This is a genomic window from Segatella sinensis (assembly GCF_040095255.1).
Lineage (GTDB): Bacteria > Bacteroidota > Bacteroidia > Bacteroidales > Bacteroidaceae > Prevotella > Prevotella sinensis.
Genome location: NZ_JBBNGE010000002.1, coordinates 1 through 115343, shown reverse-complemented (window position 1 = coordinate 115343; position 115343 = coordinate 1). Strand labels below are relative to the sequence as shown.

96 protein-coding genes are annotated in these 115343 nt (G+C 46.5%); 38 read left to right on the top strand and 58 right to left on the bottom strand.

Annotation, left to right across the window (positions count from 1 at the left end):
- Positions 1 to 197 precede the first annotated feature (197 nt).
- Positions 198 to 1301, bottom strand: a complete 1104-nt coding sequence (locus tag AAAT87_RS01155; protein ID WP_349225391.1) for a glycosyltransferase family 9 protein — start codon at positions 1299 to 1301, stop codon at positions 198 to 200.
- A 108-nt stretch (positions 1302 to 1409) separates the two neighbouring features.
- Positions 1410 to 2012, bottom strand: a complete 603-nt coding sequence (locus tag AAAT87_RS01150) for a DUF4254 domain-containing protein (protein ID WP_153092051.1) — start codon at positions 2010 to 2012, stop codon at positions 1410 to 1412.
- 225 nt (positions 2013 to 2237) lie between these two features.
- On the opposite strand from AAAT87_RS01150, the gene AAAT87_RS01145 reads away from it, so the two are divergent.
- The 8 genes from AAAT87_RS01145 to AAAT87_RS01110 all read left to right on the top strand — a co-directional run bounded on the left by AAAT87_RS01145 (position 2238) and on the right by AAAT87_RS01110 (position 12122).
- Positions 2238 to 2474 (top strand): acyl carrier protein, encoded by a 237-nt coding sequence (locus tag AAAT87_RS01145; RefSeq protein WP_004342032.1) that lies wholly within the window; start codon positions 2238 to 2240, stop codon positions 2472 to 2474.
- A gap of 22 nt (positions 2475 to 2496) precedes the next feature.
- Complete coding sequence (gene fabF / locus AAAT87_RS01140) at positions 2497 to 3759, top strand: beta-ketoacyl-ACP synthase II (RefSeq protein WP_089543028.1); 1263 nt, start codon at positions 2497 to 2499, stop codon at positions 3757 to 3759.
- The gene (rnc, locus tag AAAT87_RS01135) at positions 3749 to 4837 is read left to right on the top strand and encodes a ribonuclease III (protein WP_296972211.1); all 1089 of its coding nucleotides are present in this window, start codon (positions 3749 to 3751) and stop codon (positions 4835 to 4837) included. Before fabF ends, rnc begins: the two co-directional genes overlap by 11 nt.
- Positions 4838 to 5054: 217 nt before the next feature.
- Positions 5055 to 6563: a GH3 auxin-responsive promoter family protein gene (locus AAAT87_RS01130; protein ID WP_089543030.1), complete on the top strand. Its 1509-nt coding sequence runs from the start codon at positions 5055 to 5057 to the stop codon at positions 6561 to 6563.
- Between the two features lie 82 nt (positions 6564 to 6645).
- A complete protein-coding gene (locus AAAT87_RS01125; RefSeq protein WP_427866004.1) occupies positions 6646 to 8625 on the top strand; it encodes an Ig-like domain-containing domain in 1980 nt (659 codons plus the stop codon).
- A 5-nt stretch (positions 8626 to 8630) separates the two neighbouring features.
- Positions 8631 to 9443 carry a DUF3108 domain-containing protein gene (locus tag AAAT87_RS01120; RefSeq protein WP_349225390.1) on the top strand — a complete coding sequence of 271 codons (813 nt, stop codon included), beginning with the start codon at positions 8631 to 8633 and terminating at the stop codon, positions 9441 to 9443.
- A gap of 36 nt (positions 9444 to 9479) precedes the next feature.
- Positions 9480 to 11324, top strand: coding sequence for a calcineurin-like phosphoesterase C-terminal domain-containing protein (locus AAAT87_RS01115; protein ID WP_349225389.1), 1845 nt, complete (start codon positions 9480 to 9482; stop codon positions 11322 to 11324).
- A 696-nt stretch (positions 11325 to 12020) separates the two neighbouring features.
- Positions 12021 to 12122, top strand: coding sequence for a hypothetical protein (locus AAAT87_RS01110; RefSeq protein WP_428848550.1), 102 nt, complete (start codon positions 12021 to 12023; stop codon positions 12120 to 12122).
- A gap of 37 nt (positions 12123 to 12159) precedes the next feature.
- Here AAAT87_RS01110 and AAAT87_RS01105 read toward each other — a convergent pair whose 3' ends face one another.
- From AAAT87_RS01105 to cysS, 9 genes are all read right to left on the bottom strand, one after another.
- Entirely contained in the window at positions 12160 to 12639 is a 480-nt protein-coding gene (locus AAAT87_RS01105; RefSeq protein ID WP_349225388.1) for a hypothetical protein, read from the bottom strand.
- A gap of 12 nt (positions 12640 to 12651) precedes the next feature.
- Positions 12652 to 14844, bottom strand: coding sequence for a peptidase domain-containing ABC transporter (locus tag AAAT87_RS01100; protein ID WP_349225387.1), 2193 nt, complete (start codon positions 14842 to 14844; stop codon positions 12652 to 12654).
- A 7-nt stretch (positions 14845 to 14851) separates the two neighbouring features.
- Entirely contained in the window at positions 14852 to 17383 is a 2532-nt protein-coding gene (locus AAAT87_RS01095) for a carboxypeptidase-like regulatory domain-containing protein (protein WP_349225386.1), read from the bottom strand.
- A 46-nt stretch (positions 17384 to 17429) separates the two neighbouring features.
- A complete protein-coding gene (locus AAAT87_RS01090; RefSeq protein WP_349225385.1) occupies positions 17430 to 18284 on the bottom strand; it encodes a GLPGLI family protein in 855 nt (284 codons plus the stop codon).
- A 97-nt stretch (positions 18285 to 18381) separates the two neighbouring features.
- Entirely contained in the window at positions 18382 to 18507 is a 126-nt protein-coding gene (locus AAAT87_RS01085) for a hypothetical protein (RefSeq protein WP_349225384.1), read from the bottom strand.
- Positions 18508 to 18573: 66 nt separating this feature from the next.
- Positions 18574 to 20076: a vitamin K epoxide reductase family protein gene (locus AAAT87_RS01080; RefSeq protein ID WP_349225383.1), complete on the bottom strand. Its 1503-nt coding sequence runs from the start codon at positions 20074 to 20076 to the stop codon at positions 18574 to 18576.
- A gap of 19 nt (positions 20077 to 20095) precedes the next feature.
- A complete protein-coding gene (locus AAAT87_RS01075; RefSeq protein WP_349225382.1) occupies positions 20096 to 20446 on the bottom strand; it encodes a hypothetical protein in 351 nt (116 codons plus the stop codon).
- 139 nt (positions 20447 to 20585) lie between these two features.
- On the bottom strand, positions 20586 to 22343 hold the full coding sequence (locus AAAT87_RS01070; protein ID WP_296972230.1) for a hypothetical protein: 1758 nt from the start codon (positions 22341 to 22343) through the stop codon (positions 20586 to 20588).
- 88 nt (positions 22344 to 22431) lie between these two features.
- The gene (gene cysS, locus AAAT87_RS01065; RefSeq protein ID WP_296972232.1) at positions 22432 to 23922 is read right to left on the bottom strand and encodes a cysteine--tRNA ligase; all 1491 of its coding nucleotides are present in this window, start codon (positions 23920 to 23922) and stop codon (positions 22432 to 22434) included.
- A gap of 383 nt (positions 23923 to 24305) precedes the next feature.
- Here cysS and AAAT87_RS01060 point away from each other — a divergent pair, with 383 nt between their 5' ends.
- The gene (locus AAAT87_RS01060; protein ID WP_295023918.1) at positions 24306 to 25811 is read left to right on the top strand and encodes a butyryl-CoA:acetate CoA transferase; all 1506 of its coding nucleotides are present in this window, start codon (positions 24306 to 24308) and stop codon (positions 25809 to 25811) included.
- 64 nt (positions 25812 to 25875) lie between these two features.
- Here the strand turns inward: AAAT87_RS01060 and AAAT87_RS01055 are convergent, their stop codons facing one another.
- The 20 genes from AAAT87_RS01055 to AAAT87_RS00960 form a co-directional block, all read right to left on the bottom strand.
- Positions 25876 to 26478, bottom strand: coding sequence for an RNA methyltransferase (locus tag AAAT87_RS01055; RefSeq protein WP_349225381.1), 603 nt, complete (start codon positions 26476 to 26478; stop codon positions 25876 to 25878).
- A gap of 46 nt (positions 26479 to 26524) precedes the next feature.
- Positions 26525 to 26956: a SufE family protein gene (locus tag AAAT87_RS01050; RefSeq protein WP_153092034.1), complete on the bottom strand. Its 432-nt coding sequence runs from the start codon at positions 26954 to 26956 to the stop codon at positions 26525 to 26527.
- Entirely contained in the window at positions 26956 to 28221 is a 1266-nt protein-coding gene (locus tag AAAT87_RS01045; protein WP_218420866.1) for a peptidase U32 family protein, read from the bottom strand. Before AAAT87_RS01045 ends, AAAT87_RS01050 begins: the two co-directional genes overlap by 1 nt.
- A 146-nt stretch (positions 28222 to 28367) precedes the next feature.
- The gene (locus AAAT87_RS01040) at positions 28368 to 29336 is read right to left on the bottom strand and encodes an aldo/keto reductase (protein ID WP_349225380.1); all 969 of its coding nucleotides are present in this window, start codon (positions 29334 to 29336) and stop codon (positions 28368 to 28370) included.
- A 40-nt stretch (positions 29337 to 29376) separates the two neighbouring features.
- Positions 29377 to 30333, bottom strand: coding sequence for a sensor histidine kinase (locus tag AAAT87_RS01035; RefSeq protein ID WP_349225379.1), 957 nt, complete (start codon positions 30331 to 30333; stop codon positions 29377 to 29379).
- Complete coding sequence (locus AAAT87_RS01030) at positions 30320 to 31114, bottom strand: hypothetical protein (protein WP_349225378.1); 795 nt, start codon at positions 31112 to 31114, stop codon at positions 30320 to 30322. The genes AAAT87_RS01035 and AAAT87_RS01030 overlap by 14 nt, the downstream gene beginning before the upstream one ends.
- A gap of 75 nt (positions 31115 to 31189) precedes the next feature.
- Entirely contained in the window at positions 31190 to 31897 is a 708-nt protein-coding gene (locus AAAT87_RS01025; RefSeq protein ID WP_349225377.1) for a response regulator transcription factor, read from the bottom strand.
- A gap of 635 nt (positions 31898 to 32532) precedes the next feature.
- Positions 32533 to 34401 carry a 4-hydroxy-3-methylbut-2-en-1-yl diphosphate synthase gene (locus AAAT87_RS01020; protein ID WP_349225376.1) on the bottom strand — a complete coding sequence of 623 codons (1869 nt, stop codon included), beginning with the start codon at positions 34399 to 34401 and terminating at the stop codon, positions 32533 to 32535.
- A gap of 53 nt (positions 34402 to 34454) precedes the next feature.
- Complete coding sequence (gene purE / locus AAAT87_RS01015) at positions 34455 to 34961, bottom strand: 5-(carboxyamino)imidazole ribonucleotide mutase (RefSeq protein ID WP_117663600.1); 507 nt, start codon at positions 34959 to 34961, stop codon at positions 34455 to 34457.
- Positions 34962 to 35043: 82 nt separating this feature from the next.
- Positions 35044 to 35652, bottom strand: coding sequence for a phosphatase PAP2 family protein (locus tag AAAT87_RS01010; RefSeq protein ID WP_295024409.1), 609 nt, complete (start codon positions 35650 to 35652; stop codon positions 35044 to 35046).
- Positions 35649 to 37187 carry an RNA polymerase factor sigma-54 gene (gene rpoN, locus AAAT87_RS01005; RefSeq protein ID WP_349225375.1) on the bottom strand — a complete coding sequence of 513 codons (1539 nt, stop codon included), beginning with the start codon at positions 37185 to 37187 and terminating at the stop codon, positions 35649 to 35651. The genes AAAT87_RS01010 and rpoN overlap by 4 nt, the downstream gene beginning before the upstream one ends.
- Positions 37188 to 37281: 94 nt before the next feature.
- Complete coding sequence (locus tag AAAT87_RS01000; protein WP_294857805.1) at positions 37282 to 37926, bottom strand: hypothetical protein; 645 nt, start codon at positions 37924 to 37926, stop codon at positions 37282 to 37284.
- Between the two features lie 738 nt (positions 37927 to 38664).
- Positions 38665 to 39741: a C1 family peptidase gene (locus tag AAAT87_RS00995; protein WP_349225374.1), complete on the bottom strand. Its 1077-nt coding sequence runs from the start codon at positions 39739 to 39741 to the stop codon at positions 38665 to 38667.
- A 137-nt stretch (positions 39742 to 39878) separates the two neighbouring features.
- Positions 39879 to 40739, bottom strand: a complete 861-nt coding sequence (gene lgt / locus AAAT87_RS00990) for a prolipoprotein diacylglyceryl transferase (protein ID WP_427876391.1) — start codon at positions 40737 to 40739, stop codon at positions 39879 to 39881.
- Between the two features lie 5 nt (positions 40740 to 40744).
- Positions 40745 to 41848 carry a redox-regulated ATPase YchF gene (gene ychF / locus AAAT87_RS00985; RefSeq protein ID WP_089543063.1) on the bottom strand — a complete coding sequence of 368 codons (1104 nt, stop codon included), beginning with the start codon at positions 41846 to 41848 and terminating at the stop codon, positions 40745 to 40747.
- Between the two features lie 420 nt (positions 41849 to 42268).
- Positions 42269 to 43105, bottom strand: coding sequence for a DNA damage-inducible protein D (gene dinD / locus AAAT87_RS00980; RefSeq protein WP_349225373.1), 837 nt, complete (start codon positions 43103 to 43105; stop codon positions 42269 to 42271).
- Positions 43106 to 43174: 69 nt separating this feature from the next.
- Positions 43175 to 44038, bottom strand: coding sequence for a hypothetical protein (locus AAAT87_RS00975; protein ID WP_296972616.1), 864 nt, complete (start codon positions 44036 to 44038; stop codon positions 43175 to 43177).
- A gap of 5 nt (positions 44039 to 44043) precedes the next feature.
- Positions 44044 to 44382, bottom strand: a complete 339-nt coding sequence (locus AAAT87_RS00970; RefSeq protein WP_147327900.1) for a hypothetical protein — start codon at positions 44380 to 44382, stop codon at positions 44044 to 44046.
- Between the two features lie 163 nt (positions 44383 to 44545).
- On the bottom strand, positions 44546 to 44740 hold the full coding sequence (locus AAAT87_RS00965) for a hypothetical protein (protein WP_298532572.1): 195 nt from the start codon (positions 44738 to 44740) through the stop codon (positions 44546 to 44548).
- Positions 44734 to 44892, bottom strand: coding sequence for a hypothetical protein (locus tag AAAT87_RS00960; RefSeq protein WP_296972614.1), 159 nt, complete (start codon positions 44890 to 44892; stop codon positions 44734 to 44736). The genes AAAT87_RS00965 and AAAT87_RS00960 overlap by 7 nt, the downstream gene beginning before the upstream one ends.
- A gap of 166 nt (positions 44893 to 45058) precedes the next feature.
- On the opposite strand from AAAT87_RS00960, the gene AAAT87_RS00955 reads away from it, so the two are divergent.
- Both AAAT87_RS00955 and AAAT87_RS00950 read left to right on the top strand, forming a co-directional pair.
- Entirely contained in the window at positions 45059 to 45496 is a 438-nt protein-coding gene (locus tag AAAT87_RS00955; protein ID WP_349225372.1) for a nucleotidyltransferase substrate binding protein, read from the top strand.
- A 67-nt stretch (positions 45497 to 45563) separates the two neighbouring features.
- Entirely contained in the window at positions 45564 to 45884 is a 321-nt protein-coding gene (locus AAAT87_RS00950) for a nucleotidyltransferase domain-containing protein (RefSeq protein ID WP_295023876.1), read from the top strand.
- A gap of 137 nt (positions 45885 to 46021) precedes the next feature.
- On the opposite strand, the gene imm40 is transcribed toward AAAT87_RS00950, so the two are convergent.
- From imm40 to rd, 5 genes are all read right to left on the bottom strand, one after another.
- Positions 46022 to 46372 carry an Imm40 family immunity protein gene (gene imm40, locus AAAT87_RS00945; protein WP_349225371.1) on the bottom strand — a complete coding sequence of 117 codons (351 nt, stop codon included), beginning with the start codon at positions 46370 to 46372 and terminating at the stop codon, positions 46022 to 46024.
- A 123-nt stretch (positions 46373 to 46495) separates the two neighbouring features.
- Positions 46496 to 48706, bottom strand: a complete 2211-nt coding sequence (locus AAAT87_RS00940) for a hypothetical protein (protein WP_349225370.1) — start codon at positions 48704 to 48706, stop codon at positions 46496 to 46498.
- Positions 48663 to 49733 (bottom strand): hypothetical protein, encoded by a 1071-nt coding sequence (locus tag AAAT87_RS00935; RefSeq protein ID WP_349225369.1) that lies wholly within the window; start codon positions 49731 to 49733, stop codon positions 48663 to 48665. Before AAAT87_RS00935 ends, AAAT87_RS00940 begins: the two co-directional genes overlap by 44 nt.
- A 140-nt stretch (positions 49734 to 49873) precedes the next feature.
- Positions 49874 to 50263, bottom strand: coding sequence for a desulfoferrodoxin (locus AAAT87_RS00930; protein WP_117663590.1), 390 nt, complete (start codon positions 50261 to 50263; stop codon positions 49874 to 49876).
- Positions 50264 to 50368: 105 nt separating this feature from the next.
- A complete protein-coding gene (gene rd, locus AAAT87_RS00925) occupies positions 50369 to 50533 on the bottom strand; it encodes a rubredoxin (protein WP_117663589.1) in 165 nt (54 codons plus the stop codon).
- A 513-nt stretch (positions 50534 to 51046) separates the two neighbouring features.
- Here rd and AAAT87_RS00920 point away from each other — a divergent pair.
- Positions 51047 to 52321 carry an alpha-L-fucosidase gene (locus AAAT87_RS00920; RefSeq protein ID WP_349225410.1) on the top strand — a complete coding sequence of 425 codons (1275 nt, stop codon included), beginning with the start codon at positions 51047 to 51049 and terminating at the stop codon, positions 52319 to 52321.
- 151 nt (positions 52322 to 52472) lie between these two features.
- Here the strand turns inward: AAAT87_RS00920 and AAAT87_RS00915 are convergent, their stop codons facing one another.
- Positions 52473 to 53264, bottom strand: coding sequence for a copper homeostasis protein CutC (locus AAAT87_RS00915; RefSeq protein WP_295023884.1), 792 nt, complete (start codon positions 53262 to 53264; stop codon positions 52473 to 52475).
- Positions 53265 to 53465: 201 nt separating this feature from the next.
- Between AAAT87_RS00915 and AAAT87_RS00910 the strand changes: the two genes are divergently transcribed.
- Positions 53466 to 56132, top strand: a complete 2667-nt coding sequence (locus tag AAAT87_RS00910) for a transglutaminase-like domain-containing protein (RefSeq protein WP_349225368.1) — start codon at positions 53466 to 53468, stop codon at positions 56130 to 56132.
- A 117-nt stretch (positions 56133 to 56249) separates the two neighbouring features.
- Here the strand turns inward: AAAT87_RS00910 and AAAT87_RS00905 are convergent, their stop codons facing one another.
- The 4 genes from AAAT87_RS00905 to AAAT87_RS00890 form a co-directional block, all read right to left on the bottom strand.
- Entirely contained in the window at positions 56250 to 57122 is an 873-nt protein-coding gene (locus AAAT87_RS00905) for a DUF4384 domain-containing protein (RefSeq protein ID WP_349225367.1), read from the bottom strand.
- Between the two features lie 23 nt (positions 57123 to 57145).
- Positions 57146 to 57400, bottom strand: a complete 255-nt coding sequence (locus AAAT87_RS00900; protein ID WP_349225366.1) for a hypothetical protein — start codon at positions 57398 to 57400, stop codon at positions 57146 to 57148.
- Positions 57401 to 57422: 22 nt separating this feature from the next.
- The gene (locus tag AAAT87_RS00895) at positions 57423 to 58595 is read right to left on the bottom strand and encodes a caspase family protein (RefSeq protein ID WP_349225365.1); all 1173 of its coding nucleotides are present in this window, start codon (positions 58593 to 58595) and stop codon (positions 57423 to 57425) included.
- A gap of 71 nt (positions 58596 to 58666) precedes the next feature.
- On the bottom strand, positions 58667 to 58840 hold the full coding sequence (locus AAAT87_RS00890; RefSeq protein WP_349225364.1) for a hypothetical protein: 174 nt from the start codon (positions 58838 to 58840) through the stop codon (positions 58667 to 58669).
- A 27-nt stretch (positions 58841 to 58867) separates the two neighbouring features.
- Between AAAT87_RS00890 and AAAT87_RS00885 the strand changes: the two genes are divergently transcribed.
- On the top strand, positions 58868 to 59410 hold the full coding sequence (locus AAAT87_RS00885) for a hypothetical protein (RefSeq protein ID WP_349225363.1): 543 nt from the start codon (positions 58868 to 58870) through the stop codon (positions 59408 to 59410).
- A 196-nt stretch (positions 59411 to 59606) separates the two neighbouring features.
- On the opposite strand, the gene polA is transcribed toward AAAT87_RS00885, so the two are convergent.
- Complete coding sequence (gene polA / locus AAAT87_RS00880) at positions 59607 to 62369, bottom strand: DNA polymerase I (RefSeq protein ID WP_349225362.1); 2763 nt, start codon at positions 62367 to 62369, stop codon at positions 59607 to 59609.
- An 86-nt stretch (positions 62370 to 62455) separates the two neighbouring features.
- Here polA and AAAT87_RS00875 point away from each other — a divergent pair, with 86 nt between their 5' ends.
- The gene (locus tag AAAT87_RS00875; RefSeq protein ID WP_349225361.1) at positions 62456 to 63433 is read left to right on the top strand and encodes a polyprenyl synthetase family protein; all 978 of its coding nucleotides are present in this window, start codon (positions 62456 to 62458) and stop codon (positions 63431 to 63433) included.
- Between the two features lie 173 nt (positions 63434 to 63606).
- Here the strand turns inward: AAAT87_RS00875 and deoC are convergent, their stop codons facing one another.
- From deoC to mnmG, 6 genes are all read right to left on the bottom strand, one after another.
- Entirely contained in the window at positions 63607 to 64545 is a 939-nt protein-coding gene (deoC, locus tag AAAT87_RS00870; protein ID WP_295023896.1) for a deoxyribose-phosphate aldolase, read from the bottom strand.
- 110 nt (positions 64546 to 64655) lie between these two features.
- A complete protein-coding gene (locus AAAT87_RS00865) occupies positions 64656 to 65006 on the bottom strand; it encodes a nucleotide pyrophosphohydrolase (RefSeq protein ID WP_349225360.1) in 351 nt (116 codons plus the stop codon).
- Positions 65007 to 65010: 4 nt separating this feature from the next.
- Entirely contained in the window at positions 65011 to 65463 is a 453-nt protein-coding gene (dtd, locus tag AAAT87_RS00860; protein WP_295023898.1) for a D-aminoacyl-tRNA deacylase, read from the bottom strand.
- Between the two features lie 122 nt (positions 65464 to 65585).
- Positions 65586 to 67433 (bottom strand): excinuclease ABC subunit UvrC, encoded by a 1848-nt coding sequence (gene uvrC / locus AAAT87_RS00855; RefSeq protein ID WP_349225359.1) that lies wholly within the window; start codon positions 67431 to 67433, stop codon positions 65586 to 65588.
- A gap of 114 nt (positions 67434 to 67547) precedes the next feature.
- Positions 67548 to 68078, bottom strand: coding sequence for an adenine phosphoribosyltransferase (locus tag AAAT87_RS00850; protein ID WP_349225358.1), 531 nt, complete (start codon positions 68076 to 68078; stop codon positions 67548 to 67550).
- Positions 68079 to 68351: 273 nt separating this feature from the next.
- Positions 68352 to 70223 (bottom strand): tRNA uridine-5-carboxymethylaminomethyl(34) synthesis enzyme MnmG, encoded by a 1872-nt coding sequence (gene mnmG / locus AAAT87_RS00845; protein WP_349225357.1) that lies wholly within the window; start codon positions 70221 to 70223, stop codon positions 68352 to 68354.
- A gap of 236 nt (positions 70224 to 70459) precedes the next feature.
- Between mnmG and AAAT87_RS00840 the strand changes: the two genes are divergently transcribed.
- From AAAT87_RS00840 to AAAT87_RS00810, 7 genes are all read left to right on the top strand, one after another.
- Positions 70460 to 71143: a succinate dehydrogenase/fumarate reductase cytochrome b subunit gene (locus AAAT87_RS00840; protein WP_117587139.1), complete on the top strand. Its 684-nt coding sequence runs from the start codon at positions 70460 to 70462 to the stop codon at positions 71141 to 71143.
- Positions 71144 to 71175: 32 nt separating this feature from the next.
- Complete coding sequence (locus tag AAAT87_RS00835) at positions 71176 to 73158, top strand: fumarate reductase/succinate dehydrogenase flavoprotein subunit (protein ID WP_089543081.1); 1983 nt, start codon at positions 71176 to 71178, stop codon at positions 73156 to 73158.
- A gap of 15 nt (positions 73159 to 73173) precedes the next feature.
- A complete protein-coding gene (locus tag AAAT87_RS00830; RefSeq protein WP_089543082.1) occupies positions 73174 to 73932 on the top strand; it encodes a succinate dehydrogenase/fumarate reductase iron-sulfur subunit in 759 nt (252 codons plus the stop codon).
- Between the two features lie 534 nt (positions 73933 to 74466).
- Positions 74467 to 75825: a THUMP-like domain-containing protein gene (locus AAAT87_RS00825; protein ID WP_349225356.1), complete on the top strand. Its 1359-nt coding sequence runs from the start codon at positions 74467 to 74469 to the stop codon at positions 75823 to 75825.
- 201 nt (positions 75826 to 76026) lie between these two features.
- Positions 76027 to 77178 (top strand): N-acetyltransferase, encoded by a 1152-nt coding sequence (locus AAAT87_RS00820; protein WP_295025460.1) that lies wholly within the window; start codon positions 76027 to 76029, stop codon positions 77176 to 77178.
- Between the two features lie 100 nt (positions 77179 to 77278).
- The gene (locus AAAT87_RS00815) at positions 77279 to 79255 is read left to right on the top strand and encodes a DNA topoisomerase IV subunit B (protein ID WP_349225355.1); all 1977 of its coding nucleotides are present in this window, start codon (positions 77279 to 77281) and stop codon (positions 79253 to 79255) included.
- 136 nt (positions 79256 to 79391) lie between these two features.
- Complete coding sequence (locus tag AAAT87_RS00810; protein ID WP_349225354.1) at positions 79392 to 80975, top strand: S41 family peptidase; 1584 nt, start codon at positions 79392 to 79394, stop codon at positions 80973 to 80975.
- 357 nt (positions 80976 to 81332) lie between these two features.
- On the opposite strand, the gene AAAT87_RS00805 is transcribed toward AAAT87_RS00810, so the two are convergent.
- Positions 81333 to 82304, bottom strand: coding sequence for a bile acid:sodium symporter family protein (locus AAAT87_RS00805; protein WP_089543087.1), 972 nt, complete (start codon positions 82302 to 82304; stop codon positions 81333 to 81335).
- A gap of 327 nt (positions 82305 to 82631) precedes the next feature.
- Here AAAT87_RS00805 and ruvB point away from each other — a divergent pair, with 327 nt between their 5' ends.
- From ruvB to AAAT87_RS00785, 4 genes are all read left to right on the top strand, one after another.
- The gene (ruvB, locus tag AAAT87_RS00800) at positions 82632 to 83666 is read left to right on the top strand and encodes a Holliday junction branch migration DNA helicase RuvB (RefSeq protein WP_349225353.1); all 1035 of its coding nucleotides are present in this window, start codon (positions 82632 to 82634) and stop codon (positions 83664 to 83666) included.
- Positions 83667 to 83726: 60 nt separating this feature from the next.
- Complete coding sequence (gene coaD, locus AAAT87_RS00795) at positions 83727 to 84212, top strand: pantetheine-phosphate adenylyltransferase (protein ID WP_349225352.1); 486 nt, start codon at positions 83727 to 83729, stop codon at positions 84210 to 84212.
- Positions 84213 to 84231: 19 nt separating this feature from the next.
- Positions 84232 to 84666, top strand: a complete 435-nt coding sequence (gene ybeY / locus AAAT87_RS00790) for an rRNA maturation RNase YbeY (protein ID WP_006848933.1) — start codon at positions 84232 to 84234, stop codon at positions 84664 to 84666.
- Between the two features lie 66 nt (positions 84667 to 84732).
- On the top strand, positions 84733 to 85116 hold the full coding sequence (locus tag AAAT87_RS00785) for a hypothetical protein (protein ID WP_349225351.1): 384 nt from the start codon (positions 84733 to 84735) through the stop codon (positions 85114 to 85116).
- Positions 85117 to 85167: 51 nt separating this feature from the next.
- Here AAAT87_RS00785 and dusB read toward each other — a convergent pair whose 3' ends face one another.
- The 4 genes from dusB to AAAT87_RS00765 all read right to left on the bottom strand — a co-directional run bounded on the left by dusB (position 85168) and on the right by AAAT87_RS00765 (position 89282).
- Positions 85168 to 86154: a tRNA dihydrouridine synthase DusB gene (gene dusB / locus AAAT87_RS00780; RefSeq protein ID WP_349225350.1), complete on the bottom strand. Its 987-nt coding sequence runs from the start codon at positions 86152 to 86154 to the stop codon at positions 85168 to 85170.
- A gap of 87 nt (positions 86155 to 86241) precedes the next feature.
- Complete coding sequence (gene dprA, locus AAAT87_RS00775) at positions 86242 to 87372, bottom strand: DNA-processing protein DprA (RefSeq protein WP_349225349.1); 1131 nt, start codon at positions 87370 to 87372, stop codon at positions 86242 to 86244.
- A gap of 19 nt (positions 87373 to 87391) precedes the next feature.
- Positions 87392 to 88684, bottom strand: a complete 1293-nt coding sequence (locus tag AAAT87_RS00770; protein WP_349225348.1) for a DUF2851 family protein — start codon at positions 88682 to 88684, stop codon at positions 87392 to 87394.
- 187 nt (positions 88685 to 88871) lie between these two features.
- Complete coding sequence (locus AAAT87_RS00765; RefSeq protein ID WP_349225347.1) at positions 88872 to 89282, bottom strand: acyl-CoA thioesterase; 411 nt, start codon at positions 89280 to 89282, stop codon at positions 88872 to 88874.
- Between the two features lie 252 nt (positions 89283 to 89534).
- Here AAAT87_RS00765 and dapB point away from each other — a divergent pair, with 252 nt between their 5' ends.
- The 6 genes from dapB (at position 89535) to AAAT87_RS00735 (ending at position 98741) form a co-directional block, all read left to right on the top strand.
- A complete protein-coding gene (gene dapB, locus AAAT87_RS00760) occupies positions 89535 to 90296 on the top strand; it encodes a 4-hydroxy-tetrahydrodipicolinate reductase (RefSeq protein WP_119248609.1) in 762 nt (253 codons plus the stop codon).
- A gap of 78 nt (positions 90297 to 90374) precedes the next feature.
- On the top strand, positions 90375 to 91823 hold the full coding sequence (lepB, locus tag AAAT87_RS00755; RefSeq protein ID WP_349225346.1) for a signal peptidase I: 1449 nt from the start codon (positions 90375 to 90377) through the stop codon (positions 91821 to 91823).
- Between the two features lie 36 nt (positions 91824 to 91859).
- Positions 91860 to 92300, top strand: coding sequence for a S26 family signal peptidase (locus AAAT87_RS00750; protein WP_296972571.1), 441 nt, complete (start codon positions 91860 to 91862; stop codon positions 92298 to 92300).
- A gap of 196 nt (positions 92301 to 92496) precedes the next feature.
- The gene (locus AAAT87_RS00745) at positions 92497 to 93216 is read left to right on the top strand and encodes a WbqC family protein (protein WP_349225345.1); all 720 of its coding nucleotides are present in this window, start codon (positions 92497 to 92499) and stop codon (positions 93214 to 93216) included.
- Positions 93217 to 93880: 664 nt separating this feature from the next.
- The gene (locus AAAT87_RS00740) at positions 93881 to 95479 is read left to right on the top strand and encodes a hypothetical protein (protein WP_349225344.1); all 1599 of its coding nucleotides are present in this window, start codon (positions 93881 to 93883) and stop codon (positions 95477 to 95479) included.
- 502 nt (positions 95480 to 95981) lie between these two features.
- Positions 95982 to 98741 (top strand): hypothetical protein, encoded by a 2760-nt coding sequence (locus tag AAAT87_RS00735; protein ID WP_349225343.1) that lies wholly within the window; start codon positions 95982 to 95984, stop codon positions 98739 to 98741.
- Between the two features lie 1014 nt (positions 98742 to 99755).
- Here AAAT87_RS00735 and AAAT87_RS00730 read toward each other — a convergent pair.
- Positions 99756 to 100418, bottom strand: coding sequence for a GDSL-type esterase/lipase family protein (locus tag AAAT87_RS00730; protein WP_349225409.1), 663 nt, complete (start codon positions 100416 to 100418; stop codon positions 99756 to 99758).
- A gap of 214 nt (positions 100419 to 100632) precedes the next feature.
- Complete coding sequence (locus tag AAAT87_RS00725; protein ID WP_349225342.1) at positions 100633 to 102009, bottom strand: M16 family metallopeptidase; 1377 nt, start codon at positions 102007 to 102009, stop codon at positions 100633 to 100635.
- 119 nt (positions 102010 to 102128) lie between these two features.
- Between AAAT87_RS00725 and AAAT87_RS00720 the strand changes: the two genes are divergently transcribed.
- The 3 genes from AAAT87_RS00720 to AAAT87_RS00710 all read left to right on the top strand — a co-directional run bounded on the left by AAAT87_RS00720 (position 102129) and on the right by AAAT87_RS00710 (position 106214).
- Positions 102129 to 103064, top strand: a complete 936-nt coding sequence (locus AAAT87_RS00720) for a carbohydrate kinase family protein (RefSeq protein ID WP_153113322.1) — start codon at positions 102129 to 102131, stop codon at positions 103062 to 103064.
- Positions 103065 to 103233: 169 nt separating this feature from the next.
- Entirely contained in the window at positions 103234 to 104421 is a 1188-nt protein-coding gene (locus tag AAAT87_RS00715; RefSeq protein WP_349225341.1) for an FprA family A-type flavoprotein, read from the top strand.
- Between the two features lie 338 nt (positions 104422 to 104759).
- Positions 104760 to 106214: an ATP-binding protein gene (locus AAAT87_RS00710; RefSeq protein WP_298528730.1), complete on the top strand. Its 1455-nt coding sequence runs from the start codon at positions 104760 to 104762 to the stop codon at positions 106212 to 106214.
- A gap of 86 nt (positions 106215 to 106300) precedes the next feature.
- Here the strand turns inward: AAAT87_RS00710 and AAAT87_RS00705 are convergent, their stop codons facing one another.
- Entirely contained in the window at positions 106301 to 106834 is a 534-nt protein-coding gene (locus tag AAAT87_RS00705; protein WP_349225340.1) for an LOG family protein, read from the bottom strand.
- Between the two features lie 243 nt (positions 106835 to 107077).
- On the opposite strand from AAAT87_RS00705, the gene AAAT87_RS00700 reads away from it, so the two are divergent.
- Positions 107078 to 107275 (top strand): hypothetical protein, encoded by a 198-nt coding sequence (locus AAAT87_RS00700; protein ID WP_428848551.1) that lies wholly within the window; start codon positions 107078 to 107080, stop codon positions 107273 to 107275.
- A gap of 212 nt (positions 107276 to 107487) precedes the next feature.
- Here the strand turns inward: AAAT87_RS00700 and AAAT87_RS00695 are convergent, their stop codons facing one another.
- Positions 107488 to 108837, bottom strand: a complete 1350-nt coding sequence (locus tag AAAT87_RS00695; protein ID WP_349225339.1) for a DUF3843 family protein — start codon at positions 108835 to 108837, stop codon at positions 107488 to 107490.
- A gap of 327 nt (positions 108838 to 109164) precedes the next feature.
- On the opposite strand from AAAT87_RS00695, the gene AAAT87_RS00690 reads away from it, so the two are divergent.
- Together AAAT87_RS00690 and AAAT87_RS00685 are read left to right on the top strand one after the other, a co-directional pair.
- Positions 109165 to 111102 carry a DEAD/DEAH box helicase gene (locus tag AAAT87_RS00690; protein WP_349225338.1) on the top strand — a complete coding sequence of 646 codons (1938 nt, stop codon included), beginning with the start codon at positions 109165 to 109167 and terminating at the stop codon, positions 111100 to 111102.
- A 165-nt stretch (positions 111103 to 111267) separates the two neighbouring features.
- Positions 111268 to 112440, top strand: coding sequence for an ATP-binding protein (locus AAAT87_RS00685; RefSeq protein ID WP_349225337.1), 1173 nt, complete (start codon positions 111268 to 111270; stop codon positions 112438 to 112440).
- A 387-nt stretch (positions 112441 to 112827) separates the two neighbouring features.
- Here AAAT87_RS00685 and AAAT87_RS00680 read toward each other — a convergent pair whose 3' ends face one another.
- A complete protein-coding gene (locus AAAT87_RS00680; RefSeq protein ID WP_349225336.1) occupies positions 112828 to 114969 on the bottom strand; it encodes a S46 family peptidase in 2142 nt (713 codons plus the stop codon).
- Positions 114970 to 115343 lie beyond the last annotated feature (374 nt).

Genomic DNA, 115343 nt, shown 5'->3' with positions numbered 1-115343 from the left:
CCTCGGGGTTCGGGATGGGAGCGGTGGATATCCACAAAGTTATTAAATAGTTATTCCTGTGGTTTTCCTTATACTTTTCCACGGGTTTGTGGATAATGAAAAAAGCAGGTTTTCCCCTGACTTTTGCGTCATCGGAAAATCTGCTTCTTCTATCTCTTTATCTATCTCTTCTTCTTTTATGAAGGAAAAGATTCTCTTTATTTTCTGTTCAGAACGTTCTCTACCTTTTCCACAATCAGTTCCGGCGAGATATTCTTCATGCAGGCAAAGTCGCCACGCATGCACGGCTTGTTGCCATAGATGCTGCATGGGCGGCAAGGCATATCGAGCTGTACGGCATTGTCGGGACTCTGATGCCAGCCCATGAAACCGGCGTAAGGATGGGTGGCTCCCCAGATACTTACCACTGGGGTATTGACCAGAGATGCCAGATGCATGTTGCCGCTGTCCATACTGATCATCAGGCGGAGATGACTCATCAGGATGAGTTCATCGGAAATGCCGTGGAGCTTGCCTGAAGCATTCACCACCTGTGGATATTTCTCTTCCCAGGCATCCATCACCGGAGTTTCGGTCTTTCCGCCTCCGAAAAGGAAGATGCGGCAGTGAGGATGATGGTGAATCAGGCGTTCTACTACCTTCTCCATCTGCTGCACCGGATAAATCTTGCCCTCGTGGGCAGCGAATGGAGCCAGACCTATCCAAGGTTCCGCAGGGTTATGAGCATCCTTGTTGATAACTGTGGATTTATCCTTGTTGTTATCAACAGTAACCTGGAAAACTTGTTCAGGGAGCAGGCTCAGGTCTCCTCCTTCTTCCGGGAAGAGAGAAGTGAAATCCATCTGTACAGGATAACCCAACTTGGCAAAGACATCGGCGTAATTCTGGAAGGAAGATGGCTGTTTCTCCATCACCTTGCCGGAGGAAGCCACCAGCTTGCGCTTTCCCTTGCGATGCTTGTCGATATGTGCCACCTTGAAGTTGGAGAGGTTGAAGCGCATGCGCAGATAGCTGGAGCGCAAAACGTTGTGAAGGTCGGCTATCGCGGTAAACTGTTTGGCGATGAGCCGGCGATAGAGTGCATTGAGACCTTTTACACCCTTATATTCCCCCTTGAGGTCAGCCTCCATAAAACCGACATTAGGGGCAAGATTCTCGAAGAACGGGCGAGCAAAGGAACGGCTTAACACGGTGATTCTTACGTGAGGATACTGCTTTGCCAATGAATAAATCACAGGTACAGTCATGGCAACGTCACCCATGGCCGAAAATCTAATAACGAGAATATGCTCTGTCTTCATCTTTTTTTTAGTCTCTTTATATATATGATAAGGTGTAAAGCAGAGCGGGCTTCGCTTTTTATGGTGAAAAACAAAGCCTACTCTGCTTCTATTCTGATTGATGCGGGTTTACTTCTTGTAGAGTACAGGGTTGGTAGAAGGATCGTTGTACATCTTCATCTGTCGATAAACCTTCATGTACTTTCTTCCAGCTTCGATGTCCTCCAGGAGCTGGTCGATGGCAGTAGAAAGATCCACCTGCTGTTCGAGGAGTACGTTGAGCTTAGCCTGGCACTTAGCCTTGTGCTCTTCAGAAGCCTCCGGGCGCTCCACCTGCTCCTTCATGTGATAGATCTTGAGGGCAAGGATGCTGAGACGGTCAACTGCCCATGCAGGACTTTCGGTATTGATGCGTGCATCATCCAGCACCTTTACATCCTTGTAAACCTCGCGGAAGTAAGAATCAATCTGCTCTACGAGATCAGTACGGTCCTGATTGCTCTTATCGATTCTGCGCTTCAAGACGAGCGCCTCTGCAGGGTCGATCTGAGGGTCGCGGATGATATCCTCGAAATGCCATTGAACGGTGTCGATCCAGCACTTGAGGTAGAGACGGTTCTCAATGGTACCTTTCTCGAATGGATTATTGATAGGAGTATCAATGTTGTCTTTGATGTGATAATCGGCTATCGCCTGATTAAAAATCTTGTTAGCGTTTTCTGTAAATGTCATACGGTTTGAACTATTTGATTTAATACCGTACAAAAGTAACAAAATAATCTCAAAGAGCCAACAAAAAAGCGAAAAAAGGCGAAAAAGATGCACAATTAGGGGGTATTTGTGCACCGAAAAGCACTTTTTTTGCTAAAATATTTGTTTATATCAAAAAAAAAGTGTTCCTTTGCACCCAGATTTTTAATTAGAAATTGAATTATAAACATTTTAAAGGTTACAATTATGTCAGAAATTGAAAGCAAAGTAAAGGCAATTATCGTAGATAAGCTCGGTGTTGATGAGGCAGAAGTTAAGCCAGAGGCAAGCTTCACAAATGATCTCGGTGCAGATTCTTTGGATACTGTAGAGTTGATCATGGAGTTCGAGAAGGAGTTCTCTATCTCTATCCCAGACGATAAGGCTGAGAAGATTGCTACTGTAGGTGACGCTATCGCTTACATTGAGGAGAACGCTAAGTAAATTAGCAACTAAAATTTTATAAATGGAATTAAAGAGAGTTGTAGTAACAGGTCTTGGTGCTGTGACTCCAGTTGGTAATTCTCCTGAGGAAACTTGGGAGAACCTCCTTGCTGGAAAGAGCGGTGCTGCCCCTATTACTCATTTCGATACAACTAATTTCAAGACAAAGTTCGCTTGCGAAGTAAAGGACCTGAACATCAATGAATGGATTGACCGTAAGGAGGCTCGCAAGCTCGACCGTTATACCCAGTTGGCTATGATTGCCGCTATGCAGGGTGTAAAGGATGCAAACATTGATCTTGAAACAGAAGATTTGAACAACGTTGGTGTTGTATTCGGTGTAGGTATCGGTGGTATCAAGACTTTCGAGGATGAAGTATCGTATTTCGCTACTCACGAGGAGAACGGTCCTAAGTTCAACCCATTCTTCATCCCTAAGATGATTGCAGATATCGCATCTGGTCAGATTTCAATCCACTTCGGATTCCACGGACCAAACTATACCACAACATCTGCATGTGCTTCTTCAAGCAACGCATTGGCAGATGCCTTCAACCTGATTCGTCTGGGCAAGGCAAACATCATTGTCAGTGGTGGTGCTGAGGCTGCTATCTGCGCTTGTGGCGTAGGTGGTTTCAATGCCATGCACGCGTTGTCAACTCGTAACGATGACCCTGAGCATGCTTCACGTCCATTCAGCGCTAGCCGTGATGGATTTATCATGGGCGAGGGTGCTGGCTGCTTGATTCTCGAGGAGCTTGAGCACGCTAAGGCTCGTGGTGCGAAGATTTATGCTGAGATGGTAGGTGAGGGCGAGAGCGCTGACGCTTATCATATCACAGCTTCTCATCCAGAAGGTCTCGGTGCTAAGCTCGTGATGGAGCGCGCACTTGCTGATGCTAACCTCAAGCCAGAGGATATTGACTACATCAATGTTCACGGAACATCTACCCACGTAGGTGATATCTCTGAGGCTAAGGCTATCAAGGCAGTCTTCGGTGATGCTGCTTACAAGCTCAACATCAGTTCTACTAAGTCTATGACTGGTCACCTCCTCGGTGCTGCTGGTGCAGTAGAGGCTATGGCTTGTGTTCTTAGTGTGAAGAACGATATCGTTCCTCCTACTATCAACCACGAAGAGGGTGACAACGATCCAGAGCTCGATTACAACCTGAACTTCACATTCAACAAAGCTGAGAAGCGTGAGGTTCGTGCTGCATTGAGCAATACCTTCGGATTCGGCGGTCATAACTGCTGTGTAGTATTCAAGAAGTATGCTGAATAATTTTATAGATAGAATAAAGCTCTCTTTCCGCAAGGATAAAGAGCTTTATTTTTCTTTGTACGAAATCCTAGGTTTTTATCCACTCAACATCAGTTATTACAAGATGGCGCTGATGCACAAGAGCATCATGCACCGCAATTCCAAGGGCAAGCCTGTGAACAACGAGCGCCTGGAGTTTCTGGGTGATGCCGTACTGGATGCTGTAGTGGGTGATATCGTGTATCAGCACTTTCCTGGCAAGCGGGAGGGATTCCTCACCAATACCCGAAGCAAGCTGGTGCAGCGTGATACGCTCAACAAGCTCGCCCAGGAGATGGGAATCAATCAACTTGTTTTATCTAATGGACACAGTTCTTCTCATAACAGCTATATGGGAGGAAATGCTTTCGAAGCGTTGGTTGGTGCCATTTATCTGGACCGTGGTTATGATGCCTGCATGAAATTCATGCAGAAGCGCATCCTGGCAAAAATGATAAACATCGATAAGGTGGCTTACAAGGAGGTGAACTTCAAGAGCAAACTCATCGAATGGAGCCAGAAGAACCGCGTGAAGCTGGAGTTCGTGATGCTGGGACAGGAGAAAGATAAGAACGGAAGCCCTGTTTTCACCTATCAGGTTGTGATGGAAGGTGTAAAGGGCGGAGAAGGCAAGGGTTACTCCAAGAAGGAGAGCCAGCAGCTGGCTTCCAAGCTTACCCTGGAACGATTGCGCAAGGAACCGCAGTATATCGATTCTGTATTTACTGCCAAGGCAAACCGTACGAAGATGGAAGAAGAACCTGTGCTGGCTGTGCCTACCACCGAGGTGAAGAATGATTTCATCATCTCGCAAGACACAGAAAAACAGGAGTCTGAAGAAAAACACGTCAATGTTTTCAAGGAAGAAGTCTATACAGAGGATTCTTCGGCTGAAGATGTCGTTGCTTCTACTGTTACTGAAGAAATAACCACTACAGCCACTCAGGAAAGCGATGACGAGTTTGACTTGAGTGATATCTCTGCTGAGCCCAAGGAAATGAGCCGCGAGGACATCATCGCAGCCGCCGAGGCAGCTGCCTTTGCAGAAGATAAGGAATAATCTATGATGATAGAACTGGATTAAGATAAGGGAAAGACTCTCTTGAGACTGACGGATATGATAGTCTCAAGGGAGTTTTTTTGTTTGATATTTTACATTCTTATCCCCTATCTTGCCCGATAGGTTATGTTTTGTATTAAAAAACAGTAAAAACTTTCTCTATATCAAAAGATTGAAGTACTTTTGCAAGTACTTTATAAGGTATATATATCTAGATATGAGTTTAACAACGATAGTAAGTAATGTATTCAAGCCTCGCCAGAAGAGCTTGGAAAAGTATGTACATGATGCAGAGGAATTGCAGCATGAGGTACTGATGCGCCTTTTGGCATCTGGCAAAAACACCGAATATGGTGTGAAACATCTACTCAATACGACAAATAGCTACGAAAAGTTTGCACAGAATGTGCCGGTCAATACCTATGAGGAATTGAAGGGCGACATCGACAGAATGCGTCATGGCGAAAGAGACATCCTCTGGCCAGGACAGGTGAAGTGGTACGCCAAATCTTCGGGTACTACCAACGACAAGAGTAAGTTCATCCCTGTTTCGCAGGATGGTTTGCAGAACATCCACTACAAGGGTGGATTCGATGCTGTGGCTTACTATCTGCGCAACAACCCAAAGAGTAAGATATTCGACGGCAAGAGCCTGATTCTCGGAGGAAGCCATTCGCCTAACTATAATGTGTCGGGCAGTCTGGTGGGCGACCTGAGTGCCATCCTCATCGAGAACATCAATCCGCTTGCCAACATGGTGCGCGTACCTAAGAAGGAAACTGCACTGCTGAGCGACTTTGAGGTGAAGCGCGACCGCATTGCCCATGAAACGCTGAACAAGAACGTAACCAATATCTCGGGTGTGCCTAGCTGGATGCTCAGTGTACTGGTACGCGTGATGGAACTCTCCGGCAAGCAGCATCTGGAGGAGGTATGGCCTAATCTGGAGGTATTCTTCCATGGCGGCATCGCCTTTACTCCTTACCGCAAGCAGTATGAGCAGCTCATCACATCTCCTAACATGCATTATATGGAGACCTATAATGCCAGCGAGGGATTCTTCGGTCTGCAGGATGATCCGTCAGATCCAGCCATGTCGCTGATGGTAGATTACGATGTGTTCTACGAATTCATCCCGATGGATGAGTTTGGAAGCGATCATCCTACCGTGGTGCCTCTCTGGGGCGTGGAAGTAGGCAAGAACTATGCGATGGTGATTACCACCTCCTGCGGTTTGTGGCGCTATATGATTGGCGATACCATACAGTTTACCAGCACCAATCCATACAAGTTTGTCATCACCGGCCGTACCAAGTACTTTATCAATGCCTTTGGTGAGGAGCTGATTATGGACAATGCCGAGAAGGGACTTGCCTATGCCTGCGAGAAGACGGGTGCGCAGATTGCGGAATATACCGCAGCTCCTGTCTATATGGACAGCAATGCCAAGTGCCGCCACCAGTGGCTCATCGAGTTTTCTGAGGAACCAAAGGACCTGAATGAGTTTGCCAGCCTGCTCGATACCAAGTTGCAGGAGATCAACAGCGATTACGAGGCAAAGCGCTTCCACGATGTTACCCTCCAGCACCTGGAGATAGTGAAGGCTAAGCCGGGACTCTTCAATGAATGGCTGAAGAGCAAGGGCAAGTTGGGCGGACAGCATAAGATTCCTCGTCTGAGCAACAGCCGCAAGAACATCGATGAGATGCTCATGATGAACAAATAAGGCTTTTTATATAGTAAGCCTTTATGAATAAGGCTTTTACTGCATAATCTGCAGGAATAGTGGACATGTAAGATAGAAAAGAATGACAAACAAGAACGACATCATACAATTGTTGAAGAATCGGATAAAGGCAAATACCCTGTTTTTGCCTTTCTATCTGCTTGTCTTCCTATTGCTGGTTTCCTGTGCCAAGATGGGACAGCCGGATGGCGGATGGTTTGACGAGACTCCTCCCAAGGTGATAGGAGCTTCGCCAGCCGATGGCGCCGTGAATGTAAACCAGAAGAAAATCAATATCTACTTCGATGAGTTTATCAAGCTCGATAACCCTTCGGAGAAGGTGGTGGTTTCGCCACCACAGCTGGAACAGCCTGAAATCAAGGGTGCCGGCAGGCGAATACAGATATCGCTTGTGGATTCACTCAAGGCGAATACCACCTACACCATCGACTTCTCGGATGCCATCAGCGATAACAACGAGGGCAATCCGATGGGAAACTATACCTACAGTTTCTCTACGGGAGCTGCCATTGATACCATGGAGGTATCGGGGCATGTGCTGGAATCGGAGAATCTGGAACCTGTCAAGGGTATCCTGGTGGGATTGTATGCCGACCATGCCGATTCTGCCTTCCGCACCAAACCGATGTTGCGAGTGAGCCGTACCGACAGTCGCGGCCGCTTTGTCATCAAGGGTGTGGCACCGGGTTCTTACCGCATCTACGCCCTGCAGGATCAGGATGGCGACTATAAGTTCAGTCAGAAGAGCGAAAAGATTGCTTTCTCCCACGACATCATCGTGCCTTCCTGCAAACCGGATGTAAGACAGGATACCACCTGGGTGGATTCCCTGCACATCAAGTCGATAGACCAGGTGGATTACATCCATTTCCTTCCTGATAATATCGTGCTCAGAGCCTTTACGGAGCCTCTGACCGACAGATTCTTCCTGAAGGCAGAGCGCCAGAAGGCAAATAGCTTCACCCTCTTCTTCAGTTATGGAGATTCCATTCTTCCACAGATCAAGGGGCTCAACTTTGATGCCGAGAATGCTTTCCTGGTTGAGGCTTCTGAGAAGAAGGATACCATTACCTACTGGCTGAAGGATACGGCACTGGTGAATCAGGATACGCTGCTGATGGATATCACTTACCGCATGACGGATAGTACCGGAGTACTGGTCAACAAGACCGATTCTGCCCAGGAAATCCTGTCAAAGGAACCATACGCCAAGCGAATGAAGAACATGGAAAAGGAACTGGCTGCCTGGACCAAGAAGCAGGAGAAAAAGAAGAAGAAAGGCGAACCCTACGATTCGGTGATGGAGGTGAAACCGCTCGATGTACAGCTGAGTGTATCATCGCAGTTTGATCCCGACCAGAATGTCATCTTCTCCTTCCCTACTCCATTGGCTAAGGTAGATACTGCCGCCATCCATCTCTATGCCAAGCATGATACGCTCTGGTATCGGGCTCCGATGGAATTCCTGCCGCTGGAGAACCGGAAATATGAACTCCGGGGAGAATGGCGACCGGATATAGAATATAGTTTGGAGGTAGATTCAGCTGCCTTTGAGGATATCTACGGATTGGCTTCCAAACCTATCAAGCAGGGCTTCAAGGTCAACTCACTGGATACCTATGGTACACTGCTTGTGAACATCACCTCGCTCCACGACCTGCCGCTCATCGTGCAACTGCTTGATGCACAGGATAAAATGGTAAAGGAGACCAAGACAGTGAATGGTGTGGCAGAATTCTATTATCTCAAACCACAGAAGTATTATATGCGTCTGATCGTAGATCGCAACAATAACGGCAAGTGGGATACGGGTAATTATGATAGCGACCAGCAGGCTGAGGAAGTATATTACTATCCGGAGGCGATAGAATGTAAGGCGAAATGGGATCTCACAGAAAGCTGGGATCCGCTGGTCCGTGAACTCTCGCTGCAGAAGCCGGGAGCCATCACCAAGCAGAAGCCTGATAAGGAGAAGAAAGTTAAGAATCAGAATGTACAACGTGCCGCTAAGCTCGGCATCCAGTATGTTCCTAAAATGTAAAGGATATGAAGTTACTCAAGTCATTTATAGTAGCCATATTGCTGTTTTTGGTCAATACTTCTGTATCGGCCCAGTGTACTTTCCGTAATACTGCATTCAAGTCGGGTGAATTCCTGACTTACAATCTCTATTACAACTGGAAGTTTGTATGGGTAAAGGCTGGCACTGCCAGCATGTCGGTGGTGCAGACCACCCACAAGGGCAAGCCTGCCTATCGTGGTTCGCTGGTAACCCGCGGTAATAAGAGAGTGGACGATTTCTTCGTTCTCCGCGATACCCTGCTCTGCTATACAGGCACCGATATGGCTCCGATGTATTTCCGCAAGGGAGCCCGCGAAGGCAAGCGATATACAGTGGATGAGGTTTTCTATAACTATGCCGGCGGCAATTGCAATGTAAACCTGCATTATCAGAACAAGCATGGTGAGCACAGATGGAAGAAGCATTCTTATGATGACTGTGTCTTTGACATGATGAACATCTTCCTGCGTGCCCGCAGTTTCGACCCTGCCAACTGGAAGAAAGGTCATAGCGTGAAATTCCCTATCTGTGATGGTGGCGGTCGCACTCCTGCCCAGCTCAAGTATGGCGGCAAGGTGACTGTGAAGGCAGATAACGGCATCAAATACCGCTGTTTGCGTCTGGAATATCAGGAGTATGAGGATGAGAAGTGGAAGAAGATAGTGGATTTCTATATCACGGACGATGAGAACCACATCCCTGTTCGCCTAGATATGTTCCTGAAATTCGGCAGTGCCAAGGCTTTCCTCGTGAATGCCAAGGGTACCCGTAACCCGATAACTTCTATCGTGAAGTAGAAGTACGACAGAAAAAGTGATAATGTAGGAGGAAAAATGAATAAAAAACAGATGAATACAGGCTTGGTCGTCTTCATCTGCTGCGTTCTTGTGGCTATAGGAGTTACCCTGCATCTCCGGAAGCATGATATGCTCCCTATTATCCACAAGGTAGTGGATAACACGACTGCCACGCTGGTGGCGGATACGGTGAAGAAGAAAAAGCCTGTGGTGAAGAGAGATTTCAATATCTCTGGTTCTTTAAAAGATACCGAGGGAAACGGTGTGGCTGGCGTTATCGTGAGCGATGGCTTCAAGTGTGTGAAGACCGATTCCCGAGGAAGATATAAGATGAAGCGAGACAGCTTGGCTCGCTTCATCTATTTTTCCGTGCCTGCCGAGTTCGAGGTTCCTACCCATTCGGCTACCGACCGCACGGCTTGTTTTTACCAGGCTGTTTCCAACAAGAAAAAGATTTATGACTTTACCCTGAGGCGATTGCCTGGCGGTAAGGAGACGAGTTATAAGATGATAGTCATCGGCGACCCGCAGGTTACCAATGCCTACAGCCCCTACTATACTTCTCCGGATGATAATCCCATCAAGAAGAGCGATGTAGAAAGATTCACCACACAGACGATGGCAGATATCAAGCAAACCATCAAGAGTCTTCCTGCCGGTACTCCTGTCTATGGACTCAGCATGGGTGACGACGTACAGTATTACGGCGGCTATAATCCACAGTTAGAGCGACAGATACGCCAGGCATTGGGCTCTTCAGAGATGCGCCTCTTCTCCGTAATCGGCAATCACGACCAGGATGGAAAGGCACTCTACCGCAGGAAGTGGGAGGAGAATTTCGGTCCTACCGATTTTTCCTTCGACCGTGGCGATGTGCATTATGTCTGCATCAACAACTGCTTCTTCCATCGTGGCATGTCTTATTATTCTCCTGGAGAATTGCGTGAGCGCCAGGTGAAATGGCTGAAGCAAAATCTGGCCCTTACGCCTAAGGATAAGAAGGTGGTGCTCTGCTATCACATTCCTTTTACCTTCGGCAATGCGCCGTTCAGCAAGGCGAAGCCGCTGACCAATGCCAATGAGGAGGGGCATTATTCCTCTTCCCGCCTCTCTCTCCTACTCTCTCTGCTGAAGCAGTTTAAGGGAGGCTATGAACTCTTCTGCGGACATACTCATTTTGCCTGCAACCACGAGATCAATTATGAGGGCGAGGATGTGATGGAGCATTGCCATGCTGCCGCCTGTGGCAACATCTGGCAGTCGAATATCAACATCTGCGGTACGCCGAACGGATATTATGTCTATAGTTTTGTGGGTACCAGTATCAGCAACTGCTATTACAAGGGAACTTTCTGGGACAAGAGCAAGCAGATGACCATCTTCCGTGCCCAGACCGATTTCAACGGCGAGAAATATGCCAAAGACTGGCAGTTGGCAAACAATAGGAATATCCTGGTAGCCAATGTCTTCAATGCCACCAGTCACTGGCGTGTGGTAGCCATAGAGGATGGCAAGGAATATCTGATGCGCCGCATCAGCAGCAAGGGTCAGGATGCCTTTGCAGCCGGCTATCATCATAAGTACAGCGAGAGTGTATCCTATCGGTTCGTGAGCAAGGGAAATGGTTATCTCATCATGAACCACCTTTATTATTATGTACCAAAGAACCCAAATGCCAAGATTACCATCAAGGCAAGCGACCCATACGGTCATACATTCACGGCAAGCAGCAGCGATGCCGTAGCCGAGCCTTTCGCCAACTATGCCCACTACTATGAGCGAGAGTACAAGGAATATAAGAAGCAGAAAGACTGCATGCTAAGAGATTCCGCAGTTACCAAGCAGAAGGATACGATTGCTGCTAAATCAGTCAATAACTAGAAAAGAAAAAGGAGATGCTACAAATTTTCAGCATCTCCGAAAATATTTAATGTGAATAATAAATCTCCTTTCACGGAATGTGGATTGTGCTGAAAATAAGAGAGTTAAGTGTGAAAGGAAAATTTGAGATGGTAATTGATGGCTAAGCTTAAATGTGGCGATGAGCCTTGCTTTTAAAGAGTATAGGTGGTCAAGGATCTGGTATAGTCAATAATAGATGTTTTGATAATGAATAATGGGTGTCTTTGTTATGAATGCTGGGATGAAGCATAGTAACCAGAAGGATGAGGAATAGATATTGGCAGGCGAAAAGAGACGATTTATCGACTGGATGACCAAGACCGTCTATATGGATGACTCGGGTCATCTATATGACTCACTCCCGTCATCTATATGGATGACCCGGGTCATCCGATACAAAGAAGCCTTTTCTATTCCTCTTGTGATAGTTGCTTTTTCCCTTAGACTAAGTTGCCTTCTCCTTATATTAATAGTCCTTTCTGCTGATTGTTATTGTTGTTTCAGTGAATTCTCCTTTCACACTTAAGTGCTTAATTATGTGTATATTCTGTTGATTGTGAAAGGAGAATGAAATTTTAATTGCTGTTTTGAAAAGCTATTTTTGAAGGTGACTTTATGTTGAATCGGCTCAAAATACCATTGTATATATGCAAAATCAGCTCAACTTGAACCAATATGAAACGCCTGTTTATGGACACTGATAGTTGGTTGCGACAACGGATATGTATGTGTATATGGAAGGCTTGGAAACTCCCGAAGACGAGAATTGCAAGATGAGCCATTGTGGAGATAGCAGTTGGGTATTCGGACTAACTTATCCGAATACCTGCTGCCATAAAGTCTTGTTGCTAATGATGATTCTTACATCTGCTTTCATATACTTTTGTAATACAGACTTTCTGCTATTCCCTTGTGCATTAATGGTAGCTGTTGCCACAAAGTAGTTGACATCTTCCTTGTGTACAAGCTTTGTGTTATGGCTTGTCACATCAAATTGATAAGAAATATTATCGTAGCCTTCAAAGGAAACATAAGCTGTTCTTGTCTCATTCAAGAGATACAGATACTTGTATGGTACAAACACCTGTACCATTCTATGATTAACAACCTCACCATTAGTCTCTATGGATATAGGATAAGGTATCTTGTAGAATGCGACTGCTAGGGCAAGGACTATGACGGTAATGATTACAGTCCCCAAGCTGACGAGACGAGGAGGAACTTTGCCTATCACATTCCTCACCTTCTCGCTTCTCAACTCTATATTATCTAAATCTTTTTCTTTCTGTTCCATATCAAAAGCATTTTAGTTTCCCAATTCCAACTGATTCTTCACCAAATTATAGTATGTACCTCGCTTGGCTGTCAATGATTCATGATTGCCTACCTCGACCACCTTACCATGATCTATGACTACTATTTGGTCGGCATTTTTCACCGTGCTTAAGCGATGAGCTACTATTACAACCGTCTTGCCCTTATAGAACTTATCCAGATTCTCCACGATGCTTCTCTCGTTGTTGGCATCAAGCGAGTTGGTTGCTTCGTCAAGGAAAATGTAGTCTGGATTCTTATAGACAGCTCTTGCTATAAGAATGCGCTGCTTCTGCCCTTGGCTCAATCCTACGCCATCACGCCCAATTTTGGTATTAAACTTCAGTGGCAAAGCCATCACGTAATCCTTAATGCAAGCTATCTCGGCAGCTTTCAGCAGACGTTCCTTGTCTATGTCGCCATCATCAACAGCAATGTTTCTAGCGATACTTTCCGAGAAGATGATACCATCCTGCATAACAACACCACATTGCCTGCGCCACCACTTCTTGTTGAGAGTATTGATGTCGGTATTTCCGATATAGATTTGTCCCTCCAATACTGGATAATAGCCAAGCATCAAGCGGATGAGGGTGGTCTTTCCACTGCCAGACGCACCAACGATTGCCGTCACCTTGCCTTGAGGTATGTGGATATTTACATCATCTATGGTCTTGTGCAAAGTATGCGGGTCGTACTTGAACATGATGTTCTTGATGTCAATGCCCTCGTCTTTATTCTCTATTGAAGTTTTCAAGCCTTCCTTTCCGTTCTCATCATCCATCTGGTGAATCTCGTTGATACGCTCCAAGCTAATCTTCACATCTTGCAGAGAATAGAAGAAGTTCATCAGTTGCTCCACTGGTGAGTTAAGCTGACCGATGATGTATTGCACGGCGAGCATCATACCGAGTGTCATCTGTCCATGAATCACAGCGGTTGCAGCTACTACCGTGATGATGATATTCTTTACCTCATTGATAAAAATGCTTCCTGCCTCTTGCGTCTGTTGGAGCTTAAGTGATTTCATCTGTACTCCAAACAGGTCAGCTTGAGTATCCTCCCATTCCCATCTTCTGCGCTGTTCACAATCCTGCAACTTGATTTCCTGCATGGAAGTAATAAACTCATAGGTCTTGTTATTGTTGATGGCTTGTTGCTCGAACAATTCATAGTAGAGCACCTTTCTCCGTTTTAAGAACAGGGTCATCCAACCACCATACAGAATGCTTCCAAGCAAGAAGATAGCAAACACCAATTTGTTGTAGAAGAACAGCACCACCGAGAACACTACAAAAGTGAGCATTGCAAAAGTAATGTTGAGCGTTTGCTGTGTGAGGAAATTGTTTACTCGGCTATGGTCGTTTATTCTTTGCATCAAGTCTCCCATGAGTTTCGTGTCAAAGAAAGACATTGGCAACTTCAAGAGTTTGATGAAAAAGTCGCTTACCAAAGAGATATTGATGCGCAGGGAGATATGCAGCAACAGCCATCTGCGGATAAAGTCAATAGCCGTGCGACTGATGGTTAACATCAATTGCCCCAACAAGATAAGCCAGACAAACCCTATGTCTTGGTTCTTGATGCCAATATCGACAATAGACTGGGTAAGGAATGGCAAGACAAGTTGCAAGAGGCTTCCCACAACCAACCCCAAGATGATTTGCCCGAAATACTTGCGGTATTTCTTCACATACCCAAAGAGAAAGCGGAAAGACCTATTTTCTTTGACATTCTCTGTCCCTTCCATTTTATAGGTAAAGAATGCAGGAGTGGTTTCCAAGAACATGGCGATTCCATTGTCTTCATCATTAGATCTTGTACTTATCCAATGCTTTTTGAACTCCTCAAGGCTGTATGTTACCAATCCCTTCCCAGGGTCTGCAATACAGAATTCCTTCCCATTCTTCACCTTGTATAGAACCACAAAGTGATTCTGGTTCCAATGAAGAACACATGGTAGAGGTGCTTTGCTAAAAATAGAAGTTGCAGCTCTTACACATGTAGTATGTAATCCAAGTATATTTGCTGCCTCATTAATGCCTAGCATAGACACACCTTCAGTTGTTGCAAAACAAAGCTTTGACAGGGAATCCATAGAATATTCCCTGCCGAAATATTTGCATACCATCTGTAAGCAAGCAATGCCGCATTGCATGGAATCCTTTTGTAAACATAATGGCATATTCTTCTTATTTAAAACATATTGACAACATGATTTCTCTTCCACGTAGATACCGAACAGACTCTATACGACTGAGGGTGTCGTAAATGGAATAACTATAAGTGCGGGTATTCATGATGTTTGAAGTCAACAGCTGTAAATCTATCTTTTTCCCCAATGCGTATTTTACTTTCGAATCCAACAAGAAGCAATCCTTGTAGGTGTCTTCAGACTGTTGGTTATGAAAATAATCGCCAGCCACCTCAAACATCAGTTTGGAGGTGGCCGAAATATCCATCGTAAATCTGTGCTGCACGTTGTTACGCCTGTTGTCAAGTGAAGTTCCTTTACTAAATGCTGAGCTGCCAAACGCCTTAAAAGCATAGGTCATATACAACCATTTATTCAAGTTGGCATTCACTTGTCCTCCTATAGAATAGTATGTTCTAACAAAATGAACGGGTGTCTCTTCACTCGACACTGCAGAGCTATTTCTTCTAAAAATGCCATTTATAGAAACACCGCCTCGAATGAAGTCAAGCGTCTTGCTTATATTTCCTATCGCTTGGAATGACTGCGAGAAGGAGGCTACGTCCTGATAATAGCTGATGATGTTGTCATCGGAAAATCTTTGGGCAGGCAAGGTTGGTGTGTCTTGCCATGATTTTGACAATATCAAATTGGCAAACAATCCCTCGCTGACATTGCGATAAGAGAAGTTACCCGACAGTCGTTTGTTTTTTGTTGTATAGAGTTTGTTGACTCCAAGAACTATTGTCCTGTAGTCGGCATACAATGGGGCTTCATGGATGTCATGCAAATCTGTTGGAGATTCATTCAGTCTTCCCGTAACTGTCATAGACAAACCTTGAATAGGTCGCCAACGCAACTTCAAGGTTGGTGACACAAATAGTTTTTCGCTATCATCGGCTGCACTTAAATGATAGGAATCATAAGATATAGGACACAACAAATCCACATTGAATCTACTTAATGTGTATTCAACTTGTGGAGTGACAAACAGTTTCAAATAGTTGGTTGTCAAGTCACCATATTGTACAGGTTCTCCTGCTACCGACACGGCAACACCATCCGCTTTTGAATCCAATTTACGAAAATATCCTTCGATACCACCTTCCAAAGAGAGTTGCACCTTTGACAAGTTGAAAGCATATTGCGCCTTTTCGTTGGTGAAGAAAGCATGGTCTTGATTCTTTTGATAAATCTTTCCTTTGGTCTGATTGGTAAAGTTGACATCTAAAGTGGATGTCAGGTTCTCCCACTCATTGTCTGCATAAAATGTAATAAGATGCTTCTCCGCAAAGCGTTTGATAATTTTGGTCTTATTACTGAGGTAAAAGTTGGGGGATTCAACCTTCTGAAAGTTCTCGCTCATGCCTACAGAACTATCATACCATTTCAGCACAGGCTTGAAGGTATTGTTGAAGAAATACGACTTTTTGTTCATTTCCACCACAAAAGAGCCCGTCAGTTGATTTCCTCTTTCCATGCCATTCCTGTCTTCCCTGATAACCTTTGTGGAATTTGGTATGAAATAGGTTATCTCTGAAGCCGCAGACATCTTGTTGCGATAGTTGTAATAATCTATCTGCCCCTTGTATTCTACCGCTTTTTTCTTCCACATGTGAGAGGTTGAAAACATGTGAGAGCGATTGAATAGGGAACGCTTAGGGTCAAGAGAAGAAATTGATGGAAGAGACAGAGACACATAATCGCTCAGTTGGGTGTTTCGCTCATTCTCTAGAAAATCGGTAGTCTGACTCTCCAAATTTTTTCCAGCATTATTACTTTTCAGAGTCGTTATCGTTTGATAGCTTGGCTGGGCTTTCATCAAGAATAAGTCTCCGTCCCATACCATTCCCTTGGGTTGCGTAGATACGCCACCAGCTAACTGACCATTCAGCAACCAGGTGCCTTTTGACTTATTCTTGAGTTTTAGATTGATGGCAGCCTGGTCGCTCAAGCCTATGCCAGAGAGTACCTGCATCGGTTGATGGTTTTCCAGTACTTCCACCATTCCGATGTCATTCGCAGATATACCATTCGTGGCTACCCCATATTTGCCACCCAGCAAATCGTTGCCTTCGATATAAAACTTATTGATGGCTAGACCTTGATATTCAATGCTTCCATTGTCTTTCACGTCAATGCCAGGCATGTGCTTCATCACATCCCCAATTGTACGATCTTGTTTTTGGGTAAAGGTTGCCACGTTATATTTGATGGTATCTCCATTAGCTCGTATTCTGTCTGCCTTCACCACAACCTCTTTGATACTATAATTTCCATCGTCTAGCTTGATAGTTAAAGGGGTATGTATCTCATTAATAGGCATGGAGTATTTCTTAAAACCCAACATGCTCACATTGACGGTAAGTTTTGTGGAGTCAGCAACATCAATGCTAAAGGCTCCTTCAGTATTCGTTGATGCAAAGCCCGCAATTTTTCCATTACCATTTTTTATAATTACATTAGCTCCTACAATAGGAACCTCAGTTGCCTTATTGACGACGTGACCAGATACGCTTGTTTGTGCCATAGAACATTCTATAGCACAAATCAGCATTACTATAAACGATATGAATCTATTCATGAGGATAGTCTGTTTCTTCAAAATCATAATTGGTATGCGCTGGTCTACCGGTGTCTGCCTTTATGTTTTGGGACTTAATACCAAAAGCACCAGATGAAAGAATCGCATTTTTGATACTTTTTCCTAAAGCCTTTCTATTTTGTACCAAAGCTTTAATTCGTTCTGTCTTAAATCTGTCACTATAATTAAAATACTCCACATTTCCCGCATTTTCACTCTGGATTTTCAAGGCAACATACTGATAGTGCATCTTTTCATCATGTGCCTCCAATATCAACCCTGGTAACCCCCAAAGTTTCCAAGGACCATCATGTATGGGGATTTCTGGGGAATACCAAGCTGTCCATTGGCGACCTCTATAATGGCAAACAGCCTTTAGACATTCATACCCACAAATTACCTTGCTGCTGTCAGGCACCAGTTGCCAACTCGGTTTATCTATGGGTTCTTGATAATACCAACTAGACAAGTTAAAGCGAAGGAACACTGTATTTTCTCCTTCGGGGTAGTTTTTGAAGATTACATCATTCTCTAACTCTGCCACACGGTGAAAGGCTTGATAGTCATTCATCATAGCCATCACGTAGTCAAAGTTACGGCTACTTATAGAGTCGTTAGTCTTTTTGGCTGCCGAATAGAATGCACTGTATTTCTTGCCTGCTTTCAATGTCAGCAAGTCTTGCTTGTAGTCATTGGCAGCATTTAGTGTATCCGTTACTTTTGTACGTACGTACACTACACTGATAATGGCAGGCTCCAGAACTTTCTCATCAATTACTACTTTGGCATTGACTGTATGAATGCTTGCAAACAAGATAAGTAAAATATAATATATATTTTTTTTCATTAACGTTTATAGATAATTAAAAGGTTGGAGGGGATCCTTCCTCCAACGATTAAATAATGTTTTAGCAATACTTTTCGAATTGGTCTGCCCATAAATCCTATTCTCCATCAGACCAAGTTGCTCCATTCTTATTGGCATTGGCAACTAAATCATCACAACGGCTATGAGCTTGCACTGAGCCACCCAATAAATTGAGCAACTCCATTTTAGATAACTGTTTCATATTGTTCTTGTTATGAAATTACACATTACTTGCACGCGAATGATTTTGCGTTTATAGGTCTTATGCCTACTTCTTTCTGATTATATGATCAATCATTATGTACTTTATATCTGAACTAGAATAATCCTCTGACAGCAAGATACCGTTTATAGCTATCATAGGATAGCTATGGATATTATTTTTTATAGCAACTTCCTGAAACTTTTGCATAAGTAATCCTGCTTTTTGTAGAATCAAGAAATCAAAAGTTGGAAAATCTGACAATTGTTTGCCTTTTGCCCACATTCGTAGCATTATCTTGAACTCTATTGCTTTTGTCAAATACAAACTTATCCAATTTCTTGCTGTCTCTGCAATTTCTTTGTTCATAGAGGCTATGATAAGCTTGATATTATATGGGCATACAGAATTAGAATTCATATATTCCATTAGCTCAAATAAAGCTTGGCGGCAATGTGGACACTCAGGAGAAAGAAACAAAACTATTTCGTCTGTAGCTTGATTCCCTATAATAGATATAGCATCAGGACATAAGACAAGACGTTTACTTCTCTTTTGTAAAATGTCATGATCTCTTTTAAATTTCAATAATGAGCATTTTGTTTGTTCCTCTCTATTTTTAAGCATCTTATATCTATGGTCTTGCCAAAGTATAGCAAGGAAAAAGAAGAACAATATGCCTTCAGAAACTAGCAGAGATAAATCTATGTTCCCTTTATGAAAGAGAGCAATGGTTGCTTCAATAACAAGGCACATCTGTAACAAAGCACAAAATAGACAAATCCTTTTGATTTTTAACTGTGCAAAAACAGTATAAGCCAATATTGGTAAACAACCAATGACTGATGGCATATAAATAGCATATATGTCTACACTTGACATTGAAACTATGCTAAGCAAAATTACCATCAATTGAGATGCAAAATATGCAATAGATAAATCTACTAATCTTATGGTCCCTATAGTAGCATAATTAGATTTTATAACTTTATCACAATCAACCGTTTTCCCAATATGGCACATACGAGTAACTGAAGTTGGAGCGTTTCTCTCTTCTTTAAGATACAGAAAGAGAGAAAACGCCAATCCTAAGATGCTAACCAAAGATGGCAATGCAATAGGTAGAGCACCTACTGATATCGCAAGAAATATCAGCAAAGACAACATCTTACCATAACTTACTTTCCGTATGGATTCTTGTTTTAATCCTACTGGAAATATTATGATGCCATCCCAAATTTCCCTTAATTTATCAATAGACTTAACTATCCACTTTTGCTCTTTTAGAGAATATAAATATAATTGTTGCGTATTATTTGCGCTTTTTGCTATAGCTAAAACTTGTTCACCATTTATCACTAAATGAACAAGGAAAGGAGATTGAACTTCATCAAAGTTTAATACATCGGTTTTTACAGCTTTTGCTTTAACACCAATAAACAACAACGTATCTATGACAGACGACAAAGAAGGGTAGCAAGGAGAAGATTCCAAAAAGAGTCTTACTTCTTGTACCTTTACAGATGGCTTAAGCATCTTGCAATATTTTACCATTACATCTGTCAACATTAATTCTTGCTTTTATAGTTTATAACTCTATTGTACTATGATACATACTATTCCCATCAGAAATAGAAATTTGATAGTTACCACTCAATTCTTGAGGAAACTCCAAGGTCGTACCTGTTATATAATAGGTATAAACTTCTCCCTCCTCACTTTCCAATATGAGCGTATAACCAACTACTTGAGTTGGAACAGTCAATGTGTGACCTACCAAATCAACGACCAAAGGACGTTTAGGTGCTCTACCTACAGGTTTCCCCATCTGATTAGGATTAACCAAGCCATAGAACAATGTATAAGACTCTGCCCTCGAATAAGTTGGGGACAAGCATATTGCCCCACAAAGAATCAATAATATTTCTATTTTTTTCATATTCGATAGTTTTAAATTCGATTGCAAAAGTATGGATTTTCGCCGAAACTTCCAAACGAAATGCGCTTTAATAATTTAGTGAAAATTTAGTAAAATCCACTATTGTGCTCATTATCAAGCTTTTATACTATTCGTATAACTATTGTATTTTCCTAACATATTCGTCAAATTCCTTTGGAGAACCTACTCGATTGCATAATTTAGCTAACATTGCTTTACGTGAAGCCGAGACACCTGAAGATGTTATGCCAACTAAATTTGCAATAAATGAGGTAGAGAATTCCAACTTCACTAACAAGCAAATATGATATTCTTTCTCGTTCAATCGTTCCTTCAATAATGGGATAAAAGATGGAATCAAATTCTCAACAGTCTTTTCCAACTCTTTCCAATCTTCCAAACCAATTTTCTCTTTCGGATGCATTTCTAAATAGTGAAACTTTTTGTATATGAAAGAATTTTTCAAAAGGACATCTACCTCAGTCAGCTGAGGATTATCAAATTTCTTGCAAATGTCCTTAACATTTTCCTTTAATTTAAAATATGCTTCTTCCTTTTCTTGAATAGCCTTGGCTGAAAGACTGTCTTTCTCTTTTTTCAGTTGGACAAGCTCTTCTTGTATTTTTGTTAATCTCAGCAAACTATCTTCGTATAAAAGTTTGGTAGTTTCTATCCTCTTCTTTTTCAAAAGTATATTTCTCCTATATATATAAGTAAGAATCACAAGGATAACAATACCGCTAATTACCAGAAGATATATAATGTGAGTTCTCTGGCTTGCCTTTTTCTCAGCCATAATAGCCAATTCTTGATGTCTTCCATAATCATACATCGCTTGGATTTGTTGTAACTGGGAGTTTCTGGTATCTATAAAGGCTGAATCTTGATATGTCAAACTCTTCAAAGCAAACTGTATCGCTAGATTAGATCGATTCACTTTAGAGTAGTATTGAGCCAAAGCTTTTGTCGTAGCAGCTTTATTGTTATATGATTTACAAAGACTTAAACTCTGCTTCAGATAATAGAATGCAGAATCTAATTGATTCATATACATATAATAAAGACCCCGTTCATTAAAAACGTAAGCTTTAGAATCATCATATTCTAAATTTCCCTCATAGTTTGTTGAAACATAAGTCTTAAACGCATCTGTCGCACTTTTAGTATCTCCTTGTTGCAAATAAAAACTATAATTGCAGCCAAATGCTAATGCTGACTCATAATTCCTTCCTATATGTCTAAACATTTTAGCTGCAGTCAAGTTAATCATGATTGCAGAATCAATTTTCCCCAATATAGCAAAGGTACCCATTCTGTTTTGATAAAATTTTATCGCATTGAGAGTATCTCCCGCTTGAAGCGCATATTTGCTTCCTTTTTCATATGCTGCCAATTCTTGATAAGGCAAATACTGCTTATCAAACAATGTTGCCATCTGACCATATACCCTAGCCAAAGTTGCATAATCACAATCCTTGGATGTAGTATCAGCTTGCTCTGTAGCCTTATGATAATACTCCAAAGCTGTTGGTGCCTCATGCATATCTCTATACACGCAGCCCAAAACATAATAAGCAAGCATACGATCATTGGCTGAGCCATGATGATCATAATAATCTGCCACTTCTAGCATCACACTATCAGATGTGAATGGAATATATGCCTTATTCATCGCCTTGTGATAAAGCAAATCATAACGCATTCTTTGCCTTTTCGTCAAATCTGGCAGCTGCGGTTTTATGCCATCAAGCATTCGGATGGCGATTTTTGCCGAGTCATCATCTACATCCATGATGCTGTCAGCTCGCTGCATCAAGTTATCATACTTCTTATTGCCTGTACAGGAAACTATGGCAAGAAGAAAAAATACGAAATATATGACCTTGTATCTCATCATTCTTTACGTTTTAGTTATCATACTAAATAAGGTATGTCTCTCAAAACGTTTCTTGAGAGACATACCTTATTATATATTGAGACGATTTTTACTTGTTCAGTTTCCAGGTAACACCATCCTTGGTGTCCTTTACCTCGAATCCGGCTTCAGCCAGGGCATCGCGAATCTGGTCGCTGGTAGCCCAATCCTTATCAGCCTTTGCCTTGGCACGCAGGTCGAGAACCATATCCACTACCTTGCCATAAGCCTCTTCACGAGCATCATTGTTGGCTCCCTTCTCGCTCTTCAAACCGAGCAGGTCGAAGGTGAAGAGATGCATGGTATCTGAAAGTTCCTTCAGGTCTTCGGCAGAGATGTTTGCCTTGTGGTCGAGGGCTGTATTGATTACGTGGCAAGCCTCGAAGAGGTAGCTGATGACAAGCTGAGTCTGGAAGTCATCGTTCATCGCATCGTAGCAGCGCTGGCGCAATTCGCTTACGAACTTCTTCACCTGCTCATCGCTCTGCTTAGCCACAGGCACACGCTCCAAATCGTTCAAACCATTCATCAGGCGCTCCAATCCCTTCTGGCTAGCCTTCAAGGCATCGTTAGAGAAATCTACGGTGCTGCGATAGTGAGCAGAGAGGATGAAGAAACGGATGGTCATTGGCGAATAAGCCTGCTCCAGACTGTCGTGATTGCCAGTGAAGAACTGCTCCAGGGTGATGAAGTTACCAAGACTCTTACCCATCTTCTGACCGTTGATGGTAATCATATTGTTATGCATCCAGTAATGAACCATCTGGTCGCCCTGAGAAGCCACAGCCTGCGCAATCTCGCACTCGTGGTGAGGGAAAATCAAATCCATGCCGCCACCGTGAATATCGAAGTGGCTGCCCAGATACTTTCTGCCCATCGCAGTACACTCGCAGTGCCATCCTGGGAAACCATCGCTCCAAGGACTAGGCCAGCGCATGATGTGCTCAGGTGAAGCCTTCTTCCAGAGGGCAAAGTCAGCCTGGTTCTTCTTCTCGCCGATACCAGCCAGCTCACGGCTCTCGTTGATCACGTTCTCCAGGTTACGTCCCGAGAGGATACCGTACTTATGATCCTTGTTATACTTCTCGATGTCGAAGTAGATAGAGCCGTTACTCTCGTAGGCATAGCCATTGTCCAGGATTTCCTGAACCAGTTTCTCCTGCTCTATGATATGGCCTGTGGCATGAGGTTCAATGCTAGGAGGAAGCACGTTCAGCGCCTCCATGGCATCGTGGTAGCGGTTGGTGTAGTACTGCGCAATCTCCATTGGCTCCAACTGCTCCAGGCGAGCCTTCTTCTCAATCTTGTCGTCGCCCTCATCAGCATCGTGCTCCAGGTGGCCCACGTCGGTAATATTTCTAACGTAGCGAACCTTGTAGCCCAGGTGCTTGAGATAGCGGAAGAGTATATCGAATGTGATGGCAGGGCGCGCATGACCGAGATGCGGATCGCCATACACGGTAGGGCCACAAACATACATGCCCACGTTAGGAGCGTGGAGCGGAGTGAATCTCTCTTTCGTACGAGTGAGAGTGTTGTAAATCAGTAATTTCTGTTCCATCTTGTATGAACCTTTCTTTTATATTATTTATATTTTTCTGCAAAGTTAACTCATTTTTCTGATATATCCGACAAATCATTCGCAAAATGTTATTAAATGCCCCTAAAATACCACTTTTATCTGATGAAAATGCTAACATGAGTAGAGAATAAATCGGGAAAAAACAAAATACAGGATGCAGAAAACAAAATAGTTTTTTGCATAAAGTAATCAGTTTCTGTATATCTATTCACTATTTGTAAGTTTTTTGCCTAATATATGCATAAAATTATCAAATTATTAGCGTATATCGAAAATAATATGTAACTTTGCAGCCGCAAACAGTTATCAATTATCAAGAAGGCGGCTATCAGTTCCGCTAATGAGTATTAAGAAAGAAGAAAATGGCATATACAAGATTGAGTGCTGCCGAAGCAGCAGCGATGATTAACGATCAAGATACAATCGGATTGAGTGGTTTTACACCAAACGGCGTGCCTAAGGCAACCTTCCGCGAACTCTCTAAGCGAGCAGTGGCTGAGCATGAGGCAGGAAGACCTTTCCAGGTGGGCATCTTGACAGGAGCTTCTACTTCGCAGAGTATTGAAGGTGACATGGCAGCAGCCCATGCCATCAAGTTCCGTGCGCCATTTTCTACCAACAAGGATTTTAGAACTCACACCAACCTGGGCGAGATAGATTATGAGGATATGCACCTCGGTCACATGGCTGAGCGTCTGCGCCGTGGTTTCTATGGCGAAATAGACCTTGCCATCATCGAAGTTTCTGATTTGGAAGAAGGCGAAACCACCTGCAAGGCATTTCTGACCTCTGCCGGCGGTATCGTTCCTACCATCGCACGACTCGCCAAGAAGGTGCTCATTGAGAAGAATACTTTCCACAGTCCAGCTTCTCGCTATCTTCACGATGTATATGAGATAGCAGAATGCCCGTTCCGCACCCCTATCCCAATCTTGAATGTGGGCGACAGAATTGGCAAGGAATATGTGGAGATTGATGCACATAAGATTATCGGTGTGGTGGAATGCAACATTCCGGAGGAGGCGCGTGCCTTCAAGCCACTCGATCCTGTAACCGAGCAGATGGGACACAATGTGGCTGATTTCCTGGTCAGCGACCTGAAGAAGGGGCATATTCCTCCTCAGTTCCTGCCTTTGCAGAGCGGAGTGGGCGTAACTTCCAATGCCGTTCTTGAGGCATTGGGACAGAATCCTAACGTACCTGTGTTCAGCGTCTATACCGAGGTGGTTCAGGATGCCGTGGTGAAATACATGCGCGAGGGAAGAATCAAGGATGCTTCCTGCTCTTCGCTCACCGTAACCAATGGTACATTGAAAGAGGTGTATGATGATATTGATTACTTCAAGAAGCATCTCACCATCCGCCAGAGCGAGATTTCCAACTCTCCGGAGGTTATCCGCCGACTGGGTGTCATCGCCATGAACACCGCCATTGAGTGTGATATCTATGGCAATGAGAACTCCAGCCACATTTGCGGCAGCAAGCTGATGAATGGTATCGGCGGCTCCTGCGATTACGAGCGCAATGGTTTCATCTCTATCTTCACCACGCAGAGTACCACCAAGAACGGTTGCATCTCTGCCATTGTTCCGATGTGCAGTCACGTGGATAGCACCGAGCACGATGTGGATGTCATCGTTACCGAGCAGGGCGTTGCCGATCTTCGTGGCAAGGGTCCGTTGCGTCGTGCCAAGGAGATTATCGAGAACTGTGCGCATCCGGATTATCGCCCTATGCTCCGTGAGTATCTGAAGTTTGCCGAGAAGGGACACGAGCCACAGAGCATGCGTGCCGCCCTCGCCATGCACGATACCTTCCTGAAGAAGGGTGATATGAGATTGACAGATTTTGGAGAATATCTGAAATAAGAAAATCCCCGATAGAGCCTGGCTGCTTTATCGGGGATTATTGTATTGATAACCTGATTTTTGTTTATAACTTCAGAAGTTTGGCGAATTCCCAAACCACGATGCCGGCTGTTACGCTGACATTCAGGGAATGCTTGGTGCCAAACTGTGGAATCTCCAGGCAGCCATCGCTCATATCCACGATGTTCTGCTTCACACCCTTTACTTCGTTGCCGAAGATAACGGCGTAGCCTTTTGGAAGTGGAGAGTGATGAGTGGAGAGTGAAGAATCTGATGGCTTCTCCCCTACTTCCTTTCCGAAAATTCTTTTATGGGATTTTTCGAGGTTCTGAAGCTTGGTAGAACCCTCTACCTGTTCAATGCTATACACAAAGTAGCCTTTCTGCTTCAGCTTTTCCACAGCCTCTTCGGTGGTCTTGAAGTACTCCCAATCCACGCTGTCTTCGCCGCCTAGTGCCGTCTTGTGGATTTCGGTATTGGGAGGAGTGGCGGTGATACCGCAAAGATACACCGCCTCTACACGGAAGGCATCGCAGGAGCGGAACACGCTTCCCACATTATATAATGATCGCACATCATCCAGGACTACTATCAATGGAAGCTTCTCTGCCTCCTTGAATTCCTCCAGCGTGAGGCGATTCATCTCTATCGTTCTTAATTTACGCATAGTTATTCTGAAATGAAGGGGAATATCCCCCTACTCTTTTGTATATTTATGCCTCTGCCTCCTTGGTCTTATAGGCCAGAGCATACATGCGAATCTGCTTGATCATCGCCAGCAGACCGTTGCTGCGGGTAGGACTCAGGTGATCTTTCAAGCCAATCTTCTCTACGAAATAGAGGTCGGTATCCATAATTTCTGTTGGAGTATGACCGCTCAACACACGAATCAGGAGGGCGATGATTCCCTTTACGATGAGGGCATCGCTATCGGCTGTAAATACGAGCTTGCCATCCTCGTAGTCGCACTGCAACCATACGCGGCTCTGGCAGCCGTCTATAAGGTTCTGCTCGTTCTTGTATTTCTCGTCGAGAGGAGCCAACTCGTTGCCCAAGTCGATGAGCATCTGATACTTATCCATCCAGTCGGAGAAGTCCTGGAACTCCTCTACCACTTCATCCTGCAATTCATTAATTGTTGCCATTATTTTATTTCTTTAATTTCGTTTACTGTAATCAACTTATAGAGCTTATCGTTAGGGCGCACCTTATCCGGTACGGGGATAGACACTCTCCAACCCTGCTGCGCTGTTTCCACAGGCTTCAGGTCGTAGCGGATTTCATCGGCATTGAGATACATCACGCCGGTGGTGTTACCCGTAATCAGAAGTTTCTCGCCCTTGTCAAAGGTAGAAGCTTCTACAGCAACCTCTGCCACGCCCAGCTTGGAGAAGTATTTCATCACCTTGCCCACGAGCACCTTCTTCTCGGTAGCCACAGAACCATAGTGCTTGTTCCACTCGCCGAGGGTCTGCCCTTGGTAGTAGCCATCCCAGAAACCGCGGTTGAATACGGTGGCAAGTCTTTCATCCCACTCATCCTTCTTCTCTTCGGTAAAGGTACCGTCCAGCACGGCGGCTATCGCCTCCTTGTAGCACTTCACTACGGTATATACGTATTCTGGTCCACGGGCACGACCCTCAATCTTGAAGACGCGAACGCCGGCATCCATCATGCGGTCGATGAAGCGGATGGTCTTCAAGTCCTTCGGACTCATTACATACTTGTTGTCTATTTCCAGCTGGTTGCCGGTTTCGTTATCCGTAACGGTATAGCTGCGGCGGCAAATCTGAACGCATTCGCCACGGTTGGCAGAGCGGTTGGCATTGGCAAGGCTCATATAGCATTTGCCCGATACAGCCATGCACAGGGCGCCATGGCAGAACATTTCGATGCGAATCTGCTTGCCCATAGGGCCGCAGATATTCTGCTGCTCTATCTGCTCATGGATATGCTTTACCTGGTCCATATTTAATTCACGTGCCAGAACAGAAACATCTGCAAAGCGTGCATAAAACTTCAAAGCCTCTGTGTTTGAGATATTTAACTGTGTGGAAAGATGTACTTCCTCTCCTACTTCATTGCAATAGCTCATCACAGCCACATCGCTGGCGATGACGGCAGAGATGCCTGCCTCCTTGGCAGCATCAATGATTTCCTTCATCGTAGGGATGTCGTTGTCGTAAATCACTGTGTTGACGGTGAGATAAGTCTTGATGCCATGCTCATTGCAGGTGGCAGCAATCTCACGCAGGTCGTCAATCGTAAAATGATTGGCAGAATGTGAACGCATGTTCAACTTGCCGATTCCGAAATATACGGAGTCGGCACCAGCCTGAATAGCGGCAGCCAAAGACTCGCGCGAGCCCACAGGTGCCATCACCTCAAATTCGTTTATCTTTGTATTCATGAATGCAATTTCTTATTTTTGGGTACAAAGGTACTGCTTTTCTTTGAAAAATCATACTAAAAGGCGCATAAAGATATATAATTAAGGTATAAAAACAAAAAGAGTAGCCACTAAAACCTGATATTTTAGTTGGCCACTATCTATTTTTAGAATGCCTTGGCATGAACGCATTTCATGTTCTTTTCAAGCTGGGCTGTTGAGCTGGCACCTACCAGTACGCTGGTTACGCCTTTCTGCTGCAATATCCAGGCTAGTGCCATCTCGGCGAGGGTTTCGCCTCGTTCGCCGGCTTCCGCATTCCATTGCTTCAACTGCTCCAGGAGTTCCGGAGTCAGGGCGTTGTGCTTCAGGAAGTGCTCCTTTGCCATGCGGCTATCGGCTGGGATGCCGTTGAGATAGCGGTCGGTGAGGAGACCTTGGGCGAGGGGAGAGAAGGAGATGAATCCGATGCCGTTTTCGTGGCAGTAGTCGAGGGTTCCGTTCTCCTGCGGCGCACGGTCGAGCATGTTGAGTCTGTCCTGGAAGATGAGCAGCGGACAGTCGCGCTCCTTCAGGTATTTATCTGCGAACTTCAGGGCTTCCAGTGGCCATCGGCTGATGCCGAGATAGAGTGCCTTGCCCTGTTTCACGATATCTACCATTGCCTGGAGGGTTTCCTCCAGCGGCGTATTCGGGTCGTAGCGATGACTGTAGAAGAGATCCACATAGTCCAGATTCATGCGCTTGAGACTCTGGTCGAGGCTCGCCATCAGATACTTGCGAGAGCCCCAGTTGCCGTAAGGACCTTCCCACATATCGTATCCCGCCTTGGTAGAGATGAAGAGTTCGTCGCGATAAGGCAGGAAATCATCCTTCATCAGTCTGCCCATGGTTTCTTCTGCGCTTCCGTATGGAGGACCATAGTTGTTGGCAAGGTCAAAGTGGGTGATTCCGTGGTCGAAGGCATAATGGGTGATGGCACGGCTTCTCTCGTAAGGATCCACTCCTCCGAAGTTGTGCCAGAATCCCAGACTAACTTTAGGCAGCAAGACTCCGCTCTTGCCGCATCTCTTGTAAAGTGCCTCTGCATCGCCATAGCGATTGGCATCGGCTGTGTAGATTCCTTTTAAGTCCATAATTCCTATTTATTTTATTTTTTAATAAGCTGCTGTCTGATTATTTCGGCAGCGAGATGGTGAACTCCGACCACTTGTCTTTCTCGCTCTTTACGCATATCTTGCCGCTATGGGCGTTGATTACCTGCAGCACGTAGTTCAGACCGATGCCGAAGCCGCCACGGGTCTTGCGGGCATCCTTTTCGTGCTCAGCGGCGCGCTCAAAGCGGTTGAAGATGGTCTTCAGCTCGCTCTTGGCTATGCCGATACCCTCATCAAAAACCTTGATATAAACGTTTCTGTCATCCTCCAGGGTAGAAATCTCAATGTTGATTTCCTCCTTCGAGTACTTGGTGGCGTTATCCACCAGATTGCTGATCGCTTCCTTCAGATATTCCTCGTCGGCTAGGGCAGAGGTGGCTCCAAACCGGGTGATGATATGGATTGGTTTCGCTGATTTCGCCTTGTATTTATCCACCACATCCTCTATCATCGTTTCCAAATTTACTTCCGCCTTCTGGATATGCAGCTTGCCGTGCTCCAGTTTCGAGATGGTGAGCAGGCGGTTGATGAGGGCAAGCAGATGCTGCGCCTCGTCTTCTACGATGCAGAAATATTTCTCCTTCATTTCCGGCTTCTTCTCCAGTACGCCGCTGTGCAGATACTTGGTTCCCATGATGATGGAGGTGAGCGGCGACTTCATGTCGTGAACCATCGCATAGGAGAAGTCCTCGCGCAGCAGTCGCACCCTTTCCTGCTCATCGATGTAGTTGATCTGATCGATGAGGCTCAGGATGATCACCACCGTTGTAAGGAGCGAGGTGAGAACCGTGAACTTGCTTTCGTAGAAGGCAGCGAGCAATGCCTGTGCCCTGACATCCGGTGCCAGGTTCCAGGGCGTTTCAAATCCCATCTGGTGAACGGTCATCTCGAAAGAGTTCCACATCCAGAACAGCTGCATGCAGAGCACGGCTATCAGTGCCGTGGTGCTGAGTGCCTTGGTTCTATTCGTTTTCATCTTTCACAAGCATTTCAGGCAGTTTCCTGCTCAGGGCAGCGAATCCGCCTATGGTTAATGCCGTACCGGCTATCAGGAGCAATATGCCGAGCACTTTCGATTCAAAATGGAAGGGAACCAGATTGGATACGAAATAGAGCACGATGAGAATGATGGTGCTGCGTGTCTTGCCGTATATCCAGCTGCAGTAGCAGAGGGTGATAAAACCGAGCACGGTCAAATCTACATTGATGTCACCACTAGGTGTTGCTGACATCATGCTGGCTGGCAGCATCATAATCGAGAGGGTGAGCAGCTGCACCCATCTCTTCTTGCCGCAGCGGATCAGTTCCTCCTGAATGGCGCCGAAGAAGATGTAGGCAGATATAAACGATCCGATGATATTGTATGGCAGGAAACCGAGATAGCTTATCTCCATCATCTGCTTGGGAAGGAAGTCGATATGGAAGAGGTTCATGATGGAATAGAAGACCATGGTGAAGCCCAGAATCGGCATGGTGCAAATGGTCATCGCCTTCCATTTGGCGGCAGGAATCACCTTTCCAAGCGAGAACCTGGAGAATTTGTAATGTCCGAAGGTGAACCATACGATGAGTATGCCCAGAAATCCGATGATAAACATAAACGGATAGATGGATTCCTCCAGACCTTCTATCTGCTGGCTGTGGGAGCCCGAAGGGATGTTCATTGCCATGTAGAGTCCCACCAGGAATCCTCCCAGGAAGATGGTGATGAGATATTCTGCAAGAAACAGTATGTAGTATAATATCGCTTTCTGCATAATGATGTCTTTTCTGTCTTTTTTCTTTATTCTAATTTGATTCTCGTATGATGTTATGAGGGGGTGGGGGGATGTTTATTCTGCGATGAGCTTGAATCCCACTCCTCTGATGGTTTTCAGTTCTACGGCAGGCTCGTCTTCCAGTGCCGTGCGGATTTTCTTGATGAAAACATCCAGGCTTCTGGAAGCGAAGTAATCCTTGTCTTCCACGCCCCAGAAGCGGCTCAGTACGGCTTCCCGGCGCACCACCTCGTTCTTGTTTACCGCCAGCAGTTCCAGGATCTTAGCCTCTCGTGCGGTAAGCATTTTCTCGCTGCCTTGCTGTGTATCTTTTAGTGAGGCGTGGTCGGCATCGAGCGTATATCTGCCCAGCTTGATCTGGTTGCTGGCATTCTCGCTGCGCTTTCCGGCTTTCAGCTGGATGAGGCTGTGGATGTGTGCGTCCAACTCTTCTGGGATGAAAGGCTTCTTGATATAGTTGTTGGCTCCGGCGGCATAACCTGCCTTCAGATCCTTGGGTGAGGTGAGACCGGTGGTAAAGAGGATGATGGTTTCTCCATCCACCTCCCTGATGTTCTTCACCATCTCGATGCCGTCCATGATAGGCATGTCGATATCCGATACGATGACATCGGGCTGAAAGTCTCTCCACGCCTTCAGTCCTTCCTTGCCGTTAACGGCGGTTTTCACTTCATATCCTCCGATGATATCCTCGAAGCAGCTTTTCTCCATATAGGCGAGGTTTTCATCATCCTCAACCAGGAGTAACTTAGTATCAGCCATAATCTTATCCGTTTTTGATGATTACGGGAGCCAAATCAGCCATTGTCTCCTTTTCCGCTGCAAAGATACATCTTTTTTGTGAAAAAGCCATATTAAAAGTGGGAGATTAACTTAAAGATAACGTTGGCGCCTTATCTCAGAATGACAGTGCAAAGATACGGCTTTTTGGGGGAACCACCAAATTTTGGGTGGCGATAAGGGGCGATTTTCAGCAGCTTTCAATTTGAAACTTCGTTAATAATCCTAACTCGTAGTTTTTAGAAGAAAGAAGCGTTGAGTTGTGTCTCCGGAAATATAGTTTTTTGTCTTAAAGTTCTTCCAGTAAGATAGTTAAGTAGAATATCCATCAGCAACAAAAAATGACTCAGTGACTCAGTGACTCAGTGACTCAGTTTATTTCCGACCGTATGTTCTACCCTCTTTATAGTAGATATATTATATATATAAATATATATATATAATATATAATATATATGCTTACAATCTGTAAGCAGAAAATAGACCAAATAGGGGCTTGAAATAAACTGAGTCACTGAGTCACTGAGTCACTGAGTCATTTATTTTAAAAAAGAGGAAATGCAGGAACGGCATTTCCTCTTTTATCTGGGGTATTGCTCTTATTCAGAAGAGCCGAATTATTGCTTATCCGAGTCGATGAGGGCGAGCAGATGCTCTACTGCCACCTCCTGCGGAATATTCTTTTCTACGCAAACCTGCTTGCGGTAAAGACTTACTCGGTTAGGACCGGCGCCTACGTAGCCGTAATCGGCATCCGCCATTTCACCTGGACCATTCACGATGCAGCCCATGATGCCAATCTTCAAGCCCTTGAGATGCTTGGTTGCCTCCTTGATCTTGGCGATGGTTTCACGAAGATCGTAGAGTGTTCTGCCACAACCTGGACAACTGATATACTCGGTCTTGCTGGTGCGCAGACGGGCTGCCTGGAGAATGCCGAAAGCGGTTTCATCTACTGTCTGAGCAGGGATGTCACCATCGTTCATCAGCCAGATACCATCGGTCAGACCATCGATCATCAAGGCTCCCATATCAGCAGCAGCCTCCAGCTGGAAGTCGCTCTTCTCCTCCTTGCCGTGCTGGTACATCTCTGCGAAAACCACAGGGTTCTTCAAGCCGGCATTCATCATCTCGTGAACCAATGCACGCTGGTCGCCCAGGCGGTTCTGATGATTGCTGACGCAGATAACCACTACCTCTGGATGAGCCTTCAGGCAGGCGATGTATTCCTCGGCTGGAGTTCCAAACTGCAGGGTGAGGAACTTGATGTCTGCCTTGATGCTGGCGATGAGCGGCATTGCCATAGCAGGGAAGATAGGGTAGAGCTTGGCACCAGTAGTTTCTGGCTTGCTGTTCAGCGTCTCGTAAACATTGTAATCTACGATGTAGCTCTGACCTGGCACAAACTGCTTAGGCATCTTACCGCCTATATAGATATAATCAGGCGTAGCATCCTTGTTCTCACAAACGGTGCTCTCGCCGTTGATTCGGTTGCTGATAACCACCGGAACGTTGTTGCCGCCGATATTGCCTACAGCCACGGTTTCGCGGCGGGTAGGGCGCAGCCAGTCGAAGCCAGGATAAGCTGCGGCAGGAATCAGCAGATGACCCTGTTTCTTGCCGATGTAATCTACCAGGTGTCGAGCCACCGGAATCTCTGCAGCAGGCTCCTCGCTGAGGCTTACACGGACTGTATCGCCGATACCGTCAGCCAGCAGGGCACCGATGCCCACGGCACTTTTGATTCTGCCATCCTCGCCTTCGCCAGCTTCGGTTACGCCGAGGTGGAGTGGGTAATTCATACCTTCCTTCTCCATTTCTTCTACCAGGAGGCGCATGGAGCGGACCATCACAACGGTATTGGATGACTTGATGCTGATGACTACATCGTGGAAATTCTCCTTCTTGCAGATGCGCAGGAATTCGAGACAGCTTTCTACGATGCCCTCAGGCGTATCGCCATAGCGGTTGCGGATGCGGTCGGAGAGCGAACCGTGGTTCACGCCGATGCGGATGGCTGTATGATGCTCCTTGCAGATGTTGAGGAACGGCACGAAGCGGTCTTCTATCTTCTGGAGTTCGTGGGCGTACTCCTCATCGGTATATTCCTGCTTGATGAACTTGCGGGCAGGATCCACATAGTTGCCCGGGTTTACGCGCACCTTCTCGCAGTAGAGTGCAGCCACGTCGGCAACGTTAGGATTGAAGTGAACATCGGCAACGAGTGGAGTCTGATAGCCGTCGGCACGGATGCCGGCATTGATGTTCTTCATATTCTCTGCCTCGCGGGAACCCTGAGTGGTGAAGCGCACCAGCTCGCCGCCAGCCTTGATGATTTCCTCTGCCTGACGGACGCAAGCCTCAGTATCATTGGTATTGGTGGTGGTCATCGACTGGATGCGGATAGGGTTATCGCCACCCAAGTCGAGGGCTCCGATATGTGCCACAGAAGAGGCACGGCGGGTATAATTGAATAAATCTACCATAATGTATAAGAATAGAATATGCCCCAAAGGAATGGGGCATATCACATATTAGATTAATTACACTTGAAATCGTATTTTACCTCAGCCAGATCCTGGTTTGCCTTCTCGATCTTGGCACCAAGCCCCGCCTTCCATGCCTCTACCTTCTGAGCCACTTCCTCATCGGCAAGGGCAATCATCTCGGCAGCGAGGATGGCAGCGTTCTGAGCCGCATTCACACCAACAGTAGCCACAGGAATGCCAGGAGGCATCTGGATGATGCTGAGCATGGCATCAAGACCATCGAGCATACCCTTGATAGGTACACCGATAACTGGCAGTGGGGTAGATGCAGCGATAACACCAGGAAGGGCGGCAGCCATACCGGCAGCGGCGATGATTACCTTCACGCCACGCTCCTTGGCTCCCTTGGCAAATGATTCTACTGCATCCGGTGTGCGGTGTGCAGAGAGGGCATTTACCTCGAAAGGAATCTGGTTGTCGTTCAACCACTTACATGCTTTTTCCATAACAGGCAGATCGCTGGTACTGCCCATGATAATGCTTACTAATGGTTTCATTTCTTACTATATTATGTTATTAATTCTTTTTTCTATGTTCCTTGTACGGCACCGGAATCGGGTGTCCAGGATGGTGCAGGCTTCAGATGACCAGGATGGCGCAGGCGGCTCCTACGAGGAATCCCCCGATCACCTGCGAGAGCGAGTGCTGTCGCAGTATCATGCGCGCCGTTCCTACGGCTCCTGCCAGTATCAGCACGAAGCAGAGCCACCACAGCGGGTTGAAAGAGAAGGCGATGGAATAGGATATCAGTCCGCCTGCCACGCCTCCGATGGCGGCTGTATGGGTGCTGATCTTCCACCATATATTGATGAGGGCACATACCATCTGGATGGTGAGTGCCACTACCACGATGATGCTGATGACGCGGGGAGTGTTGCGGTACTCCATCCAGAAGAAGCAGGCGAAGTAGCACACGATGGAGATGATATAGGGCACGAGACGGCGCTCCTTTCTGCCCAGTTCGTGGGATGTCCATCCCTGGCAGAGCCGGTAGAGATGGATGAGCAGCGAGGGTGCCACCACGGTGAGCAGATACACCATGGCAAGCATCACCAGCTTATACATCATCGGCAACAATGACATGTAGCTGAAGATGAACAGTGCTATCAATCCCACTATCGGCAGATAGAAGGGGGTGAAGATCATGCTCATGATTCGTGCAGTGAATATGATATTCTTCTCTTTCATTTTCTTAATCGTGCTACTGGAATATTAAATTGTTCGCGATACTTCGCTACGGTGCGTCGGGCGATAGGGAATCCTTTTTCCTTCAACGCCTTTGACAATGCTTCATCGCTCAATGGTTTCTTCTTATCTTCGTGCGCTATGATTTCCTGAAGGGCAATCTTGATCTTGCGGGTTGACAGTTCCTCGCCATCCTCGGTGGTATAGCCATCGGTGAAGAAGAACTTGAGGGGGAAGATGCCCCATTTGGTCTGTGCATACTTCACGTTGCTCACTCGCGATATAGTGCTGATATCCAATCCGGTTCTTTCGGCTACATCCTTGAGAATCATCGGTTTCAGGTCGGCTTCGTCTCCATCCAGGAAGAACTGTCGCTGGATGTCGATAATCGCTTTTATGGTTACGATGAGGGTATGCTGCCGCTGCTTGATTGCCTCGATGAATCCCTGTGCCTTGTCCACCTTTCCCTTGGCATAGAACAGGGCTTCTTTCTCGGCTCTGCTCATCTTGTCCTTGTGATTGCGGTATTGCTCTATCATGTCGGTGAAGGATGGAGATATGGTGAGCTCCGGAATGTGACCGCGGTTCAGGCAGAAGGTGATGGAGCCGTCGTCGTTGGTATCTACGATGAAGTCGGGGGTAATCTGCTGGATGTTTCTGCCTTCGGTTTCTCCCATCGAAGCACCTGGCTTCGGGTTCAGTTTCCTGATTTCCCGCTGCAGGGTATCAAGCTGGGTATCATTGAGTTCCAACCCTGCCTTGATCTTGTCCCAGTGCTTCTTGGTAAACTCATCGAAGTAGTCTGTGAATACCTCTTCCATGGTCTTGCGGAGTACGCCTTTCGGCATTCGCTTTACCTGAAGCAGGAGGCATTCCTGGAGGCTTCTTCCGCCTACGCCCGCAGGGTCGAAGCTCTGCAGGACATGGAGTACGTGCTCTATCTCCTTCTCGGTTACATCGATGTTGTGATAGATCATCAGCTCATCGCTGATGCTGTCGAGATCCTTGCGAAGCAGGCCGTCGTTGTCGAGCGATCCGATGAGATATTCCATCACTTCCTTTTCCTTGTTGGTGAGGTTCTGCATATCCATCTGCTCCTTCAGCTTGTCGTAGAAGGATGTGGTGTCTCCATATACCATTTCTTCGTATTCAGCTGTGTCCTGGTTGCCGTATTTGTCGGAGCTGTAATCGGGCATCTGGTCATCCTGTCCGATGCTTTCCAGTGCCTGGTCGAGCTCGTCTTTTCTCTCTTCCTTCTCCGACAGTGCCTCGTAGGCATCATCAGAATCAGTATCACTGTCGCTATTACTGCTATCTGCACCATGTTCCAGCGGAGAATCTCCATCGTAGCTTTCGCTGAGCATATCATCTGGATTCTCACTCTCCAGTGCAGGATTATCGTCCAGTTCGGCATTGATGCTCTCCTCGAGTTCGGTGAGGGGCATCTCCAGGAGCTTCACCTGCAGCATCTGCTGGGCGGAGAGTTTTTGTAGCTGTTGCAGCTTCTGTGCCTGTGTCTGAATGAGTTTTTGAGCCATATCTTTATTCTTGAGTTGAGCTTTTGCTGTTTATATATCTTTTTTTCTGTTCTGCCTGCAGTTTTTTTCTGCTTGCAGTATTCTTTTTTCCGTTCTACTTGTAGTATTCCTGCAGGTTGATGGCAAGCTGGTTCAGCTTGTCAGGGTTTCCGTTACCATATCTGTGCCAGATGTCCTTGCATGCGCTAATCAGCTTGCTGTCTGGTGCTTGCTGGCGGTTGAGATAAGGGTCGCAGTATTGGTAAACGCCCATCACTTCTGCAATCAGCTTGGGTGATACCTTGATGAGTTTTCCCAGGTTGATGATTTCCGGCGTTTCAGCCACCATGGTGATGGGAGTGAGCTGGAAGTAGAGGTCGAGGATGATGATGAGCTTCACGGGGTTGAGCGATGGCTCTTCAACGAGAGGTTCCCAATCTTTCTCGAACGACTCCTTTACTTCTACTCCTGCAAAAAAATCCTTGGCATTTCCGCATCCGTTCATGGATCGGAGAATCTTGATGTCGTGGGATAGAAGGCGTGGATTATCGGCATATTTATCCCATAGCCGCTTGATGCGAGGCGTGATGCGCTGCAGCTTGAACATCTGTGCGTGCAGATATTCCGGCTGGATGTGCAGTTCCAAGCTCAAATCGACTATACCTTTTGAGTATAAGGGCTTTACTCCCATCGGCTTCTTCTGGTAGAGCTGGAGTAGCAGGAGCCAATAATCGTCGTTCCAAAGAGGATGTTTTGCCATATTACCTTGTTATTTATTATCTTTTGCAAAAGTACAACTTTTCGGTGGTAATACAAAATTATTTAGTGTATATTATCATAAAAATGAGGGGATTATGCCTAAAATACCTCTAGAATGCCCGTAGGAAGGGGGCGGATTGCATATAAGAACTTGGCGTGTGGCATAAAAAAAGTAGTGCGCAACTTCGATTCACTCGAAATTGCGCACCTTTAATGCTATATTCCCAAATTTTTCATAACTCAAAGGAGATTATCGCTTTCACAAGCTCTTCTCCATTGCGGCGCCCGAAGCAGTCATTTACTGCTCACAGGCATCATCTTGTTATCCGATACATGTCTTTTTTTACCTTAAGTTACGCTTAACCTATCGACATTATCCTGTTCTCACTGAATAAACAATCTTTTTTTTCTTACCTTAAAACTAATAACCTAAAACTAAACAACTAACAATCTTAAACCTAAAAACCTAATAACCTAAACAAAATTTCTTTTCGTCGTCCTTGAATAAACAATCTTTTTTATTACCTTATAACTAATAACCTATAAACAACTAACAATCTTAACCTAAAAACCTAATAACCTTTTGTCTTATTGACGATGCAAAGGTACGACGATTTTGCCATTCCACCAAAACTTTTATGGAGAAAATGCGAAAAAAGCCCGAATTTTTGATGTATGTCAACTATATGTGTGCGCACACAAGTGTTATGAAGCAGATATTTGACCTACATCAACCATTTTACTTCCTATCGAAGAGAAAGGCTTCTTCGCTCATGAAGACGACTATGGTCTTGAGGCGGAGATAGTCTTCAGAGAGATAGATGAGTCCCTGGTTGCCCCAGATCTTTCCTGCTGAGTTGCGGCAGACGTAGTATCGCTGCTCGTCTTTTAGGAAAGTGCCGATGATTTCCATCACGTGGTCATCGGTGGTGCGCAGCTGCTCAAACTCCTCCTGGCGGGAAGTAGGGGTTACGGGGCGTTCGTTTTCCGGGATATCCACATAGTTGTCCTTGGCGTGGATAAAGCCTTCTTCCGAAATATCGCCCTCCCAGCATACCGGGTGGCCGTTCTCTATCGCCTTCTGGATATGGAGCATCATCTCATCCAGCGGCAGATTGAGGTAGGAGTCGTGCTGACGGTTGTCGGGAATCTCCAGGGCGAAGTACTCGCGGTAAGGGTGATGGGTGAAACTGGTGAGCGATACATACTCTTCCGGGTAGCATACGCTGTGGGCGAACTCCAGCGGGGTATATTCGGCACCGAGCATGTGAACCTGCTTGGCAGGCATGTAGCCAATCTCCTGATCAAAGAGATTGTCGAGATCATCCTTCAGCTTTCCGAACCCCGACTTCTGTGAGATGGCTGCATCGCAGAGCTGCTCCACCTTCCGGCAGAGCGTCTTGTAGTTGATATCCTTCGGATCTTCGTAGCTGTCGTAGGGTTGTGCACCATACTTATCTATATAATGTATGAGCATGGAAGCCATGCCTCGCATGCTGATGGGCTTGCTGCCTTGCGAGAGATAATACTCTATGGCTTTCTCCTGCAGCATCATTCGGGCGATGTAAGCCACGGAGAGGTTCACGGAGTCACCCTTCATGATATGTTCGCTCTCTATGGTAGCGAGCATGGCGTATGCCCAGCTGAGTTCGCTCTCGCCCTGATCCTTGATGGGAGTGGTACTGATGAGCCTTATATGGGCGGGCAGATTGTTCTTGCCCCCATCCTGAGAGGAAGGAGAGGATGATTTGCCCTGATATCCGCAGCTTACCAGAAGAAGTGCGGCGAGAAGGTAGAGAATGATGCTTCTATTCATATTGTAGTTGTTGTTTATACCTTATTATATATATAAGCAGGATACCATGTATGCGATAAGTCTACCATATCGCTGGCTTTAAACAATAAAAGTTCCGCCCCACACATCTGGATGGAACGAAACTTCTATCATCGTATTTATGCTTTGTTTTCCTTTTTCGCAGCTCGCTTAGGGCTGGAGGCGATGCTCCATACTCCCGCTATGATGAGCGGAAGACTCAATATCTGGCCCATATCCATAGGCAATCCTGCCTCGAAAGCCACCTGAATCTCCTTGGTGTATTCCACGAAGAAACGGAAGGTGAAGATGAGGGTAAGGCAAAGGCCGAAATAAAGTCCGCTTCCCACACTTTTAGGCCCCTTCTTCTTATAGATGAAGAGGATGAGGAGGAAGATGACGAGATAGGCTATCGCCTCGTAGAGCTGGCCGGGATGACGCGGATACTGATCTTCCTTGACGAAGATGAATGCCCAAGGCACATCGGTTACCTTGCCGATGATCTCGGAGTTCATCAGGTTGCCCAGGCGGATGAAGCAGGCGGTGATGCCTGATATGATACCCATGTTGTCGAGTAATGTCCAGCCGCCCACTTTCGTCTTGCGGCAGTAGAGCCAGATGGCGATGAACAGTCCCAGTACGCCTCCGTGGCTAGCCAGACCTTCATATCCAGTGAATTTCCAGCTGCCGTCTGCCATGTGATGCATCGGGATGAACATCTCGACTACGTGATCCCACTGGGTGAGGAAGTATTCCGGCTGGTAGAAGATGCAGTGTCCCAGTCGGGCACCCGCCAGGATGCCGACGAAGAGGTAGATGAAGAGCGGTTCAAACTTATCCTCGCCCAGCTTCTGCTCCTTGTAGAGACGGTGCATCATCAGATAACCCAGCAGCAAGCCTACCATCCAGCAGGTGGCGTAGTATCTGATGGAGATAGGACCCAGGTGAGCCAAGATGGGATCCGGATCCCATACGATATAGTTAAGCAGATTTGCCATCATAATCGTTATACGTTGAAACGGAAGTGCATGATGTCGCCATCCTGTACGATGTACTCCTTGCCCTCGATGCCGAGCTTACCAGCCTCGCGTACAGCAGCTTCAGAGCCATACTTGATATAGTCATCATACTTGATAACCTCTGCACGGATGAATCCCTTCTCGAAGTCGGTGTGGATGACGCCGGCACACTGAGGAGCCTTCCAGCCCTTGTGATAGGTCCATGCCTTCACCTCCATCTCACCTGCGGTGATGAATGTCTCGAGGTTCAGCAGGGCGTATGCCTTCTTGATGAGTCGGTTTACGCCGCTCTCTTCCAGGCCGAGTTCTTCGAGGAACATCAGTTTATCCTCGTAGGTTTCGAGAGAAGCGATGTCTTCCTCTGTCTTGGCTGCGATGACCATGCACTCAGCACCTTCTTCCTTGGCGATTTCCTCTACCTTCTTGCTATACTCGTTGCCGGTCTTGGCAGAAGCTTCATCTACATTGGCTACGTAGAGCACAGGTTTGGTTGTGAGGAGGAAAAGGTCGTGAGCCACCTTCTGCTCTTCCTTGGTTTCGAAAGTTACGCCACGGGCGTTCTTTCCCTGCTCCAGAACAGCCTTGTAAGCCTCCAGAACGGTAACCATCAACTTGGCATCCTTATTGCCGGCAGCTGCAGTCTTCTGCTGTTTGGCGAGCTGAGATTCGATGGTTTCCAGGTCCTTGAGCTGCAACTCTGTATCGATGACGCTCTTATCCTCCAATGGGTCAACCTTGGCGCCACCTTCGCGCACGATGTTGTCATCGTCGAAGCAGCGGATTACGTGGATGATAGCATCGCACTCACGGATATTTCCCAAGAATTTATTACCAAGACCTTCGCCCTTGCTGGCACCCTTGACGAGACCTGCGATATCTACGATTTCGCAAGTCGCTGGGACGATGCGTCCTGGGTGAACAATCTCTGCCAACTTGTTGAGTCGCTCATCTGGTACGGTGATGACGCCCAAGTTTGGTTCGATAGTACAGAAAGGGAAGTTAGCTGCCTGTGCCTTTGCACTAGACAGACAGTTGAACAGTGTAGACTTACCCACGTTTGGGAGGCCTACAATACCACATTTTAATGCCATTTTATCTTTAAACGTTTAAATTTCTGGGTGCAAAGTTACACATTATAAATGAAAGATACGAAGAAATCGTGGAAAATTAACTAAAAATCATAGATGAGGGAAAATAGATGTTGGAAAAAACAAGTGAAACGCTGAAACGCTGAAACGCTTGCGGATGCAGGAAGATATAGGAGAAGACGTTGAGGTATATAGGGATAGTCTTCGAAAGATATAAGGGAAGTTATCGAAAGATATAGGAGAAGTACCTGAAAGGTATGACAGAAGTCTTTGAGATATATAATGGAAGTTGCTGGAAGATATAGGAGTAATTGCCGGAAGAGTTAGTTTCTACGACCGCACAACAGCTGTTGTGCGAGTGTTGGACGGCTGATGTGCAGTGAAATTCTTGCTTCTTCTCTTGTTATAGAATTATGATAGATATTATTTCTTTTTGCTATTCTTTTTGGTCAATGTCTTTTCGTCAGATTTCAATCTGCGTTCAACTTTCTTGACGTCTTCACCTGCAGGAAGATTTTCTGGCACAATGCCACGTTGGAGCATCATATTACGAACAGCCTTATTATTATCGACATGTTCTTGACAGATAGATTGCTGACCATGTAAATCCTTTTGCTGAACGTTGACAGAAGTCATTTCTGCAGCAAAATCTTTAGCTTTGATATTGAGTGTTGGAAGGAAATCGGCGAGAGGTCGGTTGTTAGGAGCACACAATTTACGTTTGAGAAGAGCCGTGTCGAGATTAAACAACGCCTTGTCACCTAGTGAGCGAATGATGGCAAAGCCTTTGCTGTCCACACCTCTTTCATACAGCACACCAGAGAGACGCTTCTCTGTTTCTGCAAGTTTTGCACGTGCTTGTACACGTTCGTATTCCAGCAAACGCTTTTGCACCAGTTCTGCTCGGCGAGTTTGTACGGCAAAGTAGTTTTGGGCAAAAGAGATTTGTGGCTTGCGTGGATCACCGTTTTGGGCAATGAGATAGCAAGCATAACGAGTCAGCATATAGTCTTTGACTTCACGCTGAGATCCAGAACCAAGGGTGACCATTTTGCTGACGTCAGCAAAATGGTATGATACCTCTTGCCCTGCATTAGTACAAGATGCTTTTGCCTTTTCGATAATTCCTTCGAAATTACGCCATTGGCTATAACCTAATACTTGTGCAAGTTCTCTTGCACTCCAACATTCTACGCCTTCGTATTCGTTGGCAATAGCTTCAAATTGCTCGAACAATTCTTTGATTTCTTCTTCTTTCATAATTGCTTATTTTTATGATATTTCGGCAAAGTTACGCTTTTTATTTGGTTGTAGCAAGGAAAAGGTTATTTATTTCCTTCTTTGCTCATCAATAAATACTTGTATCTCTCCTAAATCTCCAATTTCTTTTGGTAGAACAAACATATTGTATGGGTTCGCATATTTACGGAAATGCTCTTCTATAGAATGTATATCTATTTCATTTATGCTTTTTGAACTGTTAAAACCGATAGGTTCAATGTGACATAGCTTCCATCCTTGTAAAGCATCTGTTCCTAAAGGCTTGGAATACTTTGCTTTTTGTTTGCCATCTTTAGTTCGCATAAACAGCATAGGAATCATATTGTTTTGAAGCATTTCTTTAATTTCTTTCAATGTTGGGGTATGTTGTTTCATAACTTGACCATATACCCAGATTGCAAATGTATTGTCAGAAACTATAATTTCTCTTCCTGTAGGATGTATGAAAGATTGACCTCGGAATTTAATGTCTTTTCGAACAATTAATGGCATGTCTTTGGCATCCACCCAGTCATTAATGATTTTGTTCCAATAATCTAATGTTTCTTTTGATATTTTAGGGTTGAATTCTGAAGAACGCCATAGTTGACCAATTTCCTTGATTTTTCTTCGTATATTATCACCGACCAAATCTGGAGTTGTTTGTTTTGGTTTTAAACCAATGTTTTTCGTCTCATTTCGTTCAAACAAGTATTTATTGGCTTTTTGGGGAGTCTTCGTGTAACTATACACTCCTTGTTCTCTGTAACTTTTTGTTTGGATAACATTTGGAAAAGATTTGTAAAAATCTCCTTTCGTCATTTGAAAACTCCCAACAGGTGTCTTTATACAGAAAACGTCGTTTTCTTTTAAGGATTCTATTATGCAAGCTTTAAAAGTTAGTCTGCTACAAGAATATTCTGTGTAACTCATATCGTTTAATTTTGAAAAGACTTCTTGGCTTCTTTCAAACTGTTATATAGCTCATCGTCAAACTCTCGGATGTCTTCGTCAGTCAATACTCCGTCATAGTATAGGTAACATACGGTGATGTAATATCTACCTCCTGACATCCCATCGTATCGGCGAGCGATATGCTTGTCGAATTGGTATACCTTATCATATAGTTTGAGGTATGCATCGTGTGCATCCTCTGCTGATGCGTTCTTGTTCATGAAATCTTTGGTAGATTGCATGAACTTGGCGCACTCTCGCTGCAAGCCCAAATTAATGAGCTTGCGAGCTGTTTTCTTCTGAGACTTCGTTAATTCTATCATGTTCTAAACGTTTCTTTTCTTTTTTAGCCTTATTTCTTTTTGATATACATTTCTTGCAGATGTGCAGTCTGTGTCCTTTACCACTGAACGACTCGTTGGATTTATACTCTCCACACATCTTGCAATAATGTCCTTGATGCTTATATTTCTTTTTACCCATGGCTTATTTTGTAAACAATTTCCCGATGAGATTCAGAATGTTAGAAACGGTCTCCTTGCTCTCTACAGGAATCTTGATGGAGGTCGCTCCTGTCTGCTCGTCTTGCTCAACGATGGAATCAACCAGCTGGGCTGTGGCTTCTGGCGACTTTAAGGTTTCGGCTAAGCCTGAGAGGAAAGATATTCCTTGGGCTACCAAATTCTTTGGCTGACTTGAGCGGTAAGAGGCGGAATCTCTGTTCGAAGATGAGTTCGTTTGCTGCTGGATGGAAACCTCTTCTTCTTTTTCCTGGTGGTCTTCTTGGTGCTGTTGCCGTTTTGATCAGTTGTCTGCTTATAGTTCTTTGCCATTGTTGTATTACTTTAAATATATTGACGCAAAGTTACACATTATAAATGAAAGATGCAAAAAAATCGTGGAAAAATAACTAAAACTTGGGGTATGAGACGAGAAAAAGGGCTGGTGGTATAGGTTTTCTCAAAAACTTTTCTTATCTTTGCGAAAAAATCAAGGCTTATGTCAGAGAATCAATATATACGATGGATACAGCGATTGAGCAACTACGATAAGGCAGTGGCTCGATTGCAGAATGCCGCAAGGATTGTTTCTACGGAGAAACAATTCAGTGGTGAAGTGGATGACCTTTTGAAAGAAGGTCTGGTGCAACGCTTTGAATATACTCAGGAGTTGGCATGGAAAGTGATGAAGGATTATGAGGAATATCAGGGCTATACCGATGTGCAGGGTTCAAGAGATGCCATCCGCAAGGCTTTGCAAATGGGTATCGTAGAGAATCCTGCCTGGATGAGTACCATTTCATCCCGTAATCTTACTTCCCATTGTTATGATGAAGAGGAATTCAATATGGTATTGAACCAGATTATCCATGATTATCTCCCGATTTTCGTGAAGTTCAGCGAGAAGATGAACGCCATCAAGGCTTCTGAAGTCTAAGTTCTCCTGTTCTTGTTTATCTCTTTTATTTCGATAATCTAGAAAAGAATCTCTTTGATATTGACAGATGAAAAAATATGGCATAGAAGAGGGCGACTGGAAGAAAGTGTTCTCGGTTTTCTCCCATTTCCCTCATATCGGTAAGGTAATACTTTTTGGCTCAAGGGTCAAAGGAACCCACAAGCCTTTTTCCGATGTGGATATCGCATTGGTAGGCGAAGCCTTGTCGCTTACCGACTTGCTTCAACTCAAGAATGAGATAGATGATTTGCTCCTGCCCTACGAGTTTGATTTTTGTATCTATAAGGATTTGAAGAATGCAGAACTCAAGAGCCATATTGACAGGAGAGGGGTAGAGATATATGATAGAAATTCTTGGGAATTATAATAGAAGTCGTTGGAGAAGATAGGAGAAATTGTTGGAAGATATAGCAGGGCGAAGGCATTTTGATGCGTCCGCCCTGTAGAACCATGATGATCATTTTGCTGACGTCAGCAAAATGTTATGAAACCTCTTGCCCTGCTTTAGATTTCGTTCTCTAGGGCAAAGGAAAATAAAGGCCTATTACAAAAATGATTTTTAATAGTCTTGATGTAAGATTCGGATTTATTACAGCTATTTTGCACGTAATCGTAATATGACTCATCTGGAGTCCTATTATAATACCAATTATCATCAGAGTTCTCTATAGTAGAATTATTCATACTATATACATCACCTCCTAAGATTGGAATCGCTAAAAGTTTACATGTTTGCACTATTTTAAGTGCTTCTTGGTATGGAAAAGCATAGCCTTCAAAACCTAAATTCTTCAAGGAATAATATTCGGAAATATCATTATCTTGAATGATTGAAATTATATCATTCTGTTTCATTTTAAACGTTTAAATAATTGGATGCAAAGATACACATTATAAATGAAAGATACGAAGAAATCGTGGAAAATTAACTAAAAAAGGCATCCACAGCCCCCGTGGATGCCTTTATGATAGCATTTTTTAGAGATTCTTTTCGAATTGTTTCAATACATCGCATCGGGTGGTATATTGATCCACCATTTCCGGATGCTGATGGCTGAACTGGCTCCATTCCATCATAGCCTGATATTGAGCGGATTGTGGCTGTAGAAGCTTCTGCTCTTTCCAGTTGGCATCATAGGTAATCTTAAACCATGGGTCAATACCAATGGATGAGAGGGCATAGAGCGAATGATAGCGAAGCGTGAGATTGCTGCTTTGCTTGCTTATCTTGAGATACTCTTGAGCGATAGCTGCGAAATCGGCTTCGCCTGTGCGGGCACTATCGGCCACGCTCTTGCCATAATGGGTAAGATACCAGCAGTCGCCATAGCAGGATGCCTGATAATAGCGGGTGGCAAGCTCATAGGCAAGTTTTTCTCTAACTTCGCCTTCACGAGCCACATTGTATTGGCTGATGAGCTGGTTCATCTCCTGGCAGAATTTCCATTTCGGGTTCTCCTTCAGGTGGGCATAACTGCCCTGAATGCTCCACATTTCCGAATCATTTACCTTCTGGTGGTTGAACCAGTAAGGCACAGTATAGCTGCGCTTCTCGGCGTAGAAGCTGATGGCCTGGTTGTTGATGAACTTCAGGGATACATCCTTCTGCCAGCGGGCAGCTTCGCCAAAATTGCCTTTGGCAAGATACTTGGTGCCTATCATATCCTTGAAGAAATCGGCATTGCGATAGAGTGACTGGCAGACGTATTGCTGGAAGGCATCCTGATGCTGAGCGGTGATGAAGCGATAGTAATCTGCCAGCTGCTGCGCAGAGAGTGAGTCAAGACGAATGGCGTATTCTGATGAATAAAGATAGCGGCTGATGTATTCTTCATCCTGTTGCTCCTTGTAGAAGGTTCGCATGTAGGCATCCATCATGCCATACATCGCCGTAGCCATGCTTTCGTAATCTCTGCCGGCTTCCTGCCGGTTTTCCTTTTTCGCCTTATCTGCCATCGTCTTGAACCGGTTGTACAGGGCGCGGTAAGCCACACGTTCCTTCACCTCTACATAGTGAATGTCGGGATTGGTGAAATCATCCTTTTTCGGGTATTCTCCCTTCGCTTTTTGGCTTTCTCCCTTTGCCATCTCGTTGAGCCATTTGAATTCACCGACCAGATATTGCGGATAATCATTATCCACCTGTGTGTTTCGGGTAGAAACCAGGAGGCGGATGGCTCTTGCATTATTCTTCATTCGCTGTGTGCCATCCAGAGCGACTGCTTCACTAATCTCCTTCCATGCTTCCCGCTGATATCCATAGAGATAATGGAGCATGGCGGTGGCAGAACGCCACAGGCAAGGATTCTGCGTCTTGCCTTCAGCGATGACCTTATTGGCAAAGGTGATGAAGTTGAGGGCTTCTTTCTGATAGATGACCTTGGCGCCTATTTCCTCAATCCACTCCTTATTTAACTGTTCTTTGGAGCGACAGTCTATCGTCTGCTGACAGTTGTTCACGAAATCCTGCACCAGATAGGTGAGCATAGCCGAGTTCGGATTCTTGAGATAAGTGCTCTGAATGCCTGCAAGATTGCGATAGTTTCGGGCGAGCACCCTGATGCTTGCCATATCTCCCTGCTCGGCATAGATATCCAGTGCCTGCTGATGTCTTCCCGTCTTCCATAAAGCCCGGGCATAAATGTTGCGCATCGCCTCTCGCCATGGTGATTTCGGAAGTCGGGAGGCAATGGCATTCCAATAGGTGATGTTCTGCTGGTGGAATCCCTTCATCATGTTGGTGCGCATACGGAGCAGGGCATACTGGCTCTTGAGTTGGGTGCCTTTATAAATTTTGGCGGCATTGTTGAGCCGTGTCAGCGATTGCTGTATCTGCAGTCGTTCTTGCTTCGAGGCGTAGTTCCAGGCATTGGGATTCAGTTTCTCGCAGGCATCCAGGTAGGCATTCAGGTTTCTCAGGTAAGAAAGCATTCCTGCATCCTTCTTGCTTTGGGCAACTTTTTTAATATTCTCCTTGTTCCATCTGTAGAAAGATAAGTTGACGGAGGATGTATTGCCGGCATACTTCTGCCAGTAGCTGGCGATATCGTAGAGATATGCAGGCGATGTAAGGTCGCGGTTGAACACGCTGAACATATAATAGTTGTGATCAGAGTATTCGGCAACGCAGGCGTTGGCGTGGGTGCTAAATGCTGCTGCTATCACTCCTATGATTAAAAATCTTTTCATAATCTTCTGATTTAAATCGTTTGATATTATCGGTGTTGAGGTCGAAGAGAATGACCTCGCTGTTGATGTCTTCATCCTGGTGATTGATGCTTCTTACGGCTTCCATGATGTCGCTCATTTCGGGCTTTCTTATCACGATGCTGTCGTTTGGCAATACGGGGAAATCATCATCTGCATGCATGATGCCTACGAATTTTCCTTCTCTGAAGAGGACTCGCCAGCTGAAGAGCGGATAAGCGGCAGAAAGCGGCAACGGATAACTGCCCAGATGCTGGATGTAAGGAGCCACATCCTTCATATCGAGTATCGGCTTTTGGCAATTGAGCTGTTTTACATCGCCCGTATTATACATCATCAGGATGCCTCTATCCACAGGGGGTGGGGTCATCGAGAGCTGGTGTAACCGGATGGTTGCGGAAAGTTGCATCTTCTTGTCTTTGGCTTTCTCCTTTAAAAAATGGAGAAATTCAAAATAAGCATCTTTCGTTGAAGCTGTCCAGTCGCAGTCAATCTGAATCTCTTTCACGTTCTCGATGTCATTGGCTTCGTTCATCTGAAGGATGCGGTTCAGAATCTTATCTGCGAGTTGCCGGGGTGTTTCATCTGAAGATTTCCAGCCCGATTTGTCGCTACTGATAGGATTCGTCTTGGTATTTGCTTTGAAACAGTCGGTTACGATATAGACAACGGGGATAATCTCCATTCCTTTCGGCATCAGAGATTCTTTCTCCTTTTCTTCAGTTGTCCTTTTCTCATCGGCTGTATCAAATTGCAGGGTAGCATTGGGCATGATTTCTCCATCCGCATCCCTTACCACATCAAAGAATCTAACGTAGAGTCGTTTGATATGGTGTTTCTGGATGAAGTTCTTCTTGCTGCTGTCCATCTGCCAGGTCGTACTCCAATAGTAGGCGGAGCGTATGGTTTCTATTGTTTTATCTTGTGAACAGGAAATCAAGCAGATGCAGGTGGATAATGCCAGCAGCAAGCGCATTGATGTAAGATCATTCCATATTCTTCTCATCATCTATAGCGTTTTGTCGGCAAAGATAGATATTTCCTGGCGAATGTGGCAAGAAACGAGATGTAAATAAAGTTAAAAAGGTCTCATATCATATTCCCTACATTGGGAAAACGACATGAGACCTTTTGTTGGTATGATGGTTTTTATCCTTCAATTACCCCTTTCCACAAACCGTGGAGATTGCAGTATTCGCGAGCTGTAACATCCTTGGCTTCAGCACTTGTCATGAAGATGGCTTCCGGCTTTTCGCCCGGTTTCAACTCATGGCGGAGCACATCGGTAGGGGTGAGCAGCTCAATCCACTGGATGTAATGCTCTGGGAGCATCGGATGCTCCACGCTTCCTACAGTTACTCGGTAGCCGCCCTCGATAGGTTCTATCACAGGCACGTGCTTCTCCTTGGCGCCATCGCTGGTGTTTTCCTTCATCAGCTTCATCGGCTCGCCACAGCAGCTGAGCACGGCTCCCGGGTTTACTACTTCTACCACGTTGCCGCAAATCTGGCAGCGGTAGATTTCTCTAATCTTCGTCATAATGGTTCCTCCTATTATTTTATGAATGTGTTGCCTGAATATCAGGCTTTTCATTCAGATGATTCCTTTGTGAGGATTTCCTTCGGGTGATTCCCCAAAAGAGTCTTACTCCTCTACAGGGCTGAAATCGTCCTTACCTACTCCGCAGAGAGGGCAAACCCAATCATCAGGGATATCCTCGAAAGCTGTACCTGGAGCGATGCCACCCTCTGGATCTCCTACTTCTGGATCATAAATCCAGCCACAAACGTCACATACATATTTCTTCATAATGTTTCCTTTCTTCTTTTTATATTAATAATCTTGTTCTTGTAGTCGTTATCAGACAAGTACTGCTGTATATCTGGGAATATCCTATTGCTCAGATGTTTTGCTATACTTCTTTCTGACTGACAATGCAAAGATACAAATAGTTTCTCTAAGTTCCAAATAGAATTGAATAAATTATAATTTTATTATATCTTTTAAATTCTGATAACATTGTGTTTTTCCCAAATTCCTCGTAAAACTGCTCCCAGTTTTTCTCTAAGCTACCTCTAATCTTTCCCTATAACTCCTTTCTTATCCCCATTCCTGGTCTTCCTTATCTCGCTGCAGGCATCTTTTTTATCCTCTTATATAGAGTTTTTTGTGTTTTATCGCTTTGCTCTGAAAAAAAAATTGTATATTTGCACCATCATAACTAACTATAACAATTTAATTATGGGAATTAAAATGAATTTCAAGTCACAATTATGTGCCGCAATCCTTACTTTGGGTTGCTCTTGCCTTTCGGCTAATGCCATGGTTGCGAATGATGCTGCCAAGGAAAACAAGTCTCAGCATTATCAGCCATCAGCAGAAAACCTGGAATCACGCAAGCTGTTCCAGGATGATAAGTTCGGTATCTTCCTGCATTGGGGATTGTACAGCATGCTCGCCACCGGCGAATGGACAATGACCAATAAGGACCTGAACTACAAGGAGTATGCCAAGCTGGCTGGCGGTTTCTATCCTTCTAAGTTTGATGCTGCCAAATGGGTGGCTGCCATCAAGGCTTCTGGTGCCAAGTATATCTGCTTCACTACTCGCCACCACGAGGGATTCTCTATGTTCAAGACCAAGTATTCTGATTATAATATCGTAGATGCTACTCCTTTCCGCCGCGACATAGTGAAGGAACTGGCGGATGAGTGCCACAAGCAGGGCATCGCTTTGCATCTTTATTACTCTCATATTGACTGGTATCGCGAGGATGCCGTTTGGGGAAGAACGGGTAGAGGCACTGGTCGCCCTAACCCTGAGGGTAACTGGAAGAGCTACTATCAGTTTATGAACAACCAGCTTACTGAGCTTCTTACCAACTACGGTAAGGTGAGATGTATCTGGTTTGATGGATGGTGGGATCAGGATCAGAATCCTAATTTCGATTGGCAGTTGCCAGAGCAGTATGCGCTTATCCATCGCCTGCAGCCAGGCTGCCTGATTGTAAACAACCATCACTCTTCTCCTTTCGAGGGTGAGGATGTTCAGGCTTTCGAGCGTGATCTTCCTGGAGAGAATAAGGCAGGATTGTCGGGTCAGGACATCAGTCGCCTGCCTCTTGAAACCTGCGAGACCATGAATGGCATGTGGGGTTATAAGATTACCGACCAGGATTATAAATCTACCAAGACTTTGGTTCATTACCTGGTGAATGCAGCTGGTAAGAATGCCAACCTGCTGATGAACATCGGCCCTCAGCCAGATGGCGAACTTCCTGCAGTTGCCTTGGAGCGTTTGGCAGAAATGGGAGAGTGGATGAAGATTTATGGTGAGACCATTTATGGTACCCGCGGTGGCATCGTGGCTCCTCACGATTGGGGTGTTACTACCCAGAAGGGAAACCGTCTCTTCGTTCATATCCTGAACCTGAAGGATAAGAGCCTCTTCCTGCCTCTCGGAAATAAGAAGGTAAAGAAGGCATTCGACTTTGTCAGCAAGAAGCCGGTGAAGGTTCAGAAGTGCGAAGGTGGTGTGCTCCTGAATCTCGGTGAGGTTCCTACAGAGATGGATAAGGTTGTGGAAATCGCACTCTAAGATTGTGTGAATATTATATTGGAAAAGTGTCGTAATCTCCTGGAATATTGGAAATTGCGACACTTTTTTGTTTTGTGGAAAAATGCTATCTGCGTTATCGGAAACAATCCTTTCTTATTATCGGAAACATCTTTTTCGTTATAGAAAAATCCTATCCCAAAAGGTTGGCGATGGTTTGCTTTACTCTTTCTGCAGAAGTAACAGGAGAGTTGCTTTCATCAGCACCCTCGGCACCCATATACACGTTGGTGTTGAGCTGTTTCATCTTGCTTGGCACATTGACTCTTGCCGAGAAGTGATATTCGTGGATATCGGTAGCATCGAAGATGGTGCGGATGTTATCCTCGTTTACGCCACATCCGGCAAGGAGGATGATTCGTCCGGCTGCTGCCTGCTTGAGCTCTGAAAGAAGCGCTACGCCTTCTACTGCCTTAGGTTGCTGGCCCGATGTAAGGATGCGGTCGCAACCCAGAGAGATGATGTCTTCCAAGGCTTTCTGAGGATTGGCTGTTCGGTCGAAGGCACGGTGGAAAGTAACGCTCATCGGCTTCAGTTCTTTGCCGTCTTTCGCCTGTTCGTCACAGCCTTTCGCCAGTTCCACGAGTCGGCGGTTCGCCTCCATATCCACCTCTCCATCTTCTGTGAGGCATCCTATCACTACGCCATCCACGCCCAGTTTTCTGCAGAGGCGGATATCCTCCACCATGCGTTCAATCTCCAGCGGAGTGTAGAGAAAATCGCCACCACGAGGGCGGATGATGACGTGGAGCAAGGTCTTATCCAACAACTTTCGGGCAACTTTTATCTCGCCATACGATGGGGTGGTACCACCCTCAGGTATGCCTGCACACAGTTCCACACGGTTGGCTCCACCTTCCTGTGCAGCCAGACAGCTTTCTACGCTGTTGGCGCATATTTCAAACTTGAAATCGTCTCTGTTCATAGTTTCTATTTTTCTTTCTATTTAGTTATTTGATTATTACTAATTTTACTTGAATTCTCAATATTTGCTGCAAAGATAACATTTTTTCTTTTGGGGATGGCTATTATTTCGAAAAAAAACATTATTTTTGCAGAAAGTTTGTAACGTAACATCAATATATTAACTGGAATATAATAAATATAATTAAAAAGCTAACTAACAATGAGAAAGTTTTTAGTAATGTTCGCCATTACATTCTTAGCCTCTTGGCAGACAATGTTGGCAGCAAACGGCCACTTCATTACCGATGCAGCTTATCGCACGAAAGTGGAAACGGCCTTCAAACAGAAGGTAAATCTTGTAGGTAAGCAGTTTTATGACCAGAAAATGCTCAAGCAGCAGAAAGCTACAGCCGATGAGCAGGGAGCCTTGCAATTTCTCTATGCCTACATGCCTGTGGCTGATGTAACCGACTATCCTACCAGCTTCTTCCTGGAGAATGTGCGCACCAGCTTCGAGGCACGCCAGCAGATGGCTTGGGGAAACAAGGTGCCTGAGTTGCTCTTCCGCCATTTCGTGCTCCCTGTACGCATCAACAATGAGAACCTGGATAATTCGCGTATGGTATTCTTCAAGGAATTGAAGGAGCGCGTCAAGGGATTGAGCATGAAGGATGCTATCCTCGAGGTGAACCACTGGTGCCACGAGCTGGTAACCTATCAGCCATCCGACGGCCGTACTTCAGCACCTCTTTCTACCATCCGTTCGGCTTACGGCCGCTGCGGCGAGCAGAGTACCTTTACGGTAGCTGCCCTGAGAGCTATTGGCATTCCTGCACGCCAGGTTTATACCCCACGCTGGGCACATACCGATGATAACCACGCCTGGGTAGAGGCTTGGGCAGATGGAACCTGGTATTTCCTGGGAGCCTGCGAGCCGGAAGCTGTACTGAACCTGGCTTGGTTTAATGCTCCTGCATCCCGTGCGATGCTGATGCATACCAAGGCGTTCGGTGACTACAATGGTCCTGAGGAGGTAATGCTCCGCACTTCCAACTATACCGAGATTAACCTCATCGACAACTATGGTTCTTCTGCTCGCATCGACTTCGAAATCGTAGATGCAGCAGGCAATCCTGTAGATGGTGCCAAGGTGGACTTCAAAATCTACAACTATGCAGAGTTCTGCACCGTAGTAACCAAATATACTGGTGCTGATGGTGCCACCTTCCTTTCTGCCGGCAAGGGCGATATGATGATCTGGGCATCCAAGAACGGCAAGTATGGCTTTGCCAAGGCTTCTTTCGGCAAGGACAAGAAGGTAGTGGTTCGTATGGATCATCAGGTAACTGTACCTGGCGCAGAGCAGAAGACCATCCTCTTCCGCGACTCCTTCGATATCGTTCCTCCTCCAGAGCATGCCAACATCCCAGAGGTATCTGCCGAGGCAAGAGCCAAGAACCTGGAGCGCTTTGCCTACGAGGATTCTATCCGCCACGCCTATCTCGCTACCTTCTACAATAAGGAGAGTGCATTGCAGGCTCTGAAGGATAATGGTCTTGCTGCAGGTTCTGAGGAGAATACCCAGAAGATGGTGAAGTATCTGGTAGGTTCAAGCGGTAACCACCATGTCATCCTCACCTTCCTGAAGAATCACAAGGACCGTATCGACCGTGCTATCAAGCTGCTCGGTACATTGAGTGCCAAGGACTTGAGAGATATGCAGATGGATATCCTGGAAGATAACTTCAATGCCAAGAGCGATCAGCTTTCTCCTCGTGTGGAAAACGAGATGATTATCACTCCGTTCAAGCAGTTCTTCGAGAAGGAGTTTGCCAAGCAGCAGGTAGCCTTCAAAAACAATCCTAATCTGCTGGTAGAGTGGGTGAAGAAGAATATCCGCATCAATCCAGACCTGAAGGCTCTGCAGATTGCCCAGACACCTATCGGCGTATATCGTTCACGCCTTACAGACGCCCGCTCTCGCAAGGTTTTCTTCGTCGATGTAGCCAGAAGCTTGGGCATCGAGGCTCAGGTGGATGAGGTGACCAAGAAGACTCAGTATAAGAATGCCAATGGTGGCGAATGGATTGACGTAGATTTCGACAATGACGTGCAGAAGGCTTCTGCCATGGGCAAGTTCGTGATGAACTATAAGGATAATGGTGCTGTGGATGATCCTAAGTACTACAGCCACTTCACTATCCACCGCATCAATCCTGATGGTTCTACTTCGCTTCTGGAGTATCCTGAGGAGGGTTGTACCTGGAGCGGTACCTTCAAGAATGGTGTAGATCTGGATGAGGGCGATTATGCCCTGGTATCTGGTACCCGTCTTGCCAACGGTGGTGTGCTGGCAGAGATGCAGCTGTTCCATGTAAAGCAGGGGGCTACTACCCAGGTGGATATGAACCTGCGCAGTTCTGAGACAGAGATTACCGTAAAGGGTAACTTCAATTCAGAATCCAAGTTTATCCTCTTGCCAAGCAATCAGGAGGTTAGCCTTTTGAGCCAGACAGGTCGCGGCTACTTCGTAACAGGTATGATCGGTGTAGGTCAGGAGCCAACCAACCACGCCTTGAAGGACATCGCCAAGGTGGCACAGGTATTCGAGAAGTGGGGTCGCCCTATCGTTATTCTCTTTGAGGATGAGGCATCTGCCAAGAAGTTCAGAATCTCAGAGTTCCCTGGTTTACCAAAGAACATTATCTTCGGTATCGACAAGGATGGTTCCTGCCGCAAGGAGATGGTGGAGAATATGAAGCTTCAGAACAAGAACCTGCTTCCTATCTTCACGATTTCTGATACCTTCAACAGAGTGGTATTCCTCTCTCAGGGTTATACCATCGGATTGGGTGAGCAGCTGGAATCTGTGATCAAGAGATTATAAAATCTGAGTTCAGCGTTTCACTTCATTTTACGCTAGTACTTTTTGCGTGAGCGATAGTGCAAACACCATAGAAAAATAAAAGCCCAGGGCATTCCGCCCTGGGCTTTTATTTTTCTGTTATTTCTTTACGGAGATGGTCTTGATTTCTACCTGCATATCCTTATCGGCTGTACGGTTCTTGGTAAGCCACTTCTGGAAATCCTCGTACTTCAACTCTCTAGGCAAACCGGCTACGGCATTATCTATCGCCTTGATGAATGGGTTAGGCGAACTGATTACATAGATATAATTCGTTTCTGCCGCCTTTTCGCAGGTCATGTTATATTCATCTACATCTGCCGGCTGAAAGAGCGGTGTAGCCGTCTTGGAATTGAAAAATACGTATCTCGTGTTGGCATCCACCCTCACCTTGCCATCCTGCGATGACTGATAAGGCAGGAGACAGTAGGTATTCTTGCTGTCATCTATCAGATAAACGGCTACGTATCCCTTGGTAGATGACTGGTAGGAGAGATAGAAATCGTCGCCACTCTTGAAGTTGTCGCTTTCGAATCTATCTTCTGTACCATTTCTCAGAATCTTGGCAACTAAACTGTTCTGTGTGGCAACCAGCTCCCGCGCCTTTCCGCTTACCGCGCATTTCACTATCAGCATGCCCTGTTCGTAACTGATCTCATACTTAGGTTCGCTGATGGTTTCCAGCCATTCACCCTTCACATCGCTGCTGCTCAGCGAGGTGAAATCCGTCTGTGTAGAGCCGTTGGTATTGTTCATCAGGGTAGCGTTATGCTGCGCTACCACTGTGCCGAACTCATCGCCCAGGGCTTGAATCTGTGCTCTGCTCAGAGCCGTCTTCTTGGCTTGCTCCAGCGATACGTTTTCCGGTTCATGGTAGATGTATTCTCCGTGCACTTTCCTGGTGCGCTGGGCATAGCTGGTTGTAGCTACGCCCAGGAACATCAGAATCATCACAAAAATGTAGTGTCTCATCCTTGCTGATTTTTATGTTATTCTTATTTCAGTTTCAGCTCTTTCCAGCCTGCTGCAAGCGAGGTAGAAGGAGTGGCAGTAGGAGTCTGAACCTTGCGGTTGATAACCACTGACTGCTGCTTCACATTTTCAGAGATGTAGCTTTCAAGTTCGCCGAGGCTTACATCACCCTTGGTTTCCTGGAGTTTCTTCAGGAGATAGTAGGTGAAGAGGCCATGACCCTTGGCTGAGTATGGGAACGCGGTTTCATCGCCCGATGCCGCACTGAATATCACCATGTTGCCACGTGGATCTTCCTGCTTAGCCTTCAGCGCTACGCCACGGGCAGAACAGCATACCTTCCTCGCGCTTCGAGCCGCTGAAGCAGGCATCCAGGAACACCACAATCTCCTTTGCCTTGGTAGAACCCAACTCGGCATAGAGCTTGTTCAGAGAGTAGCAACCCTCAGTCTGGGTGCCGTCGGCATCGGTAGGAAGCAGGTAGGCATCCTTCGTAGATTCGTTAGGAATACCATGACCGGCATAGTAGAATACGATGTTGATGTCGCCGTTGAATGCGCTGGCGATATTCTTGATATCGCGCATGGCGCGGAGCATCGTACCGTATGAGGCATCAGCATAGTAACGCACGTTTTCTGCTGGCATGCCCAGTGTCTTCTCGCAATACTTGGAGAAGGCAAGACCATCGTTCAGAGCCAGTGGTACGCCTGCTACATTACTGTAGTTCTGGTTGGCGATGACCACGGCAAAGGTCTTGGTGTTGCTGGTTGGATTCTCTGGGATATTCTCATCCACATCCGATGTTCCCAGCTTCACGTTCTGCTGCTGTACCGTCTGCTTGTTGGCATTCTCGTTGGATGCCAGCATATTGGCGGTGATAGGGTCGAAGTGTACCTCTACGTTGGTGGCGGTATAGTTAAGCGCTGCTGCGTTGTCGTACTGATACTGCTTGCCCGAAGGGGTGATGATGGTGAGCTTGGCGAGTGCCAGGTGATCCTTGTCGATGAAGTACTGTGGATCCTTAAACTGCATACCGTTCCAGTTGGAAGCGAAGATGCGTGCCTCGTTGTTGGCTCTTGGCACCGGTACGATCATCTCGCCGAGAACAGGCGATGTTACCAGGAATACCTCGTGGTCGGCATCGTATGGTTTCAGTTCCAGATGACGCAGGTTTACTCTTGATTCGTACTTGCTGATGTATTCCTGCTGCGCAAGTCGCTGCATCTCGGCAATCTTGGCATCTCGGTTCTTCTCGGTCATACGGGCGCGATACTCATCCAGTGTCTCGTAGCTGTCCTTCTTCTGCCATTTGTCGATGCGGTTTTCGATGAATGGAATGGCAAAGGCAGAGTAAGCTGGGATTCCCTTCTCCTCTGCAGCACTCTGGTCGTTGCTTAGTGTCTGTGTCTGAGGTGTAGCGGCAGCGATGGTTGGATTTACCTCGCCATTGAACTCGATGAGCTGAGGAATCACGTTCGACTCGATCTTACCGCCTCCGAGCGAAGCCAGCTTGTTGTTGATGATATTGAAGTTCTCCTTATCACCTACTTGTATGCGATGGCGAGTGCCTGGGTGTATTTCAGCGAAAGTGGGTCGCTGCTGATGATGTTCTTGATGTGACCTATCGAATAGGTGAAGTAATCCTTATATACGCTTTCCAGGTCCTTGATGTGAGGATCGTTTTCCTTGAGTTCCAGCGCCTGGTTATAGTTTTGCATACCTATGTTATAGTTGTTGATAGCCAGGTGTTTCAATACATCAAGAGCCTTTGGATGAGCTACTTGCAGTTTCTTGTAGATATCGAGCGCCTGCTCGAAATGATGGCCTTCCTCATAGAGCTTACCCTGGATGTTGAGAAGGGTCTCATCGTCTGGGCGGAGGGCAAGACCCTTGCCTACGAACTTCTGGAGATTGGCATTATCCTTGTGGTCGATGCACAGATTTACTGCCGACGAAATGATGTCATAGTCGGTAGGATAGTTATCAGATGCCTGTTCGAGAGTGATGACGGCAAGCTGATATTTATTGGATTTTGCGCAAGCCTTTATGAGGTTGACGAATACCGATTTACGGTACTTCTCGTCACCCGAACGGAGATAAGCTTGCAGGTATGGAATAGCTTCTTCATACTGGCGGCGGCTTACCAGATTGGCTGCCGCAAAGTAAGATGTTTCATAAGCTTTGATTTTTTTATATTATCATTTCTTTTTCTATGCAAAGGTAGGAAAAAAAAGCCAATATCTGTTGGTTCATTTTGGTTCAATTCTCCTTGTATTACCTATACTTGATAGATTTCTGCTACAAATATACAAAAAAATAATAAAAGAATCTCATAAATCTATAAAAAAAGCCGCAAATGGCTCGTTTTTTACCATTTGCAGCTTTTTTTTGTTTATTTGAACGCTAGGAAAGGCTTCTTCTTGTTGCTCTTTGAAGTCTTTCTTCTTTCTTTTGAAGTCTTTTCCTAAAGAGCTGATGCTCTTTTTAATGTGCTTCCAGCCAGTTCTTTCCCCAGCCGGCATCAGCAATCAAAGGAACCTTGAGCTTATAGGCATTCTCCATTTCCTCTATTACGATTTTCTCAACCTTCTCTTTTTCCTCTGGATAGACAGAGAAGTTGAGTTCATCGTGTACCTGGATGATCATCTTACTCATGATGCCCTCTGCCTTGAATCGGTTGAAGATCTTCACCATGGCCACCTTGATGATGTCGGCTTCTGATCCCTGGATAGGGGCATTGATGGCATTGCGCTCTGCGAAGCCTCTTACTGTGCCATTCTTGCTGTTGATATCTGGCAGATAGCGACGACGGTGGAAGAGGGTTTCGGCATAGCCTTTCTCCCTTGCTATCTTTTTCGACTTCTCCATATAGGCATGTACGCCCGGGAAGGTGCGGAAGTAATCTTCTATGATTTGCTTCGCCTCTCGGTTCTCGATGTTCATGCGTTGGGCAAGACCGAAGGTGGTGATGCCGTAGATGATACCGAAGTTGGCCGTCTTTGCTTTCTTGCGCTGGGCATCGGTTACGTCCTTGATGTCTTCATGCCAGATCTTGGCTGCAGTAGCTGCGTGGATGTCTGATCCTTCCAGGAATGCTTCTACCATATTAGGATCCTCACTCAGGTGTGCCATGATGCGGAGCTCTATCTGGGAGTAATCTGCTGAAAAGAACAGACATCCAGGCTCTGGGATAAAACATCTTCTAATCTCCTTGCCGTCGTCATCGCGCACAGGGATATTCTGCAGGTTCGGATCGCTGGATGACAGGCGACCCGTAGCGGTGATGGTTTGGTTGAAAGAAGCATGAATATGACCTGTACGAGGATTGATGAGCTTAGGGAGGGCATCTACGTAGGTTCCCAACAGTTTCTTTAATCCTCTGTAGTTCAGAATCTCATCGATGATTGGACTCTTGCTGCGCAATTGCTGCAATACTTCCTCGCTCGTTACATATTGTCCGGTCTTCGTCTTCTTGGGCTTTTCCACAATCTTCATCTTGCCGAAGAGAATCTCGCCTACCTGACGTGGAGAACCGATATTGAATGACTCGCCTGCCAACTTATAAATATGATGTTCTATCTCATTGAGTCGGTTGGTTAAATTATTAGACGTTTCCTTCAATGTATCTGTGTCGATACATACGCCATTCATCTCCATGTGGGCAAGAACAGGCACCAACGGCATCTCTACATTCCAGAATAAGTCCTCGCACTCTATCTCCTTGAGCTTTGGTTCGAGTACATTCTTCAGGCGCAGGGTGATGTCGGCATCTTCTGCTGCATACTCGTAAACTTCTGCCGCAGACAGGTCGCGCATCGATTTCTGGTTCTTTCCCTTAGGACCTATTAACTCTTCTATGTGAACCGTCTGGTATTTGAGGTATACCTCGGCGAGGTAATCCATATTGTGATAAAGCTCCGGCTGGATGAGATAATGAGCAATCATCGTATCGAACATCTTTCCCTGTATCTCCACTCCGTAATTCATCAGCACTTCGTAATCGTACTTGATGTTTTGTCCCACTTTCAGGATTTCCGGATTCTCGTAGAGCGGTTTGAAGATGTTTACGAATTTTAAGGCTTCTTCACGTTCCGCTGGAATTGCTACGTAGAAAGCCTCTTTCTCCTTTACAGCAAAGCTCAATCCCACCAATTCTGCATCTATTGTAGAGGTGGAAGTGGTCTCGGTATCTAAACTGAGAATTGATGATGTAATCAAATAGTCATAAAGTTTCTGCGCATCTTCTTCTGTTTCAATGAGTTTGTATGTATGAGCAACCGTTTTAATGGTTTCAAAACTCGTATTTTCCTCTTCTTCTTGACCATCGTCTTGCTGTGCGCCAAAGAGATCAAGCTCTCCTGTAGCCTTTGTTTGCACTTTTTGAGGTTTTTTAAGAACGCGCTTGGCGAACGACTTAAACTCCAGATCGGTGAAGATTTCATCCAGCTTGGCATTGTCTGGTTCTTCCAGTTTTAGATCTTCCATCTTGAGTTCTACCGGAACATCGGTTCTGATGGTTGCCAGGAACTTCGAAATCTTGATGTCCTCTATGGCACCCTCCACTTTCTCGCGGAGCTTGCCTTTCACCTCGGCGCTATTTTCTATCAATCCCTCTACGCTTCCAAACTGGTTGATGAGTTTGATAGCAGTCTTCTCTCCAATACCCGGGCATCCAGGGAAGTTGTCGGCAGAGTCACCCATCAATGCCAGAAGATCGATAACCTGGAGTGGGGAAGAGATGCTGTATTTCTCTTCAATCTCGGCAACGCCCAACTTTTCGTAACCACCGCCATGTCGGGGGCGGAACATGAATACGTTGTCTCTTACCAGCTGGGCATAATCCTTATCTGGTGTGAGCATATAGGTTTCTATACCCATCTCGCCTGCCTTCAAGGCAACGGTACCAATGATATCATCCGCCTCGAAACCATCCACCTGAAGAATAGGAATGTGATAAGCCTCCAGGATATTCTTGATGATAGGTACCGAGAGCTTGATGTCTTCCGGTGTCTCTTCTCGCTGTGCTTTATACGCAGGAAAAGCCTCATGGCGGAAGGTTTTGCCATGGTCGAAAGCTACCGCAATATGGGTTGGCTTCTCCTTGGTGAGTATCTCGTTGAGGGTATTGCAGAAGCCCATTACACACGAAGTATTAAGTCCCTTCGAATTGATTCGAGGGGCTTTCATAAAGGCATAATACGACCTATAAATGAGCGCATATGCGTCTAAAAGGAACAATTTATCCATAATATTCATTTTTATGGTGTAAAATTACTAAAAAAATGCGATATTTCAAGAATAAATGCGTAATTTTGTATCAAATTTTAGAATTAATGGACTATTTATCACTTATTAAGCAGCCTATTGAGGCAGAATTGGCTGATTTTGTTGATTTGTTCAACAAATCTTTGATGCATAGCGATGGCCTTCTTTCCCAGGTGCTCGACCATATCCGTCAGCGCGCTGGTAAACGAATGCGCCCTATGCTCATCCTGTTGATGGCGCGAAATTTCGGCAAGGTTTCAGAGGTTACCCAGCATTCGGCAGTCGGTTTGGAGTTGCTCCATACCGCCTCTCTTGTGCATGATGATGTGGTAGATGAAAGCGGCGAGCGTCGTGGTCAGGCAAGTGTGAATGCTACTTATAACAATAAGGTAGCCGTGCTTGTTGGTGACTATATTCTTTCTACCGCTTTGCTTAATGTTTCCTATTCACACTCCGAGGAAATCGTACGCAATCTGGCCGAATTGGGTCGTATCTTGTCGAATGGTGAGATACTTCAGCTCAACAGTATTAGTAATGATGAAATCTCAGAAGAGATATATTATCAGGTAATCAAACAGAAAACAGCTGCTCTCTTTGAGGCTTGTGCAGGTATTGGCGCAATGTCAACCCATGCTTCTGCCATAGAGATAGAAGAGGCTAGGCGATTCGGTCAGAATCTGGGTATTATCTTCCAGATTCGTGATGACATCTTTGATTATTACGACTCCAAGGAGATAGGTAAACCTACCGGAAATGATATGATCGAGGGTAAGCTTACGCTTCCTGTAATCTATGCCTTGAAATCTACTGGCGACGAGGAGATGCTGAAGCTTGCACGAAAGGTGAAGGCTCGTACTGTATCGCGAGAAGAGATTGCTCAGCTTGTTGCATTTACCAAGGAAAACGGAGGTATTGAATACGCTGATAAGCGTATGTGGGATTTCCATGCCGAGGCGATGACTTTCCTTGATACTTATGTGGAGGATAAGAGCATCTATAATGCGCTGAAGGCTTATTTGGATTTTGTGATTGAACGAAAGGCGTAATGCCGTTTTATTATGCAATTTTGATTTTAAAATACTTTATATACATTAAAGATAAGGGCTGGTTCTCTCGTTGAGAATCAGCCCTTTATCTTTTATCTATTACTGTATTTCTTGCTTCTTGTATCGTGTTTTACCTATCACCTTTATAAAGTTTTGGCTTGTTCAATCTCCTTTTAGAAGTACTTGATTTCCTTTCCTATAAGCTCGCTCAAGAGAAGGTTGGTAAGACGTGAGGTTCCAAGGCGCAACCACTCGTTGGTAAGCCACTTTTCACCCAAAACTTCTTTCACGATGGTGTAGTAAACCACTGCGTCGTGAACGGTGTTGATGCCGCCAGCTGGCTTGAAACCAATCTGGATGCCAGTCTTCTCATAATATGCCTTGATTGCCTGGCACATCACGTAAGCTGCCTCAGGGGTAGCTGAAATCTTCTCCTTACCTGTAGAAGTCTTGATGTAATCAGAACCAGAGTACATGGCAAGAATAGAAGCCTTCATAATATTGCTGCAGTTCTTCAAATCGCCTGTTTCCAGGATGCACTTCATCTTGTGCTCACCGCAGGTTGCCTTCAGTTCCTGAATGTCATCGCAGAGACCTTCGTAATCCTCGCTGAAGAATTTGCCAACTGGCATAACGATATCTACCTCTGTAGCACCATCCTTGATAGCCATGGCTGTTTCGGCAATCTTTACCTCGATAAATGTCTGAGAAGATGGGAAATTACCGCTTACAACTGCGATTTCTACGCCATCTACCTCCAGACTCTGACTGATAAGTCCTGCGAAGTTAGGGTAGGTGCATACGGTTGCTACGTGAGGAAGTTCAGGATAATCCTTGGCAAATTGATTTACTTTCTCAATCATTGCCAGGATGCTTTCTTCTGTATCTTCTGTATGAAGAGATGTAAGTTCGATGCTGCCAAAGAGGAATTTCTTCACCTCCATGGTCTCGTTTTCCGCTACCTTCTCGTCAAGAATCTTCTTTACTTCTGCTGCTACTTCTTCGTCGTTGAGGTCGCAGTTATACTGTTTCAAGACAGATAAATACTTATCGTCTGACTCGCTGTATTGTCCTTGCTGCTGTGCAAGAACCTGTTCTTTAATGCTGCTCATACTTAATGTTACTTGTTTAATTATTAAAGTTGAGTTATCTATATTATTCTTTATATTTCGGTTTTACTCCTTCGCTTTCGGAGGTGCTTCTTCCTTCAATTTCGGGTTGTTTACTCCTTCAATTTTGAATCATTATGATCCTTCAATTTCGGGTTATTCTTATGTCTTTCCGAATCCCTTTGGGTCTTCTTGTCGATGCTTTTCTGGAGCTCTTCTGTAAGATCGATACCCGTTTGGTTAGCCAGACAGATGAGAACCCAGAGAACGTCTGCCATTTCCTCTCCTAGATTAGGCTTTTCGCCTTTCTTGAAGCTCTGGTCGCCGTATGTTCGGGCGATGACACGAGCCAGTTCTCCTACTTCTTCCGTAAGACAAGCCATATTGGTAAGTTCGCTGAAATAGCGAACGCCATATTCCTTGATCCACTTATCTACTACTTCCTGTGCTTCTTTTATTGTCATATTCTTATTCCTTATTATGAGTATCCATCATGATGGTAACCGGACCGTCATTCAGCAATTCTACCTTCATATCGGCACCAAATTCGCCTGTTCCAACTGGCTTTCCGAGAGCATCGGATAGCTTCTTGCAGAACTCTTCATAGAGTGGGACACTGATTTCGTGCTTGGCTGCTCTGAGCCAGCTAGGGCGATTGCCCTTCTTGTAGCTGGCGAATAGGGTGAACTGGCTAATCACCAGAATCTCGCCGTTTACATCCATGATAGAGCGGTTCATTACGTGATTTTCGTCGTCGAAAACACGAAGGCCTATGATCTTTCTAACCAACCAATCTACATCTTCTGATGTGTCGCTTTCCTCAATGCCGAGAAGGATAAGATAGCCTTGTTTGATGGCTGATTTTACTTCTCCTTCGATGGTAACAGAGGCATGGCCGACACGCTGTATTACTATTCTCATATTACTACTTTGAACTTTGAATGTTGAACATTGAACTTTATGAATAGCATTTTGTGGAATCCTGGGTTCTGTTCAATCTTTATTATTATTATTATTTAGTTTCAACTGCAAATATACGACTTTTATTTCATATTCTCGCTCTTTTCTGTGAAATATTTCGCAAGAATTTCGGCTTTATGAGGGCCTAATACCTCGGTAAGCTGTTCCAGCGATGCTTCCTTTATCTTTTTCACGCTCTTAAACTTGCTCAGGAGCGCTTCTTTTGCCTTAGGACCGATGCCCTTGATGTCGTCTAACTCAGAATGGAGAGCGTGCTTGCTTCGCTTGTCGCGATGGAAGGTGATGGCGTATCTATGTACCTCGTCCTGTATCTGCGTCAATACCTTGAAAAGCTCGCTTTCCGGTGGTAGAGCGATGGTTTGTGGCGGGAAACCGTAGAGAAGTTCATTGGTGCGATGGCGGTCGTCCTTGGCAAGACCAGCGATAGGGATTTCCTGGTGCAGTTCATCTTCTATCACCTCTCTTACCACCTCCATCTGCCCCTTGCCACCATCGGTGATGATGAGGTCTGGCAGGGGAGTTTCTTCCTCTATCATGCGACTGTATCTGCGTCTTACCACCTCCTGCATCGAAGCATAATCATCTGGTCCTTCCACCGTCTTGATGTTGTATTTACGGTAGTCTTTTCGGGATGGTTTCATACCTTTATATACAATACATCCAGCCACGGCATCCGTACCCGATATATTGGAATTATCGAAGCATTCTATCTGGTAAGGCATCTTTGGAAGCTTCAGTTTCGATTGCAATTCCTTCATCAATCGGGTTTGCTTCTGTTCAGGATTGAGCTTTTCTGCCTGCTTCAAGCGGTCGAATTTATATTGCTTGCAGTTCATTTCCGAGAGCTCCAGAAGGTGCTTTTTGTCGCCCCTCTGAGGCACGAAGAAGGTGGCATCTTTCAGCTTCCATTCCATCTCTAAAGGTACGATGATCTCCTTCGAAGTGGAGTGGAAACGCTCTCTGATTTCCGGTATGGCGGTAATCAGAAGTTCCTCGTCGCTCTCCTCCAGCTTGCGCTTATACTCGTAGGTAAAGCTCTGGTTGATGGTGCCGTTTTTCACGTGAATATAGTTGATGAAGGCGTTCTTCATGGCGTCATCATTCACGATCGTGAAGACATCCACATCGGTAATCGTATGGCTTACCACCTCGCTTTTTGCCTCAAAATCATCCAGCAACTGGTATTTCTTCTTGTATTCTTCGGCTATTTCAAAGCGGAGAAGTTCGGCATTTTTCATCATCAGATTATAGAGATATTTGCTTACTTCCCGGGTGTTTCCCTTCAGAATTTCACGCGCCTGGCGCATGTTTTCCTGATATTCCTCGTAGCTCTGTTTGTTGATGCAGGGTGCTCCGCAGTTATGAATATGGTACTCTAGGCAGGGCTTATATTTGCCTTCCGCCACGCCTTCTTTAGTGATAGGAAACCTGCAAGTACGGGGTTTATATAGCTTCTTGATGACCTCCAGAACGGCATACATACTGCCCAAATGAGGGTAAGGACCGAAGAAAGTTCCCACCTTTTTATTGATATGGCGCGTCTTGAAAATGCGGGGAAAATACTCGTTTGTAACGCATATAGAGGGGTAGGTTTTGCCGTCTTTCAGCAAAACATTATACCTTGGATTATACTTTTTAATAAGGCTGTTTTCCAGCAAAAGTGCATCTTCTTCGGTGTTCACAACGGTGTATGAAATGTCGAAAATCTTAGAAACAAGTACCTTTGTCTTGTATCTATCTACCTCTTTATGGAAGTAGGAAGATACTCTTCTCTTCAGATTTTTCGCCTTTCCTACATATATAATCGTGTGATTCTCGTCGTAATATTGATAGCTTCCCGGTTTCTCCGGCATGCTTAAAACGATGCTTTTTAACCGCGCTAATCTTTCCTCATTTTCTTGTTTCGTCATACCTTTATGGGGTTAAAATAGGGTGAAAGAGCGTTGCTGTTTCACGTGAAACGGCAACGCCCGTATGCTTTATAGCTGCAGAATTATATGCATTAATCAAGCATTTTTCATGCTTTACAACTGCAATAACGTAGATACTTCTACATCCTCATCGAAGTTCTTTCTGCCTTCGAAATTCTCGTTTACGAGTTCGATGATAAAGTTTGCATACACCTTCTTTGGGTGGAATTTCTTCACCAGATTGCAGGCTGCCTTCATGGTTCCGCCGGTGGCGAGAAGGTCGTCGTGAAGGAGGATTATGTCGTTCTCGTTGATGGCATCTTCGTGGATTTCGATGGTGTCTATACCGTATTCTTTCGCATAGCTTTCCTGTACGGTTTTGCATGGAAGCTTACCTGGCTTTCGGCATAAAACTACGCCTGCGCCGAGACGGATTGCGAGGGCAGAAGACATCACGAAACCACGTGATTCGATGCCTACAATCTTGGTAATACCTTTGTCTTTGTAGATCTCGTACATCTCATCGCAGATCTCTTTAAGAGACTCTGGATTCTTAAACAGGGTACTAACATCGCGGAAGTTTACCCCCTTGATTGGCCAATCTGGAATGCAACGCAGATTGTCTAATAATAGCTGATTGTTCATTGTCTTTTATACTATAAATTAATACTATGTTTTTTATTATTTCTTCGAGTTTTGGCAGCTTTTATCGGCTGTGTTTCACGGAAACACTGAAGTTTTGCTTTAACCACAATTTACTTGATGCAAAAGGCTCTAAGCTCTTTGGTATCAAATGCTTTATGCAAGAGTGGTTTCACGTGAAACATTGCTGAGAATCCCTTGTTTTGCAGGTTTTTCTTGCTGAAACCGCCAATTCTTCTGCTTGTCTTCCTGGTAAGACGAGCAATGCATCTTTGCTTATCTTCCCAGTAGGACGAGCAGTACATTGATGTCGCTTGGAGATACACCTGGAATTCGGCTTGCCTGAGCCAACGTGTGAGGGTCGATGCGCTCGAGCTTTTGTCGTCCTTCTGTTGAGATTTCGAGAATCTCAGAGTAGTTGAAGCGTCCCTTGATTCTGATGTTCTCCAGACGGTGCATCTTGTCGGCGATGAGTCGCTCGCGCTCGATGTATCCTTTGTACTTCATCTTGATTTCTGCCGCCTCGGCAATCTCTTCTTTCCGGTTGCCTGGTGCTTCCATCGCTGCCTTCAGGTCGGGGATGATTTCCGACAGGTTCTGAAGGTTGAGATGCGGACGAGCCACGAGGTCGATGAGCTTGCAGCCGGCGCGGAGTGGAGTAGTGCCGAGTGCTTCGAGCTTCGGATTGATCTCGTCTTTCTTGATAGGATAGTTGGCACAGAAGTCGATGATTCTTTCGATGGCATCTTTCTTCTCCATCCACCAGTCGTAACGGTCGCGCTTGGCGATGCCGAGCTCGTATGCTTTTTCCGTGAGTCGGGCATCGGCGTCGTCCTGACGGAGCAGGATGCGGTACTCAGCTCTTGAGGTGAACATGCGGTATGGTTCATCTACACCCTTTGTGGTGAGGTCATCGATGAGTACGCCGATGTAACTCTCGTCTCGCTTCATCTCGAACGTCTTGTCGCCCACACAATGAAGCGCAGCGTTGATTCCGGCAACCGTGCCCTGACCTCCTGCTTCTTCGTAACCGGTGGTTCCGTTCACCTGTCCGGCAAAGAAAAGTCCCTTGATGATTTTCGACTCCAGCGAATGCTTCAGCTGGGTTGGGTCGAAGTAATCGTACTCGATGGCGTAACCTGGTCGGTAGATCTTTGCATCTCGCAATGCCGGGATTTCGTGGAGTGCATCCAGCTGGATGTCCATCGGCATACTGGATGAGAATCCGTTCAGGTACATTTCATTGGTATCTTCACCTTCTGGTTCCAGGAAGAGCGGGTGCTGTTCCTTGTCGGGGAAGGTGACAAGCTTGGTTTCGATGCTCGGACAGTAACGGGGACCTGTGCTTTGGATTTGGCCATTATATAAAGGTGAGTCATCCAATCCGCTTTTCAGAATTTCGTGTACCTTGCTGTTTGTATAGCATGTCCAGCAAGGAAGCTGTTTCAGAACTCTGTGGTTGCCCATGTACGAGAACTGATGGAAATCGATGTCGCCCGGTTGCTCCTCCATATCTTCGAAGTGAACGCTTCGCTTGTCGATGCGGACAGGAGTTCCTGTTTTCATTCTTGCCGATGTGATTCCCCATCGGGTGATGCTTTCCGTGAAATGATGAACGGCAGGTTCTGCACATCTTCCACCTTCCACCATCTTTCTTCCCACATGCATCAGTCCGTTGAGGAAAGTGCCGGCAGTAATGATGATGCTCTTGGCATAGAACTTGGCACCCCAGATGGTGCGCACGCCGATAGCCTCTCCGTTTGCTACGAGCAGTTCGTCGGCCTGGTCTTGCCAGATATCGAGGTTGTCGGTATGGTCGAGGATGGTTCTCCATTCCCAGATGAACTTGCCACGGTCGCATTGAGCACGAGGACTCCATACGGCAGGTCCCTTTCCCATATTAAGCATACGGAACTGGATAGCCGTCTTGTCGGTGACGATACCCATCTGTCCGCCCAGTGCATCAATCTCTCGCACAATCTGTCCCTTGGCAATACCGCCTATGGCAGGATTGCAACTCATCTGACCAATCTTGTTCATGTCCATCGTTATCAAGCAGGTGTTGGCGCCCATGTTTGCCGAGGCAGCTGCTGCCTCGCATCCGGCGTGCCCTCCACCGATAACGAGTACGTCATAATTGAAGTTCATAATCTCTGTTTCTAATCTATATTTTATCTAATTTTCGGCAAAAGTAAGAAATTTAATTGAAATTTTAGCAAAAATACTTTGATAAATCATTAAAATATAGTAATTTTGCAGCAGACTTGCGAAAATATACCTATAAATGAGGATTGCAGAATGCCTTGAAAATGGTATTGCAAGTACGAGATGAAGGAAATAATAAATTAGTTTCAAACAGTTAAATAATTAAAATTCAATCATTTATGTGGTTAATCAATTCATCTATTGGTAGAAAGGTAGTGATGTCAGTAACTGGTATCGCACTTATTCTATTCTTGACATTCCACGGTTGTATGAATGTGGTTGCGCTTTTCTCTGGAGAAGCTTACAACACAATCTGCGAGTTGTTGGGTGCTAACTGGTACGCCGTAGTTGCAACATTAGGTTTGGCAGCTTTGGCAGTTTGTCACATCGTTTACGCTTTCATCCTGACAGCACAGAACCGTCGTGCTCGCGGTAACCAGCGTTACGAGGTAACCGCAAAGCCAGAGAAGGTAGAGTGGGCTAGCCAGAACATGTTGGTGCTCGGTATCATCATCGTTCTCGGTTTGTTGCTTCACCTCTTCAATTTCTGGTACAACATGATGTTTGCTGAACTTTTGGGTACAAGCTTCGGCCACTGCCCATCAGATGGCTTCGCATTCATTCAGGACACCTTCGCTAACCCAGTGTTCGTAGTTCTCTACATCATCTGGTTGGTAGCTCTTTGGTTCCACCTCACTCACGGTTTCTGGAGTGCTATTCAGACTCTCGGTTGGAGCGGTAAGACTTGGTTCTGCCGTTGGAAGATGATTGGTATGATTTACTCTACCATCCTGCTTCTCCTCTTCATCGTAGTTGTATTGGCATTCGCTTTCGGTTGCGCTCCATCTTTGTGCTGCGCATAATTCGTGTAATCATTTAAGTATTAAAAAAGATTATGGCAAAAACATTAAATTCTAGAATACCTGAAGGACCAGTTGCTGAGAAATGGACCAACTATAAGGCTCACCAGCGTTTGGTTAACCCAAAGAATAAGTTAAAGCTCGACGTTATCGTCGTAGGTACAGGTTTGGCAGGTGCTTCTGCTGCTGCTTCTCTCGGCGAGATGGGCTTCAACATCTTGAACTTCTGCATCCAGGACTCTCCACGTCGTGCTCACTCTATCGCAGCACAGGGTGGTATCAATGCAGCTAAGAATTATCAGAATGATGGTGACTCTGTTTACCGTCTGTTCTACGATACAGTAAAGGGTGGTGACTACCGTGCTCGTGAGGCTAACGTTTACCGTTTGGCTGAGGTGAGCAACGACATCATCGACCAGTGCGTAGCTCAGGGCGTTCCTTTCGCTCGTGAGTACGGTGGTATGCTGGCTAACCGTTCTTTCGGTGGTGCTCAGGTATCTCGTACATTCTATGCTAAGGGTCAGACAGGTCAGCAGCTCCTCCTCGGTGCTTACTCTTCTTTGAGCCGCATGGTTGAGGCAGGTAAGGTTAAGCTCTTCACCCGTTACGAGATGGAGGATATTGTTATCGTTGATGGTCACGCTCGTGGTATCATCGCCAAGAATCTGATCACAGGTAAGTTGGAGCGTTTCTCTGCCAACGCCGTAGTTATCGCTACCGGTGGTTATGGTAACGCTTACTTCCTTTCTACAAACGCTATGGGTTGTAACTGTACAGCAGCTATCCAGTGCTACCGCAAGGGTGCTGACTTCGCTAACCCATCTTACGTTCAGATTCACCCTACATGTATCCCTGTTCACGGTACAAACCAGAGTAAGTTGACTTTGATGTCAGAGTCACTCCGTAACGATGGTCGTATCTGGGTTCCTAAGAAGATTGAGGATGCCAAGGCATTGCAGGCTGGTACAAAGAAGGGTTCTGATATTCCTGAGGAAGACCGCGACTACTACTTGGAGCGCCGTTACCCAGCATTCGGTAACCTGGTTCCTCGTGACGTGGCTTCTCGTGCAGCTAAGGAGCGTTGCGACAAGGGCTTCGGTGTCAACAACACAGGTCTTGCCGTATTCCTCGACTTCTCTGAGTCTATCAACCGTCTCGGTATTGACGTTATCCTGCAGCGTTATGGCAACCTCTTCGATATGTATGAGGAGATTACCGACGTTAACCCAGGTGAGTTGGCTAACGAGATTAACGGCGTGAAGTACTACAACCCAATGATGATCTTCCCTGCTATCCACTATACAATGGGTGGTATCTGGGTTGACTACGAGTTGATGACCACTATCCCAGGTCTCTTCGCTATTGGTGAGTGTAACTTCTCTGACCACGGTGCTAACCGTCTTGGTGCATCTGCTTTGATGCAGGGTTTGGCTGACGGTTACTTCGTATTGCCATACACCATCCAGAACTACTTGGCCGACCAGGCATTGTGGCCTAAGCTCTCTACCGATCTCCCAGAGTTCGCAGAGGCAGAGGCAGGTGTTCAGAAGGAAATCGACCGCCTGATGGGTATCCAGGGCAAGCGCTCTGTAGATTCTATCCACAAGGAGTTGGGTCACATCCTTTGGGAGCACGTAGGTATGGGTCGTACCAAGGAAGGTCTTGAGGAAGGCTTGAAGAAGATGAAGGCTCTCCGCGAGGAATTCAACAAGAACCTCTTCATCCCTGGCAAGAAGGAAGGCTTGAACGTAGAGTTGGATAAGGCTATCCACTTGCGTGACTTCATCTTGATGGGCGAGTTGATCGCTTACGACGCATTGCACCGCAACGAGAGCTGTGGTGGTCACTTCCGTGAGGAGTACCAGACAGAGGAAGGCGAGGCTAAGCGTGATGACGAGAACTTCTTCTACGTAGGTTGCTGGGAGTATCAGGGCAACGATACAACTGCTCCAGTGCTCAACAAGGAACCTCTCGAGTATGAGGCAATTAAGGTACAGACAAGAAATTACAAGAATTAAAAAGCGAACAAGACAATGGCAAGAAATATAAGTTTCACAGTTAAGTATTGGAAGCAGGACGGTCCTACAGCACAGGGTCACTTCGATACACACGAGATGAAGAACATCCCAGATGATACTTCATTCCTCGAGATGCTCGACATCTTGAACGAGGAGCTCATCGAGTCAGGTCAGGAGCCTTTCGTCTTCGACCACGACTGCCGCGAGGGTATCTGCGGTATGTGCTCTCTCTATATTAATGGTACACCTCATGGTAAGACTGAGCGTGGTGCTACAACATGTCAGCTCTACATGCGTCGTTTCAACGATGGTGACGTTATCACCGTTGAGCCTTGGCGTTCTGCTGGTTTCCCTATCATCAAGGACTGTATGGTTGACCGTTCAGCATTCGACAAGATCATCCAGGCAGGTGGTTACACCAGCATCCGTACAGGTCAGGCTCAGGATGCCAACGCTATCCTGATTCCTAAGGAGAATGCAGACGAGGCAATGGATTGCGCTACATGTATCGGTTGCGGTGCTTGTGTTGCAGCATGTAAGAATGGTTCTGCCATGCTCTTCGTCAGCTCAAAGGTAAGCCAGTTGGCACTTCTCCCACAGGGTCGTGTAGAGGCTGCTACCCGTGCTAAGAAGATGATTGCACGCATGGATGAGCTCGGATTCGGTAACTGTACAAACACTCGTGCTTGCGAGGCTGTTTGTCCTAAGAACGAGTCTATCGCTAACATCGCCCGCTTGAACCGTGAGTTCTTGAAGGCTAAGTTGGCTGACTAATCCACCGTTTCTCTTGAGACACAGGAATTTTCTCTCTGCATCTTTACGGATGCGAGAGAATTTTCTCAAAAACCCTTCACTCTTCACCTTTTGAGTGTAAGCGGCTGAAGGATAGGTAATTGGGTGGGTGAAGAGTAGAAGTGACTCTTCACCCACCCTTCACCTTTTTATAGGGATAGGTGAAGAGTGGTGAAGAGTGGTGAAGGGTCAGCGCCACTCTTCACCTCTCGAATCCCCTGTGTTTATCGGGGTTTCAGGCTAAATGGTGAAGAGTGAAGAGTGAAAACGAGAGTAGGCTTTTTACGACGGAAGCATCCTGAAGGTTTAGGAGTGCATTATTTGGCAATAAGGCTACATCCCGTTTTGAATGAAGCTTCTTTCCATTTATTGCTTCCCTATGGCATCTTTTTGCCCTTTAGGAGGGCAATTTATTGCCATAGTTAGGCAATAATCCTTATGTCGTGATAGAGCTGCAGAATCCAGTAACTAGTAATAAATAAAGTATTATTCTATAAAGATATAAAAAGAGCATAAATGATGAACCAAGCTACTCAAGACTTTATTCGCCAGTACCAGGATGATGACGTCCGCCAGCTGGCTTTTCTCGGAAGCAAGTATCCGGAAGTAGATATGCCTTTCGCTCTCGATCAGATTCGCGGGCGAAAGATGGCTCGTGTCAAGTTGCCTCGTTGGGCAAGTCTCGAAGGCATCATCTATCCTCCTCATATTTCTATGGAGCAATGCTCCTCTGAATCTACAGCGCTTTACAAGGCAGAACTGGCTGCGAGGTTGCTCGGCTTGCCGGCTTCTTCATCTGGAACCGAGATGAAGGCTGAAAATGAAATAGAGTTTGTTGACCTGACAGGTGGATTTGGAGTAGATTTCTCTTATATCGCAGCCCGATTGGGAGTGAAGTCGATGTATGTGGAGCGTCAGGCTCATCTCTGCGAGGCGGCAAAGGAGAACTTCGGGCGCTTGGGATTGAAGAACGCCATCGTGAAGAATGGGGATGGAATAGAAGTGCTTCATTCTTTTCATCCAAAGAAAAAAGATGCAGCATCAGATGATGATTCTTTAGGCATCACTTATGACCAACCTCGGTCATTACTTAAGACCAACCTTGGTCTTAAGATAATCTTCATAGATCCCGCCCGTAGAGACGATGCAGGCAACAAGGTGGTATCCTTGAAGGATTGCACCCCCGATGTTACCGTTTTGCAGGAAGAGATGTTTTTGAAGGCTGATTACGTTATCATCAAACTCTCTCCGATGCTCGACTGGCATCGCGCCATAAGCGAATTAAGCCACGTAAGAGAGGTTCATATCATCTCCGTGAACAATGAGTGCAAGGAGCTTCTTTTAGTGCTGTCAGCACGAAATATGGGCGAAATGGAGGCTTCATCGGCAGATGGAGAAGTAAAACATGCCGGGAATCTCCGCATTTATTGTATCAACGATGCGCAATCCTTCGTTTGCGATGAGTTGGATATGGAGTCTTCTCAGGTGAAGATAGCCCCATCCACCCTTGAAGAGATGCTGTATCTCTACGAGCCGAATGCCTCGTTGATGAAAGCCGGCTGTTTTGGCGTTCTTTCCGGGCGCTATGATGCAAGGATGCTTTCCAAGAACAGCCATCTCTTCGTGAGCCGTGAGCCTATCGCCGTTTTCCCGGGCAGAAGTTTCCGCATCATCGCCGTATCCTCCTTTAATAAAAAGGAGTTGAAGCGTCATCTGTCAGGAATCACTAAGGCGAACATCGCTACCCGCAATTTCCCCCTTTCCGTGGCAGAATTGCGCAAGCGATTGAAGTTGAAGGATGGTGGTGAAACCTATATCTTCGCCACCACACTGAGCGACGAAAGCCATGTGCTGATGATAACGGAGAAAAAATAAGCTGATTTCCTGAAAAATCAAGTTCTAATCCTATAAGATGATTCCGCCAAAACCATCACTAATCGGGTGATATAAGCCACTTTGTGGCTCGTAATCATTCTTGAACCCCTAAAAAACTGAAAATAAAGATAGCAATATTTGGTCGTTTGGCGAAATATTGCTATTTTTGCATCCTATAATATTGCAAACTAGTTTGAAATCATGTCATTAATAGAAATTAAAAAGGTCGAAAGCAAGAAGGATTTGAAGACGTTCATCGACTTCCACTACGACCTCTACGAAGGCAACGAATACGATGTGCCTAATCTTTTCAGCGACGAAATGAATACCCTGAGCAAGGATAAGAACGCTGCGTTCGAGTTCTGCGAGGCAGAGTATTATCTTGCCTATAAGGATGGAAAGCTGGCAGGTCGCGTTGCTGCTATCATCAACCATAAGGCAAACAATAAGTGGGGAAAGAAATCCGTCCGATTCGGATGGATTGACTTCATTGACGACCGTGAGGTTTCGAAGGCTCTCTTGGATGCTGTGGAAAAGTATGGTAAAGAGAAAGGTATGGAGGATATGGTAGGTCCGCTTGGATTTACCGATATGGACCCTGAGGGAATGCTTACCTGGGGTTTCGATCAGCTGGGTACTATGCCTACCATCTACAATTACCCTTATTATCCGGAGCACATAGAGGCCCTGGAGGGTTTTGAGGTAGATAACAAGTATGTGGAGTTCAAGATCATGGTACCTGATACCATACCGGAGAAGTACGCCAAGATAGCGATGATGATTGAGAAGCGCTATAATCTGCATGTGCGCAAGCTTACTAAGAAGGAAGTCTTCCAAGGCGGAATGGGACAGAAGATCTTCGATCTCATCAACGATACCTACAAGGATCTCTATGGATATTCTGAACTCTCACAGAAGCAGATAGATCAGCTTATCAAGTCGTATCTCAGTTTTCTCGACTTCAACCTCATCACCTGTATCGAGGATTGGACGGGTGGAGAGCATAAGCTCATCGGTGTGGGAATCACCATGCCGTCATTGGCTCATGCCCTTCAGAAGTGTCACCGTGGCCGCCTCTTCCCATTCGGCTGGTATCATGTGTTGAGAGCCATCAAACAGCACAAGACCAACATCGTTGACCTCCTCCTCATCGGTATTCTTCCTGAATATCGTGCCAAGGGAGCGAATGCACTTCTCTTTGCCGATCTGATACCTTGGTACCAGAAGTATGGTATTGAGTGGGGAGAGACCCAGGTTGAGCTGGAAACCAATGCCGGTGTGCAGGGACAGTGGGGAGCTTTGGAACCTGTGATGCACAAGCGCAGAAAATGCTACAAGAAGATTATTAAATAAGGAATTAAGTGAGTTAAGGAGTTAGGGAGGTCAAGACGGATGTCTTTTCATCATAACTCCTTAATTTCTCTTGATTCCCCCTAAAACATAGGAGGATTTTATGTCAGAAGATAATAATGAATTGAAAGCCCCACAGGAGCAGCAGCCGGTAGAATATACCGATGACAACATCCGACACTTGAGTGATATGGAGCATGTGCGTACCCGTCCGGGTATGTATATTGGTCGTCTGGGTGATGGTAACCTGCCGGAGGATGGAATCTACGTACTCTTGAAAGAGGTGGTAGATAACTCTATCGATGAGTTCAAGATGGGCGCTGGTGCCAGATTGGAGATTGATATCGAAGATCATCTGCGGGTCAGCGTGCGCGACTATGGTCGTGGTATTCCTCAAGGTAAACTTGTCGAGGCTGTGAGCGTGCTGAATACCGGTGGTAAGTACGACAGCAAGGCGTTCAAGAAGAGTGTCGGCTTGAACGGTGTGGGTGTGAAGGCGGTGAATGCCCTCAGCTCTCATTTCGAGGTAAAGTCGTTCCGCGACGGCAAGGTGCGCCATCTGAAGTTTGAGAAAGGTATTCTGCAGAGCGACAAGACCGAAGATACCGAGGACGAGAACGGTACCTTCATCTTCTTCGAACCGGATAATACCCTGTTCAAGAACTATTCTTTCCACGATGATTTCGTGGAGACGATGCTCCGCAACTATACTTATCTGAACACCGGACTCACCATCATGCACAATGGTCGCCGCATCCTCAGCCGTCATGGTTTGAAGGATCTCCTGACCGATAATATGACCAACGAGGGTCTTTATGAGATTGTCCACATGAAGGGCGAAGACATCGAGATTGCCTTTACCCATACCAATCAGTATGGCGAGGAGTACTATTCCTTCGTGAATGGTCAGCACACCACCCAGGGCGGTACTCATCAGAGTGCCTTCAAGGAGCATATCGCCAGAACCATCAAGGAGTTCTACGGCAAGTATGAGTATGGCGACATCCGAAACGGACTGGTGGCTGCCATTGCACTGAACGTAGAGGAGCCGGTGTTCGAGAGTCAGACGAAGATCAAGCTCGGAAGTACCACAATGTCTCCGAACGGAGGCGAAACCATCAATAAGTATGTGGGCGATTTCCTGAAGAAGGAAGTAGATAACTATCTCCATATCCACAAGGATGTGGCTGAGATTCTGGAGAACAAGATCAAGGAGAGTGAGCGTGAGCGCAAGGCGATGGCTGGCGTAACTAAACTGGCGCGTGAGCGTGCCAAGAAGGCGAACCTTCACAACCGCAAGCTGCGCGATTGCCGCATCCACTTCAGCGATGCCAAGAACGAGCTGAAGGAGGCAAGCTCCATCTTCATCACCGAGGGTGATTCTGCCAGCGGAAGCATCACCAAGAGCCGCGACGTGAACACCCAGGCGGTATTCTCGCTGCGAGGAAAGCCATTAAACTGCTATGGCCTGACTAAGAAGGTGGTTTACGAGAACGAGGAGTTCAACCTGCTGCAGGCAGCCCTCGATATCGAGGACGGATTGGACGGATTGAGATATAATAAGGTGATTGTGGCTACCGATGCCGATGTTGACGGAATGCACATCCGCCTGCTCATCATCACCTTCTTCCTGCAGTTCTTCCCCGACCTCATCAAGAAGGGACATGTTTACGTGCTCCAAACCCCATTGTTCCGAGTACGCAACAAGCGAACCAAAATCAAGAACAAGCAGGCTGTAGCGGATGCTGATGCCAAGCTGGGACCTAAGGAGAAGAAGGGCGACTTCATTACGCATTACTGCTACAGCGATGAGGAGCGCCAGCAGGCCATCAAGGCGCTGGGTCCTGACCCGGAAATCACCCGATTCAAGGGATTGGGAGAGATTTCGCCAGAAGAGTTTGCCCATTTCATCGGTCCAGATATGCGATTGGAGCAGGTAACGCTGCACAAGACCGACCAGGTGCAGAAGCTCCTGGAGTATTATATGGGTAAGAATACGATGGAACGTCAGAACTTCATCATCGACAACCTGGTGATTGAAGAGGATATTCCGGAGGAAGACTCAGCACTGCTGGATTAGGTGAAGTGAAGAGTGAAGAACGAAGAGTGAAGAATTCAAGTGCTTTCGGGGGGTAACCATTGAAAAAAGCGCTGTTAACTGTTAACCTGTTAACTCTTGAAGGATTTCTCTCTTTCATAAACTTTAGTTTTAAGAAATGAAGAAATATCTATTTATTGCGCTCATGGCATTCCTGGCAGTAACTTCTGCCAATGCCCAGCTGCGCATCAAGATGGGCAAGAACAGCCCGATAGAGAAGTTGGGTAGGGCAGAAATCGCCATCACCAACCTCTATGTGGATAGTGTGGATGAGAACAAGCTCGTAGAGGACGCCATCCGAGGTATGCTCGAGAAGCTGGACCCTCATTCTTCTTACGCCACGGCCAAGGAAACCAAGGCAATGAACGAGCCGTTGAATGGAAGCTTTGATGGCATTGGCGTGCAGTTTAACATGGTAGACGATACTTTGCTCGTCATCCAGCCCGTAGTGAATGGGCCTTCCGAGAAGGTTGGAATCATTGCTGGCGACCGTATCGTGGCGGTGAATGATACGGCTATTTCGGGCGTCAAGATGAGCAAGGAGGAAATCATGAAACGCCTTCGCGGTCCTAAGGGAACAACGGTGAATCTTACTATCGTGCGCCGGGGCATCAAGGATAAGCTCACTTTCAAGGTGAAACGTGACAAGATTCCAGTAACCACGATGGATGCGGCTTATATGATTCGCCCGGGCATCGGATACATCCGTCTGGGAAGCTTCGGCCTTACCAGTCATAAGGAAGTGACGATAGCGATGGATTCGCTGAAAAAGAAGGGAATGAAAGACCTTATCTTCGACCTCGAGGATAATGGTGGCGGTTACTTGCAGGCTGCGGCTCAGATAGCCAATGAATTCCTTCAGAAGGGCGATCTCATCGTTTATACAAGCGGTCGTGCAGCTCCCCGTCAGGAGTATAAGGCGCAGGCTAACGGCAGATGGCGCAAAGGAAAGGTGGTAGTGCTTACCAACGAGTTTACCGCTTCTGCCGCAGAGATTGTTTCCGGAGCTATCCAGGATCAGGACCGTGGAGTAGTGGTAGGTCGCAGAACCTTCGGCAAGGGATTGGTGCAGCGTCCGCTTACCTTCGATGATGGCAGCGAGATTCGTCTCACCATCGCCCATTATTATACGCCTAGCGGCAGATGCATCCAGAAGCCTTATAAGAAGGGAGACAGACTGGATTATGCGATGGATCTCGACAATCGCTACAAGCATGGCGAGTTCACCAACCAGGACAGCATCCATCTTTCCGACAGCTTGAAGTATTATACTTTACGCAAGCATCGTGTGGTTTATGGTGGCGGCGGAATCATGCCTGATTATTTCGTTCCGCTGGATACTACCAAGTACACCAAGATGCACCGTCAGCTGGCAGCCAAGAGCATTGTCATCAACCACAGCCTGAAGTTTATCGATGCGCATCGCAAGGAATTGAAGAGCCAGTATAAGGATTTCAACAAGTTCCTGGCAAGCTACGAGGTTCCGTCTTCGCTCATTGAAGGCATTATCGCCGAGGGCAAGAAGGAGAAGATAGAGCCTAAGGATGAGGCTGAATTGGCTCAGACGAAGAAATACCTGGCTGTGCAGCTGAAAGCCCTTGTAGCGCGAGATATCTGGGATATGAGTCAATATTTCCAGGTTTGGAACGAGACCAACGAGATAGTTCAGCGTGCCGTGAAGCTGCTGACCACGGGGAAGTAGGGAAGGTTAAGTGAAGAGTGAAGAACGAAAAGTGCTTTGCTCGTGTAACTATAGAAAAAACGGCTGTTAACTGTTAACCTGTTAACCCGTAACCCGCCTAGCGGTAAGCTTTAAGCAATACGCCCTGAAAGGGCAGAAGCTCCTAGCCCAGGGCACCGCCCTGGGTATAATGGGGATATAACGAAGTCGCCCTGTAAGGGCAAAAGCTTTCTGATACGAAGCTTTTGCCCTTACAGGGCGTTTTGTTGGTTGTATGTTTACCCAGGGCGGTGCCCTGGGCTAGGAGCTTCTGCCCTTTCAGGGCGTGCTGCTCAATATTTGCTTCTGTAAGAATTCATGAATCCTCTCTGAATTCATTTACTTCTTCTCATGCATGCGATCCCATTTCAGATAGATTCCGGCAAGGATGGTGCCCGAAATACTGTGCCAGGCACAACTGATGGCGCAAGGCAATACGGCGAGGGGCTGAGCGGCGAAGAAGTTGCCCGCGAGAACCGTGGCAAGACCGGCATTCTGCATTCCCACCTCAATACTGATGGTACGCTTCTTGGCTGTATTGAAGCCCGCCAGCTTTCCGGCTAGCCAACCGAGACAGTAACCCAGGGTGTTGTGGCAGAAAACCACGGCAAAAGTCCAGAGGAAAAGCGATAAGCCACGAGCCACCAAGTCATCGTGAACCGTAGAAATCACACCTCCCACAATAATGGCCAGACACGTTACGCTGATGCCCGGCATCAGACTCTGGATGGTAGGGAAGCAATCCTTCTTGCCATAGATATAATTCAAAGCGCAGCCGATGGCCACAGGGATAATCGTAACTATCAGAATGTTGATGAACATTCCCACTGCATCGACATGGATAATCTCGCCTGCCGTAATCTTCATCAGCAGTGGAGTCATTACTGGCGCAAGAATCGTAGAGGCGCAGGTCATTCCCACAGAAAAAGCCACATCGCCATGGCAGAGATAACTCATGATGTTGCTCGAAACGCCGCCCGGACAGCATCCCACCAGCAGGATTCCGAGTGCCAGGGCTGGATCAAGATGCCACACATGTACCAGGGTGTAAGCCACGCCAGGCATGATGATGAACTGGGCGCAGGCACCGATGAAGACATCCAGCGGGCGCTGAGCCAGAATCTTGAAGTCGTTGGTGGTCAGGGTCAAGCCCATGGTGAGCATGATGATGCCGAGAATGACGGTTTGAGTAGTTCCGCGCACCCAGTCGAAGGTATGTGGGAAGAAGAATGTGAATACTGCTACACCTATTACGAAAATAGAGGTGTAATTGGCCAGCAACTTGCTGAGCCCCTGAAAAAACTTTAGCATAATTCTATTTCTTTTTAAAATCCTGATATTTCTCTCTTATTTGCAATCTCTTGGATGATTGTCTTTGACAATCTCTCTTCTTTCTCTCCTCTCCTCTTTCTTTCCTCGCTTTCAATATTGGGTGCAAAAGTACGTCTTTTCTACCGAATAAGCAAATTATTTAATAATTAAATATCAAATTATAACATTTTTGTTGGTTTGAGCTTACGAATCTGCACGAATCTTCTTGGATTGTGCAAAATCTGAGGCAAAATAATTCGGCTTTTCTTCTTTAATTCCGCAACAAATGTGTAACTTTGCACCCATATTATCGATAATAGTCATAGAATGAACGAAGATTTTGATATAAGACAACAGACGGTTTCGCCTGCCGAAAAGGAATTCGAGAAGGCACTGCGCCCACTGAAGTTCTCCGACTTCAGCGGACAGAATGGCGTGGTGGATAATCTCGAAGTCTTTGTAGAGGCTGCCAAGTATCGTGGCGAACCGCTCGACCATACCCTCTTGCACGGTCCTCCGGGACTGGGTAAGACCACATTGAGTAACATCATCGCCAACGAACTGGGTGTGGGCTTCAAGATTACATCAGGCCCTGTACTCGATAAGCCGGGCGATCTGGCAGGAATCCTCACCTCCCTGGAGCCTAACGATGTGCTCTTCATAGATGAAATCCACCGCCTTTCGCCTGTGGTAGAGGAGTATCTCTATTCGGCGATGGAGGATTACCGCATCGACATCATGATAGACAAAGGGCCTTCGGCACGAAGCATCCAGATAGATTTGAATCCGTTTACCCTCGTGGGAGCCACCACCCGCAGCGGACTTCTCACGGCTCCGCTCCGTGCCCGTTTCGGAATCAATCTGCATCTGGAATACTACGACCCAGAGACGCTTCAGAAGATTATCAAGCGAAGTGCGATGCTCCTGCAGGTGCCGATAGAAGATGAGGCGGCAGTAGAAATCTCCCGCCGCTCTCGCGGAACCCCTCGTATCGCCAACTCGCTGCTCAGAAGAGTCAGGGATTTCGCCCAGGTAAAGGGCAACGGAACCATCACCTTCGATATTGCCCAGATGGCTCTCAAGGCGCTCAACATCGACCAGTATGGCTTGGACGAGATAGACAACAAGATTCTCACCACCATCATCGACAAGTTCCGTGGAGGTCCGGTGGGCGTAAGCACCATTGCCACGGCTATCGGCGAAGATGGCGGCACCGTAGAGGAGGTTTACGAGCCATTCCTCATCATGGAAGGCTTCATCAAGCGTACGCCACGAGGCAGAATGGCCACCAAGCTTGCCTATGAGCATCTGGGCAGGAATCCGTATACAAGCAATATTATGCAGGGAGACTTGTTTGAGTAATGTTGAATGTTAAATGTTGAATGTTGAATTAGGGCTAGCGCCGTAAAAGGATAAACATTTATGAAGATTGGGATTTTTACGGGTACATTCGACCCATTTACGATAGGACATCAGAACATCGCCGAGCGTGCCTTGCCCATGTTCGACAAGCTCGTGATTGCAGTGGCGGTGAGCAAGCTGAAGCACGCCAGCGAGGAAATCTCGAAGCGTGTGGAGGATATTAAGGCTGTTTTCCCGAAGGAATGTTCGGAGTTGGTGGATGCGGAGGATGCATCCAAGGGCCACCGCCTTGAGGTGGTTGCCTACGATGACCTCACCATCGACCTGGCGCATCGCCTGGGAGCCAGGTTCCTGGTTCGCGGTGTCCGTTCTGCCAAGGATTTCGAGTACGAGCGAGAGCAGGCTGACATCAACAGGCAGTTGGGCGGTGTAGAAACCATCCTGCTGTTTTCCGACCCAAGATACAGCAGCATCAGCTCAACGCTGGTGAGGGAATTGAGATTCTTCGGAAGAGAAGTAGATGAATTTTTACCAAAAATAAAATAAAAATAGGAGGAAGAAGCGTATGATAACATACAATGTAGATGGCGTGAAAATGCCAAAGATCAAGAAGCGTGACACCAGTGCCTGGATTCGCAAGGTGGCTGCCTCTCATGGCCGCAAGGTGGGAGAGATAGGCTATATGTTTGTAGATGACGAGAAGATTCTCGAAGTGAACAACGAGTATCTGGGTCATGATTACTATACTGATGTCATCACCTTCGATTACGATGAGGATGATGTGATTAACGGCGACATCGTGATTTCGCTCGATACCGTCCGCACCAATGCCGAGCAGTTTGGCAAGACCTACGATGATGAGCTTCACCGTGTCATCATCCACGGCATCCTGCACCTCTGCGGCATCAATGACAAAGGTCCGGGAGAGCGAGAAATCATGGAGGAGAACGAGAACAAGGCACTTGCCCTGCTCGAAGGTGCTTCGATATTGAAGAAGTAAGAAGTTCTGATTATGGTAGGTTGTTTAAGGCAACAATAGATGATATTATCAAATATTTTTTAAACAATGGGGAATAGAGAGTGGATTGCTTTTGCAAATGAGAAAAAATGTAATCACGCAAAGAGCTTGATAAAGAGTGGATTTATTAGTTGGGTAAATACAGCTAATTTTAAAGTAGGAGATATAGTATATTTGTTTATGTCAAATACTAGAAACGTTAGATTTAAAACTCAAGTTGTTGCCGATAATTGTAAGCGTGAGGATTCTGAATATTGGCTTGAGCAAGCTCCTATGGATATTACTTTTAGATTAAAGTTGGTTGCAGAATATTCTGGAGACCAATTGAATGAAAGTGTATTGATTAAGCATGGTTTTAAGGGTGGTAGATCACTTCAAACTCCAAGCTATAAGAATGAAAATTTGATGGATTATATAAAGTCAATCTTTTAAAAGTAAAAGGGAGAAACCAACAGGTGTCTGTTGGATTCTCCTTTTTGTTTCTTATTCTATCGCCTTGATTCTCTCCCGGCATTCTTTCAATATCTCTTTCAGTTCCTCCACGGTCGTGGCTCTCAGCATGGCGATTCTCGTCTGGCGGAAATCAGGGATGCCCTTGAAGATAGGGGAGGCGGCCAGGTGGCGACGGGTGTGGAGAATGCCTCTGTACTCGTCGATGCGCTCCACGTTGATGCGAAGCTGCTCCTCCAGGAGGTCAATCTTCTCATCCACGGTTAATGGGGCTGCACCCGTATTGTCTAGATAATCACGAATTTCCTTGAAAATCCATGGTCTTCCAAAGGTAGCTCTACCAATCATCACTGCATCTACGCCGTAGCGATCAAAGGCAAGTTTGGCTTCCTCCGGGGTGGTAATATCGCCGTTGCCGATGATAGGAATATGGATGCGGGGATTGTTCTTCACCTCTCCGATGAGGCTCCAGTCAGCTTCGCCCGTATACATCTGGCTTCGGGTTCTGCCGTGGATGGTGAGCGCCTGGATTCCGCAATCCTGCAACTGCTCGGCAAGGTCGGTGATGATGAGGTTATCGCAATCCCAACCCAGTCGGGTCTTCACGGTTACGGGCACGTTTACCGCCTTCACCACCTCTCTTGTAATATCCAACATCAGCGGGATATTTCGGAGCATTCCGGCTCCCGCACCCTTTCCGGCAACCTTCTTCACCGGACAGCCGAAGTTAATGTCAATCACATCCGGCTTCGCCTGTTCTACGATTTTTGCAGCTTCCACCATATCCTCGGTGGTTCTGCCGTAAATCTGAATGCCTACAGGTCGCTCCTCATCGCTTATCGTAAGCTTGCTGACAGTGCTCTTGATGCTTCTCACCAAGGCTTCTGCCGATACGAACTCTGTATAAACCATGGCAGCTCCGAATCGCTTGCAGAGCATGCGAAAACCAATATCCGTTACGTCTTCCATCGGAGCGAGGAAGAGGGGCTGAGGCCCAAATTCTATATTACCTATTTTCATCTTATTCTTTTTGTTTGGCAAGAGGGGGCAATCCTCTTTTCTTTTGCGGCTGCAAAATTACATCTTTTTTTTGATATTGCCAAAGAGTTACTTCAAAAGATGATACATTCCGCCAGCCAATGTGCGGATGATGCCCTTCATCTCCAGCGTAAATAGGATAGAGGTGAGGCGACCGATGTCGATGTTCGATTTCACGCTGATGATGTTGATCTGCAGGTCGTTGGTCTTCGAGAGGATGCTGACGATGAGCTTCTCTTCTGTTGATAACTCCGGGAAAAGGCTGCGCTCGATGCCCTGCTGCTTGGCTCGCATCAGGGTGGCGTCATCCTGCCAGCGCATATCCTTCACGAAATCCTCGGCACTGGTGATGAGCGTGGCGCCGTTGTTGCGAATCAGGTTGTTGCAGCCCTCGCTGTAGTAATCGCCTATCCTGCCCGGGAAGGCAAAGACATCCCTGCCGTAGGATTGCGAAATATCGCAGGTGATGAGACCTCCGCCGTGAGCAGCGCTCTCTATCAGGATGCAGGCATCCGACATTCCTGCCACAATTCGGTTGCGGCGCACGAAGTTAATCTTATCCGCATTCGTACGGGTAAGAAATTCGGTGAGCAAACCGCCTTGCTCTATCATCTTAGCCGCCGTTTCCCGGTGCTGACGTGGGTAGAGGTCGTCAAGGCCATGAGCCAGAACGCCCACGGTTTCATAGCCGCTGGCGAGGGATTGGCGATGAGCCACGATATCCACACCATAAGCCAGGCCGCTCACTATCAAGACACGAGGGGAGAGCTGCTTCAGGTCGGTGATGAAGCGACGGATAAGGTCTTCGCCGTAAGGGGTGCAGTGGCGGGTTCCCACGATGTTGATGATTCGCTGCTGGTTCAGGTTGGCGTTGCCTTTATAGAAGAGCATGAGCGGCGCATCATCGCAATCCTTGAGTCGTTGCGGATAACGTTCGTCGTTCATCGTTATCGGTTCGATACCATATCTTATGTCGTATTCCAGTTCTTCTTCGGCGCGTTTTCGGGCCTCGTCGCAGTTTTGGATAGCGTTCACGAGTTTATCCGAGGCATCGGGGAGGATGTCTCTGAGGTTATTCTTATGCTCCAGGATGAGCGTGGCGGAGCCCACCTTTCTATATAGTTCCAGCATTCCTGCAAGGCTGAAATAATTCAGCCTTGTTAAGAGTATTGTATTTAATATTTCCTGTTGGTCAGCCATAATCTAAAAAAATAATTAGTTACCTCTTCAAGTATTCATACCCAATCCTGCACCTCAGGCATTCCTTCTTGTCGCAGTATTCCTTCTTCAGCTGGATAAGCGCCTGGCTATCACCGGCGTTCTCCACCTCCAATCCGCACTGCTGCCACATCCTTACTATGTGGTTATTCTCCGCCTTCAGCTCCTCCAGGAAATCGAAGGCGCGGTCGCAGTATTTCTCCTCACCCCGGTGCCTGCCGTAGGCAAAGAGGATGGGAACCACGGTGTTGATGATGAGCAGATTGAGCGAGAAAGGGGAGAGGTGCTTCTCGTTACGGATGCTCGTGCTGCCGAAGGTGTAATGGGTTTCCCAATACTCCGTAACGCTGGTAGAGAGCACCTTCTTCGCCTCCTTCACCGTAGAAGCCTCCAGCAGCTGGCTTAATCCCGCACGGCGGTTATAATAAAGATTGGCAAGCTGCGAAATGCGGATATGCGGGAAGTTCTGCGGGCGAAGTCTCAGAAAACGCCACAGTTTGTAATCCATCGGCTGCAGCGAGAACTTGTGCGAGAGATAAAGATACTCATTTCTCAATCTCGCAAAATACCCATCGTTCAGGGCGTCTTTCTGATAGCGTTCGGGGATGGTGTTCAGCTCCAGCAATCCCGCCTGCCCCATGAAGATAGCCTCTATCTGGAAGAGGTCATCTCTGTGATGATCCACCGCCCTCAGAGGCAGTTTCAGCGCCCATTGCTCAAAGGCATCGCCATTGATTCCGAAGCCATAGTTTCTGGCCAGGGTTACGAAATAGGCGTTCTCCCAATCTCCGTTGCAGCGGTGCACGCGCTCCTCTATCGCTTCTGTTTTCTGCGAGAGACGCTCTGTTTGCAGGGCGCTCATCCACGAGTGGACAGTGAGCTTGGTGAGCGATGGAATTATCTGATAGCAAGGGGGATACTGGTCGATGGTGAGCAGCTCCTGATAGTGCTTGAAAACATTCTCGGGGATGTCGAGCTGCATCTGCGTCAGCGGGGCACCCTTGGAGTTTCGGGCTTCCGTATCTATGTTGCCGCAGACGTGCAGAATCACGTTGTCGTATCTTTCGTCCTTGTCGTGGGCGTGAAGATACCAGTCGCTCGCCTTGTCGTGAATCTCCACGTTGCCCACCCATAGGGTTCCGTTGATTTTCAGCTTGGCGTTGAAGAAGTCGGGCCCTGCATTGCGGTTGTGGAGTCCGGGGGCGATAACTTCCACCTGCCTATGGTCGGTGGTGGAAAGAGGGGAGAGTGGGAAGAGTTTGTGCTTCCACACGTAGTGAAGTAGTTGCTCCATATTGTTTCGGCTTTTAGATTTCTAATTCAAGTTTCGCAAGTGAGTTCCACACGCCCTGAAAGGGCAGAAGCTCCTAGCCCAGGGCGCTGCCCTGGGCTAGGAGCTTTTGGGCCTACAGCCCGTACTTGAACCACATGCGAAACTTCAGTTTCTAACTGTTAACCTGTTAACTGTTAACTCTCAACTATTAACTCTCTCCAAGGTATTTCCCAAACGCCTTGTCGTAGTCCTCGCTGTTGCCCAGTTTGCCGTTGATGAGGCAGACGAGTTCTACGGTTGCCTTGAGGCAGAGCTTCTCATCGCTGGCACGGAGGATGTCCTGATGGAAGACGTATCTCACGCCCTGCTTCTCCAGCCACAGACGCGAAAGGAATTCGTCATCGCATCGCAGCGGAATCTTGTACTGCAGGTTCATTCTCGCCACCACGGCATCCACGCCCTTGTTGTGCATTTCGGCAAAGCTGAGGCCGCATTCCTTCAGGAAGAGATGGCGGGTATGCTCCATGTAGTGCAGATAGTTGGCGTTGTTCACAATGCCCTCAATATCGCACTCGTAATCCCTCACTTCCATCTTTGTCTCGAATATGTATTTGCTCATCATTTTCTCTTTTTTAGTTACTAAATGAGGCTAAAAGCCCTAAATCACTGCAAAAATAACCAAAATTTTCTATTTATTATTATAATAACAAGGATTTTTCAAGGTTTTTCAAAGAAAAAATTGTATTTTTGCCGAAACGTTTGGTTTGAGGAGGCAAAGAATGACGATGCAAAAACGCAATGGCAAGCTTTCTCCTTCTCCCTGCCATACGGAAATATCAGTTAGAGTAAAACAAATAAAATTTAGATAAAGATGAAAATAGCTTTGATCGGCTACGGAAAGATGGGACACATGATCGAGGAGATCGCCCTGCAGCGTGGCCACGAAATCGTATGTAAGATTGACGTGAATAACCCTGAGGATATCGACAGTCCGGAGTTCTGCTCTGCCGATGTTGCCATCGAGTTTACAAACCCTACTGCCGCTTACGGCAACTATCTGAAGGCTTTCTCACACAACGTGAAGGTGGTTTCAGGTTCAACAGGTTGGATGAAAGACCATAAGGAAGACGTGGAGAAGCTCTGCGCCGACGGTAAGCAGACCCTCTTCTGGGCCTCTAACTTCAGCATCGGTGTGGCTATCTTCTCTGCCGTAAACCGCTATCTGGCTAAGATCATGAACGGTTTCCCACAGTACTCTGTCTGCATGCAGGAAACCCACCACGTGCATAAGCTCGATGCGCCATCAGGAACAGCCATCACCCTGGCCGAGGAAATCATCGACAACATCGATAGAAAGAAGGACTGGAAGCGTGGCGTAACCTATTGGACAGAGGATGGTCATCACGATGAGGGCGATGCTAACATCACCGATGAGGATTTGGTGATCAACTGCGTACGCGATGGCGAGGTTCCAGGAATCCACGCCGTGATGTATGATTCAGATGCTGATATGATTACCATCGAGCACAGTGCCCACTCACGCAAGGGCTTTGCCCTGGGAGCCGTTCTCGCAGCTGAGTTCACAGCCAACCATTCCGGTTTGCTCACAACATCAGATTTATTTAAGTTCTAAATCAGGAATCTCGGAAATATGATCTCTTGAAATATGATTTCTTGAAACAAGATTTCTCCTGAAATTAAGAAAAAAGACATGATTGATAAACAGAAACAAAACCTCAATATGAAGGTGCAGTGGGCGAAGTTCGCAGTGGTTCTCGCCCTCTACCTCCTCTTCCTGATATGGGTAGAGAGCTGGCTGGGACTCATCGTGGTTCCGTTCATCTTCGATGTTTACATCACCAAGAAGATTCACTGGCAGTGGTGGAAGGATGAAGAAGGCCCCGTGCGCTTCATCATGAGCTGGGTTGATGCCCTCGTATTCGCCCTCGTGGCAGTATATTTCATCAACCTCTTCTTCTTCCAGAACTATGTGATTCCATCATCATCTCTCGAAAAGAGTCTCCTCACGGGCGACTATCTCTTCGTGAGCAAGGTAAGCTATGGACCTCGCATTCCTGAAACCCCGCTCACCATGCCTCTGACCCAGCACACCCTGCCGCTGGTCAACGTGAAGAGCTACGTGGAGTGGCCTCACTGGGATTACCGCCGAGTAAAAGGATTGGGCAACGTGAAGCTCAACGACATCGTGGTGTTCAACTATCCTGCCGGCGACACCCTCTGCAACGAGGAGCGCTATCAGGCGAATGATTACTATCAGATGGTTTATTCCATCGGCGACCAGATTCTGGAGCAGAACGGACAGCAGCAGGATGTGCGCGTGCTGAACCCATTGCAACAGCGCCGATACTTCGAAAAAGTGTATGCTGCCGGACGCAACTACATCGCCAGCATGCCGGGCGAATATGGCGACATCATCAGCCGTCCTACCGACCGCCGCGAGAACTACGTGAAGCGCTGCGTTGGTTTGCCGGGTCAGACCCTGCAGATCAAGAACCGCATCGTTTATCTCGACGGCAAGGCGAACAAGGAGCCTGATAATGTGCAATATACCTATAAGATGAAGCTCAAGGGCGAGTTTCCTGTAGAGCTTGCCGATGAGCTGGGAATCACCAACGAAGACCTCCTGATGTACAATCAGAGCGGCGTGATTCCACTCACCAAGAAGGCTTGTCTCGCCCTGAAGGCGAACAAGAACCTCGTGGAGAGCATCTCCATCAATGCTGATGCAATCTATGGCGACCTCTATCCGCTGAATGCCTATACCGGCTGGACAAGAGACAACTACGGTCCGGTATGGATTCCGAAGAAGGGCAAGAGCATCCAGCTCAACTTGAAGAACCTTCCTATCTACGAGCGCTGCATCAAGGTTTACGAGGGCAACGACCTGAAGGTAGATAGCCAGGGCAACATTTTCATCAACGGCAAGTTGGCGAAGAGCTACACCTTCAAGCTCGACTATTACTGGATGATGGGCGACAACCGCCACAACTCAGCCGACAGCCGCTATTGGGGCTTCGTGCCAGAGGACCACATCGTGGGCAAGCCAATCTTCATCTGGTGGAGCCACAGTCCTGACCATCCGGGCTTCTCTGGCATCCGCTGGAACCGCCTGTTCAACTTCGTAGATAACATCAAGTAACAGAAGTTTTTTGAAATCAAGAAAGCAAAGATAGATTTGAAAATCGCAGTTAAGTTCCTAATAGCTTTAGGATTGTCGCTGCTCCTGGTGTGGGCGGTGCGAACCTATGCCTTCACTGTCTTCACGGTGCCTGCGGGAGGTCTTCCTCCGCAACTGCAGGCTGGCAACCGGGTGATAGTGAATAGGATTGACTGCGATTTTTTCAATCGTGGCGAGGTGGTGGTGTTCCGGGATTCCGTCACGTATCAGCGCCGCAACCAGCGCCGCAAGATAGTTGCTGAGGCTTATTTCATCGGTAGGATAGAGAAGCTGCCGGGCGATACGATTCTTGTCGATACGGCGAGTTTCATCATCCCTATGGTATGCTGCAGGCGCTGCGGCTGCAAGGATTGCCGCTTCTATCTCCTGAAGACGCCTACCGGGCAGCAGCTGGTGCACAAGCATCAGATGATAGGCAAGGCGTATAAGCTGTTTTGAACTTTGAACTTTGAACTTTGAACTTTGAACTTTGAACTTTATGATTAGCAATAAGTTGCTAGAGTGGCTGCATATCATACAGTTCAAAGTACAAAGTAAAGAGTAATCATAAAGTTCAAAGTTCAAATCTCAAAGTTCAAAGTAATCATAAATCTCAAAGTTCAAAGTAATCATAAATCTCAAAGTTCAAAGTAAATTGAAAGCCCTTCTTTCCTCCACATATTTCGGTCCCATCCAGTGGTATCAGAAGCTGAACCGCTACGATGAATGCCTGATAGAGCGCCACGAGAGCTTTATCAAGCAAACCTATCGCAACCGTATGATCATCCCGACCACCAACGGCCCCCTCTCGCTCACCATCCCAACGAACCACAACACATCGCTGGCGATGAAGGACATCCGCATCTCCGACCACGCCAACTGGCGCCATGTCCACTGGAATGCGCTCCTCTCCGCCTATGGCGAGAGTCCATTCTTCGAGTATTACCAGGACGACATCCGCCCCTTCTTCGAAAAGAAATACGAGTTCCTCTTCGATTTCAATATGGAGACTACCGAGAAGATGATAGAGCTCCTCGACATCCGTCCCAAGATTTCAATTACGGAGGAGTATATTTTAAGTGAAGAACGAAGAGTGAAGAGCGAAGAAACAACGTTCGGCGGCCAAGGGGAAAGCCAATTTGATAGCATTGCTGATCATAAAGTTCAAAGTTCAAATCTCAAAGTTCAAAGTAAAGAAGTTCAAAGTATAGTTGATTTCCGCGATGCGATTCGCCCAAAGAAGCCGCTTCCTGACGCTGAATTCGCTCCCAAGCGCTATTATCAGGTCTATGAACAGAAGCACGGTTTCCAGCCGAATATGAGCATCCTGGACCTCCTCTTCAATGAAGGAAACGAGGCGATATTCTACCTATAAATAACCAAGGTAGAGTATCGCCTCTTTCCCTAATTATCTGCCTCATTTAAACACAAAAATGAGGCAGATAATTGGAAAATGAGGCAGAAAAGAAGAAATAATTCCTGTTTGAACAAGCTTTTGAAATCATCGTCCGTGCAGGCGTAAATAAAACGTTAAAAAAGCTAATCCATAGTTTTCTGCCCCTCAACTCATGGTTTTCTGCTAGGGAAGTCATGGGTTGGCCGATGTGAAATCGTAGTATTCTGCCTTCTCTTGTCCTTATTCTAACGATAAATGATGACCGGCATTGGTCATCTATTATGACCCGTTAAAGCCATCATATAAGCCCATTTAGCCCTCATCTCCCGTTGCCCCATTCTCCCCCTCATCAATCGGGCAGAGTTAACAGGTTAACAGTTAACACCCCAAAAATGCATACTCCCCTTCCTACACATATATAAAAATAAGTATATATATATTTAAATATAATAAGGTACGCAAGGGGAAGATAGGAAAAACAGCTGTTAACTGTTAACCCTGTTAACTCCCTGCTGCTCCCAGATGCTCTTTTAGGAAATTTAAACAAGTATGCTTGGTGGGTTCATCGAAAAGCCGTACTTTTGTACCCGACTATAACAACATCAAACAAAATACAACATCAAAACAATAATAACAACATAAAATGAAGAAACTGAAATTCCATATAGTAGGTCTTACCCACAACGACGTGAAAGGTCGTGAGGTAGAATACGCCAGGGAGGCAGAGGGCAGAACCATCTGCCTCGTGCCCGATGACGCCAATCCCTTTGATATGCTGGCTGTAAAGGCTTACGACAAGCAGCTTTTCATCGGCTATGTCTCAGCCCTGGAGGGCGAGGACGTAAGAGCCCTCATCATTGCCCGGAAGGGCAGGAACCTGCGCACCCGATGCCAGGGAAGCAACAGCAAGGAGGGTGCAGATGAGAAGTCGGGGCTCCAGCTGATAGTGGAGGCGCGCGTGGACGTCTCTGAGCAGGAGATAGAGCTGGCACGCAGGGAAATCTATGATGACGGAATCTATGACGGCTGGCACTATTCCGGACCCATTCTGCCCATCGACAAGCTGACCCGTTTCAGTGATTGTACCATGATGCTGGAAGGCGTCATCAACGACATCATCAGCATCCAGGAGCAACTCTCACGGGATTCAGATTCTTCTCATGATTCAGATTCCTCTCATGATTCAGATTCCTCTCATGATTCAGATTCCGCTGAAGCCGATAAGAACCCTCTTGATGCCGATTCCCGGTCGGCGCTGGAGGCAGAGCTGCGCGACAACCTGGAAGAGGCTAGGGAGCGGCTCAGCAGCTTCATGGAAATACAGCGAAGCGATTATTCGCGCGAGATGACGCAGACGAGAAACCGCATTCTTAACAACCTCGACCTCATAGACGATGAGGAAATCCATCGTATGGGCGAGCAACTGTATACGGAGATGGGATTCATTACCAGTTCCGCTTATCGTGAGCGTGCAGCCCAGTCTTTCTTCGTAGATGCGCCTATCGCCATCAAGAAGAAGCAGACGGGCGCCTACGACTATAAAGACCAGCTGGACGCCATAGAAAAGCAGCTCTATGCCTTCCCATATTCGCTCTATCCCACGTTCAAGGCCGACCCGGTAGATTTCCTCCGCCAGGTATTCTATAAGCGTGTGCCTCGCAAGATGATGCTCCAGCTGCTCTCGGGCATCGTACTGATGATTATGAACGGCAGGGTGAGCGATGTGAAGCAGTGGGGCAAGCACGGCAACGAGGAGGCGCTGCTAGCGATGAAGACAGTGGGGAAGAAGCCTGCGATCGGAGAGCATAATAATGAACTCAAGGAACTGGTGGAAAAGGCAGTCTTGAAGATTGCTGTTTATCAGAAGAGGGGATGTTATGGCGTGTTTCTTTCAAAAAAGGTCTATTGGTATCCAGTTTTCCGCCTGATGGGCGATTGGGAATTACTCCCATCCAATTCTCCTCAGTCGTTCTGTACTTTCTTGGAAAAGCTATTTGAAGGCAAAAAAATATCCGGTCCGAAAGCTCCTCTCTGCGGTAGGAATGATTTAAGGCAAGCAGGAGTCGCTCCCTTTTCCGACCATGAAGCATTGAAGTGGAAAGATTTGGAGCAGGAAGAGCTTGTCAATACGCAAGATGCAAAATTCAACCGTTATTGTGAGATTGTTGATGTTTTTATGGAAATCCTGAGAAATGAAGCCTTTAAGAAGGGGATAATGTTAGATGTTTGGCTAAAAGAATAATGGGCGTTGGCAGCGGATTTGTAATCAGTTGCCAACTTTTTTTTGCCTGCTTGTCTCTTTGCCTGCTTGTCTCTCGTTTATACCTCGTTTTATACCTTCATCTAATAACTTTTATACCTCTGCCCCCGATATTTTTATACGCGCCCCGTCGGCAGAGGTATAATATTTGACTTGCTTTTTTTTGTATTATCTTTGCACCGCTTTTTCGGCTGAAAGAGCGGTGTTCTTTGACATGTTGATACAAAAGATCCACGCAGTAGGCTGCGTGTTGCTAAAGGTATGGTTTCAGATGTCTGCCATGTTTTCCTGGCAGGTTCCCTCGGTGTACTTTGAATTGTTCTTCCTCCTTGCCCTTTCATCTTGGGCGTGGCGGTATCCTCTCGTTAGTATAATCATCTTCGGAAGGGTGGTTATAGCTCTCAGTATTTCCGGAAAACAATATTATTAACCCCTCAACTCTCTTCTGGTTTGAAGGGATGTTGAAATAAAAAAAGAAAAATTTATGAAACAGTTATTATCTTTTGAGGAGTGTAAGCAGATGAGCCGTCGTCTCATCGCCATGAACCCTAACCGCAATGCGAATATGGGTAAGATTTCCACTTGTCTCCTCGATTACTACACCGAGCTTACCAAGCAGCCTTGGCTCTGCACCCTCGTAGGGCAGATTCGTGACCTCACCGCCAAGCAGAACCTGATGCAGCAGCAGGCGGCTGAGGCTGTGGATGCTGCGCAGTATCAGAACGAGGATGACCTTGCCTTCGCCATCATCAAGAAGCAGGAGGAGGTGAAGGCGGGCGAGACCTTCAAGCAGCTCGACAAGCAGATTTCCGCACTCAAGAAGCAGTTGCCGTTCCGCTCTCCTCACTACTTCCACTTCCTCGACGACCATCGTGCCCAGAAGACCATCGACCCGGATGCCTTTACCTTCCAGACCACCGTGGACATCGACAACCCGGAGGAGGTGGAGACGGCGGTAAAGAATGCCCTGCTGCTGAACGGAATGTTTGATGATCCTGCCGAGAAGCTTCTTAGAGAGAAGATTTTCTCTGCCGATGAAATCGAGCTTTGGAAGGGAAAAGTGCTTCACGTGGAACGTTCGGCTCGTAACAAGGCGCACATCGACATCCGAATCCCTATCGGAATGACCATCGCTGAGGCGCAGAGTGCCTTCTGCAAGCTCATTCATGCCACCGAAGACCCAAGCTGCGTTACGCCTGAGCGCATCATCTTCATCACCGATGCCGTGAGCCAGATCTATACTGCCGACGACTGGTACAAGCGACTGGATGAGGAAGCCGTGGCAGAATATCGTGAGGCTTATAGAAAGAGAGGATTGGATATCGACGGCCGTCCATTGGATGTAGATTCTGCAAAGCATCGTACTGCCCAGCAGAATCCATCAGTTCAGCAGAATGCTGGCCAGCATCAGGTAGCTCAGCAGAATCCATCATCCTTGAATTCTATTCCTCGGAATCCATCAGCTCAAGGTCAATCTTTCCAGGGACAGTCTTCTCAGAGTCAATCTTCACAGGGGGCTTCTTCTGCATCATCATCTTCTTCCTCTGCTCCAACCGTAGATTTCCTACCTATCGAGAGCGAGGAGGAGAAGGCGAGAAAGGCTGCCAATGCCGTGCAGTATGAGCAGACTTACGACGGCGTTCCTTACGAGGAGATTGTGAAGTCGCTGGTGGATTTGATGGGCGGCGCTCCTGCCCATGGCAACCGCAACAACTTCATCTATCGGGAAGCCTGTCTGCTCAGATACATCTGCAACAGCGAGGCGGCTTGGATTAAGCAGGTAATCGAAATCTTCGGCGAAGACGAGGCGAAGGCGTTCGCCTCTGTAGAGAGCGCCTGCAAGGTGGCTCAGTCCTCGGAAATGCCTCAGCTCGTGAAGCAGGCGGTGGAGCTTGCCCGCAAGAACTATCTCGCCAAGCAGGCCACCGAGAAGGCGGGAATCTACGCTGATGTTCCCCCTCAGATGCCTGCCCGATTGCCTAAGCTCATCAAGCTGCTCACCAGCAAGGTGCCAGCCGATTTCAAGGCGCCTGTGGCGATGGCGGTCTTTCCTCCGCTTGCCGCTCATCTCAAGGGCGTCAACTTCCGCTACATCGACAATCAGGTGCACGAGGCGGCGATGATGAACCTGCTCGTAGCCCCTATGTCGTCTGGTAAATCGGCGGTAAATGGTCCTATCGACTGCATCATCGAAGACCTGGTGCAGATGGATAAGGTGAACCGTCAGAAGGAGCAGGATTGGAAGGACGAGGTGAACACCATGGGCGACAACAAGAAGAAGCCCGTTCGCCCGGAAGACATCTGCATCCGCATCGTTTCGCCCGACCTTACCCGTGCTGCCTACATCCAGCGTCTCGACGACGTGCAGAAGGCTGGCGGTGCCTATCTCTACTGCAAGATGGACGAGGTGGACATGCTCAGGAAGTTCAACGACCCTAGCCAGCTGATCCGTCTCTGCTGGGACAACTCTGAAGATGGTCAGGAGCGTGTGGGCACCAAGAGCGTTACAGCCCGCGTGAAGACCCGTTTCAACTGGAATGCTTCGAGCACCATTGCCGTTACCCAGAAGTTCTTCTCGGTAAGAGAGGTGGCTGATGGAGCCGTGAGCCGCCTATCGCTTGCCACCATCATCCGTCCCGATTTCGCTCCTTATCCGGTAGTGGGAGAGTATGATGCGCTGTTCAAGTCGGAGCTGGCTCCTTACATCCATCGTTTGAATGCTGCCAGCGGTTTCAAGGAGTGCAGGAAGGCGCGCCAGCTTATCGAGCGACTGGGCAGTGAGATTATGGAGATGGCTCAGCTGGCTTACAACAAGCCTTACGCCGAGTTTGCCAAGCGTGGTTTGGCGAATGGTTTCCGCAGGGCGATGGTGCTTTATCTGGCGAATGGCGAGAAGTGGGAGAAGCCGATAGAGGATTTCATAGAGTGGAGCGTGAAGTATGATCTGTGGTGCAAGATGCGCTTCTTCGGCAATCAGATGCAGGAGGCGATAGATGCCGACAATCGTGCCGTGTGCCATTCATCCGGTGTGAGCAATCTTCTTCTCTTCGTTCACGATACCTTTGACAAGGCTGAGATTCAGAATGTCTGTATGGTTCATGGCACCAAGACGAAGCTTGCCATCCTCCTGTGCAACTGGAAGAAGCGTGGCTTCATCGTGAAGAACGATGATGATACCTTCTCCAAGACGGCTAAGTTCATCGCCAAGTATGGCCATTATGGAACACCTGGAATGGCAGCGTAAGGCTAGTGAAGGGGGCGTGGCGAAAGTCCCACGCTCCCGCTTTTGTCAGCACGCCCTGAAAGGGTAAAAGCGCAAACCGCACGCCCTGAAAAAAGCAGAAGCCAATGCCCATACGCCCTGAAAGGGCAGAAGCTCCTAGCCCAGGGCATCGCCTTGGGAACCATGGCAGCACGCCTGTCGCCCTGAAAGGGCAAAAGCTTTAAAAATACCTCCTTTTTGTAACATCTCTGTAAAGGTTCTTGACCTTCATCAAGAAATCGGTGCTTTTTGAAACTTTTCTCCTAAAAAGTTTGTGTTCGAACACAGAAAGTTGTATCTTTGCATCGGAATTAAGAAAGAAGGATAAAAGATTAGTAATTTCAGGATACGAAAGGTATTGATAATAAGGGATAAAGATTGAAAAGTCAGGATACGGAAAAGGTTAATGATTGATTTCAGGATAAGAGAGGTATTAGAAATAAGGTAAAGATTGAAAATAGGGTAACATTGAAAGATTGTTAAGAAAAGGATAATGTTGAAATTAAAGTAAAGAAAGGGAATAGTTATGTTAGTATTAGGTATTGTTTTCGCAGCAGTAGTAGCATTTGCTGCAACAGTAGGCGCAGCTAGCAACAAGCTTGCTTAAGCTGCCAGTGAAGTAAGGAACTTTAAAAGTTCAGAAACAGTAATTGAAGCAAAGTAGGAAGCCAATATGGGCTTCCGAGATGGAGAAGGGGAGCCAATGGGGCTTTCCGGAATGAGGGAGCAGATGATGCTCCTTTTTTTGTTTAACATCAATATCAGGCAGATATAGATATAAATAGACGATATAGATATAAATAGATAAGGTATAAGATTATCACCTTCAAAAGTGCAGTATTAATTCAGTTAGATATCAAAATCAGCAGTTTTTAATTCATATAGGATATTATACTCAGTAGGTAAGAAACAAGTTATTATACTTAGTAGGTCAGAAAAAAGAAATCGGGTAGTTAACAGGTTAACAGTTAACAGCCCGATTTTCTTTGTTTCTCTTTATTTGCCAAGATAAGGCTTCAGGATTCTAACCCAGTTCTGGTAGCCTTTTCCGAGCAGATGCAAGCCGTCGTTGCTGTAATCCGGGTTCATGTCCTGGGTTCCAGGAACCACGAACTCAGAGAAGAGGTCGATGTAGGTCAAGCCACGTCGGTTGGCGATGTCTTTGATCAGGGCATTGAGGGCAGGAACATCTTTCTTGCGGCTCATATGGTCAACAAACATGTTGAACTTTGGGTTCAGCGGCAGAACGCTCTGCAGATAGAGTCGGGTAGAAGGAGATTCCTTCTTGATCCGTTCAGCAATCTCATCGATGTTCTTGGCGATTTCCTCGATGCTGCGGCCTCCGGAGAGGTCGTTAATGCCGATCAAGAGGAAGATCTTGGCTGGCTTGCCCTTGGTGATGACGTGGAGGCGGTCGAGAACGCCATCGGTTCTATCGCCGCTGATTCCACGGTTCTTGGCGTGTGGGTTGCCAAGCAGTTCCGTCCATTCACCTCCGTTGGTGATGCTGTTGCCCAGGAAGATGATGTCCTTCTTGCTGGTTGGGAGAACTTCAAAGAGCGTAGCTCTCTGGTCATAAAATGTAGTGTGCTTGCGTCCTTGTGCCTGTAAGGTAGTGCAGGCGCAGAGGAGGCAGATTGATAACATGAATTGTTTCATCATAATGTATAAAAGTTAGTTATTAACAATGTATTTTAAAGCTTTTGCCCTTTCAGGGCGCAGGGCGAAATGCTGTTTATACCCAGGGTGTTGCCCTGGGCTAGGAGCTTCTGCCCTTTCAGGGCGTGTGGGGCATAGCCTCTGCCTTTCAGGACGCATGGGGCGTAGCCTTTGCTTTTTGCATTGCCTCTGCTATTTTTTTTTGGTTCAAAAACTACTTGAAAATCAGGGTGGTGAGCCTGTCTTTGTCAAACAGTTCCTGAGCCACGGCTTGAATTTGAGCGGCGGTAATCTCATCCACCTGCTCGTAGAGGCGGTCAACGTTCTTCTCCCAGCCATAGTGCAGGAAGCTCTTGCCGAAGTCGAGGGCGAAGTTCTCGCGGTTGTCGCAAGCTACGCCTATCTGACCCTTAATCTGTTTCTTGGCAGCCTTGAGCTGCGCATCGCTCAATGGCTTCTGCATGAACTTATCCAGTTCCTTGCGAACCAGGCGGAGGCAGCGTTTCACATCGTGCTCATCGCAGCCGAAATAGATGCTCCAGGTGCCCGTATCGCCATAAGCCACCATCGTGCTTTCTACGGTGTAAACCAAGCCGTTGTGCTCTCTGAGGGCGAGGTTCAGCTTGGCGTTCATACCCGGTCCGCCCAGCATATTGTTGAGCAGATAGAGCGGCATTCGGCGGTCGTCGTTCACATCGTAAGCGCGGGTTCCTATCATCACATGAGCCTGATGGGTATTTTTCTGCATCACGATTGTCTGGCCAGCAACTTTACTTTGAACATTGAACTTTGAGCTTTGAACTTTATGATTTGCATCGCCTGCTTCCATTTCTTCCGTAGGTGTTTCGCCAGTAGGCGTTTCTTCTGCAATCCTTTCTTCCGTAGGTGTTTCTTCTGCAATCCTTTCTTCCGTAGGCGTTTCGGCGGATTTGCAATCCGCCGAGCAAGCAAGCTCTCGGCCTTTTGGGCACTCTCCCAAAGCCTTCCTGATAAGCTTTACCAGCTTCTTGAAATCAATATCCCCGTATGCGAAGAATATCGCATTATCCGGCCGGTAAAGTTTCCTTGTGAAGTGCAGCGCATCCTCCGTCTTGAAAGCCCGAACCTGCTCGGCAGTGCCCAGGATATTATGCCCCAGCGGCGAACCCTTGAAGAGGATATTCTCGAACTCATCGTAAATCAGTTCGGCAGGCGAATCGTTGTAGCTCTCTATCTCATCGCAGATTACCTCCACCTCCTTGTCTATTTCCGCCTGCGGATAAACCGAGTGGAAGACGATGTCGGAAAGCAGGTCCACGGCCCTTGCGATGTGCTCCTTCAGGATGGCGGAGTAATACACCGTGCCCTCCTTGTTGGTGTAGGCATTCAGGTCGCCGCCCACACTCTCCAGACAGTTGAGTATGTGCCACGCCTTGCGGCGTTCGGTGCCCTTGAAGGTGACGTGCTCGCAGAAGTGAGCCAAGCCCTCCTCGCCCGGTTCCTCGTTGCGGGTACCGGCGTTTATCTGATAACCGCAATACACCACCTGGCTATCTGATGGCAGGTGGATGATGCGGAGTCCATTGTCTAATGTATAAGTATTGTATTTCATTTCAAGGTGCAAAGTTACATTGAAAATGTAATTTATCCAAAATATTAGGCATTTATTTTGCATTATCGCCAAAAAGAATTATCTTTGTCCCCAAAAAATATAAATAGAGACATAAAACAATGCGTAAGGTTATAGGAATAGGAGAGACCGTGCTTGATATCATCTTCAAGAACGGCAAGCCGATAGAGGCAGTACCAGGTGGCTCATCGTTCAATGCAGTCATCTCGTTGGGACGTGCGGGCGTGAATGCTTCGTTTATCAGCGAGGCGGGCAACGACCGTATTGGTGAGTATGTGATTCAGTTTCTGAGAGATAATGGGGTGAATGCCGACAATGTGAGCATCTTTCCGGAATCGAAGTCGCCGCTCTCGCTGGCGTTCCTCGACGAGAACAACAATGCCGACTACATCTTCTACAAGGACCATCCCCACGACCAGCTGGAGTTTGCCACTCCCGAAATCAATCCTGGCGACATCGTGCTCTTCGGTTCGTTCTTCGCCCTGAATCCGGTGGTTCGTCCTCAGGTGGCCGGTTTTCTGGAGTACGCCAAGAATCACGGTGCCATCCTCTATTACGACATCAACTTCCGTGCTTCTCATCAGAATGAGATCATGAAGATTACGCCTAATCTGATAGAGAACCTGGAGTATGCTGATTTTGTGCGCGGAAGCCATGAGGACTTCGGAATCCTCTACAAGAAGCCGGAGGCGGATAAGGTGTATAATGCCGAAATCAGTTTCTACTGCAAGAAGTTTATCTGCACCCAGGGCGCTGAGCCTGTAGAGGTGAGAGCCGAGAACGGCTTTGCCAAGAGTTATCCTTCGGAGAAGATGAAGCCGGTGAGCACCATCGGAGCCGGCGATAACTTCAATGCCGGTTTCGTATTCGGACTGATCAAGGATGGAATCACCCGCGAGGATATCGACCGTGGATTGTCTGAGGCGCAATGGGACAGCCTCCTGAAGAGCGCCCAGGAATTTTCCACCGAATGCTGCAAGGACATCTACAATTATGTTTCCAAGGAATTCGGAGAAGAAAAGAAGAAGGAATTGTAATTCTAGCAATACGCCCTGAACCAACGGTCACCGGCCGAAGGGAAAGGTAAAGGGCAGAAGCTCCTAGCCCAGGGCAACACCCTGGGTATAAACAACATTTCCCCCTGTCGCCCTGTAAGGGCAAAAGCTTTAAATATTATTATAGAACATTGTAAAATAAAGAAAAGATATGACAGAAATTATAGACAAGATTTATTACGTAGGCGTAAACGATCGCAATAAGCATCGTTTTGAGGGCCTCTGGCCTTTGCCTAACGGAGTGAGCTACAACTCTTATATCATTGACGATGAGAAGGTCGCGCTGGTAGATACTGTAGAGGTTGATTTCTTCACCCAGTTCCTCGAGAACATTCACGAGGTGATTGGCGACCGCGAAATCGATTACCTCATCATCAACCACATGGAACCTGACCACAGCGGCTCCATCGCCCTCATCAAGAAATATTACCCTAACATCAAGATCGTGGGCAACAAGAAGACGCTGGGAATGCTCGAAGGCTTCTATGGCGTTACCGACGATGTGGTAGAGGTGAAGAATGGCGAAACTCTTTCTCTGGGCAACCACGATCTGAGCTTCGTTCTCATCCCTATGGTTCACTGGCCAGAAACGATGGTTACCCTGGATGCGAAGAACAAGGTGCTCTTCTCGGGCGATGCGTTCGGCTGCTTCGGCGCACTGAACGGCGGAATCATCGATACGGAAATCAACTGCGAGACTTTCTGGCTGGAGATGGTTCGCTACTACTCAAACATTGTGGGTAAGTATGGAATCCCTGTTCAGAATGCCTTGAAGAAGTTGGCTGGCGTGGAGCTGGATTATATCTGCTCAACCCATGGTCCGGTTTGGCACGAGCATATTGAGAAGGTAATCGGCATGTATGATAAGATGTCGAAGTATGAGACGGAGCCGGGCTTGGTTATCTGTTACGGCACCATGTACGGCAACACCGAGCGTATGGCCGAAATCATCGCCCGTGCAGCAAGCAAGGCTGGCGTGAAGAACATCGTAATGTACAATATCTCGAAGACTCACCACAGCTACATTCTGCGCGACATCTTCCGCTACAAGGGTCTTATCGTAGGTGCTCCAACCTACAATGCCGGTCTTTATCACGAGATGGAGGTTCTCCTCTCTGAGCTTGCCAATAAGGACATCAAGAACCACCTTCTTGGCTGGTACGGTTCTCATTGCTGGGCAAGCAAGGCTGTGGCTAAGATTCAGGAGTGGAACGAAACCAAGCTCCACTACGAGCCAGTGGGCGAGCCGGTAGATATGAAGCAGGCGATTACTCCAGAGGTGAAGGCGCAGTGCGAGGCGCTGGGTAAGGCGATGGCTGAGAAGCTGCTGGCGGAATAAAAGTTTAAGGGCGGAAGAACAACTGGGGGTTAACAGAGTTAACAGTTAACAGTTGTTTTTCCGCTCTTTCTTTAGAGTTCTATATGGTTGCAAATTAAGCATATTTCAATATGCTTAATTTGCAAGCCTTGTTTTTAATATTGATATTCAATAAGTTATAATCGTAAATTAATATAGAAAATGAGCGAAACAGAGTCCCTTTTTCCTTAAAATGCACGCTTTTGTCTGAAAAATCGCCTAGAAATGCAAATTAAGCATAAAAAAATAGGCTTATTTTTACCAAAACTTGCAGATTAAGAAATTTATCCGTATATTTGTGCCCAAAAATAGTTGGAATTATGGAATATACGGCACTTTTAGAGAAACAGATATTGGGTAGGTTGAAGATAGACAACCCTTGGTGGACGGAAGGCAGGATACCTTCTTACTATCAGGAAATGAGTCCTCGCCTCTATCTCGACATCTTCTATCCACTGGTAAGGGATGTCAGCATTCAGCGTGCCCTCATCTTGATGGGACCTCGCCGAGTGGGTAAGACGGTGATGCTCTATCATTCCATCCAGCGGTTGATAGACGAGGGCGTATCGCCTCAGAATATCATCTATGTTTCGGTGGAAACTCCTATCTATAATAATATCCTCTTGGAACAGTTGTTTTCTTTGGCAAAACAGATATTGGATAAGGAAGACAGCCAGGAAGAATTTTATGTTTTCTTCGACGAGATACAGTATCTCAAAGACTGGGAAATCAATCTGAAATCCCTGGTAGATACTTATCACAACGTGAAGTTTGTGGCTTCCGGTTCTGCTGCTGCGGCATTGAAAAAGAGCAGCAACGAAAGCGGAGCGGGCAGGTTTACCGATTTCAATCTGCCGCCGTTGCTTTTCTTCGAGTATATCCATCTTAAGAAATATGAGCATTTGATGCGCCAATCCAAGGTGGAATGGGATGGGATAGAGAGCGATATCTATAGTACGATAGATATTGATAAGCTGAACAGTCTCTTCCTCGACTATATCAATTATGGCGGTTATCCTGAGGTGGCTTTTTCTTCCCGAATGCAGGAAGACCCGGGGCAGTTTGTTCGCCACGATATTGTAGATAAGGTATTGTTGAGAGATTTGCCGAGTCTTTATGGCATTTCGGATGTGCAGGAACTGAATTCGTTGTTTACGATGATAGCTTATCATAGCGGTATGGAGTTTTCGTATGAAAGTATGTCGAAGGAATCGGGAGTCAAGAAGGAAACCATTCGCAGGTACGTCCAGTATCTGGAGGCTGCTTTCCTGATAAAGGTTGTGACAAGAACGGATGATACGGCAAAGCGATTCCAGCGCCAAACTACTTTCAAGATTTATCTGACTAATCCTTCGCTGAGATGTGCGCTTTTTGAGCCAATCAAGATTATGGATGGCAATATCGGAGACATGATAGAAACTGCCATTTATTCGCAGTGGATTCCGAGAAAGGGACACATTGCCTATGCCAACTGGAAGATGGGGCGTTCGCAGGGCGAGGTGGATTTGGTGGGCATCAATGATGCTTTGCAGAAGCCTTGTTGGGCGGTGGAAATCAAATGGTCGGACAGGTTCTTCGACAGACCTTCTGAACTTTCGTCCTTACAGTTTTTTATGGAGAAGAATCATCTGCCTCAGGCATTGGTAACTTCCATCAGTAAGGGAGGAGTAAAGGAGATGGATTTTGGTACGCTTCATTTCATTCCTTCTGCCTGCTATGCTTATACGGTAGGAGAGAATACATTGAGGCAAGCCAGAAAGAGTTTTGGTTTGTAAGAACGTAAAAAGCGACCTTCTGCCGAATTGTATTCTCGGTAGAAGGTCGCTTTACTTCATTTCTATAGATGATTCTATAGAGGGTTCTATCCCTCGCAGAGCTTTGTCAATTCTGCCAGGTTATCCGCTACTTCTATCACATCTCGCCAATCGCCGCGAATCATGCTTTTCTCTGCCATATCATCCAGCAGGGCGATGGTGGAGTTCCAGAAGCCTTTCATGTTGTAGAGAATCACCATCTTGTGATGGTAGCCGATGGTGTGGGCGGCGGCGATGGTGAAGATTTCATCCAGGGTGCCGATGCCGCCAGGAAGGGCTACGAAGATGTCGCTCTGGGCAAGCATCAGGTCCTTGCGGTCGCTGAGATTATCACACGGAATCTCGATGTCGAGGTCAGGGAAGGTTCTGCCGCCTCGCTCTACTAGCGTAGGAACCACACCGATGGTTCTGCCGCCATGCGCCTTTACAGCCTTGCCGATGCAATCCATCAGACCGGAGTTGCAGCCGCCGAAAACCAGGTCGTGGCCGTTCTCAGCCATCCACTTTCCCATCTCTTCAGTCATCGTGAAGAAGTCGGGGTCGATATTCTTGTTTGCTGAACAAAAAACTGCTATTTTCATATTGCTTTATCTTCTATTTGATAATGTTTTATCTGTTGTTTATTGATGTTTTATCTTCTATTTGATGATGTTTTATCCGTTATTTATAAATGTTTTAGGCAAAGGTACGCAAAAAATTCGAGATTATTGGGCTCTTTTTGCGGATAATTTCTTAATTTTGCAAACAATAACTAATCTTATAAACAGGAAGATAGATTTCTTATCGACAAACCTTACATCGCCTCCCTCGCCTGTCCGAAACCGATGCTCTTCATCAATGGTACAAAAGACAAGCTCTTTCCGGTACCTGGCGTAAAGGATGCTTTCGCAGAAATGCACAAGGTTTGGAAGAGTCAGGGAGCTGATAATCTGCTGGATACGGAACTTTGGGAAATCCCTCATTCCTGCGGATTGAAAGCGCAGGAGAAAATGCTGGAGTTTCTGGATAAGAATCTGAAATAGGGGGTAACAGAGTTAACAGTCATTTACTCCCGATTATGCGGCTTGGTTAATCAAGTGCAAGCAAATTTTAAATTAGTGATTTTGGAATAACTAACTGAGAAATTACTAAAAATAAAAAAGAGCGGAAGAACAACCGGGGGTTAACAGAGTTAACAGTTAACAGTTGTTTTTCCGCTCTTTCTTCTCTAGACTTTTGAATATTCTGTATGATTTTACCACAATTCTGCTGGCGACAGATCCTTGTCCTTTCTGCCCATCAGATAGTAATCGGCAAGGAACTGGAGGTTTGCCTGGGTAATCTTCAAGCCTTCCTCCTTCACATATCGGCTGGTGAAGATATTGGCGTCAGGCAACATATTGTTGTCTATCAGCTTGCACACAATCTCGTAAGGAAGTGGGCGGCCGTTGCCGCTGATGATGCTGAAGCAGTCTTCCTCAGCGCGCTCAGCGTTGTAGTAAGGATTTTCAGGCGAAGCGATGCAGTGGGCGAAGCCGAAACTGATATTGATACCCGTATAAGGACTTGCGCTCACGATGATGCCCTTCTCGTATTTCTGTGGGAATCGGATATCCTTAGGCAATTCGAACTCAATCTTCTTGAGGAACTCCTTCAGGGTCTTCACATCCTCCAGGAAGATGAACTTGTCGCCATAATCCTTTGCCTTCAGCAGGTTGTAATCGTGGATAGCCTTCTCGCGATCTACGCTAGCCTCCATCTTCTCGATCTTCTCCTTGAATTCCTTATCCTCCCAGAGCTTGTGGGTAGGCATTTCAGCCGTAATCTTCTCAAGCCACTCTAAGGAAGTAAGCGCCAGAAGATTGCTTCTGCTGGCAATGGTCATCTCCATCTGTACGGAGTAGGCCATAGGCTCTGTAAGTCCCTGAGGAGAATTTGCCATCTGCTGGAGAGCGAACTGCAGGCGTTGGCGATTGCCCACATTGAAGTAGCAGCCATAGTGAAACCAAGCCAATGTGTCGCGGCGGTGAATTTCGTCGAGCTGCTTCTCTTCTTCTTCATTCTGACTCTCCAGTACAGGCATTTCGCTCAGATAGGTAATCAGACGCTCATTCTCAGGCGCTGTCTCGTATTCCTTGTCGAGCAGATTATAGGCAAGCTTGGCTGCCAGCGTCATCGTGCTGAAAAGGAAAGGAACGGCTTCCTGAATGTAGGTGCTCTGCTGGTAATGGTGCCAACACAGGAACTTGATGTCGGCGAAGTTGATTTCTTCCGGATCGTAGGCTGGAACATCTTCGTTTAGGGTATTCGGAACGAAATCGTCCTCGTTCTCATAGAAAGGAATGTAGGAACCGTAGCGCTTCTTGCATTCCGCAGTAAACGTCTTCCAGATTCCTGCACCGGAAATCACATCCTCAAGGTAGCCTGCAATGCTGAGTGCAAGCTGCTTGGCATCCTCCACATTCTTAAACTGATGGGTGAAGCACGCCTCGTCGAGGGCGTGGTATATTTCGTTAGCCAGTTCTGTATAGTACTGATCTACTTCGTTTGGTTTCTCGTATGGATGCATTGCCATCCAATCCTGGGTGAAAATTACCTTTTTCATTTTTTTCGATTCTTTGTTATTCGAGGTTAAGCGATGTCGTTGTGACGCGATATTCGTTCTTCTCGGTTGATGTTTATGATTCTTGTTAGCCAGTTCGGAGCAATATTGCCCGATTTACCTGTAAAGATAATGCAAAGATAATGAATTCTGCGCAAAAAATGCAAGAAACTCGCATTTTTTTCGTATCTTTGCACCCGAATTTAGGCAATCTTAATAAATGCGTGGGATTGCCGCAAGCGTTTCGGAAGGATTTTGCACCCTAATTCATGGCTGGGAGGGTGAATTCGGCCTTCCATTTAGATTATAATGAATTAAGGTTAAAAAGATTTGAAGACATTTGAAGAATTGGGCGTGAGCGAGGAGATTCGCCGTGCCATCGAAGAGCTTGGATTTGAGAATCCAATGCCAGTTCAGGAAGAAGTTATCCCATATTTGCTTGGTAATAAGAACGACGTGATTGCGTTGGCGCAGACCGGTACGGGTAAGACTGCATCTTACGGTATTCCGGTTATCCAGAAAACTGATGCCAGCAGCAAGCAGACACAGGCTATCATCCTCAGTCCTACACGTGAGCTCTGCCTCCAGATTGCAGACGATTTGAACAGTTTTGCCAAGTACATCAACGGTTTGCATATTGTCGCTGTTTATGGCGGTACCGACATCGGAAGCCAGATTCGCACCCTGAAGCATGGTGTGCAGATTATCGTGGCTACCCCTGGTCGTCTGCTCGATTTGATTAATCGTGGCGTGGCTCAGTTGGAGAACGTGAACAACGTGGTGCTTGATGAGGCTGACGAGATGCTGAACATGGGCTTCTCTGAGAGCATCAATGCCATCTTCGAGAACGTTCCGGAAGATAGAAACACTCTGCTCTTCTCGGCTACCATGAGCAAGGACATCGAGAAGATTGCCCTCAACTATCTGCACGACCACAAGGAAATCGTAGTGGGTTCGCGCAACGAGGGTGCTGAGCATGTAAACCACATCTACTATCTGGTAAATGCCAAGGACAAGTATCTCGCCCTGAAGCGTGTGGTGGATTTCTATCCGCGCATCTTTGCAATTATCTTCTGCCGCACCAAGCTGGAGACTCAGGATATTGCAGATAAGCTGATTAAGGATGGTTATAATGCAGAGGCGCTGCACGGCGACTTGAGTCAGCAGCAGCGTGACCTCACCATGCAGAAGTTCCGCAACCATACCGTTCAGTTCCTGGTGGCTACCGATGTGGCTGCCCGTGGTCTGGACGTAGAGGATCTGACTCACGTTATCAACTACGGTTTGCCTGATGATGTGGCTAGCTACACCCACCGAAGCGGTCGTACGGGTCGTGCCGGAAAGAAGGGAACATCCATCTCTATCATCCATACCAGAGAGAAGTTCAAGGTTCGCCAGATTGAGAAGCAGATTGGCAAGGAGTTCGTGGACGGCGTTTTGCCAACCCCAGAGGAAATCTGCAAGAAGCAGCTCTTCAAGACCATGGACGACATCATGAAGACCGATGTGGATGAGGATCAGATTGAACCATACATGGCTGAAATCAACCGCCAGTTTGAGTACATCGACAAGGAGGACATCATCAAGAAGATGGTAACCATCACCTTCGGTAAGTTCCTCGATTACTATAAGAATGCTCCTGAGATTATCAAGCCAGAAACAGGCAAAGGGTCCCGTGGCGGAGAAGGCCGTGGAAGCCGTGGAAGCCGTGGCGAAGGCCGTGGCAAGGTTTCCAATGGTCGCAGAAAGCATGAGACTGAGGCTGGTTTCAAGAGACTGTTCATCAACCTGGGTAAGGCTGATGGTTTCTATCCGGGCGAAATCATGCAGTATCTGAACAAGCACGTGAAGGGTCGTCAGGAGGTGGGTCACATCGACCTGCTGAGTAAGTTTGCCTACATCGAGGTGCCTGAGGAGGATGCTAAGCGCGTGATGAAGGCATTGAATGGTACTGAGTACAAGGGCAGAATCGTAAGATGTAACGATGCTGATGAGGAGGGTCATGGTAGAGCAGCCCGTGGCGGACGCAGCTCGGAAGGTCGTGGTCGCAGAGGTTCTTCTGATGATGCAAGAGACTCTCGTGATTCTCGTGGAAAGGGAGGACGTGGAAGCCGTGGTGAATCTCGTGGCGGCAGAAAGTCTCGCTCTCAGGAGGATACAGGCGATTGGCGCCAGTTCTTCCAGAACAACGACAACGTGAAGCTCAAGGGTGAGGAGCCAAACTTCGAGGAAGAAGGTTGGGCTCGCCGCAGACCTAAGAAGAAGTAATTTAGGCAGCGATTTATAATAAGATGAAAGCCTGCATCAAAGGGATGTTTTGATGCAATATCCGTATTTTGCGGTAAAAATACAGCAATTTCTTTGGTAAATTGCGGTGTTTTTACCGCAATTTTTGTATATTTGCAGCCGTAAACATCAAATAAGGCAAGAAATATGGAATTATTGAAGCAACTTTCTGACAATCTTATCAAGCGTACCGATACTCGATACCTACGATATATGTATCATCAGATTCCTTGGTCGAATCGGATGACGGCCCTTGTTGGACCTCGTGGAGTCGGCAAGACAACTCTCCTTTTGCAGTATATCAAATTGAATCTTCAGATGAAAGACACACTCTACGTGAGTGCGGAATCCATCTATTTCGCTAATCATACTCTCTTTGAAACTGCAATGAAGTTTAGCCAACTTGGAGGCAAGCATCTTTTTATCGATGAAATACATAAATATAAGGGATGGGCTACAGAACTTAAGATGATATACGATAATCTGCCAACCTTGCAAGTGGTATTTACCGGTTCTTCTGTGCTTGATATTTATAAAGGTACAGCAGATTTAAGCCGACGAGTACTGGTCTTTACGATGCAAGGTTTGTCTTTTCGTGAATACATCGGTATGGAAAAGGGCATAGACATTCCTGTCTCTACATTGGAACAAATCGTAAATAATGAAGTCGTTTTGCCGGAGGAGATTGAGCATCCGTTGGCATTGTTTAATGAATATCTGTGCAAGGGCTACTATCCTTTTTCTAAGGATGAGGGCTATAGGATGCGACTGAATCAAGTAGTGAGTATGACTTTGGAGACGGATATTCCACAATATGCCAATTATACGGTGATGGTGTCCAGAAAATTGAAGGAACTGATGCAGGTAATAGCTGATAGTGTGCCTTTCAAGCCAAACATGAGTACCATTGCTACAACTATCAAGGTAGATCGCAATAATCTGCCCGATTACTTCGAACTGATGGAGCGTGCAGGTTTGATAGCCCAACTTCACGAGTCCACAGGAGGTGTGCGTGGTTTGGGCAAGGTAGAAAAGGTGTATCTTGATAATACTAACCTCTCCTTTGCTCTCTCTTCTTCGGTGCCTGATATTGGCAATCAACGAGAGACTTTCTTTTTTAATCAGATGCGTGTGAATCATGCTGTCTTCAATTCTCCAATCTCTGATTTCATGATAGAAGACAAGACTTTTGAGATTGGTGGTAAAAAGAAAGGTCAGAAGCAGATTTCTGAGGCAAAAGAGGGATATATTGTGAAGGATGATATAGAGACAGGCATGGGTAATGTTATTCCACTCTGGGCTTTTGGTATGAACTATTAGACAATTATAAGCAAATGAAGAAATCTATTCTTATCGCTTGCCTGGGACTGATATGCGCTCAGCGATTTCAATCCTTCTTTTGAAATAACAGTGGATGAATTGAAGAAGAAACTCGCCGAAAAGCCTCGTCAGGTTTCATTGAAGGAGCTGAATAATATCTCGCAATATTAATAGGAATTCTGTAAGTTGCGAATATTTAAGATAAAACAAGTTGAAAATCAGAAAGATAACAAGAATAGAAAGACTAAATAAAACAAGAGCGGAAAGCCAGGAGTTAACAGGGTTAACAGTTAACAGCTGATTTTCCGCTCTTTTTATATCATCCTGAGACTAATCTTTATCCCAGGATAAACCATTCTATCATCTCTGTTGATTCAGAGATAGGATTTACTTCGCATTGATCTCCTTCAAGAGGCGGTCTGCGTGTCCCCACTTATCCATCAGGTAGAGCACGTAGCGGATGTCCACACCAATGCAGCGAGCCAGGCGCTTGTCGAAGTTGATGTCAGAGCTGAGGCTGTCCCAGTTACCATCGAAGGCAAGACCAATCAACTCACCCTTACCATTGAACATAGGGCTACCAGAATTACCACCGGTAATATCGTTGTTGGTGAGGAAGCAGAGCTGCATCTTGCCAGTCGTCTTATCCTGATACTTGCCGAAGTCCTTCTCAGAGAGAAGCTCGTGCATGATAGGCTCAGCGTAGTAATCGATTACCTTATCGCCCTTCTTCATCTTCTCTACGATGTTCTCGGCTGTGGTATAATAGCCTGATGGCTTGCCACCGAGGTCGAAACCGCCTACCTGACCGTAGCTCAATCGCATGGTGAAGTTGGCGTCGCTGTAGTGAGGCATGTCCTCCTCCATACGGAGCTTGGCTGCACAGAGATACTTCTCTTGCTCGGCGATGCTGTCGTTGATGCTGCCCATCTGAGCAGCGAAATCTGCAAATACATCGTTCAGATCCATACCGAAGCTTACGCCTGGATCCTTCTCATATCCCTTCTTGTTGAAGTAGAGCTTGGCACCCTTCTTCATGATGAGCGACTTCTCCCAGAGATAATCCACATACTTGGCGTAGTCGCCGCCAAACTCAGCGTCGATGGTCTTGTAGAACTTAGGCAACCATTTTGCATCTACGTGCTCCTTATAGTTCTTCAAGAGGGTAGCGAGCACCTCCTTATCGAGCGCCATATCCCATTCTGCAGAGTTATCTTCAAACTCATGATACTGCTTCTTCTTGTTCTTCTCAGGACCCTTCACCTCCATGTTGGTCTGGAGCTTGATGGCACGGGTAGAGAACTCGATGTTGCTTCTTCTGGTGAAAGATTCAGAGAAGTTGGTCCAGGCGTATTTCACGTCTGCGCTTTCCTTGTAAAGCTTGGCGAGCTTGTCGAAATCTACCTTGTGGGCGAGGTCGTTGGCTGCCTTGGCTGTATCCTGCCAAGCACGGAGACGGGTTTCGTACTCACGCTTCAGATTCACGATGCCGATAGAGTCGATACACTTGTTCATACCGATGGCATTCTTCCAGTAGTTGGAAGAGCTGGCATACTTGCTGTCGTACTTGATACGTACAGCCTCGTCGGCACGCATGTGCTTCTGCATCACCTCCTGCTTTACGCCACGAACCTGGGCACGAGGCGCATTCTCTGCATCGCGCATGGTCTGGATTCCGTAGCTTGAAAGATAGCGCTCTGTGCTGCCTGGGTAACCCATGGTCATCGCATAGTCGCCATCCTTGTAACCCTGGAGAGAAACCTGTGCCCAACGCTTAGGATGATAAGGCACATTGTCCTTGCTGTAGGCAGCAGGACCATTGGTCTTAGGGTCGGCATAGATGCGGAATACAGAGAAGTCGCAGGTCTGGCGAGGCCACATCCAGTTGTCTGTATCGCCACCAAACTTACCCATAGACTTTGGTACGGTGAAAACCAGACGCAGGTCGGTGAAGTCGCGATAGGTAGTAGCGTACCACTTGTTGCCCTCGTAGAAAGGCTGAACGGTGATATGGAGGGTAGAATCGTTCTTCTTAGCCTCTTTAGTCATCTCGTTCTCCAGAGAATCGATGAGTTCATCGCGCTTCTTGTTGTCGAGTTTCTCGTATCCGAGGCTCATCACCTTATCGGTTACATCCTTCTGTTCAACCATAAAGCTGACGAACATATTCTCGTTAGGCAATTCCTCTGCGTAAGATTTAGCAAAGAAACCGTTGAGCATATAGTCGTGCTCCACGGTAGAGTGGCTTCTGATAGCCTCGAAACCGCAATGGTGGTTGGTAAATACCAGACCGTCTGGAGAAACGACTACGCCTGAGCAATAGCCGGAGAAGTTAACCACAGCATTCTTCAAGGCGTTCTCGCCGTTGTAGAGCTGGTCGTAAGTCATACTGAAGCCTTCGCGCTGCATCATCTCATATACAGCGTTAGGCAAGTTGTAAATCGTCCACATTCCCTCGTCAGCGTGAGCGGTATTGATTCCGCAGAACGCCATGATAGAGGCGATAAGGACCGTTGCTTTTTTCTTCATTTTATTCTTTGTGTTGTTGTTATATGATTTGCAAAGTTACGATTTTTCTGCGAGATAACATCAAGTAGAACAGAAAAAAGCGAAAAATTCCATCAAAGTTTCCTTTTTAGAGTTATTTCTTTCACTTATACCCTCAAATCCGCAACCTATAGGGTTTCGTGAGAATTTACTTGTAAAACGACCAAAATTCTTTTATTGTACATATTCCTTGGGCATAACAGAAACGTCGTAAACACAAAATTCCCTTACCCCATAAAGCGACTTGAGGTAATACGCCGGTTTAACCAGAAAAGCATTGCCTTTAACCAAAGTCTGTCTTGAACAGGTTGGCATAAGCATAGTTGTCTGAATAAATGTTCAATACATGCCTACGT

Bases quoted from the DNA above. Each gene is read 5' to 3' on its own strand.
- AAAT87_RS00840 (WP_117587139.1), top strand. From the start codon at position 70,460: ATGTGGTTAATCAATTCATCTATTGGTAGAAAGGTAGTGATGTCAGTA.
- AAAT87_RS01040 (WP_349225380.1), bottom strand. From the start codon at position 29,336: ATGGACTTAAAAGGAATCTACACAGCCGATGCCAATCGCTATGGCGAT.
- rpoN (WP_349225375.1), bottom strand. From the start codon at position 37,187: ATGGCTCAAAAACTCATTCAGACACAGGCACAGAAGCTGCAACAGCTA.
- lepB (WP_349225346.1), top strand. From the start codon at position 90,375: ATGATTGATAAACAGAAACAAAACCTCAATATGAAGGTGCAGTGGGCG.
- AAAT87_RS00910 (WP_349225368.1), top strand. From the start codon at position 53,466: ATGAGAAAGTTTTTAGTAATGTTCGCCATTACATTCTTAGCCTCTTGG.
- deoC (WP_295023896.1), bottom strand. From the start codon at position 64,545: ATGAGCAGCATTAAAGAACAGGTTCTTGCACAGCAGCAAGGACAATAC.
- AAAT87_RS00890 (WP_349225364.1), bottom strand. From the start codon at position 58,840: ATGCAAAACTATAACCAGGCGCTGGAACTCAAGGAAAACGATCCTCAC.
- imm40 (WP_349225371.1), bottom strand. From the start codon at position 46,372: ATGAAACAGAATGATATAATTTCAATCATTCAAGATAATGATATTTCC.
- AAAT87_RS00695 (WP_349225339.1), bottom strand. From the start codon at position 108,837: ATGAAAAAGGTAATTTTCACCCAGGATTGGATGGCAATGCATCCATAC.
- AAAT87_RS01035 (WP_349225379.1), bottom strand. From the start codon at position 30,333: ATGAAAACGAATAGAACCAAGGCACTCAGCACCACGGCACTGATAGCC.
- AAAT87_RS01100 (WP_349225387.1), bottom strand. From the start codon at position 14,844: ATGCCATTATGTTTACAAAAGGATTCCATGCAATGCGGCATTGCTTGC.
- AAAT87_RS01000 (WP_294857805.1), bottom strand. From the start codon at position 37,926: ATGGCAAAACATCCTCTTTGGAACGACGATTATTGGCTCCTGCTACTC.
- AAAT87_RS00915 (WP_295023884.1), bottom strand. From the start codon at position 53,264: ATGAACAGAGACGATTTCAAGTTTGAAATATGCGCCAACAGCGTAGAA.
- AAAT87_RS00850 (WP_349225358.1), bottom strand. From the start codon at position 68,078: ATGAACAATCAGCTATTATTAGACAATCTGCGTTGCATTCCAGATTGG.
- AAAT87_RS01105 (WP_349225388.1), bottom strand. From the start codon at position 12,639: ATGGAACAGAAAGAAAAAGATTTAGATAATATAGAGTTGAGAAGCGAG.
- AAAT87_RS00720 (WP_153113322.1), top strand. From the start codon at position 102,129: ATGCGTAAGGTTATAGGAATAGGAGAGACCGTGCTTGATATCATCTTC.
- AAAT87_RS00765 (WP_349225347.1), bottom strand. From the start codon at position 89,282: ATGAGCAAATACATATTCGAGACAAAGATGGAAGTGAGGGATTACGAG.
- AAAT87_RS01075 (WP_349225382.1), bottom strand. From the start codon at position 20,446: ATGAAAAAAATAGAAATATTATTGATTCTTTGTGGGGCAATATGCTTG.
- AAAT87_RS01115 (WP_349225389.1), top strand. From the start codon at position 9,480: ATGAATAAAAAACAGATGAATACAGGCTTGGTCGTCTTCATCTGCTGC.
- AAAT87_RS00725 (WP_349225342.1), bottom strand. From the start codon at position 102,009: ATGAAATACAATACTTATACATTAGACAATGGACTCCGCATCATCCAC.
- AAAT87_RS01155 (WP_349225391.1), bottom strand. From the start codon at position 1,301: ATGAAGACAGAGCATATTCTCGTTATTAGATTTTCGGCCATGGGTGAC.
- dusB (WP_349225350.1), bottom strand. From the start codon at position 86,154: ATGAAAATAGGTAATATAGAATTTGGGCCTCAGCCCCTCTTCCTCGCT.
- AAAT87_RS00820 (WP_295025460.1), top strand. From the start codon at position 76,027: ATGTCATTAATAGAAATTAAAAAGGTCGAAAGCAAGAAGGATTTGAAG.
- AAAT87_RS01025 (WP_349225377.1), bottom strand. From the start codon at position 31,897: ATGGCTGATACTAAGTTACTCCTGGTTGAGGATGATGAAAACCTCGCC.
- dtd (WP_295023898.1), bottom strand. From the start codon at position 65,463: ATGAGAATAGTAATACAGCGTGTCGGCCATGCCTCTGTTACCATCGAA.
- AAAT87_RS00950 (WP_295023876.1), top strand. From the start codon at position 45,564: ATGAAAAAATATGGCATAGAAGAGGGCGACTGGAAGAAAGTGTTCTCG.
- AAAT87_RS01150 (WP_153092051.1), bottom strand. From the start codon at position 2,012: ATGACATTTACAGAAAACGCTAACAAGATTTTTAATCAGGCGATAGCC.
- mnmG (WP_349225357.1), bottom strand. From the start codon at position 70,223: ATGAACTTCAATTATGACGTACTCGTTATCGGTGGAGGGCACGCCGGA.
- AAAT87_RS00735 (WP_349225343.1), top strand. From the start codon at position 95,982: ATGAAACAGTTATTATCTTTTGAGGAGTGTAAGCAGATGAGCCGTCGT.
- AAAT87_RS00830 (WP_089543082.1), top strand. From the start codon at position 73,174: ATGGCAAGAAATATAAGTTTCACAGTTAAGTATTGGAAGCAGGACGGT.
- AAAT87_RS01145 (WP_004342032.1), top strand. From the start codon at position 2,238: ATGTCAGAAATTGAAAGCAAAGTAAAGGCAATTATCGTAGATAAGCTC.
- rd (WP_117663589.1), bottom strand. From the start codon at position 50,533: ATGAAGAAATATGTATGTGACGTTTGTGGCTGGATTTATGATCCAGAA.
- cysS (WP_296972232.1), bottom strand. From the start codon at position 23,922: ATGGAACAGAAATTACTGATTTACAACACTCTCACTCGTACGAAAGAG.
- AAAT87_RS01020 (WP_349225376.1), bottom strand. From the start codon at position 34,401: ATGGTAGATTTATTCAATTATACCCGCCGTGCCTCTTCTGTGGCACAT.
- uvrC (WP_349225359.1), bottom strand. From the start codon at position 67,433: ATGACGAAACAAGAAAATGAGGAAAGATTAGCGCGGTTAAAAAGCATC.
- dinD (WP_349225373.1), bottom strand. From the start codon at position 43,105: ATGAAAGAAGAAGAAATCAAAGAATTGTTCGAGCAATTTGAAGCTATT.
- AAAT87_RS00740 (WP_349225344.1), top strand. From the start codon at position 93,881: ATGAAGAAACTGAAATTCCATATAGTAGGTCTTACCCACAACGACGTG.
- ruvB (WP_349225353.1), top strand. From the start codon at position 82,632: ATGAACGAAGATTTTGATATAAGACAACAGACGGTTTCGCCTGCCGAA.
- AAAT87_RS00770 (WP_349225348.1), bottom strand. From the start codon at position 88,684: ATGGAGCAACTACTTCACTACGTGTGGAAGCACAAACTCTTCCCACTC.
- coaD (WP_349225352.1), top strand. From the start codon at position 83,727: ATGAAGATTGGGATTTTTACGGGTACATTCGACCCATTTACGATAGGA.
- dapB (WP_119248609.1), top strand. From the start codon at position 89,535: ATGAAAATAGCTTTGATCGGCTACGGAAAGATGGGACACATGATCGAG.
- polA (WP_349225362.1), bottom strand. From the start codon at position 62,369: ATGGATAAATTGTTCCTTTTAGACGCATATGCGCTCATTTATAGGTCG.
- AAAT87_RS01060 (WP_295023918.1), top strand. From the start codon at position 24,306: ATGGCATATACAAGATTGAGTGCTGCCGAAGCAGCAGCGATGATTAAC.
- AAAT87_RS00710 (WP_298528730.1), top strand. From the start codon at position 104,760: ATGGAATATACGGCACTTTTAGAGAAACAGATATTGGGTAGGTTGAAG.
- ychF (WP_089543063.1), bottom strand. From the start codon at position 41,848: ATGGCATTAAAATGTGGTATTGTAGGCCTCCCAAACGTGGGTAAGTCT.
- AAAT87_RS00875 (WP_349225361.1), top strand. From the start codon at position 62,456: ATGGACTATTTATCACTTATTAAGCAGCCTATTGAGGCAGAATTGGCT.
- AAAT87_RS01125 (WP_427866004.1), top strand. From the start codon at position 6,646: ATGACAAACAAGAACGACATCATACAATTGTTGAAGAATCGGATAAAG.
- AAAT87_RS01095 (WP_349225386.1), bottom strand. From the start codon at position 17,383: ATGGCACAAACAAGCGTATCTGGTCACGTCGTCAATAAGGCAACTGAG.
- AAAT87_RS00975 (WP_296972616.1), bottom strand. From the start codon at position 44,038: ATGAGTTACACAGAATATTCTTGTAGCAGACTAACTTTTAAAGCTTGC.
- ybeY (WP_006848933.1), top strand. From the start codon at position 84,232: ATGATAACATACAATGTAGATGGCGTGAAAATGCCAAAGATCAAGAAG.
- AAAT87_RS01010 (WP_295024409.1), bottom strand. From the start codon at position 35,652: ATGAAAGAGAAGAATATCATATTCACTGCACGAATCATGAGCATGATC.
- AAAT87_RS00960 (WP_296972614.1), bottom strand. From the start codon at position 44,892: ATGGCAAAGAACTATAAGCAGACAACTGATCAAAACGGCAACAGCACC.
- AAAT87_RS01080 (WP_349225383.1), bottom strand. From the start codon at position 20,076: ATGTTGACAGATGTAATGGTAAAATATTGCAAGATGCTTAAGCCATCT.
- AAAT87_RS00805 (WP_089543087.1), bottom strand. From the start codon at position 82,304: ATGCTAAAGTTTTTTCAGGGGCTCAGCAAGTTGCTGGCCAATTACACC.
- AAAT87_RS00865 (WP_349225360.1), bottom strand. From the start codon at position 65,006: ATGACAATAAAAGAAGCACAGGAAGTAGTAGATAAGTGGATCAAGGAA.
- AAAT87_RS00700 (WP_428848551.1), top strand. From the start codon at position 107,078: ATGCTCTTCATCAATGGTACAAAAGACAAGCTCTTTCCGGTACCTGGC.
- AAAT87_RS00900 (WP_349225366.1), bottom strand. From the start codon at position 57,400: ATGGTGATATTCAGTGCGGCATCGGGCGATGAAACCGCGTTCCCATAC.
- AAAT87_RS00905 (WP_349225367.1), bottom strand. From the start codon at position 57,122: ATGAGACACTACATTTTTGTGATGATTCTGATGTTCCTGGGCGTAGCT.
- AAAT87_RS00810 (WP_349225354.1), top strand. From the start codon at position 79,392: ATGAAGAAATATCTATTTATTGCGCTCATGGCATTCCTGGCAGTAACT.
- purE (WP_117663600.1), bottom strand. From the start codon at position 34,961: ATGAAACCATTAGTAAGCATTATCATGGGCAGTACCAGCGATCTGCCT.
- AAAT87_RS01110 (WP_428848550.1), top strand. From the start codon at position 12,021: ATGAAACGCCTGTTTATGGACACTGATAGTTGGTTGCGACAACGGATA.
- AAAT87_RS00705 (WP_349225340.1), bottom strand. From the start codon at position 106,834: ATGAAAATAGCAGTTTTTTGTTCAGCAAACAAGAATATCGACCCCGAC.
- AAAT87_RS00730 (WP_349225409.1), bottom strand. From the start codon at position 100,418: ATGAAACAATTCATGTTATCAATCTGCCTCCTCTGCGCCTGCACTACC.
- AAAT87_RS01085 (WP_349225384.1), bottom strand. From the start codon at position 18,507: ATGAAACAGTTATCTAAAATGGAGTTGCTCAATTTATTGGGTGGCTCA.
- AAAT87_RS00930 (WP_117663590.1), bottom strand. From the start codon at position 50,263: ATGACGAAGATTAGAGAAATCTACCGCTGCCAGATTTGCGGCAACGTG.
- AAAT87_RS00955 (WP_349225372.1), top strand. From the start codon at position 45,059: ATGTCAGAGAATCAATATATACGATGGATACAGCGATTGAGCAACTAC.
- rnc (WP_296972211.1), top strand. From the start codon at position 3,749: ATGCTGAATAATTTTATAGATAGAATAAAGCTCTCTTTCCGCAAGGAT.
- AAAT87_RS00970 (WP_147327900.1), bottom strand. From the start codon at position 44,382: ATGATAGAATTAACGAAGTCTCAGAAGAAAACAGCTCGCAAGCTCATT.
- AAAT87_RS00920 (WP_349225410.1), top strand. From the start codon at position 51,047: ATGGTTGCGAATGATGCTGCCAAGGAAAACAAGTCTCAGCATTATCAG.
- lgt (WP_427876391.1), bottom strand. From the start codon at position 40,739: ATGATGGCAAATCTGCTTAACTATATCGTATGGGATCCGGATCCCATC.
- AAAT87_RS00680 (WP_349225336.1), bottom strand. From the start codon at position 114,969: ATGAAGAAAAAAGCAACGGTCCTTATCGCCTCTATCATGGCGTTCTGC.
- AAAT87_RS00815 (WP_349225355.1), top strand. From the start codon at position 77,279: ATGTCAGAAGATAATAATGAATTGAAAGCCCCACAGGAGCAGCAGCCG.
- dprA (WP_349225349.1), bottom strand. From the start codon at position 87,372: ATGGCTGACCAACAGGAAATATTAAATACAATACTCTTAACAAGGCTG.
- fabF (WP_089543028.1), top strand. From the start codon at position 2,497: ATGGAATTAAAGAGAGTTGTAGTAACAGGTCTTGGTGCTGTGACTCCA.
- AAAT87_RS00995 (WP_349225374.1), bottom strand. From the start codon at position 39,741: ATGAATAGAAGCATCATTCTCTACCTTCTCGCCGCACTTCTTCTGGTA.
- AAAT87_RS00785 (WP_349225351.1), top strand. From the start codon at position 84,733: ATGGGGAATAGAGAGTGGATTGCTTTTGCAAATGAGAAAAAATGTAAT.
- AAAT87_RS01130 (WP_089543030.1), top strand. From the start codon at position 5,055: ATGAGTTTAACAACGATAGTAAGTAATGTATTCAAGCCTCGCCAGAAG.
- AAAT87_RS01030 (WP_349225378.1), bottom strand. From the start codon at position 31,114: ATGCAGAAAGCGATATTATACTACATACTGTTTCTTGCAGAATATCTC.
- AAAT87_RS00685 (WP_349225337.1), top strand. From the start codon at position 111,268: ATGGAATTATTGAAGCAACTTTCTGACAATCTTATCAAGCGTACCGAT.
- AAAT87_RS01090 (WP_349225385.1), bottom strand. From the start codon at position 18,284: ATGAAAAAAAATATATATTATATTTTACTTATCTTGTTTGCAAGCATT.
- AAAT87_RS00715 (WP_349225341.1), top strand. From the start codon at position 103,234: ATGACAGAAATTATAGACAAGATTTATTACGTAGGCGTAAACGATCGC.
- AAAT87_RS01070 (WP_296972230.1), bottom strand. From the start codon at position 22,343: ATGATGAGATACAAGGTCATATATTTCGTATTTTTTCTTCTTGCCATA.
- AAAT87_RS01120 (WP_349225390.1), top strand. From the start codon at position 8,631: ATGAAGTTACTCAAGTCATTTATAGTAGCCATATTGCTGTTTTTGGTC.
- AAAT87_RS01050 (WP_153092034.1), bottom strand. From the start codon at position 26,956: ATGGCAACAATTAATGAATTGCAGGATGAAGTGGTAGAGGAGTTCCAG.
- AAAT87_RS01045 (WP_218420866.1), bottom strand. From the start codon at position 28,221: ATGAATACAAAGATAAACGAATTTGAGGTGATGGCACCTGTGGGCTCG.
- AAAT87_RS00825 (WP_349225356.1), top strand. From the start codon at position 74,467: ATGATGAACCAAGCTACTCAAGACTTTATTCGCCAGTACCAGGATGAT.
- AAAT87_RS00935 (WP_349225369.1), bottom strand. From the start codon at position 49,733: ATGATGAGAAGAATATGGAATGATCTTACATCAATGCGCTTGCTGCTG.
- AAAT87_RS00835 (WP_089543081.1), top strand. From the start codon at position 71,176: ATGGCAAAAACATTAAATTCTAGAATACCTGAAGGACCAGTTGCTGAG.
- AAAT87_RS00940 (WP_349225370.1), bottom strand. From the start codon at position 48,706: ATGAAAAGATTTTTAATCATAGGAGTGATAGCAGCAGCATTTAGCACC.
- AAAT87_RS01055 (WP_349225381.1), bottom strand. From the start codon at position 26,478: ATGCGTAAATTAAGAACGATAGAGATGAATCGCCTCACGCTGGAGGAA.